This is a genomic window from Paraburkholderia monticola, assembly GCF_001580545.1.
Lineage (GTDB): Bacteria > Pseudomonadota > Gammaproteobacteria > Burkholderiales > Burkholderiaceae > Paraburkholderia > Paraburkholderia monticola.
Genome location: NZ_LRBG01000004.1, coordinates 169,610 through 284,952 on the forward strand (window position 1 = coordinate 169,610; position 115,343 = coordinate 284,952).

The 115,343-nt window shown below is 64.0% G+C and carries 101 protein-coding genes (2 of these 101 running past the window's edge); 34 read left to right on the plus strand and 67 right to left on the minus strand.

From position 1 onward, the window contains the following. The 4 genes from gcvP to CI15_RS05720 form a co-directional block, all read left to right on the plus strand. Nucleotides 1–795, plus strand: partial view of an aminomethyl-transferring glycine dehydrogenase gene (gcvP, locus tag CI15_RS05705; RefSeq protein WP_062125135.1) — the end only. 2,142 nt of this gene lie to the left of the window's left edge; only the last 795 of its 2,937 coding nucleotides appear in the window; its start codon lies beyond the left edge, outside the window; its stop codon occupies nt 793–795. A gap of 128 nt (nt 796–923) precedes the next feature. Next, nucleotides 924–2,051 (plus strand): alginate lyase family protein, encoded by a 1,128-nt coding sequence (locus CI15_RS05710; RefSeq protein WP_062125136.1) that lies wholly within the window; start codon nt 924–926, stop codon nt 2,049–2,051. Nucleotides 2,052–2,080: 29 nt separating this feature from the next. Continuing rightward, the gene (locus CI15_RS05715; RefSeq protein WP_062125137.1) at nt 2,081–3,469 is read left to right on the plus strand and encodes an L-serine ammonia-lyase; all 1,389 of its coding nucleotides are present in this window, start codon (nt 2,081–2,083) and stop codon (nt 3,467–3,469) included. A gap of 156 nt (nt 3,470–3,625) precedes the next feature. Next, a complete protein-coding gene (locus CI15_RS05720) occupies nt 3,626–5,344 on the plus strand; it encodes a thiamine pyrophosphate-binding protein (protein WP_062125138.1) in 1,719 nt (572 codons plus the stop codon). Nucleotides 5,345–5,429: 85 nt separating this feature from the next. On the opposite strand, the gene CI15_RS05725 is transcribed toward CI15_RS05720, so the two are convergent. Together CI15_RS05725 and putA are read right to left on the minus strand one after the other, a co-directional pair. Next, the gene (locus tag CI15_RS05725) at nt 5,430–6,578 is read right to left on the minus strand and encodes a branched-chain amino acid ABC transporter substrate-binding protein (protein WP_062125140.1); all 1,149 of its coding nucleotides are present in this window, start codon (nt 6,576–6,578) and stop codon (nt 5,430–5,432) included. Between the two features lie 87 nt (nt 6,579–6,665). Continuing rightward, nucleotides 6,666–10,595, minus strand: a complete 3,930-nt coding sequence (gene putA / locus CI15_RS05730; RefSeq protein WP_062125141.1) for a trifunctional transcriptional regulator/proline dehydrogenase/L-glutamate gamma-semialdehyde dehydrogenase — start codon at nt 10,593–10,595, stop codon at nt 6,666–6,668. A 324-nt stretch (nt 10,596–10,919) separates the two neighbouring features. Between putA and CI15_RS37235 the strand changes: the two genes are divergently transcribed. Next, nucleotides 10,920–11,090 (plus strand): hypothetical protein, encoded by a 171-nt coding sequence (locus tag CI15_RS37235; RefSeq protein WP_162842039.1) that lies wholly within the window; start codon nt 10,920–10,922, stop codon nt 11,088–11,090. 122 nt (nt 11,091–11,212) lie between these two features. Here CI15_RS37235 and CI15_RS05735 read toward each other — a convergent pair whose 3' ends face one another. The 4 genes from CI15_RS05735 to hemE all read right to left on the minus strand — a co-directional run bounded on the left by CI15_RS05735 (nt 11,213) and on the right by hemE (nt 16,908). Next, nucleotides 11,213–11,491 carry a hypothetical protein gene (locus CI15_RS05735; RefSeq protein ID WP_082814173.1) on the minus strand — a complete coding sequence of 93 codons (279 nt, stop codon included), beginning with the start codon at nt 11,489–11,491 and terminating at the stop codon, nt 11,213–11,215. 5 nt (nt 11,492–11,496) lie between these two features. Continuing rightward, the gene (locus CI15_RS05740; protein ID WP_062125142.1) at nt 11,497–12,927 is read right to left on the minus strand and encodes a YeiH family protein; all 1,431 of its coding nucleotides are present in this window, start codon (nt 12,925–12,927) and stop codon (nt 11,497–11,499) included. 168 nt (nt 12,928–13,095) lie between these two features. Next, entirely contained in the window at nt 13,096–15,342 is a 2,247-nt protein-coding gene (locus CI15_RS05745; protein WP_174543202.1) for a primosomal protein N', read from the minus strand. A gap of 465 nt (nt 15,343–15,807) precedes the next feature. Continuing rightward, complete coding sequence (gene hemE / locus CI15_RS05755; RefSeq protein WP_062125145.1) at nt 15,808–16,908, minus strand: uroporphyrinogen decarboxylase; 1,101 nt, start codon at nt 16,906–16,908, stop codon at nt 15,808–15,810. Between the two features lie 276 nt (nt 16,909–17,184). Between hemE and CI15_RS05760 the strand changes: the two genes are divergently transcribed. After that, nucleotides 17,185–17,976, plus strand: coding sequence for a transporter substrate-binding domain-containing protein (locus CI15_RS05760; protein ID WP_062125147.1), 792 nt, complete (start codon nt 17,185–17,187; stop codon nt 17,974–17,976). Nucleotides 17,977–18,802: 826 nt separating this feature from the next. On the opposite strand, the gene CI15_RS05765 is transcribed toward CI15_RS05760, so the two are convergent. The 27 genes from CI15_RS05765 to CI15_RS05890 form a co-directional block, all read right to left on the minus strand. Continuing rightward, complete coding sequence (locus tag CI15_RS05765) at nt 18,803–20,533, minus strand: AMP-binding protein (protein ID WP_062125148.1); 1,731 nt, start codon at nt 20,531–20,533, stop codon at nt 18,803–18,805. Between the two features lie 230 nt (nt 20,534–20,763). Beyond that, nucleotides 20,764–21,189 (minus strand): F0F1 ATP synthase subunit epsilon, encoded by a 426-nt coding sequence (locus CI15_RS05770; RefSeq protein WP_062125150.1) that lies wholly within the window; start codon nt 21,187–21,189, stop codon nt 20,764–20,766. A 158-nt stretch (nt 21,190–21,347) separates the two neighbouring features. Then, a complete protein-coding gene (atpD, locus tag CI15_RS05775) occupies nt 21,348–22,742 on the minus strand; it encodes a F0F1 ATP synthase subunit beta (RefSeq protein WP_062125152.1) in 1,395 nt (464 codons plus the stop codon). A 100-nt stretch (nt 22,743–22,842) separates the two neighbouring features. After that, a complete protein-coding gene (atpG, locus tag CI15_RS05780) occupies nt 22,843–23,727 on the minus strand; it encodes a F0F1 ATP synthase subunit gamma (RefSeq protein WP_062125154.1) in 885 nt (294 codons plus the stop codon). Between the two features lie 140 nt (nt 23,728–23,867). Continuing rightward, entirely contained in the window at nt 23,868–25,409 is a 1,542-nt protein-coding gene (gene atpA, locus CI15_RS05785; RefSeq protein ID WP_062125156.1) for a F0F1 ATP synthase subunit alpha, read from the minus strand. Between the two features lie 56 nt (nt 25,410–25,465). Next, complete coding sequence (locus CI15_RS05790; protein ID WP_062125158.1) at nt 25,466–26,005, minus strand: F0F1 ATP synthase subunit delta; 540 nt, start codon at nt 26,003–26,005, stop codon at nt 25,466–25,468. A gap of 2 nt (nt 26,006–26,007) precedes the next feature. Then, the gene (locus CI15_RS05795) at nt 26,008–26,478 is read right to left on the minus strand and encodes a F0F1 ATP synthase subunit B (RefSeq protein WP_062125160.1); all 471 of its coding nucleotides are present in this window, start codon (nt 26,476–26,478) and stop codon (nt 26,008–26,010) included. Between the two features lie 136 nt (nt 26,479–26,614). After that, on the minus strand, nt 26,615–26,884 hold the full coding sequence (gene atpE, locus CI15_RS05800) for a F0F1 ATP synthase subunit C (protein WP_007180033.1): 270 nt from the start codon (nt 26,882–26,884) through the stop codon (nt 26,615–26,617). A gap of 82 nt (nt 26,885–26,966) precedes the next feature. Then, nucleotides 26,967–27,818 carry a F0F1 ATP synthase subunit A gene (gene atpB / locus CI15_RS05805; protein WP_062125162.1) on the minus strand — a complete coding sequence of 284 codons (852 nt, stop codon included), beginning with the start codon at nt 27,816–27,818 and terminating at the stop codon, nt 26,967–26,969. A 164-nt stretch (nt 27,819–27,982) separates the two neighbouring features. Then, on the minus strand, nt 27,983–28,528 hold the full coding sequence (locus CI15_RS05810; protein WP_062125163.1) for an ATP synthase subunit I: 546 nt from the start codon (nt 28,526–28,528) through the stop codon (nt 27,983–27,985). Nucleotides 28,529–29,101: 573 nt separating this feature from the next. Further along, a complete protein-coding gene (locus CI15_RS05815; RefSeq protein ID WP_062125165.1) occupies nt 29,102–29,989 on the minus strand; it encodes a ParB/RepB/Spo0J family partition protein in 888 nt (295 codons plus the stop codon). Between the two features lie 18 nt (nt 29,990–30,007). Then, nucleotides 30,008–30,799: a ParA family protein gene (locus tag CI15_RS05820; protein WP_062125167.1), complete on the minus strand. Its 792-nt coding sequence runs from the start codon at nt 30,797–30,799 to the stop codon at nt 30,008–30,010. A gap of 71 nt (nt 30,800–30,870) precedes the next feature. Next, on the minus strand, nt 30,871–31,554 hold the full coding sequence (gene rsmG, locus CI15_RS05825; protein ID WP_062125169.1) for a 16S rRNA (guanine(527)-N(7))-methyltransferase RsmG: 684 nt from the start codon (nt 31,552–31,554) through the stop codon (nt 30,871–30,873). Continuing rightward, nucleotides 31,551–33,509, minus strand: coding sequence for a tRNA uridine-5-carboxymethylaminomethyl(34) synthesis enzyme MnmG (gene mnmG / locus CI15_RS05830; RefSeq protein ID WP_062125171.1), 1,959 nt, complete (start codon nt 33,507–33,509; stop codon nt 31,551–31,553). Before mnmG ends, rsmG begins: the two co-directional genes overlap by 4 nt. A gap of 176 nt (nt 33,510–33,685) precedes the next feature. Then, entirely contained in the window at nt 33,686–34,462 is a 777-nt protein-coding gene (locus tag CI15_RS05835; RefSeq protein ID WP_062125173.1) for an ABC transporter ATP-binding protein, read from the minus strand. After that, complete coding sequence (locus CI15_RS05840) at nt 34,462–36,246, minus strand: branched-chain amino acid ABC transporter ATP-binding protein/permease (protein WP_062125175.1); 1,785 nt, start codon at nt 36,244–36,246, stop codon at nt 34,462–34,464. Before CI15_RS05840 ends, CI15_RS05835 begins: the two co-directional genes overlap by 1 nt. A 4-nt stretch (nt 36,247–36,250) precedes the next feature. Beyond that, nucleotides 36,251–37,306: a branched-chain amino acid ABC transporter permease gene (locus CI15_RS05845; RefSeq protein ID WP_062125178.1), complete on the minus strand. Its 1,056-nt coding sequence runs from the start codon at nt 37,304–37,306 to the stop codon at nt 36,251–36,253. 220 nt (nt 37,307–37,526) lie between these two features. After that, the gene (locus tag CI15_RS05850) at nt 37,527–38,687 is read right to left on the minus strand and encodes an ABC transporter substrate-binding protein (RefSeq protein WP_062125180.1); all 1,161 of its coding nucleotides are present in this window, start codon (nt 38,685–38,687) and stop codon (nt 37,527–37,529) included. Between the two features lie 415 nt (nt 38,688–39,102). Then, nucleotides 39,103–40,269: an ABC transporter substrate-binding protein gene (locus tag CI15_RS05855; RefSeq protein WP_062125182.1), complete on the minus strand. Its 1,167-nt coding sequence runs from the start codon at nt 40,267–40,269 to the stop codon at nt 39,103–39,105. A 35-nt stretch (nt 40,270–40,304) separates the two neighbouring features. Further along, entirely contained in the window at nt 40,305–40,583 is a 279-nt protein-coding gene (locus tag CI15_RS37120) for a hypothetical protein (RefSeq protein WP_162532568.1), read from the minus strand. Nucleotides 40,584–40,829: 246 nt separating this feature from the next. Beyond that, nucleotides 40,830–41,801, minus strand: a complete 972-nt coding sequence (locus tag CI15_RS05860; RefSeq protein WP_062125184.1) for a branched-chain amino acid ABC transporter permease — start codon at nt 41,799–41,801, stop codon at nt 40,830–40,832. Then, nucleotides 41,801–42,685, minus strand: coding sequence for a branched-chain amino acid ABC transporter permease (locus CI15_RS05865; protein ID WP_062125186.1), 885 nt, complete (start codon nt 42,683–42,685; stop codon nt 41,801–41,803). The genes CI15_RS05860 and CI15_RS05865 overlap by 1 nt, the downstream gene beginning before the upstream one ends. A 190-nt stretch (nt 42,686–42,875) precedes the next feature. After that, nucleotides 42,876–44,090, minus strand: coding sequence for an ABC transporter substrate-binding protein (locus CI15_RS05870; protein WP_062125188.1), 1,215 nt, complete (start codon nt 44,088–44,090; stop codon nt 42,876–42,878). Between the two features lie 62 nt (nt 44,091–44,152). Then, nucleotides 44,153–44,911 (minus strand): ABC transporter ATP-binding protein, encoded by a 759-nt coding sequence (locus tag CI15_RS05875; RefSeq protein WP_062125190.1) that lies wholly within the window; start codon nt 44,909–44,911, stop codon nt 44,153–44,155. Continuing rightward, on the minus strand, nt 44,908–45,687 hold the full coding sequence (locus tag CI15_RS05880) for an ABC transporter ATP-binding protein (protein ID WP_062125193.1): 780 nt from the start codon (nt 45,685–45,687) through the stop codon (nt 44,908–44,910). Before CI15_RS05880 ends, CI15_RS05875 begins: the two co-directional genes overlap by 4 nt. A gap of 298 nt (nt 45,688–45,985) precedes the next feature. After that, nucleotides 45,986–47,701, minus strand: coding sequence for a GMC family oxidoreductase (locus CI15_RS05885; RefSeq protein ID WP_062125195.1), 1,716 nt, complete (start codon nt 47,699–47,701; stop codon nt 45,986–45,988). A gap of 126 nt (nt 47,702–47,827) precedes the next feature. Next, on the minus strand, nt 47,828–49,381 hold the full coding sequence (locus tag CI15_RS05890) for a CoA-acylating methylmalonate-semialdehyde dehydrogenase (protein ID WP_062125197.1): 1,554 nt from the start codon (nt 49,379–49,381) through the stop codon (nt 47,828–47,830). Between the two features lie 145 nt (nt 49,382–49,526). Here CI15_RS05890 and CI15_RS05895 point away from each other — a divergent pair, with 145 nt between their 5' ends. Continuing rightward, on the plus strand, nt 49,527–50,426 hold the full coding sequence (locus CI15_RS05895) for a LysR family transcriptional regulator (RefSeq protein WP_062125199.1): 900 nt from the start codon (nt 49,527–49,529) through the stop codon (nt 50,424–50,426). Between the two features lie 241 nt (nt 50,427–50,667). Beyond that, on the plus strand, nt 50,668–51,204 hold the full coding sequence (locus CI15_RS05900; RefSeq protein WP_062125201.1) for a class IV adenylate cyclase: 537 nt from the start codon (nt 50,668–50,670) through the stop codon (nt 51,202–51,204). Between the two features lie 86 nt (nt 51,205–51,290). Here the strand turns inward: CI15_RS05900 and CI15_RS05905 are convergent, their stop codons facing one another. Next, entirely contained in the window at nt 51,291–51,782 is a 492-nt protein-coding gene (locus CI15_RS05905; RefSeq protein WP_062126110.1) for an Lrp/AsnC family transcriptional regulator, read from the minus strand. Between the two features lie 150 nt (nt 51,783–51,932). On the opposite strand from CI15_RS05905, the gene phhA reads away from it, so the two are divergent. After that, the gene (gene phhA / locus CI15_RS05910) at nt 51,933–52,826 is read left to right on the plus strand and encodes a phenylalanine 4-monooxygenase (protein ID WP_062125203.1); all 894 of its coding nucleotides are present in this window, start codon (nt 51,933–51,935) and stop codon (nt 52,824–52,826) included. A 93-nt stretch (nt 52,827–52,919) separates the two neighbouring features. Next, nucleotides 52,920–53,243, plus strand: coding sequence for a 4a-hydroxytetrahydrobiopterin dehydratase (locus CI15_RS05915; protein WP_277621027.1), 324 nt, complete (start codon nt 52,920–52,922; stop codon nt 53,241–53,243). A gap of 95 nt (nt 53,244–53,338) precedes the next feature. On the opposite strand, the gene CI15_RS05920 is transcribed toward CI15_RS05915, so the two are convergent. Further along, nucleotides 53,339–53,563 (minus strand): DUF3717 domain-containing protein, encoded by a 225-nt coding sequence (locus CI15_RS05920; protein WP_013090979.1) that lies wholly within the window; start codon nt 53,561–53,563, stop codon nt 53,339–53,341. A gap of 152 nt (nt 53,564–53,715) precedes the next feature. On the opposite strand from CI15_RS05920, the gene CI15_RS05925 reads away from it, so the two are divergent. Both CI15_RS05925 and CI15_RS05930 read left to right on the plus strand, forming a co-directional pair. Continuing rightward, nucleotides 53,716–54,402 carry a response regulator gene (locus tag CI15_RS05925; RefSeq protein WP_013090980.1) on the plus strand — a complete coding sequence of 229 codons (687 nt, stop codon included), beginning with the start codon at nt 53,716–53,718 and terminating at the stop codon, nt 54,400–54,402. A 155-nt stretch (nt 54,403–54,557) separates the two neighbouring features. Then, nucleotides 54,558–56,072 carry a sensor histidine kinase gene (locus tag CI15_RS05930; RefSeq protein WP_062125207.1) on the plus strand — a complete coding sequence of 505 codons (1,515 nt, stop codon included), beginning with the start codon at nt 54,558–54,560 and terminating at the stop codon, nt 56,070–56,072. A 32-nt stretch (nt 56,073–56,104) separates the two neighbouring features. Here the strand turns inward: CI15_RS05930 and CI15_RS05935 are convergent, their stop codons facing one another. The 8 genes from CI15_RS05935 to mnmC form a co-directional block, all read right to left on the minus strand. Beyond that, nucleotides 56,105–56,638, minus strand: a complete 534-nt coding sequence (locus CI15_RS05935; RefSeq protein ID WP_062125209.1) for an SET domain-containing protein — start codon at nt 56,636–56,638, stop codon at nt 56,105–56,107. Nucleotides 56,639–56,850: 212 nt separating this feature from the next. After that, entirely contained in the window at nt 56,851–57,963 is a 1,113-nt protein-coding gene (locus CI15_RS05940; RefSeq protein ID WP_062125211.1) for an NADH:flavin oxidoreductase/NADH oxidase, read from the minus strand. A gap of 109 nt (nt 57,964–58,072) precedes the next feature. Next, entirely contained in the window at nt 58,073–58,786 is a 714-nt protein-coding gene (locus CI15_RS05945; RefSeq protein WP_062125213.1) for a glutamine amidotransferase, read from the minus strand. A 145-nt stretch (nt 58,787–58,931) separates the two neighbouring features. Beyond that, on the minus strand, nt 58,932–59,570 hold the full coding sequence (locus tag CI15_RS05950; RefSeq protein ID WP_062125215.1) for a MarR family winged helix-turn-helix transcriptional regulator: 639 nt from the start codon (nt 59,568–59,570) through the stop codon (nt 58,932–58,934). Nucleotides 59,571–60,141: 571 nt separating this feature from the next. Beyond that, nucleotides 60,142–61,257: a YbdK family carboxylate-amine ligase gene (locus CI15_RS05955; RefSeq protein ID WP_062125217.1), complete on the minus strand. Its 1,116-nt coding sequence runs from the start codon at nt 61,255–61,257 to the stop codon at nt 60,142–60,144. Nucleotides 61,258–61,344: 87 nt separating this feature from the next. Continuing rightward, a complete protein-coding gene (locus CI15_RS05960) occupies nt 61,345–62,550 on the minus strand; it encodes a cation:proton antiporter (RefSeq protein ID WP_062125219.1) in 1,206 nt (401 codons plus the stop codon). Between the two features lie 108 nt (nt 62,551–62,658). Next, nucleotides 62,659–63,102, minus strand: coding sequence for a hypothetical protein (locus CI15_RS37125; RefSeq protein WP_153041055.1), 444 nt, complete (start codon nt 63,100–63,102; stop codon nt 62,659–62,661). A 374-nt stretch (nt 63,103–63,476) separates the two neighbouring features. After that, entirely contained in the window at nt 63,477–65,444 is a 1,968-nt protein-coding gene (mnmC, locus tag CI15_RS05965) for a bifunctional tRNA (5-methylaminomethyl-2-thiouridine)(34)-methyltransferase MnmC2/FAD-dependent 5-carboxymethylaminomethyl-2-thiouridine(34) oxidoreductase MnmC1 (protein WP_062125221.1), read from the minus strand. Nucleotides 65,445–65,879: 435 nt separating this feature from the next. Here mnmC and CI15_RS05970 point away from each other — a divergent pair, with 435 nt between their 5' ends. Then, nucleotides 65,880–66,158 carry an HU family DNA-binding protein gene (locus tag CI15_RS05970; RefSeq protein WP_006050811.1) on the plus strand — a complete coding sequence of 93 codons (279 nt, stop codon included), beginning with the start codon at nt 65,880–65,882 and terminating at the stop codon, nt 66,156–66,158. Between the two features lie 98 nt (nt 66,159–66,256). On the opposite strand, the gene CI15_RS05975 is transcribed toward CI15_RS05970, so the two are convergent. Together CI15_RS05975 and CI15_RS05980 are read right to left on the minus strand one after the other, a co-directional pair. Beyond that, the gene (locus CI15_RS05975) at nt 66,257–67,606 is read right to left on the minus strand and encodes a GTP-binding protein (RefSeq protein ID WP_062125223.1); all 1,350 of its coding nucleotides are present in this window, start codon (nt 67,604–67,606) and stop codon (nt 66,257–66,259) included. Between the two features lie 157 nt (nt 67,607–67,763). Then, entirely contained in the window at nt 67,764–68,207 is a 444-nt protein-coding gene (locus CI15_RS05980) for a lytic transglycosylase domain-containing protein (protein ID WP_062125225.1), read from the minus strand. Between the two features lie 496 nt (nt 68,208–68,703). Here CI15_RS05980 and gspD point away from each other — a divergent pair, with 496 nt between their 5' ends. The 3 genes from gspD to gspF are packed head-to-tail and all read left to right on the plus strand — an operon-like array spanning nt 68,704 to nt 73,830. Further along, a complete protein-coding gene (gene gspD, locus CI15_RS05985) occupies nt 68,704–71,088 on the plus strand; it encodes a type II secretion system secretin GspD (protein WP_062125227.1) in 2,385 nt (794 codons plus the stop codon). Then, on the plus strand, nt 71,085–72,608 hold the full coding sequence (gene gspE / locus CI15_RS05990; RefSeq protein ID WP_062125229.1) for a type II secretion system ATPase GspE: 1,524 nt from the start codon (nt 71,085–71,087) through the stop codon (nt 72,606–72,608). The genes gspD and gspE overlap by 4 nt, the downstream gene beginning before the upstream one ends. A gap of 4 nt (nt 72,609–72,612) precedes the next feature. After that, entirely contained in the window at nt 72,613–73,830 is a 1,218-nt protein-coding gene (gene gspF, locus CI15_RS05995; protein WP_062125231.1) for a type II secretion system inner membrane protein GspF, read from the plus strand. A gap of 69 nt (nt 73,831–73,899) precedes the next feature. Here the strand turns inward: gspF and CI15_RS06000 are convergent, their stop codons facing one another. Continuing rightward, the gene (locus CI15_RS06000) at nt 73,900–74,313 is read right to left on the minus strand and encodes a general secretion pathway protein GspC (protein ID WP_062125233.1); all 414 of its coding nucleotides are present in this window, start codon (nt 74,311–74,313) and stop codon (nt 73,900–73,902) included. 135 nt (nt 74,314–74,448) lie between these two features. On the opposite strand from CI15_RS06000, the gene gspG reads away from it, so the two are divergent. From gspG to CI15_RS06040, 8 genes are all read left to right on the plus strand, one after another. Further along, a complete protein-coding gene (gene gspG, locus CI15_RS06005) occupies nt 74,449–74,913 on the plus strand; it encodes a type II secretion system major pseudopilin GspG (protein WP_062125235.1) in 465 nt (154 codons plus the stop codon). A 216-nt stretch (nt 74,914–75,129) separates the two neighbouring features. Continuing rightward, on the plus strand, nt 75,130–75,630 hold the full coding sequence (locus CI15_RS06010) for a GspH/FimT family pseudopilin (protein WP_241495798.1): 501 nt from the start codon (nt 75,130–75,132) through the stop codon (nt 75,628–75,630). 52 nt (nt 75,631–75,682) lie between these two features. Then, on the plus strand, nt 75,683–76,075 hold the full coding sequence (gene gspI, locus CI15_RS06015) for a type II secretion system minor pseudopilin GspI (RefSeq protein WP_174543203.1): 393 nt from the start codon (nt 75,683–75,685) through the stop codon (nt 76,073–76,075). Next, on the plus strand, nt 76,053–76,727 hold the full coding sequence (locus CI15_RS06020; protein WP_062125238.1) for a PulJ/GspJ family protein: 675 nt from the start codon (nt 76,053–76,055) through the stop codon (nt 76,725–76,727). The genes gspI and CI15_RS06020 overlap by 23 nt, the downstream gene beginning before the upstream one ends. Before the next feature lies 1 nt (nt 76,728). After that, nucleotides 76,729–77,847 (plus strand): type II secretion system minor pseudopilin GspK, encoded by a 1,119-nt coding sequence (gspK, locus tag CI15_RS06025; protein WP_062125239.1) that lies wholly within the window; start codon nt 76,729–76,731, stop codon nt 77,845–77,847. Between the two features lie 28 nt (nt 77,848–77,875). Next, nucleotides 77,876–79,285 (plus strand): type II secretion system protein GspL, encoded by a 1,410-nt coding sequence (gene gspL / locus CI15_RS06030; RefSeq protein WP_062125240.1) that lies wholly within the window; start codon nt 77,876–77,878, stop codon nt 79,283–79,285. Further along, entirely contained in the window at nt 79,282–79,785 is a 504-nt protein-coding gene (locus CI15_RS06035; RefSeq protein WP_062125241.1) for a type II secretion system protein M, read from the plus strand. Before gspL ends, CI15_RS06035 begins: the two co-directional genes overlap by 4 nt. A gap of 28 nt (nt 79,786–79,813) precedes the next feature. Beyond that, nucleotides 79,814–80,593, plus strand: coding sequence for a type II secretion system protein N (locus tag CI15_RS06040; protein ID WP_062125242.1), 780 nt, complete (start codon nt 79,814–79,816; stop codon nt 80,591–80,593). A gap of 126 nt (nt 80,594–80,719) precedes the next feature. Here CI15_RS06040 and CI15_RS06045 read toward each other — a convergent pair whose 3' ends face one another. Together CI15_RS06045 and CI15_RS06050 are read right to left on the minus strand one after the other, a co-directional pair. After that, on the minus strand, nt 80,720–82,330 hold the full coding sequence (locus CI15_RS06045; protein ID WP_062125244.1) for an efflux transporter outer membrane subunit: 1,611 nt from the start codon (nt 82,328–82,330) through the stop codon (nt 80,720–80,722). Between the two features lie 290 nt (nt 82,331–82,620). Beyond that, nucleotides 82,621–83,019, minus strand: a complete 399-nt coding sequence (locus CI15_RS06050) for a hypothetical protein (RefSeq protein WP_062125246.1) — start codon at nt 83,017–83,019, stop codon at nt 82,621–82,623. Between the two features lie 258 nt (nt 83,020–83,277). Between CI15_RS06050 and CI15_RS06055 the strand changes: the two genes are divergently transcribed. Next, complete coding sequence (locus CI15_RS06055) at nt 83,278–83,784, plus strand: MarR family winged helix-turn-helix transcriptional regulator (protein ID WP_062125247.1); 507 nt, start codon at nt 83,278–83,280, stop codon at nt 83,782–83,784. 198 nt (nt 83,785–83,982) lie between these two features. Beyond that, nucleotides 83,983–85,545, plus strand: a complete 1,563-nt coding sequence (locus CI15_RS06060; protein WP_062125249.1) for a DHA2 family efflux MFS transporter permease subunit — start codon at nt 83,983–83,985, stop codon at nt 85,543–85,545. A 55-nt stretch (nt 85,546–85,600) separates the two neighbouring features. Here CI15_RS06060 and CI15_RS06065 read toward each other — a convergent pair whose 3' ends face one another. The 5 genes from CI15_RS06065 to CI15_RS06085 form a co-directional block, all read right to left on the minus strand. Further along, complete coding sequence (locus CI15_RS06065; RefSeq protein WP_062125251.1) at nt 85,601–86,116, minus strand: hypothetical protein; 516 nt, start codon at nt 86,114–86,116, stop codon at nt 85,601–85,603. 236 nt (nt 86,117–86,352) lie between these two features. Further along, entirely contained in the window at nt 86,353–87,969 is a 1,617-nt protein-coding gene (gene gshA / locus CI15_RS06070) for a glutamate--cysteine ligase (RefSeq protein ID WP_062125253.1), read from the minus strand. A 186-nt stretch (nt 87,970–88,155) separates the two neighbouring features. Then, on the minus strand, nt 88,156–89,073 hold the full coding sequence (locus tag CI15_RS06075; RefSeq protein WP_062125255.1) for a DNA-3-methyladenine glycosylase family protein: 918 nt from the start codon (nt 89,071–89,073) through the stop codon (nt 88,156–88,158). After that, a complete protein-coding gene (gene ada, locus CI15_RS06080; RefSeq protein WP_062125258.1) occupies nt 89,070–90,272 on the minus strand; it encodes a bifunctional DNA-binding transcriptional regulator/O6-methylguanine-DNA methyltransferase Ada in 1,203 nt (400 codons plus the stop codon). Before ada ends, CI15_RS06075 begins: the two co-directional genes overlap by 4 nt. 621 nt (nt 90,273–90,893) lie before the next feature. Continuing rightward, nucleotides 90,894–92,870, minus strand: coding sequence for a PhoX family protein (locus CI15_RS06085; protein ID WP_062125260.1), 1,977 nt, complete (start codon nt 92,868–92,870; stop codon nt 90,894–90,896). Nucleotides 92,871–93,091: 221 nt separating this feature from the next. Here CI15_RS06085 and CI15_RS06090 point away from each other — a divergent pair, with 221 nt between their 5' ends. Beyond that, a complete protein-coding gene (locus tag CI15_RS06090) occupies nt 93,092–93,517 on the plus strand; it encodes a VOC family protein (RefSeq protein WP_062125262.1) in 426 nt (141 codons plus the stop codon). Between the two features lie 44 nt (nt 93,518–93,561). On the opposite strand, the gene CI15_RS06095 is transcribed toward CI15_RS06090, so the two are convergent. Both CI15_RS06095 and CI15_RS06100 read right to left on the minus strand, forming a co-directional pair. Then, nucleotides 93,562–94,116, minus strand: coding sequence for a YaeQ family protein (locus CI15_RS06095; RefSeq protein ID WP_062126113.1), 555 nt, complete (start codon nt 94,114–94,116; stop codon nt 93,562–93,564). A gap of 142 nt (nt 94,117–94,258) precedes the next feature. After that, nucleotides 94,259–95,236 carry a LysR family transcriptional regulator gene (locus CI15_RS06100; RefSeq protein ID WP_062125264.1) on the minus strand — a complete coding sequence of 326 codons (978 nt, stop codon included), beginning with the start codon at nt 95,234–95,236 and terminating at the stop codon, nt 94,259–94,261. A gap of 195 nt (nt 95,237–95,431) precedes the next feature. Here CI15_RS06100 and CI15_RS06105 point away from each other — a divergent pair, with 195 nt between their 5' ends. From CI15_RS06105 to araH, 4 genes are all read left to right on the plus strand, one after another. Then, nucleotides 95,432–96,880, plus strand: coding sequence for an aldehyde dehydrogenase family protein (locus tag CI15_RS06105; protein ID WP_062126116.1), 1,449 nt, complete (start codon nt 95,432–95,434; stop codon nt 96,878–96,880). Nucleotides 96,881–96,984: 104 nt separating this feature from the next. Further along, nucleotides 96,985–97,989 carry an arabinose ABC transporter substrate-binding protein gene (locus CI15_RS06110; protein WP_062125265.1) on the plus strand — a complete coding sequence of 335 codons (1,005 nt, stop codon included), beginning with the start codon at nt 96,985–96,987 and terminating at the stop codon, nt 97,987–97,989. A 102-nt stretch (nt 97,990–98,091) separates the two neighbouring features. Further along, nucleotides 98,092–99,648, plus strand: coding sequence for an L-arabinose ABC transporter ATP-binding protein AraG (gene araG, locus CI15_RS06115; protein WP_062125267.1), 1,557 nt, complete (start codon nt 98,092–98,094; stop codon nt 99,646–99,648). A gap of 74 nt (nt 99,649–99,722) precedes the next feature. Continuing rightward, nucleotides 99,723–100,727 (plus strand): L-arabinose ABC transporter permease AraH, encoded by a 1,005-nt coding sequence (gene araH / locus CI15_RS06120; RefSeq protein ID WP_062125269.1) that lies wholly within the window; start codon nt 99,723–99,725, stop codon nt 100,725–100,727. Between the two features lie 235 nt (nt 100,728–100,962). On the opposite strand, the gene sap1 is transcribed toward araH, so the two are convergent. Continuing rightward, nucleotides 100,963–101,301, minus strand: coding sequence for a surface attachment protein Sap1 (gene sap1, locus CI15_RS06125; protein WP_062125271.1), 339 nt, complete (start codon nt 101,299–101,301; stop codon nt 100,963–100,965). A gap of 514 nt (nt 101,302–101,815) precedes the next feature. Here sap1 and CI15_RS06130 point away from each other — a divergent pair. Continuing rightward, nucleotides 101,816–101,995 (plus strand): hypothetical protein, encoded by a 180-nt coding sequence (locus tag CI15_RS06130; protein WP_062125273.1) that lies wholly within the window; start codon nt 101,816–101,818, stop codon nt 101,993–101,995. 201 nt (nt 101,996–102,196) lie between these two features. Here the strand turns inward: CI15_RS06130 and CI15_RS06135 are convergent, their stop codons facing one another. Together CI15_RS06135 and CI15_RS06140 are read right to left on the minus strand one after the other, a co-directional pair. After that, nucleotides 102,197–102,622, minus strand: coding sequence for an HIT family protein (locus CI15_RS06135; RefSeq protein ID WP_062125274.1), 426 nt, complete (start codon nt 102,620–102,622; stop codon nt 102,197–102,199). A gap of 106 nt (nt 102,623–102,728) precedes the next feature. Beyond that, a complete protein-coding gene (locus tag CI15_RS06140; RefSeq protein ID WP_062125276.1) occupies nt 102,729–103,664 on the minus strand; it encodes a GlxA family transcriptional regulator in 936 nt (311 codons plus the stop codon). Between the two features lie 174 nt (nt 103,665–103,838). Here CI15_RS06140 and CI15_RS06145 point away from each other — a divergent pair, with 174 nt between their 5' ends. Then, nucleotides 103,839–104,678: an SDR family NAD(P)-dependent oxidoreductase gene (locus CI15_RS06145; RefSeq protein ID WP_062125278.1), complete on the plus strand. Its 840-nt coding sequence runs from the start codon at nt 103,839–103,841 to the stop codon at nt 104,676–104,678. 29 nt (nt 104,679–104,707) lie between these two features. Here CI15_RS06145 and CI15_RS06150 read toward each other — a convergent pair whose 3' ends face one another. Genes CI15_RS06150 through CI15_RS06180 form a run of 7 tightly spaced genes read right to left on the minus strand, consistent with a single transcriptional unit; the run spans nt 104,708 to nt 113,409 of the window. Next, nucleotides 104,708–105,823 (minus strand): diguanylate cyclase, encoded by a 1,116-nt coding sequence (locus CI15_RS06150; protein ID WP_062125279.1) that lies wholly within the window; start codon nt 105,821–105,823, stop codon nt 104,708–104,710. A gap of 35 nt (nt 105,824–105,858) precedes the next feature. Next, nucleotides 105,859–106,893: a chemotaxis response regulator protein-glutamate methylesterase gene (gene cheB / locus CI15_RS06155; RefSeq protein ID WP_062125282.1), complete on the minus strand. Its 1,035-nt coding sequence runs from the start codon at nt 106,891–106,893 to the stop codon at nt 105,859–105,861. Between the two features lie 4 nt (nt 106,894–106,897). Then, entirely contained in the window at nt 106,898–109,150 is a 2,253-nt protein-coding gene (locus CI15_RS06160) for a hybrid sensor histidine kinase/response regulator (protein WP_062125284.1), read from the minus strand. Beyond that, nucleotides 109,147–109,827: a chemotaxis protein CheW gene (locus CI15_RS06165; protein ID WP_062126119.1), complete on the minus strand. Its 681-nt coding sequence runs from the start codon at nt 109,825–109,827 to the stop codon at nt 109,147–109,149. The genes CI15_RS06160 and CI15_RS06165 overlap by 4 nt, the downstream gene beginning before the upstream one ends. 10 nt (nt 109,828–109,837) lie before the next feature. After that, nucleotides 109,838–111,262, minus strand: a complete 1,425-nt coding sequence (locus CI15_RS06170) for a CheR family methyltransferase (protein WP_062125285.1) — start codon at nt 111,260–111,262, stop codon at nt 109,838–109,840. Continuing rightward, a complete protein-coding gene (locus CI15_RS06175) occupies nt 111,259–111,723 on the minus strand; it encodes a chemotaxis protein CheW (RefSeq protein WP_062125287.1) in 465 nt (154 codons plus the stop codon). Before CI15_RS06175 ends, CI15_RS06170 begins: the two co-directional genes overlap by 4 nt. Before the next feature lie 54 nt (nt 111,724–111,777). Then, nucleotides 111,778–113,409, minus strand: coding sequence for a methyl-accepting chemotaxis protein (locus tag CI15_RS06180; RefSeq protein ID WP_174543204.1), 1,632 nt, complete (start codon nt 113,407–113,409; stop codon nt 111,778–111,780). Nucleotides 113,410–113,703: 294 nt separating this feature from the next. Here CI15_RS06180 and CI15_RS06185 point away from each other — a divergent pair, with 294 nt between their 5' ends. Beyond that, entirely contained in the window at nt 113,704–114,042 is a 339-nt protein-coding gene (locus tag CI15_RS06185) for a hypothetical protein (RefSeq protein WP_062125289.1), read from the plus strand. Between the two features lie 103 nt (nt 114,043–114,145). Here the strand turns inward: CI15_RS06185 and CI15_RS37240 are convergent, their stop codons facing one another. Both CI15_RS37240 and CI15_RS06190 read right to left on the minus strand, forming a co-directional pair. Beyond that, nucleotides 114,146–114,307, minus strand: coding sequence for a hypothetical protein (locus CI15_RS37240; RefSeq protein WP_162842040.1), 162 nt, complete (start codon nt 114,305–114,307; stop codon nt 114,146–114,148). A gap of 246 nt (nt 114,308–114,553) precedes the next feature. Next, on the minus strand, nt 114,554–115,343 hold the 3' portion of the coding sequence (locus CI15_RS06190; protein ID WP_062125291.1) for a tyrosine-type recombinase/integrase. It continues 404 nt past the right edge of the window; only the last 790 of its 1,194 coding nucleotides appear in the window; its start codon lies off the right edge, out of view — the gene reads right to left on this strand; it ends in the stop codon at nt 114,554–114,556.

Here is a 115,343-nt window from a genome sequence, read left to right on the forward strand (position 1 = left end):
TTCGGCGGCGACGTCTCGCACCTGAACCTGCACAAAACGTTCTGCATTCCGCACGGCGGCGGCGGACCGGGCGTCGGTCCGGTCGCTGTCGGCGCGCACCTCGCGCAGTTCCTGCCGAACCAGACTTCGTCGGGCTACGAGCGCGCGGAGAACGGCATCGGCGCGGTATCGGCCGCGCCGTACGGCTCGGCGTCGATCCTGCCGATCTCGTGGATGTACATCGCGATGATGGGCGCGAAGAATCTGACCGCCGCGACCGAAACCGCGATCCTCAACGCGAACTACGTCGCGAACAAGCTCGCGCCGCACTATCCGGTGCTGTACTCGGGCCCCGGCGGCCTCGTCGCGCACGAGTGCATTCTCGATCTGCGTCCGATCAAGGACACGAGCGGCATCACCGTCGACGACGTCGCCAAGCGCCTTGCCGACTACGGCTTCCACGCGCCGACGATGAGCTTCCCGGTCCCGGGCACGCTGATGGTCGAGCCGACCGAGTCGGAGTCGAAGGAAGAGCTCGATCGCTTCATCGAGGCGATGATTGCGATCCGCGAGGAAATTCGCGCGGTCGAGGAAGGCCGCTCGGACCGCGAGGACAATCCGCTGAAGCACGCGCCGCACACGGCGGCGGTCGTGATCGCCGACGACTGGAAGCATACGTATGCGCGCGAAACGGCTGCCTACCCGTTGAAGACGCTGCTCGCGAACAAGTACTGGCCGCCGGTCGGCCGCGCGGACAATGTGTACGGTGACCGCAACCTGTTCTGCTCGTGCGTGCCGATCGCGGACTACGAGTAAATTGCACGAGCCGGCGGGTCGCCACGCGCGGCGCTGTGAAGGTCCATCAGCGTGCGCCGGCGATCCTGTCGTCGAAGGCCGCAACCGGCTAACATCACACACCGAATCAGCCTAACGAGGAGTTTCGCATGGCGCGAAAGGTGCGATTGATGCAAAGCCGGGCCGAAGCAGCCGCCCGTGCGTGGCGGCCCGCTTACGCGATGCTGCTGGCCGCTGCGGCCGTGCTGCTGCCGCTGCGCGAGGCGCAGGCCGCGATGAATTTCTGTGCGGCGCCCGCGCTGCAAACGAGCGAGCGCACCAATGCCGATCCCGGCGTCAAGGCACTAGTCGCCAACGTGCAAGCCCATCTGAACGAGCAACCGCATGCGCTCGCGAAACTGCACACCGAGGGCACCCTGCCGCACGAGGGCATTTACGATCAGAGCGTCGAAGCGGAGAAGGATCTCGACCTGCTGCGCGACGCCGCCCTTGCGTGGCGCGCGACCAGCGACGACCGCTTTCTGAAGCTGGTCGACCGTTTGTTGTATGCGTGGGTCACGACCTATCAGCCGAGCTTCAATCCGATCGACGAGACGCGATTCGAAGGACTGATCCTCGCCTACGACATGACCGCGAGCGCGCTGCCCGTCAAAACGCGCAACGCGGCGATGGCGTTCCTGACGAAATTCGCGGCCGGCTATATCGCCCAGATCGACGCGCAGCCGCGGCCGCTCACCGGCACATTCCGCAACAATTGGCAGAGCCACCGCATCAAGCTGATCGCGATGGCCGCGTTCACGCTCGACAATCGCAAGATGATCAATGCCGCGCAGCGGCTGTTCGTCGAGCACATCGGCGACAACATCGCGCCGGACGGCTCGACGATCGACTTCGGCGAGCGCGATGCGCTGCATTACGTGACCTACGATCTGCAACCGCTGGTCACGGCCGCGCTCGCCGCGCGTCGCCACAACCGCAACTGGCTGCAGGAGAAGGGCGCGAACGGCGCGACGCTGCTCGCCGCGCTGAACTGGCTCGTGCCGTTCGCTACCGGTCGCGAGACGCATGAGGAATTCGTGCATTCGAACGTCGCGTTCGATGCAAAACGTCGCGAAGCCGGCTTGCCCGGCTATTCGGGTCAATGGGATCCGAAGAACGCGACGGAACTGTTTCACCTGGCGGCGCGTCTGGACGGACGCTTTACGCCAGTCGCGCTGCAGCTCGCACCGACGCCGCCCGCGTGGCTCGCCGTGTGTTTGCCGCTGCCGGCGCGCTAAACCACTTACCTATCGGCAGGGAGCAGTACATGGCAGTCAGCGTCTTCGACCTCTTCAAAATCGGCATTGGTCCGTCTAGCTCGCATACGGTCGGGCCGATGCGCGCGGCGCTGATGTTCGTCCAGGGACTCGAGCGCGACGGGCTGCTCGATACCACCGCGTCGGTGAAAGCGGAACTGTACGGCTCGCTCGGCGCGACCGGCAAAGGGCACGGCACCGATCGCGGCGTGATGCTCGGCCTGATGGGCGATGCACCCGACACCGTCAATCCCGAGACGATCGCGCAACGGCTCGAAGCGGTGCGCGTGTCGAAGAAGCTCGCGCTGCTCGGCACGCATGACGTGCCGTTCGTGCTGAAAGAGCACATTGCGTTTTATCGCCAGGCGCTGCCCGAGCATCCGAACGGCCTGAAGCTTTTCGCGTTCGATGCGCAGGGCGCGACGCTGCGCGAATCGACCTATCTGTCGGTTGGTGGCGGCTTCGTCGTGACGGCCGGCGCGCCGAACACGAAAGTGCTGAGCGCTGTCGATCAGCTTCCGCATCCGTTTCGTACCGGCAACGAATTGCTCGCGCTGTGCGCCTCGAGCGGCAAGAGCATCGCGCAGCTGATGTGGGAAAACGAACGCGTCTGGCACAGCGAGGAAGAAACGCGCGCGGGTCTGCTGAAGATCTGGGACGTGATGCAATCGTGCGTCGCGCGCGGCTGCGGCATCAACAATCCCGATGCCGATGGTCACCTGCCCGGACCGTTCCAGGTGAAGCGGCGCGCGCCGCAGCTGTATCGCGCGTTGACCGGCAACCCTGAGCGCGCGCTGCAGGATCCGCTGTCGATGGTCGACTGGATCAACCTTTACGCGATCGCCGTCAACGAAGAGAACGCCGCGGGTGGGCGCGTCGTCACCGCGCCGACCAATGGCGCGGCGGGCATCATTCCGGCCGTGCTGCATTACTACACCCGCTTCATGCACGGCGCGAACGAGCAGGGCGTGATCGACTTCCTGATGACGGCCGCGGCGATCGGCATCCTGTACAAGCTGAACGCCTCCATTTCCGGCGCGGAAGTGGGCTGCCAGGGCGAGGTCGGCGTCGCGTGCTCGATGGCCGCCGGCGCGCTGGCCGCCGTGATGGGCGGCACGCCCAAGCAGGTCGAGAACGCCGCCGAAATCGGCATGGAGCACAACCTCGGGCTCACCTGCGATCCAGTCGGCGGCATGGTGCAGATTCCGTGCATCGAGCGCAATGCGATGGCATCGGTGAAGGCGGTCAATGCCGCGCGCATGGCGTTGCGCGGTGACGGCAGCCACTACGTGTCGCTCGATTCGGTGATCAAGACGATGCGCGAAACCGGCGCGGACATGAAGACCAAGTACAAGGAAACGTCGCGGGGCGGACTCGCGGTGAATATCGTCGAGTGCTGAGTGCCTGAATCCGGCGCGATGCGGCGCGGCGCTGCGCCATGACAGCGCCCACATGCTCAGCGTAAGCTGTCGAAGCGCCCATCGGCCGCTGTTGCATGTTCCGCCGATGCGGCTCCATCCCATCGCACACCCGCACTACCAGGAGGCTTCTTCGCAATGTCGCTGCCGAATGCTCCCGTTTCCGCTTCCCAACCCGCACGCACAACTGGCGCACGTCTCGTCGTCGATGCGTTGCTCACGCATGGCGTCGAACGCGTGTTCTGCGTTCCCGGCGAGAGCTTTCTCGCCGTGCTCGATTCCCTGCACGACGAAACCGCGCAGATCCAGACGATCGTCTGCCGTCATGAAGCCGCGGCCGCGAACATGGCCGAAGCCGTCGGCAAGCTGACCGGCCGCCCGGGTGTCGCGCTCGTTACGCGCGGACCGGGCGCGACCCATGCATCGATCGGCGTGCACACCGCGTTTCAGGACTCGACGCCGATGATCCTGCTGATCGGCCAATGCGCGCGCGAGCATCTCGATCGCGAGGCATTCCAGGAGATCGACTATCGACGCATGTTCGGTCAGATGGCGAAGTGGGTCGCGCAGATCGACGACCCGAAGCGCATCCCCGAATACCTCAGTCATGCGTTTCACACGGCCACCTCGGGTCGGCCGGGTCCGGTCGTGCTGGCGCTGCCCGAAGACGTGTTGAGCGATGCCTGCGACGCGGTGCCTGGCGCGCCCGCGTATCACCGCGTGGCGGCATCGCCGTCGGCCGCACAGATCGCGAAACTGGGCGAGTTGCTCGAAGGCGCCCAACGGCCGATGGTGATCGCCGGCGGCAGCGGCTGGACGCCGGCCGCATGCGCGGACCTGCAACGCTTCATCGAAAACTGGCAGTTGCCGATCGGCCTCGCGTTCCGCTTCCAGGACACGCTCAATAACGACCATCCGAACTACGCGGGCGATGTCGGTCTCGGTATCAATCCGGCGCTCGCACAGCGCATTCGCGACGCCGACCTGCTGCTTACGCTCGGCCCTCGCCTCGGCGAAGCGACCACCAACGGCTACACGCTGTTCGACATCCCGAAAACGAAGCAGACGCTCGTGCACGTGCATCAGGGCGCGGACGAACTCGGCCGCGTATATGCGGCTGATCTGCCGATCGTCTCCGGCATGCCTGAACTTGCGGCGATGCTGGCGGAGCTGAAGCCGTCGTCTGGCAAGCTCGCCTGGGCCGGTGCCGCCGAGGATGCGCATCGCGCGTATCTGGAATGGCGCAAGCCGCGCGCGATCCCCGGCGATGTGCAGATGGGCGAAGTGATCCAGCAGTTGCGCGCGCACTTGCCCGACGACGCGATCCTGACGAACGGCGCGGGCAACTACGCGACGTGGTTGCATCGACATTTCTCGTATCGGCACTTCCGCTCGCAACTCGCGCCAACGAGCGGCGCGATGGGCTACGGCGTGCCGGCCGCGCTTGCGGCGAAGTCGCTCTATCCGCAACGCGCGGTGGTCGCGCTCGCCGGCGACGGCTGCTTCATGATGGCCGCGCAGGAACTCGCGACAGCGATGCAATACGACCTGCGCGTGCTGTTCATCGTCGTCAACAACAGTCACTTCGGCACGATTCGGATGCATCAGGAGCGGCACTATCCGCATCGCGTGCATGGCACCGGGCTCACGAATCCGGACTTCGCCGCATTCGCGCGATCGTTCGGCGCGCATGGCGAGACCGTCGAACGTACCGAGGATTTCTTGCCGGCGTTGCAACGCGCGATCGAATCGCAACTGCCGGCCGTGATCGAAATTCGCATGCCGCAGGAAGCGAGCACGCCCGCTGCGACGCTCGAGCAAATCCGTGAGCAGGGCAGGAAGATGCGCGGGGAGTAGCGGAGCGACATTTGCGGTTTGCGGTCCAACGAAAAACCCCGCCGAAGCGGGGTTTTTTCATCATCAGACGCGCTCAGCAAGAAACTTACTTGCCGCCCACGCTTTGCAGCGTCGTCCACTTGCCATCGACGACCTTGTACAGCGTGATACCGCCGTTCTTCAGATCGCCGCGCGGGTCGTACGCGAGATCGCTCGTCGTCACCGCCGGCTTCGACGTCTTCGCGAGCACCGGCAGGTACTTGGCCGGATCGGTCGAGTTCGCGGTCTTCATCGCGGTGAACATCGCCATCGCGCCATCGTAGGCGTACGGCGAGTACGTTTGCACGTCTTCGTTGAAGCGCGCCTTGTACTTCTCGACGTACGCCTTGCCGCCCGGCATTTCTTCGAGCGGCAAACCGGCGAGCGAGGCCACCGTGCCGTTCGCCGCATCGCCCGCGAGCTTGATGAAGGTCGGCGTGTGAACCATTTCGCCACCCATCAGCGGTGCCTTCACGCCGAGCTGCTTCATCTGCTTGACCATCGGTGCCGCTTGCGAATCCGCGCCACCGTAGTAGATCAGATCCGGGCTCGACGACTTCAGCTTGGTCAGGATCGACTTGAAGTCAACGGCCTTGTCGTTCGTGTATTCACGATCGACGATCGTGGCACCTGCCGCCTTCGCAGCCTTCTCGAACTGATCGGCAAGACCCTGGCCGTAAGCGGTGCGGTCGTCGACGATCGCGATCTTCTTCATGCCGAGGTTCTTCACCGCGAACGTGCCAGCGACCGAGCCTTGCTGCGTGTCGGACGTCATCATGCGGAAGGTGGTCTTGAAGCCTTGCTGCGTGTATTCCGGTGCGGTCGCCATCGCGATCTGCGGAATGCCCGCGTTCGCGTAGATGCGCGAGGCCGGAATCGTCGTGCCCGAGTTGAAGTGGCCGAGCATGCCCTTGATGCCGTCATCCACGAGCTTCTGCGCAACCGTCGTGCCGGTGCGCGGGTCGGCCTGGTCGTCGGCCGAGTCGAGCACGAAGCGAACCTGCTTGCCGCCGATCACCGGCTTCGTCGCGTTGAACTCTTCGACCGCGAGCACGATGCCGTTCTGGAAGTCCTTGCCGTAGTGCGCCTGCGCGCCCGTCATCGGACCGGCGAAACCGATCTTCACGTCTTCCGTCGATTGAGCATTGGCCGTCCCCGCCAGCGACATTGCGGCAACCAGAGCTGCGCCTGCCAGCTGTTTCATTGTGTGTTGCATAGCTTCTCCTTGATACCAGGTGTGGATGAAGCGGTTTCGGGGTCGCCGTGCCGCTTCCGTTCTATTGAGTCGATCGCCGAGGTTCGCTCAACCGATCGTCATCAAATTCGCATTGCCGCCTGCCGCCGCGGTGTTCACGCTGACCGAGCGCTCGGTCAGCAGACGCTCGAGCACGTAATCCTCGTCGCCGCTCGCGAGCGCACGGGCCGCGACACCCTGCACCGACACGATCGGACCCACGCGCTTCGCGACCTCCTTCACGAGCGTGAGCAACTCGTCGCTGTCGCCTTCGAACAGCACGGCGTCGAACGGCGCATCGGCGCTCTTCTTCACGCTCGCGTGCGCCTTCAGCGACGCGGGCAACTGCGAGACCAATTGTTCGCCCGCCGCGCCTTCGAACAACGCACGATTTCCCGTCGCCAGCGCGGCCGCGAACTGCACGCGCGCGCCGCTCGCCGTCGACGCAATGCACAGCACCGTGCCACGCGGGCCCAGCGTGTAGGTATTGCGCTCGCCGGTCGGCCCCGACAGCACCGTGGTCGCGCCCGCCGGCACATGCGTCAGATAGCCGTCGCAACGCGCCGCAAGCTGCGGCTCGCGCTCGGCGATCAGCCAGTCGCGCAGCGCGGTCAGCGCGGCTGCCGGATTGTCGCCCTTTTCCGCCGCCTGCGGTACTTCGACCACCAGCGCCTGCGCGAGCGACTTCGGCAAACCAGCCGGCCGCGTCGCGAGCAGACGCTGCAGATACAGCGCACCGCCGGCCTTCGGCCCCGTGCCCGACAACCCTTCGCCACCGAACGGCTGCACCCCGACCACCGCGCCGATCACGTTGCGGTTCACGTAGATGTTGCCCACGTGCGCCCGGCTGATCACGTGTGCGATCGTTTCGTCGATGCGAGTGTGAATGCCGAGCGTCAAACCGTAACCAGTCGCTCGAATCTGTTCGAGCAGCTTGTCGAGCTGGCTGCGGCGATAGCGCACCACGTGCAGCACCGGACCGAACACTTCGCGCTTCAATTCGTCGATGCTGTCGAGCTCGATCAGCGTCGGCGGCACGAAGGTGCCCTGCGTCGTGCAGTCCGGCAACGACAGTTGCTCGACCTTGCGACCCTTGTCGCGCATCGCCGCGATGTGCGCGTCGATGCCGCGCTTCGCGTCGAGATCGATCACCGGGCCGACGTCGGTCGACAGGCGGTCCGGATTGCCGAGCGCCAACTCGCGCATCGCGCCCGTCAGCATTTCGAGCGTGCGGTCCGCGACATCGTCCTGTAGACAAAGAACGCGCAACGCCGAACACCGTTGACCGGCGGAGTCGAATGACGATTGCAGCACGTCCGCGACCACCTGCTCGGCGAGCGCCGACGAGTCGACGATCATCGCGTTCTGGCCGCCGGTTTCGGCGATCAGCGGAATCGGCTTGCCGTCCGGATCGAGTCGGCCGGACAGCGTCTTGTTGATCAGACGCGCGACTTCGGTCGAGCCGGTGAACATCACCGCCCGCGTGCGCGGATCGGCGACCAGCGCGGCGCCGACCGTTTCACCATTGCCCGGCAGCAACTGCACCGCGCCCGCCGGCACGCCCGCTTCGCGCAGAATCCGCACCGCCTGCGCGGCGATCAGCGGCGTCTGCTCCGCCGGTTTCGCCAGCACCGTGTTGCCGGCTGCGAGCGCGGCTGCCACCTGGCCCATGAAAATCGCCAACGGGAAATTCCACGGGCTGATACAGACCACCGGACCGAGCGGCCGATGCGTGTCGTTCGAAAACTCGTCGCGGATCTGGGTGGAGTAGTAGCGCAGGAAGTCGATCGCCTCGCGGATTTCCGCGACCGCGTTGGCGAGCGATTTGCCCGCTTCGCGCACCACGAGCCCCATCAGCGTATGCATCTGCGCTTCGAGCAGATCGGCGGCACGCGCGAGGCAATCGGCGCGCGCCTCGACCGGTGTGGCCTGCCAGATCGGCGCGGCGGCCACCGCGTGGCCGAGCGCGGCGCTCACATGTTCGGCGGTTGCCTCGACGACCGTGCCGACGATGTCGCGTTGGTCAGCCGGATTGCGCACGTCGCGCGCGGCGCCGACGGCGATCTCGTTGTCTTCGAGCATCGGCGCGGCGCGCCACGGATGATGCGCACTCGCGAGCAGCGCCGACGACAGCGACGCGAGCCGATGTTCGTTCGACAGATCGAGGCCCATCGAATTGAGCCGTTCCGCGCCATACAGATTGCGGGGCAGCGGAATGCGCGCGTGCGGCGCGCCGAGCGGCACGATCTTCGACGCTTCCTCGACCGGATCGGCGACCAGGTCCTTGATCGCGACGGTTTCGTCGGCGATGCGATTCACGAACGACGTATTCGCGCCATTCTCGAGCAGACGGCGCACGAGGTAGGCGAGCAGCGTTTCGTGCGTGCCGACCGGCGCGTACACGCGACACGGACGGTTCAGCTTGTCGCGGCCGGTGACCTCTTCGTACAGCGGCTCGCCCATGCCGTGCAGGCACTGGAATTCGTACTGGCCGGGGTAGTAGTTGTTGCCGGCGAGGTGATAGATCGCCGACAGCGTATGCGCGTTGTGCGTCGCGAACTGCGGATAGACGGCATCGGGCGCGCCGAGCAGCTTTTTCGCGCAGGCGAGGTACGACACGTCGGTGTAGATCTTGCGCGTATAGACCGGATAGCCTTCGAGGCCGTCGACCTGCGCACGCTTGATTTCCGTGTCCCAGTACGCGCCCTTCACGAGACGCACCATGATGCGGTGACGGCTGCGGCGCGCCAGATCGACGATGTAGTCGATCACGAACGGGCAGCGCTTCTGATACGCCTGCACGACGAAGCCGATACCGTTCCAGCCTTGCAGTTCCGGATCGAAACACAGCGCTTCGAGCAGATCGAGCGACAGTTCGAGTCGGTCGGCTTCCTCCGCGTCGATATTCAGGCCGATGTCGTAGCGGCGCGCGAGGATCGCGAGCGAGCGCACGCGCGGCAGCAGCTCGCTCATCGTGCGTTCCTGCTGCGCGCGCGAATAGCGCGGATGCAGCGCCGACAGCTTGATCGAGATGCCGGGGCCTTCGTAGATACCGCGGCCGCCCGCGGCCTTTCCGATCGCGTGGATCGCCTGCTCGTACGACGCGTAGTAGCGCTGCGCGTCGGCCTCGGTGGTGGCCGCTTCGCCGAGCATATCGTACGAATAGCGGAATCCGCGCGCCTCGTACTTGCGGCTGTTCGCGAGCGCCTCGGAGATGTTCTCGCCGGTCACGAACTGCTCGCCCATCAGGCGCATCGCCATGTCGACGCCCTTGCGGATCAGCGGCTCGCCGCCTTTGCCGATCAGGCGGGTCAGCGCCGACGACAGATTCGTCTCGCTGTTGGTGGTCACCAGCTTGCCGGTGATCATCAGCCCCCAGGTCGCCGCGTTGACGAAGAGCGACGGCGCCTGGCCGACGTGCGATTTCCAGTCGCCCTTGCTGATCTTGTCGCGGATCAACGCGTCGCGGGTCGCGCGGTCGGGAATGCGCAGCAGCGCCTCGGCGAGGCACATCAGCGCGACGCCTTCCTGGCTCGACAGCGAAAACTCGTGGATCAGCCCTTCGACGCCGCCGCCCTTGCTCTTCGAGCGCAGCGTTTCGACGAGCTTGCTGGCCATGGCCTGCACGTCGCCCCCGAGGTTGGCCGGCAGACGCGCCTGGCCGAGCAGGAACGGCACGCATTCGGGTTCAGGGCGGCGATAGGCGGCGGTAATCGCCGCGCGCAGCACCGATTGCGGTTGCACGTTCTGCGCGAAATCGAGAAACGGATGCGACGCGCCTTCTTCGTCGTTCTCGACCGCCGCGCCGTCGACGAGATCGGTCGAGCCCGCCGCGCCCGACAGTTCGGCCGGCAACTGGCCGTGCTCGATCTTCTCGAGGTAGGCGAAGATCGCCTGCTTGATCAACCAGTGCGGGGTGCGCTCGAGACGGGTGGCGGCATCTTTGAGCCGCGAACGCAGGAGGTCGTCGACCTTGACGCCAAGGGTGGTGCTAGCCATGTTTCCTTCTTTGATACCGGGCGGGAGCCTGGCGAAAGACTAAAAGTTGGGCGAATCGTACGCCTCCCAATAAAAAGGTGCAACCAGATCGATAGACTGGTTGCACCGCGTCGAGAGCCTTATCGGGCGCGGGTTTCCCGGCGACGGCCGACGGCCGGAGCGATGCGTTTGCGATCGGTACTTTCCCTGGCGTGATTCTTTTTGAAATAAGCCTTATCAAACGACTTCGCGCGCCGATATACAGAAGCACGGCGACGGGTGGCCCGGCATAGCGGTTTTCGGGGCACGCTAAAAAGATAAACGGGGTTCACGAGGGTTGGTGTGATGGAAAAGTGGCTGGTAATACTGGGCATCTGGGCGATGTGCGCAGCCTGCGCGGTGTTCTTCATTCGAGGTGCGACCGGCGGCTCGAATCGGCGGGAAGAGGAGAGCAAGCGCGCAAGCGCGGCCTCGCGTGGGTCGGCGGGAAAGACCCAGACCGCGCTGAACGACTGAGATCAGGAACGCGCAGGCGCCGGCTCGTGAGGCCGGATGCACGCACGCGTGCGTGCGCCTGCGACTGAATGGGCGCGGCAAGGCTGGCGCGCCAGGGTTGCGCCTGAACGGACGCTTTTGAGTCAGCGCGGCCCGAGCGGCGGCGCTATCGACTCGAACCGCCCGCAGACATCGCCGGGCGATACGAGCTGGTCGTGCAGATGACACAGCCGGCTATCGGCGACACTCGCGCCGAACCCCGAACTGAACGCGACGAGCCCCGGGATGCGCTGCTCGAGCGCATCACGCTCCGCCACGCGATGCAGGCAGGCGGCGCAGCACGGCGTGAGCGCTGTGCTGCTGGGCTGCACCGCGCCTATGTTGGTTGCCGCGCCGGCGCCACGATCCGTCAAGATTTTCACTGGCCTTATCCCAGACTGTTCCAATACGACGCGAAGACATGCACGGACAGCACATAGCCGATCGCGATATTGACCACGACGCCCGCCGTGAACGCGAGGAACGGCTTCAGACCGGTCGCGGCGAGTGAGCGGAAGCGCGTCGTCAGACCGATACTCAGAAAGCAGAACGTGAACGCCCACGTGCGCAGCACGGTGATCGGCGCGACGAACTCCGGCGTGACGACCTTGCGGTAATCGGCGAGCGAATAATGGCTCGCGATCCACGTGACCAACGCCGACGCGATCACGAAACCGATCACGAACTTCGGGAAACGCGCCCAGATCTCGCCGGCATTCGCACGCGCGCTGACGCCACTGTCCTGCGCTTCCCAGCGCGTCGTCGCGACGATCGCGAGCACGAAGGCCCAGATGCCGATCCAGATATCGCGGCCCACCACCTTCATCAGCGTGAACGCCTGCAACGACGCTTCCGGTGCGCCGGCGATCGCGCCTCCGGCTTGGTGCGCGAAATCGCCGTACGCCTGGGCGGCGGCGATGCCCGCGGCATCAGCGAACTCGGAGGTGCCGATCCACGCTCCGGCGATGGCCGTCGGCAGTCCGAGCGAGCGCGACGCGAACGGCAGCACGAAGATCATCACGATCGCCCATAGCACGACCAGCGTGATCGCCACCGACGCCTGCTCGCGCTTCGCCCGCACCGCGCCGGCAATCGCGATCGCCGCCGACACGCCGCACACCGCACCGCCGACGCCGAGCACCGCGGCAAAGCGCCGATCGAGCCCGAACGCGCGGGCAACGAGGAAGATCACGAAGAACGTCACCAGCGACACGATGCTCGCCTGCGCGACCGCTACCGGGCCAGCCCACACGAGCAGCGTGAACGGCAGCGTCGCGCCGAGCAGCACGATCCCGACCTTGATGTAAAACTCGACGCGCAACCCCGCCGCGAGCCACTCCGGCAGCGTGAAAACGTTCGACACGATCAGCCCGAGCGCGAGCGCGACGAGCGGCGGCTCGAGGTTGTACTTCGACGCGTTGACCCACGCGCCGAGCGTCAGGATCAGCGCGGAAGCGACGAAGACGACGAGGAACGCGGCCAGAAACGCGCCGACGCGCTGCCTGAGCAGCGCGACGCTCGCGCCGAACAGCACCGCGAAGGTCACGAATAGCGCGACGTAGTTGGGCAGATGCTTACCGATGTCCTGCCCGGCTTGCGCAAGGCTCGACCATTTGGCCGGCGCAACCGCGAGCCACTTGATGCTGCTGCCCGACGCGAAAAGCGCCCACGCAATGACGATCACGAGCAGGCCGACACCAGCGGCGAGCCAGTCTTCGGTCAGCGAAAAACCGCTGCCCCGCTCGGTTTGCGCGTTTTGTGTACCTTGCCGCTGCCCCGGCGCGGCGCCCGCCGGCACGGAGTGATGGGTGTCGCTCATTGCAATGCCCCGAGAAAGTTGAGTGGCATCGGCGCGAAATTATTGTCGTTTAGCCCCAAGATGCGCCGATTTCGCGACTATAGGCGAGCGCCATCGCAAAACGAAACGATCATTCGCTCTATGGATATGACGCAAAGAAGTATGGCGGGCGTGATCTGCCCGGTGGCGTCAGATGTCGAGTGGATCGACTTCGAGGTTCCAGCGCAACACACCTTTGAGCGCGCGCAATAGCGGTTGCCAGGCGCGCAGCGTGGCCTGCAGCGCGGCGCGCGACGCGCTTTCGATCAGCAACTGCGCGCGATGCACATGCATGACCTTGACGATCGTGAGCGGCACCGCATCGTAGACGGTCACACGGCCGGCGGCTGGAATCTGCACGAGCTCCGCCGCGGCCTGCTGCAGAAACGCGAGCGCGGCTTCGAGCGTGCGGCCTTCGGCGCGCAGCAGCGCCTGATAGACGAACGGCGGCAGATGCGTATCGCGCCGCTCGGCGAGCGTCGCATTGGCGAAGCCGACGTAGTCCTGACGGCCCAGCGCGTGATAAAGCGCGTGTCGCGGATAGCGCGTTTGCACCAGCACTTCGCCCGGCAGACCGGCGCGGCCCGCGCGGCCGCTCACCTGCATCAGCTGCGCGAACAGGCGCTCGCTTGCTCGGAAATCATGCGAGAAGAGCGCGGTATCGGCATTCAGCACGCCAACCAGTGAGACGCGCTGAAAATCGTGTCCCTTCGCGATCATCTGCGTGCCGACCAAGATATCGACCTCGCCCGCGTGCACGTCCGAGAACAGTGCCTGAGCGCTGCCCTTGCGACGCGTGCTGTCGGCGTCGATACGCAGCACTCGGGCACCCGGCACCGCGCTCGCGAGCGTTTCCTCGACGCGCTGCGTGCCGCGCCCAAGCGGCGCGATATCGACGTTGCCGCACTCCGGGCAAGAACGCGGGATGCGAGACTCCCAGCCGCAGTGATGGCAGCGCAGCGCGCGTTCGGGCTTGTGCAACACGACGTAGGCGCTGCAGCGTGGACAGCCGGCCACCCAGCCGCACGCATCGCACGCGAGTTGCGGCGCGTAGCCGCGACGGTTCAGGAACACGAGGCTCTGCTCACCGCGTTCGAGGCGCATCTTCAGCGCGGCGATCAACGGGCCTGACAATCCTTCGATCGACGCTCGCCCGCGCCGACGCTCCTCTTCGAGGTCGACGAGCCGCACGGTCGGCAAGACGGCATCGGCGACGGCCCGGCGGGACAGCGTGAGCCGCTTGTAGCGGCCCTGGTCGGCCTGCCACCAGCTCTCAAGCGACGGCGTCGCCGAACCGAGCACGACCGGCACGCCGAGTTGCTTCGCCCGATAGATCGCCAGATCGCGTGCCGAATAGCGCAAACCCTCCTGCTGCTTGTAGGCCGGATCGTGCTCCTCGTCGACGACGATGATCGCCAACTGCGGCAAGGACGCCAGCACCGCGAGGCGCGTGCCGAGCACGATGCGCGCGCGGCCGGTGTGCGCGGCAAACCAGTTGCGCGCGCGTTCGCCTTCGGCGAGACCGCTGTGCAGCGTGACGATCGCGCTGTCGTCGAGCGCGGCGAAGCGCGCGCGGAACGCCGTCTCGAACTGCGGCGTCAGGTTGATTTCCGGCACCAGAACGAGCGCCTGTGCGTCGGGCTTCGCGGCCAGAATGCCGGCGAGCGCGCGCAGGTACACCTCGGTCTTGCCACTGCCCGTCACGCCGTGCAGCAGGAACGGCGCGAAGCCCTCGGCGTCGCGAATCGCTTCGACGGCGCTGGCCTGTTCGTCGGTGAGTGTCGGGAGCGCCGGCGCGGGTGCGTCCGGCGAAGACGCGGCGGCGGGCAGCGCGGCGGCGTCGATCACGTCGAGCGTCACCCAGCCTGCCGCCTGCCACGTATCGAGGGTCGCCAGGGCCTTCGGATGGAGCGCGCGGGCATCGGGGGCTAGCAGGAAGTCGGTGTCGGCGAGTGCCTGCGCGAGCTTTCTGAGCGCCGTCGCGCGGGTGGGCAATGTGGCGGGCAACGTCGCGCGCCCCTCTGGCGTCAGCCGATAGCGTTCTTCCGGCGCGAACAGCCGCGACCAGCGCGACGCGTCGCGCAGCGCCTGCGGCAGCGCGGGCAACGCCACCTCGCCGAGACCGCGTTGATAGTAGTCCGCCGCGAATGCAGCGAGCGCGAGCCAGTGCGCCGACACCGGCGGGCACGTGGTGCAGACCTTATCCACATCCCGCAGCCGCTCGGCCGGTACGTCGCTGTGAGCAGCCACTTCGCAGACGAGCCCCACCACATGCCGCTTGCCGAATGGCACGCTAACGAGAGAGCCCACTATGGCCGCTTCGGATGTGTCGGAGCGGTAGTCGAACAGGGTCGGCAGCGGATGGTCCAGCGCGACGCGGACGAACACTTCGCTCACGCGGCTTGGCGCAGAGGTTGAGTTGCCGCGAGACACAGCGGCGTCGTGGGATGGTCCGCACGGGACGCGAGGCTCTCGAAGTTAAAGTAAAACTTCAATTTCGCCGCTAAGTTTTGGATTCGGCTGAAGAATTGCACTCGGTTCGTGGGCCTGTGGATAACTTTGTTGAGAACTTCGCTCCAACGGGCTGCAAACGGCGTCGCGACGGCCTTGTGTGGGCTTTCGCACATTTCACCGGGCTCCTCGCAAACCCTTGTCGGACAAGGCTTAGATCAAATGCGCCCAGTCTTTGCAAGGGTCGGGGCACGATTAAAGCCTCTACCGCGCCGCAGCGTGGGGAATGTGCATAAGTCAAGCCTTGACAATCACAAGACCGCCATCTGACGGCCTCTGCGGGGAACCTTCGTCCTTAGGCCGAGAGCCCAATTCGCTGCAGCGCAACAAAAAACGGTAACGATTACAACGTCACACAGGGGTATGCGCGCCGCTTCGAATAGCGCGACTGTGGCGATGCACTTCATCGACCAGTTCGGCGACATGCTCTGGCGGTGTGAACTGTGAAATGCCGTGACCGAGATTGAAAACGTGCCCCGGATGATTGCCGAAGCTGTCGAGCACCGCGCGCGCTTCCATGCGAATCGCGGCGGGCGGCGCAAACAGTACGGACGGATCGATGTTGCCCTGAAGCGCCACCTTCGCGCCGACACGTTCGCGCGCCTTACCCAGATTCACGGTCCAGTCGAGGCCCACGGCGTCGACGCCGCTTGCCGCGATTTCGTCGAGCCACAGGCCGCCGCCCTTCGTGAAGGCGATCACAGGCACTTTTTCGCCGTCGTGCTCGCGTTTGAGCTGACTGACCACCTGCTCGATGTAGCGCAGCGAAAAGCGCTGATAGACGCCGTCGGCAAGCGCTCCGCCCCACGTGTCGAAAATCATTACGGCTTGCGCGCCGGCTTCGATTTGCGCGTTCAGGTAGGCGGCGACCGAGCGCGCGTTGATCTCGAGAATCCGCTGCAGCAGATCAGGACGCGCATACAGCATCGATTTGACCGTGCGGAAGTCGGCCGAGCCGCCGCCTTCGACCATGTAGCACGCGAGCGTCCACGGACTGCCTGAGAAGCCGATCAGGGGCACGCGCTGGCGGCCTTGCGCGTCCTTCAGCGCCGAGCGGATTTCACGCACGGCGTCGGTCACGTAGCGCAGTGTCGCGTCGATGTCGGGCACCGCCAGGCGCGCGACGTCGTCTTCAGTGCGCACCGGACGCGCAAACTTCGGACCCTCGCCGTTGACGAACTCGAGACCGAGGCCCATCGCGTCGGGCACGGTCAGGATGTCGGAAAACAGGATCGCGGCGTCGAGCGGATAGCGATCGAGCGGCTGCAACGTGACTTCCGTCGCGAAAGCCGGGTTCTTCGCGAGGCCGAGGAAACTGCCCGCGCGGCCGCGCGTGGCGTTGTATTCCGGCAGATAGCGGCCCGCCTGACGCATCAGCCAGATTGGCGTGTAGTCGGTCGGCTGGCGCAGCAGCGCGCGCAGGAAAGTGTCGTTCAGGAGTTGATGGGCCACGTTGCGTGCGACTGGAGAGCGGAGGACAAGCGAGCATTTTACCGGACGCGGCTCAGGACATCGCGTGTGGCGGGGTAATCATTGTGGCGACGACGCGTCTCGCGAAGCGGATGGGGAGCCGCTAGCCCGCCCCTGGAAAACCGGCAACCCGCCAGGCGCGGTGGGCTGTCTCGCGCTACCCGGTTCGCCCTGGCTGAACGGCGGATGTTCAAGCCGGCGCTGTCAAGCTACTATCCGACAGCCTTACCAACCAATAACACACCACAAGGAGACTTGATGAAGAAGGCAGCACTCGCAATGCTCGGCGCGCTCGCCGGCGTCCTGATGCATGTCGGCGTGGCCAGCGCGCAAAACGCCGCGGCCGCGCCGTCCAGGCTCGACGACATCATCAGCCGGGGCACGCTGCGCGCCTGCACGACCGGCGACTACAAGCCGTACTCGTTCTTGAGGAGCGATGGTCAGTTCGAGGGCATCGATATCGACATGGCGGAGTCGCTCGCGAAGTCGCTCGGCGTGAAGGTCGAAATCGTCAAGACGTCGTGGTCGAACCTGATGAACGACTTCGTCGCGAAGTGCGACATCGGCATTGGCGGCGTGTCGCCAACGCTCGAGCGCCAGAAGCACGCGTTCTTCACGCAGGCTTACATGATCGACGGCAAGACGCCGATCGTCCGCTGCGACGACGTCAACAAATATCAGACGGTCGCGCAGATCGATCAACCGTCCACGCGAGTGATCGTCAACCCGGGCGGCACCAACGAGAAATTCGCGAAGCAATATTTCCCCCATGCGAACGTGACCGTTTATCCGGACAACGTGACGATCTTCAAGCAGATTCTTGCAGGCAAGGCCGACGTGATGGTGACGGACGCGTCGGAGACCCTGCTGCAACAGAAGCTGAATCCGGGCCTGTGCTCGGTGCATCCGGACAAGCCGTTCCAGTATGGCGAAAAGGCATGGCTGCTGCCCCGCGGCGACGTCGCGTTCCAGCAGTACGTCGATCAGTGGCTGCATCTCGCGCGAGCGACCGGCGAGTATCAGGCCATTTCGGATAAGTGGCTGAAATAGGGGCACTGCCGCACTGCAGGCTGACCGTGGCGGTTTGTTGCGACAAGGCATGGGCGGCCTGCGCAACCCGGACGCTTTTATGCCGAGCCGACAAGATGATGTAACCAAGGGCGACGTCGTCGGCTCGAAACCCTGATCTGATCGGATTTATGGATGGATCATTCGCCCCTTTTTATAGGGGATGATTCGGCGCGTGGCTTGCGACATTCGACCGCCGGCTTTCTCCAACTTGCGACGTATTTCGGGGCAGGGTCGCAACTCTTGTAACAACGGGGATGCGCTGCTCGAATGGTGCACATGCAACCATTTCATGCCGAATGCGCACCCTAATTTGCACCGCGATATGCGTCGCGAATGGCATCAATCATGCGTATGAAATTGCGTCGCAGTCATCGGTAATAATTGCTTCTTGATAGTTTTATTTTAGAAATAAATCCCGCAGCGCCTTATCTGGCGGGCGTTACAACCTGAAACACTTTGTTACCGCCTTCGTAGGTTAATTCGCCCACAATGCCCTCAACGGTTTCAACACGGATGTGGCTGGGTGCGTAGTGTGAGCGGATACCATGCACTTGCCGGTCGGCGCCAGCCGAAGCCCTGTGAAGGGGCATCCCTGCTGGGGCCGTAGTCGACGCAGGGTCGTCGTGATAACCGTCCCATCTTTGGTCTCCTCGCGCTAACCCCGTAGCGTGTGGTTTTTAGCGGGCTCCAGGCCCGCTTTTTTTTCGTCTGCTCAAACGTTTGCGCGACGAATTAATCGTCGCGCAACGCCTGTTACTCTCCCTCCATTTTTGCTCTTATGGGCTGCGCGATATGCCGCGGCACATCATGCCGTCTTGTCTTCGTTGAGCTTCAATTCGCCGATCATCCGTTCTCGCATCACAAATTTCTGCACTTTCCCGGTCACGGTCATCGGTAGTTCGTCGACGAAGCGGATATATCGCGGCACCTTGTAGTGAGCGATCTGTCCCTGACAGAACTGCTGAATCTCTTCGACCGTCGCCTGTTCGCCCGCTCGCAGCACGATCCACGCGCATACTTCCTCGCCGTATCGGGAATCGGGCACGCCGAACACCTGCGCGCTCTGGATTTTTGGATGGCGAAACAGAAACTCCTCGATCTCGCGCGGATAGATGTTCTCGCCGCCGCGAATCAGCATGTCCTTCAAGCGCCCGACGATGTTGCAGTAGCCCTCGGCATCGAGCGTCGCCAGATCGCCCGTGTGCATCCAGCCATCGACGATGCTCTCGCGCGTCTTCGCGTCGTCGTCCCAATAGCCGAGCATCACCGAGTAGCCGCGTGTGCACAACTCGCCCGTTTCGCCAATTGGCACGATATTGCCGAGCGGATCGACGATTTTCACCTCGAGATGCGGCTGGATGCGGCCGACGGTCGTCGTGCGCTTGTCGAGCGGATCGGTCGTCGAACTCTGGAACGACACCGGACTCGTCTCGGTCATGCCATAGGCGATCGTGATCTCGTTCAGGTGCATTTTCGAGACGACCTTCTTCATCGTCTCGATCGGGCACGGCGAGCCCGCCATGATGCCGGTGCGCAGGCGGGAGAGGTCGTACGAGGCGAAGCTCGGATGGTCGAGTTCAGCGATGAACATCGTCGGCACGCCGTGCAGCGCGGTGCATTTTTCCTCCGCGGTCGCCGAGAGCGTCGCCGCCGGATCAAAGCCCTCACCGGGAAACACCATGTTCGCGCCGACCGACACGCACGCGAGCACCGCCAGCACCATCCCGAAACAGTGGTAGAGCGGCACTGGAATGCACAGGCCGTCCTGCTCGCTGAGCCGCATCGCCATCGCGATGTAGCGCGCGTTGTTCACCACGTTGCGGTGTGTCAGCGTCGCGCCCTTGGGATTGCCCGTCGTGCCGCTCGTGAACTGGATGTTGATCGGCTCCCGGCACGACAGCGTAGCGCCGATCGCATCGAGCCGGGCGGCATCGAACGACGCGCGCCCGCGCTCGATCACGTCGGAAAAGCTCAGCATGCCCGGCGTTTCCGTGTCGCACATGCGAATCACGTACCGTAGCTCCGGCAGCCGCGCGGCACGCAACTCGCCGGGCGCCTGCACGGCCAGTTCGGGGGCGAGCTCCTGAAGCATTTCAAGGTACATCGACGTCTTGAAGCGCTCGGCACTGATGATCGCCTTGCAACCGGATTTGTTCAGCGCGTATTCGAGCTCCGCAAGCCGGTAGGCCGGATTGATGTTGACGAGAATCGCACCGATACGCGCGGTGGCGAACTGCGTCAGCAGCCACTCGACACGATTGGGCGACCAGATGCCGACGCGATCGCCCTTCGTGATACCGAGCGCAAGCAGCCCGGCGGCGAGCACATCCACCTCCTGCGCGAATTCGCTCCAGGTCCAACGGATGCCCTGCTCGCGAAACACCACCGCCGGCCGGTCGGGAAAGCGTGCGACGGTGTCGCACAGGAACTCGCCGACGGTTGCTTCGCTCAACGGATTTTCAGTCGACCCGCGCACATACGACAGTCCGTCCGCGGGTTCGATGAGTGCACCTTCGCCCGAGCTATGCGTTGCCATGGTGTTGTCTCCGTGAGCGCGAGCGCGCTTCATTGAAATGAATTTGAAATCGATTGTGCACCGGCGCGAATCCGCCCGGCATCAAGTCTTACCCGCAGCGCATCGAGCGGAGCGCGGCGCGCCACGGCCTCTTCTCAAACCCCGTGGAACTTGTCGCCCTTTACGTAAACGTCAACTGAACATCAAAAAAAAGCAGCCGCGCGGGCTGCTTTCTTCTGCTACGAACTGCTTTAGTGCTGGCCGCGCAGCTTGCGCAGACGCTGGATTGCCGCGAGCTGAGCCGTCGCGTATGCGAGTTCCGCCTGTGCGGTCGCGTACTCGAGGTTCGAGCCCGTGTTCTGCAGCGCCTCTTCTGCACGCTTGCGTGCGGCTTCGGCCTTGGCTTCGTCGAGATCCTTGCCGCGAATCGCGGTGTCGGCGAGAACCGTCACTGCGCCCGGCTGGACTTCGAGGATGCCGCCGGCGACGAACACGAACTCTTCTTCGCCGTTTTCAACTTCGATGCGCACCGCACCCGGACGGATCCGCGTGATGAGCGGCGTGTGGCCCGGCAGAATGCCGAGTTCACCCGCTTCGCCTGGCAGCGCGACGAACTTCGCCTGGCCCGAAAAGATTTCCTCTTCGGCGCTGACGACGTCTACTTTAATGGTTGCCATATGTGTCGACTCCTGTCGACGAGAGCTGGCGCTTTTGCGCTTACTCCCGTCCCATACAAGGCGGGTTGAGCGTTAAGGACAGGCGCCGGCTTTGCGTGTCGATACATCAACCGTACCGACACGCGCGAGACCCGCGCCCGCTTCGTTACACCCGACCTTTACTGGATCTTCTTGGCCTTTTCGAAGGCTTCGTCGATCGTGCCGACCATGTAGAACGCCTGTTCCGGCAGGTGGTCGCACTCGCCTTCGACGATCATCTTGAAGCCACGGATCGTTTCCTTCAGCGGCACGTACTTGCCCGGCGAACCCGTAAACACTTCAGCGACGTGGAACGGCTGCGACAGGAAACGCTGGATCTTACGAGCACGCGCGACCGCGAGCTTGTCTTCCGGCGCGAGTTCGTCCATGCCCAGAATCGCGATGATGTCGCGCAGTTCCTTGTAGCGCTGCAGCGTCTGCTGCACGCCACGCGTGATCGAGTAGTGCTCTTCGCCGATCACGTGCGGATCGATCTGACGCGAGGTCGAATCGAGCGGGTCCACTGCCGGGTAGATACCGAGCGAAGCGATGTCACGCGACAACACGACGGTTGCATCCAGGTGGCCGAAGGTCGTAGCCGGCGACGGGTCGGTCAAGTCGTCCGCAGGGACGTACACGGCCTGCACCGACGTGATCGAGCCGGTCTTGGTCGACGTAATACGCTCTTGCAGCTTACCCATTTCTTCAGCCAGCGTCGGCTGATAGCCCACTGCCGACGGCATACGGCCGAGCAGTGCCGACACTTCGGTACCGGCCAGCGTGAAACGGTAGATGTTGTCGACGAAGAACAGCACGTCGAGGCCTTCGTCACGGAAGTGCTCGGCCATCGTCAGGCCGGTCAGCGCGACGCGCAGACGGTTGCCCGGCGGCTCGTTCATCTGGCCGTACACCAGCGCGACCTTGTCGAGAACGTTCGAGTCCTTCATTTCATGATAGAAGTCGTTCCCTTCGCGGGTACGCTCGCCCACACCGGCGAACACGGAATAACCGCCGTGTTCCTTCGCGATGTTGTTGATCAGTTCCATCATGTTCACGGTCTTGCCCACGCCGGCGCCACCGAACAGACCCACCTTGCCGCCCTTAGCGAACGGGCAGATCAGGTCGATAACCTTGATGCCGGTTTCGAGCAGCTCGGTCGACGGCGACAGTTCGTCGAACGCCGGAGCCTTCTGGTGGATCGCGCGCGTGGTTTCGCTCGAGATCGGGCCAGCTTCGTCGATCGGACGGCCCAGCACGTCCATGATGCGGCCGAGGGTCGGCTTGCCGACCGGCACGCTGATCGGCTTACCCGTGTTCTTCACGATCGTGCCGCGGCGCAGACCGTCCGAAGCTCCCAGACAGATGGTACGGACCACGCCGTCGCCCAGCTGCTGCTGGACTTCGAGCGTCAGCTCCGAACCTTCGAGAATGAGCGCGTCGTAAATCTTCGGCATGGTTTCACGCGGAAATTCCACGTCGATCACCGCGCCGATGCACTGTACGATCTTGCCTTCTACCAAAGCAGTAGTACTCATCGCTTTTCCTTTAGATACTCAATTCTTCACTCGCGCAAAGGCGCAGTTTCTCCGATGGGTGCGCCGCCGGGCGCACACGAGACGATCTGCCTGACCGGGGTCAGACAGCCGCCGCTCCACCGACGATTTCCGACAGTTCTTTCGTGATCGCGGCCTGACGGCTCTTGTTGTATTTGAGCTGCAGATCGTTGATGACCGTCTTCGCGTTGTCCGAAGCGGCCTTCATCGCGACCATACGGGCCGATTGTTCCGATCCCATGTTTTCCGCGACGGCCTGATAGACCAGCGCTTCGACATAACGCACCAGCAGTTCGTCCACCACGGCCTGCGCGTCCGGCTCGTAGATGTAGTCCCACTGCGTGCTCGGCGTCGTACCGTCTTCTTCCTTGCGCTCGAACTGGTCCGCCGACAACGGCAGCAGCTGCTCGATCACCGGCTCCTGCTTCATCGTGTTGATGAAGCGCGTGTACGCGAGGTACACCGCCGAGACCTTCCCTTCCGAGTATAGGTCGAGTTGCACCTTGACGGCGCCGATCAGTTTTTCCAGATGCGGCGTATCGCCCAGCTGCACGACATTCGACACGACCTTCGCATGCAGACGGTTCAGAAAGCCCAGACCCTTGCTGCCGATCGCGGTTGCCTCGATCGTCTTGCCCTGGCCTTCCAGTTCCTTGAACTTCTGCAGCGACGCGCGCAGCACGTTCGTGTTCATCCCGCCGCACAGACCTTTATCGGTCGTAACGAGGATGAAACCGGCCGCCTTCGCGCCTTCGTTCGTCACCATGAACGGATGACGATACTCGGGGTTCGCACGGCTCATGTGCGCAGCGATATCGCGGACCTTGTCGGCATACGGGCGAGCAGCGCGCATGCGCTCCTGAGCGCGGCGCATCTTCGATGCGGCCACCATCTCCATCGCTTTCGTGATCTTGCGCGTGTTTTGCACGCTCTTGATCTTGCCGCGAATTTCCTTCATTCCAGCCATTGCTTGCTCCTTTGTCGGCCCGAGTTAGCGCTTCAGCGCTTACTCGGGTCCCATGCAAAGCGGTCGAAGCAGCGCGGGAGCATTCGCATGCGGCCCGCGCCGCTTCTAGGTCCGTTTATGCCTTGCGGATCACTCGCGGATCAATAAGCGCCGGACTTCTTGAAGTCTTTGATGGCCGTGTGCAGCAGGCCTTCGTCGTCCTTCGAGAGTTCCTTGGTATCTTCGATGCGCTTGACCAGGTCAGCATGGCTCGCCTTCAGGTGGTCGCGCAGGCCCTTCTCAAACGGCAGGACTTGAGCAACTTCGAGGTCGTCGAGATAGCCGTTGTTCGCCGCGAACAGCGACACAGCCAGTTCCCACACCTGCAGCGGTTGATACTGCGGCTGCTTCAGCAGTTCCGTCACGCGGCGGCCGCGCTCGAGCTGCTTGCGGGTCGCTTCGTCGAGGTCCGATGCGAACTGCGCGAACGCAGCGAGCTCACGGTACTGCGCGAGGTCGGTACGGATACCGCCCGACAGCTTCTTCACGACCTTCGTCTGAGCCGCGCCACCGACACGCGACACCGACACGCCAGCGTTAATTGCCGGGCGGATACCTGCGTTGAAGAGGTCGGTTTCCAGGAAGATCTGGCCGTCGGTAATCGAGATCACGTTCGTCGGAACGAATGCGGTCACGTCGCCTGCCTGCGTTTCGATGACCGGCAGTGCCGTCAGCGAACCGCTCTTGCCCTTCACTTCACCGTTGGTGAACTTCTCGACGTACTCTTCCGAGACGCGAGCAGCACGCTCGAGCAGACGCGAGTGCAGATAGAACACGTCACCCGGGTAAGCTTCACGACCCGGCGGACGACGCAGCAGCAGCGAGATCTGACGATATGCCCAAGCCTGCTTGGTCAAGTCGTCATAAACGATCAGTGCGTCCTGGCCGCGGTCGCGGAAGTATTCACCCATCGTGCAGCCGGCGTAGGGTGCGAGGTACTGCATCGCAGCCGAATCCGAAGCCGAAGCGGACACGACGATCGTGTATTCCAGCGCGCCGGTTTCTTCCAGCTTGCGCACCACGTTCATGATCGACGAAGCCTTCTGGCCGATCGCGACATAGATACAGACGAGGTTCTTGCCCTTCTGGTTGATGATCGCGTCGACTGCGACTGCGGTCTTGCCGCACTGGCGGTCGCCGATGATCAGCTCACGCTGGCCACGGCCGATCGGCACCATCGCGTCGATCGACTTCAAACCGGTCTGGACCGGTTCCGAAACCGACTTACGCCAGATCACGCCCGGAGCAATCTTTTCGATTGCATCGGTATGCTTCGCGTTGACCGGGCCCTTGCCGTCGATCGGGTTGCCCAGTGTGTCGACCACGCGGCCGAGCAGTTCCGGGCCTACCGGCACTTCGAGAATGCGGCCCGTCGTCTTGACGATGTCGCCTTCCGAAATGTGTTCGTACTCACCCAGAATCACGGCGCCGACCGAATCGCGCTCGAGGTTCAGTGCGAGACCGAAGGTGTTGCCCGGGAATTCGAGCATTTCGCCCTGCATCACTTCCGACAGGCCGTGGATACGCACGATACCGTCGGTCACGGAGATCACGGTGCCCTGGTTGCGAACGTCTGCGCTCGCGTCAAGGCCCTGGATCCGGCTCTTGATCAGCTCGCTGATCTCAGAGGGATTGAGTTGCATTATTCGCTCCTGATAGTCAATTCTGTTGCGTGCCAGCCGCTAAAGCGCGAGGCGCTTCAGGCCGTCAGGGCCGTTTGCATGCTGGCGAGCCGCGCGCGGACCGAGGTATCGAGCACTTCGTCGCCGACCGTCACGCGTACGCCGCCGATCAGCGATTGATCGACTTCGACCGTCGGCTTCAGCTTGCGCTTGAACTTGCGTTCGAGGCTTGCGACGAGTTCGTTCAACTGCGCACCTTCGAGCGGGTATGCGCTGACGATCAGCACATCTGCCGCCCCTTCGCGGGCGTTCTTCAACTCTTCGAACTGCGAGGCGATTTCCGGCAGCAATTGCAGACGATGGTTGTCCACCAGCATTTGCACCAGATTCTTCGCTTGCGCGTTGTCCTTGAGCGGCGACTGGACCGCAGCCAGCAGCAGATCGCTAACCTGGGTGCGGCTCACTTTCGGGTTCGAGGCGATCGACAGCACTTCGGGCAGACGCGCAACCTGTGCCAGCTCCTGCACGAGCGTGGACCAGGCGGCGATGTCACCAGCTTCGGCCACGCCAAACAGCGCTTCCGCGTACGGACGGGCGATGGTTGCAAGTTCGGCCATGATCAGAGCTCGGCTTTCAGTTGATTCAGCAGGTCAGCGTGAGCTGCCTGGTCGACTTCGCGCTTCAGGATCTGTTCAGCGCCCTTCACAGCGAGTGCAGCGACTTCACCGCGCAGCGTTTCGCGCGCCTTCACGACTTGCTGATCCGCGTCGGCCTTCGCCTGCGCGATGATGCGGGCGGCTTCCGCCTGTGCCTGTGCCTTGATTTCGTCGGCGACTGCGACAGCGCGCTTTTCAGCGTCGGCGATGCGTTGCTGGCCGTCGTTGCGAGCCTGGGCCAGTTCCTGGTCGACACGCTTGTGAGCGGCTTCGAGTTCCTGCTTGCCCTTTTCCGCGGCGGACAGACCGTCGGCGATTTTCTTCGCGCGCTCGTCGATGGCGTTGATCAGCGGCGGCCACACGAATTTCATCGTGAACCACGCGAGGATCAGGAACACGACCATTTGCGCAAACAGGGTTGCGTTGAGATTCACGGTGTTTCCTTAAACGTTGCTAGTTCGGAAAGTGAAACGGCAAGGCGCTCATCGAATCTGCTCGATCAGCGCCCCAGTACCCGTTCCGCCCTGCGCCTTTACCTGTTATAGCTCAGGCGCAAACCTCCGAGGAACCTCAGCCTGCCAGCTTCGAGAGCAGCGGGTTCGCGAACGCAAACAGCATTGCCACACCAACGCCAATCAGGAACGCCGCATCGATCAGACCAGCCAGCAGGAACATCTTGGTTTGCAGCGGGTTCATCAGTTCCGGTTGACGGGCACATGCTTCGATGTACTTGCCGCCCATCAGACCGATACCGATACAGGCGCCGATAGCACCCAGGCCGATGATGATGCCGATACCGATGGCGGTCAGACCCTGGATGTTGGCGATGAAAGCTTGCATGATCACTCCTTTGTGAAAAGTCTTTTAGAACTGGTTGGAACTGGGATTTAAAAAACTACGATTCTTTTGTCGACTGCGCAGGTCAGTGCGTGTCGTGTGCCTGGCCGATGTACACCAGCGTCAGCATCATGAAAATGAACGCCTGCAGCAGAACGATCAGGATGTGGAAGATTGACCACACTGTGCCGGCGACCACGTGGCCGATGAAGCCAAGCACCGTCGTGTCCGCACCGAAGCTCCAGAGACTGCCGAGCAGGGCAATCAGCAGGAACAACAGTTCGCCCGCGTACATGTTGCCGAACAGCCGCATGCCGAGCGAGACCGTCTTCGCGACGAACTCGATGATGTTCAGTGCAAGGTTCGGGATCCACAGCAGCGGATGCGCGCCGAACGGAGCGGACAGCAGCTCATGCACGAAGCCGCCAGCGCCCTTGATCTTGAAGTTGTAGTAAATCATCAGCACGAACACGCCGAGCGCGATGCCGATCGTGCCGTTCAGGTCGGCGGTCGGCACGAGGCGGTGGTGCGGAATGACTTCGGAAAGACCCAGCCAGCCGATGACGCGGCCCGGCAGGTCGACGGGAACGAAGTCGAGGGAGTTCATCAGCGCGACCCAGACGAACACGGTCAGCGCGAGCGGCGCGATAAAGGTGCGCGAGCCGTGGATCATCGCCTTCGATTGATCCTCGACCATTTCGACGAGCATTTCGATTGCGCACTGGAAACGGCCCGGCACGCCGGACGTTGCCTTGCGGGCTGCCAGATGCAGCACGAAGATCGTGACGAGACCGCACACGATCGACCAGAAAAGGGTGTCGAGATTCCACACATGGATGTCGAAAATCGACGTCTGGTGCGCGGTGGAAAAGTTCTGCAAGTGGTGCGCGATGTACTCGGACGGATCCATTGCGCGCGTGCCTTCGCTAGCTGCCATATCGTTAAAGCCACCCAAATTGTCGAAAATCGTTTGAGGCCGCTCCCGCCGAAATACTCTATTGCGGGAACGCGCCGGGTGCGGGCCCTGTCTCATCCGCACACCGTGCCGGCGCCACGCGCCGGCCATAAATTCTTTTTGCTGCTATTTTTTGTGCTGCTACCTTAGCGCCACGCCAAGGCGATCCAGTAAGTCTTCAGCGCGATGAGGTAGGTCACGAGCAGCGGAATCCAGCGTACGTCGTGATACCAGAAGGCGATTGCGACAAACATCGCAATCGTTGTCCCCATCTTGAGTGCTTCGCCGACCATCCAACTCATCACGGTCTCGGCGCCGCCCTGCTTTCTCAGTCGTGCCGCGAACAACGCGCCCGGCACCCAGCAGATTGCTCCCCCCAGGAACGCTGACAGCGCAGCAGCGCCCGGCGGCTTGTAGAACAGCCACCACAATAGCGTAGCAACCAGGGACAAAACCATTTGCGCTGCGACGACCCTGAACGGCGTCACGCGCGATGGACGACCCACGCCGGGACCAAACAGCTTTTCCGCCTCGGCCCGCGTGAGCGGAACGATATTGTTATCTTCCTGCGCGTCATCCCACGCTTCGGCTGAATCGAACTGCCGACTGGCGGACGTATCGGGAGCGGAGCGTGCAGCGCGGTGTCTGTCGCCACCATTCTCCGGCGACAGATTCGACGTTTTAACCGCCATCGCAATGTTCCGAAAGTCTCGTTCAGCCCGCGAATTTACGCAGCGCTTACGGGGTTGCCGTGCAATTAAATCGGGGCGATTGTAAGCGATAGTTGCAGGCAATTCAAGACTTTAGGCCAGCCTATAACGGCGTGAAACGTGCCGCCACCATGCGGTAAAACGTATGCTAACCACGCCTAACACGTCAAATGTAAGGCGGGCGGGGGGCGGCAAAACGCGTGTGGCTAGAAGCATGGCGCGAAGCTCATTGAAAGGTCGTTTCAACGTTGCGACAGACGTCTCGAAAACGCAACAAACGCCACTTTTTTTAAGGCGTAGTGCGCCTGCTTATTTGATTGACCTGGATCATCAAAACCGCGATTTTCGATAATGATCAGGGGCGCTGTGATAGTGCCCCGTAAGGATGATTACTGGGCCGATATCGGCCGCTTCAAGCTAGGATTCCTGACTATTTTTCGTCGATTATTTAGGAATCCGCGATGGTTTCGAGCACTGCGGTAAACCGGCTCGCGGCGCCACTCGTGCAAAGGCCGCCAGCCGTACCCATCTGCCCTTCTGAGCACCGATCTCCGCTCAGACGTTCGCGTTCCCGCGCAAGCGAACCAGAATGCCTTCCAACGCATCCAGATCGCCGAAGTCCACCAGCACCTGGCCGCGACCACGTCGGCCAAGCTTGATTTTCACCGTCGCCGAGAGCAGGTCCGACAGTTCTTCTTCCAGTCGTCGCGTGTCACGGCCGCCATCAGGATTCGCGCGTGCCTTGAGCGTCGGCGTCACTTTCGTCGTCATCGCGACCAGCTTTTCGGTCTCGCGTACGGACAGTCGTTTATTGACGACCTGGTTGGCTAGCGTGATCTGCGTCGCGGCATCGACGGCGAGCAGCGCGCGAGCGTGGCCCATGTCCAGATCGCCGGCGAGCAGCATCGTCTGCACCGGCGTCGCGAGGTTCAGCAGACGCAGCAGGTTCGACACCGCGCTACGCGACCGGCCCACCGATTCCGCTGCCTGCTCGTGGGTGAAATTAAACTCGTCGAGCAGGCGCTGGATGCCCTGTGCCTCTTCGAGCGGGTTCAGATCCTCGCGCTGAATGTTTTCGATCAGCGCCATCGCCGCGGCGGCCTGATCAGGCACGTCCTTCACAAGCACCGGCACCTCGTCGAGGCCCGCGAGGCGCGCCGCGCGGAAACGGCGCTCACCCGCGATGATCTCGTAGCGATCCGCAGCGATCGGACGCACGAGAATCGGCTGCATCAGCCCTTGCGCGCGGATGCTCGCTGCGAGCTCCTGCAGCGCGCCCTCGTCCATGCGCGTGCGCGGCTGATATTTGCCCGCCTGCATCTTGCCGAGCGGCAGCACGTGCGGCGCGCCGTCGATGACAGCGGCCTCGGTGATATCCGCCGAGCCGCCGAGCAACGCCTCCAGACCGCGGCCCAATCCCTTCTTTCTTGCTACTGCGTTCATCGTGCTTCCTCGATCCGCTTAGGATGCCTGGGGTGCGTCGTTCAGCGCGCGCACCCGCTCAATCATTTCTACGCCGAACTGCACGTACGCCTGCGCGCCACGCGACGCCCTGTCGAACACAACACCCGGCAGGCCGTAACTGGGCGCCTCGGCCAATCGCACGTTGCGGGGAATCACCGCGTCGAAGACCTTGTCGCCGAAATGCTCTTTCAATTGATCCGAGACTTGTTGTTGCAACGTGATGCGCGGATCGAACATCACGCGCAGCAAACCGATCACCTTGAGATCGCGATTCAGGTTCGCGTGGACCTGCTTGATCGTATTGACGAGATCGGACAGACCTTCGAGCGCGAAGTATTCGCACTGCATCGGAATCACGACGCCGTGAGCTGCGCACAGTCCATTGAGGGTCAACAGCGACAAAGCCGGCGGGCAATCGATCAGTACGAAATCGTATTCGCCCTCGACTCCCGCGAGTGCCGTCTTCAACTGACGCTCGCGATTCTGCATGGTGACGAGTTCCACCTCGGCGCCCGCGAGTTCACGGTTCGCGGGCAACACGTCGTAGTCGACCCCCTCGGGCCGCACGCGCGTATCGGCCACCGACACGTTGTCCACGAGCACCTCGTAGACCGTGTTGGTACATTCAGCCTTGTCGATACCGCTGCCCATCGTGGCGTTGCCCTGCGGGTCCAGATCGATGAGAAGGACTCGCTGTCCCTGCGCTGCCAGGCTCGCGGCCAGATTGACTGCGGTGGTCGTCTTGCCGACGCCGCCCTTCTGGTTCGCAACGCAGAAGATTTTTGCCATCGTTGGTGTGTCCCTTTTGCTGCTTGGATGAAGTGAAAATCGTTGAGATTGCTTCGAGGTACCGTTGGTCGTCAGCTTTCGGCGTCCACCCGCACCTCGATCAGATGCCGCTCCGCGTCGAGCGACGGAACGTTCAGCCGGATGATCTGCTCCACGTGGGCGCCTGCCGGCAGCCGCTCGATTTCGCCATCCGGACGTACGCCTTTCATCGCCCAGATCGCGCCCTGCTCTGCAACCAGATGACGGGCCAGTGTAACGAAATCCGCGAGTTCTGCGAATGCGCGCGAGACGATTACGTCGAACTTTGCCGGTACTTCGGCGCCAGGCCGCAGCGTCTCCACACGGCCGGTCACGACCGACAGGTTCGAGAGGCCCAGTTCGGCCTTCGCCTGCGCCTGAAAAGCGGTCTTTTTATGAACGATATCGTTCGTCGTGATCGTCCAGTCGGGCAGGACGATCGCGAGCACGATGCCCGGCAGGCCGCCACCCGAACCGACGTCGAGCACCGACGACGGCCCACGCGGCGCCAGATGCGGCACGATCGACAGCGAATCGAGGATATGCTGGATCAGCATCTGCCGCGGATCCCGGATCGCTGTCAGGTTGTAGACGTTGTTCCATTTCGCGAGCAGCGCGACGTAATCGAGCAACTTGCGCTGCTGCGCGTCGTTTAGCTCGAGGCCAAGCTCATGGACACCGTCCGCTAGCAACGGTGCCATGGCCGGCTGGTCGATCCCCCTCTGTGCTCCCGTCATTGCACCACCGGCGTGCTATCGGCGCCGGGTTCGGCGGATTGCGACGGACGACGTCCAAGGCCGCGCTTCAGATGGACCATCAGCAGCGAGATAGCGGCTGGCGTGATGCCCGAAATACGCGACGCCTGACCAATCGTTTCCGGCCGGAACTGCATCAGTTTCTGACGTGCTTCGAACGACAGCCCACGAACTTCGGCATAGTCCAAACCTTCTGGCAGACGGGTGTTCTCGTGCGCCTCGTTGCGTTCGATCTCATCGGCTTGCCGGTCGATATAGCCCTGATATTTAATGCCAATCTCGATCTGTTCCTTGATCTGCGCGAGCAGCACTGGGTCATCCGCGAGCGCTTCGGGCGCGCCGCAACTGCCCTCGCGCAGTCCGCAGACGCCGTCGTAGCTGACGCCCGGACGACGCAGCAAGTCTGCGAGGCTGTATTCATGATCGATCGGTTTGCCGAGCAACGCGGTCGCTTCGTCGGTGGATAAAGTCTTAGGATTGACCCAGGTCGAACGGAGGCGCGCTGTTTCACGTGAAACAGCGTCACGCTTGCGGCTGAATGCGTCCCAGCGAGCATCATCGACCACGCCCAGCTCTCGGCCGATCTCCGTGAGGCGCATATCGGCGTTGTCTTCGCGCAAACTCAAACGATATTCGGCACGGCTCGTGAACATCCGATACGGCTCCGACACCCCGCGCGTGACCAGATCGTCGACCAGCACGCCAAGATACGCCTGATCGCGGCGCGGGCACCACGCTTCCTTACCCTGCACGAACAGACCGGCATTGATACCGGCTAGAACGCCTTGCGCCGCTGCCTCTTCGTAGCCGGTCGTACCGTTGATCTGTCCAGCGAAGAACAATCCGCTGATCACCTTGGTTTCCAACGATGCCTTGAGCCCGCGCGGATCGAAATAGTCGTACTCGATCGCGTAGCCCGGCCGCAGGATGTGCGCGTGCTCGAGGCCGCGCATCGACCGCACCAACTCGAGCTGCACGTCGAATGGCAGGCTAGTCGAGATCCCGTTCGGATAGAACTCGTTGGTCGTCAGGCCTTCCGGTTCGAGATAGATCTGATGCGATTCCTTCGACGCAAACCGGTGAATCTTGTCCTCAATCGACGGGCAATACCGCGGCCCCACCCCTTCGATCACGCCCGTGTACATCGGCGAGCGATCGAGACCGCCGCGAATGATGTCGTGCGTCCGTTGATTCGTATGCGTAACCCAGCACGGCACCTGGCGCGGGTGCTGCTCGACACGCCCGAGGAACGAGAACACCGGCACCGGGTCCAGGTCGCCCGGCTGCTCTTCGAGCTGCGAATAGTCGATCGTGCGGCCGTCGATACGCGGCGGCGTACCGGTCTTGAGTCGTCCCTGCGGCAGCTTCAACTCTTTCAACCGTGCCGACAGCGAGACCGCGGCCGGATCGCCTGCGCGGCCACCGGTATAGTTGTTCAATCCCACGTGAATCTTGCCGTCGAGGAACGTGCCGGCCGTCAGCACCACCGCGCGCGAGCGGAAACGGATACCCACTTGCGTGACGGCCCCGACAACGCGGTCACCCTCGACCATTAGATCGTCGACGGCCTGCTGGAACAGCCACAGGTTCGGCTGATTCTCGAGACGATGACGGATCGCCGCCTTGTACAGCACACGGTCAGCCTGCGCACGCGTCGCGCGGACCGCCGGCCCCTTCGACGAATTCAGGATACGAAACTGGATGCCGCTTTCGTCGGTAGCGGCCGCCATGGCGCCGCCGAGCGCGTCGACTTCCTTGACCAGATGGCCTTTGCCAATGCCGCCGATAGACGGATTGCAGCTCATCTGCCCAAGGGTCTCGATGTTATGGGTCAAAAGCAGCGTTTTATTGCCCATGCGCGCCGACGCCAAAGCGGCTTCGGTGCCGGCGTGACCACCGCCAACGACGATTACGTCAAATTCTGAGGGAAAAAGCATCGCGGGATCTCACGCCAGATCGTCGCGTGAGCCTTCAAAGGAAAATGTATGGGCGAATTATAACGGGTTCGGTTTCGGCCCGAATTTCGTCCGGATGGTGGAACAATAAAAAAGCGGTGTGTTTCACGTGAAACACACCGCTTCCAGAGACAGCAGCCTGCGAGAAAAGTGCGGGCTTAAGCGACTTTTTTCGCCAGGCCGAGATAGGTTTCAATCACCCGCGGATTCTGCGCGAGGTCTGTTGCCGGTCCCTCCAGTGCCAGCTCGCCCGTTTCCAGCACGTAGCCGTAGTCCGAAATCTGCAATGCGGCGCGCGCGTTCTGCTCGATCAGCAGGGTTGCGACACCGGTCTGCCGCAGCGCGCTGATGATGTGGAAGATTTCCTTCACGATCAGGGGTGCGAGACCGAGGCTCGGCTCGTCCAGCATCAACAGATCGGGTTTGCCCATCAACGCGCGGCCGACCGCCAGCATCTGGCGCTCGCCGCCAGACAGCGTGCCGGCCGCCTGCTTGCGCCGCTCCTTGAGTCGCGGAAAGAGTTCGAATACCGGTTCCAGCTGATCGAGAAAGTTGCGCTCCCCTGCCCGCTTGCGGCGGTACGCGCCGAGCACCAGATTGTCTTCGACCGTCATCGATGAAAACAGCTCGCGCTTTTCCGGTACCAGACACATTCCGAGCGCGACTCGTTTCTCGACCGGCACCGCGCTGACGTCGTCGCCCTGATAGGCAATCGTCCCTTTCGCATGGCCGGTGGTTGGCAACGCACCCATGATCGCGTTCAGCAGCGTCGATTTGCCAGCACCGTTCGGGCCGATCACGGACACGATCTGCCCCGCACGCACCTTGATCGCCGCATTGTGCAGCGCCTCGACCTTGCCGTAGCGGACCGACAAACCATCCACCTCGAGAATCGGCCCGGCGGCCGCCACGCCCGTCGTCATTGAGTTTTCCATCATTCCACCCCACCCAGATACGCTTCGAGCACCGCCGGATCCTGCTGCACTTCCTGCGGCAAACCTTCGGCGATCCGCGTGCCGAATTCCATCACCACGAGCCTGTCCGTCAGATTCATCACGAAATCCATGTCGTGCTCGACAAGCAGCACGCTCATGCCTTCCGCCTTCAGTCGGCGCAGCAGATCGGCAAGCTGCAGCTTTTCCTGATAGCGCAGACCGGCGGCCGGTTCGTCGAGCAATAGCAGAGTCGGATCGCAGCACAGCGCGCGTGCAATTTCGAGAATCCGCTGCTGACCCAGCGCGAGGCTGCCCGCTTCGTCATACATATGCTGTTCGAGGCCGACCCGGCGAATCTGCCGGGCGGCTTCGGCCATCAACCGCGCCTCTTCCACGCCGTTTAGCCGCACGACGCTGCGCCACACGCCCGCATGGCCACGCAGATGCGCGCCGATCGCGACGTTCTCGAGCACGGTCATGCCCGGCAGCAGCTTCACATGCTGGAACGTCCGGCCGATGCCACGCTTGACGATTTCACGTGAACTAAGCGCATCGATGCGCTCGCCGCGGAATGTGATCTCGCCGCTCGTCGCCTGCAGTACGCCGGTCACGAGATTGAACGTCGTCGACTTACCTGCGCCGTTCGGTCCGATCAGCCCGATGATCTGCCCTGCCTTGACCTCAAAGCTCACGTCGTTCACCGCGACGAGGCCGCCGAACTGCTTGCGCGCCTTGTTCACCCTCAACAGGTCTTCACCGGCCTGCGGCTTGCTGCGCTGCGGCAGAGGCTCCGCATGATCTGCGAGATGCGCGCGCGGGCCGCGCGGGAAGAAGCGCGCAACGAACGGCCACACGCCCTGTCGCGCATACTGCAGCAGCAACACCATGATGATGCCGAACACGATCACTTCGAAGTTGCCGTTCTCACCGAGCAGTTTCGGCAGCAAGGTCTGCAGATAGTCCTGCAACACGGTCAGGATCGCCGCGCCGAGCACCGCGCCCCACACATGCGAGACGCCGCCCACCACCGCCATGAACAGAAATTCGATGCCGTGATTCAGTCCGAACGGCGTGGGATTCACCGCGCGCTGCAAGTGTGCGTACAGAAAGCCCGACACTGACGCAAGCACCGCCGCATACACGAAGATCACGACGCGCATCCAGCCGGTGTTGACGCCCATCGCCTCGGCCATCAAACCACCGCCGCGCAACGCGCGAATCGCGCGACCCGGTCGGCTATTAAGCAAATTCTGAACAGAGACGACCGCACCGAGCACGACCACCCAGATCAGGTAATAGATATGTCGTCCGGACTCGAGGTTTATCCCAAAAACATTCAACACGGGGATGCCGTTGATCCCATCGTACTTGCCGAGCATCTCCAGATTACCGAACAGGTAGAACAGCGCGAGCCCCCACGCAATCGTACCGAGCGGCAGGAAATGGCCCGACAGACGCATCGTCACGAGACCGAGCATCAGCGCGATCAGCGCGGTCACGATCACGCCCGCGATCAACGCGAGCCACGGCGACACCCCGAAGTTCGTCGTCAGATACGCAGTCGCATAGGCGCCGACGCCGACGAACGCCGCCTGTCCGAAGCTCGTCATCCCGCCGATACCCGTCAACAGCACGAGGCCGATCGCGACGATCGAATAGAGGCCGATGTAGTTCAGCAGCGTGACCCAGTACTCGGGCACATGAATCGGATGCGGCAGCACCGGCAGCGCGAACAGCACCACGAGGAACAACCAGAAGAACTTCTTTTGCATGATCCGTTTCATCGCGTCACTCCTCTTCCTCTTCGGCGTGCGGGCTCGCAAGACTGCGCCACAGCAGCACCGGGATGATCAGCGTGAACACGATCACTTCCTTATAAGCACTGGCCCAGAACGACGAATAAGACTCCAGCAGACCAACGAGAATCGACCCGGCCGCCGCGAGCGGATAGCTGACCAGACCGCCGATGATCGCGCCGACGAAACCCTTCAGACCGATCAGGAAGCCCGAGTCGTAGTAGATCGTGGTGAGCGGTGCGACGAGGATGCCGCACAGTGCACCGAGCCCCGCCGCGAGCGTGAACGCCAGGCGTCCCGCCTGCGTCGTCCCGATGCCGACGAGCCGCGCGCCGAGCCGGTTGACCGAGGTCGCGCGCAACGCCTTGCCCGAGATCGAACGATCGAAGTACAGATACAGCGCACCGATCAGCACGACGGCCGTGCCGATCACCCAAAGGCTTTGTCCGGAGACCGACAACGTGCCGATGTTGAACGTCGCATCGGAAAACGCGTTGGTGCGCGAACCTTCCGCGCCGAACATCACGAGCCCGAGACCGACCATCGCGAAATGAACGGCCACCGCGACGATCAATAGCAGCAGCGTGGTCGCTTCGGCGATCGGCTCATACGCGAGCCGATAAACGAACGGCCCCATCGGAATCACGATCAGCAGCGTCAGCGCGATCTGCACGATCATCGGCAGCGGCTGCAGAAAGATGCCGCGCGTGAGCGCGTAGACCGCGATCGGAAACAGCAAGTACTTCCCTGCCAGCACGGGCAGCGTGCGCACCGCATGACGGCGCCGCTCCGCATGCCGCAACACGGCCGCCGTCTCGACGACGAAGCATGCGGCACCCATCGCCATCAACAGCCAGCAGGTCGCCGGAAACTTCTGCGTCTGCAGCGCGGCGAGCGTCAACGCGCCATACGAAACGAACTCGCCTTGCGGGATGAAGATCACCCGCGTGACGGAGAACACCAGCACCAGCGCAAGCGCGAGCAGCGCGTAGATCGCGCCGGTCGTGATGCCGTCCTGCGCGAGGATCGCCGCAATTGATAGATCCATACTTCCTCGTCCTGAAGCGTCGAAATCGAAAAACCGGGAAACAGTCCTGACGGTGCGGCTCACAGCCGACCATCGATCTGCAATGTCTGAAAAGACAACCGCCGCGCCGGGACACGGCGCGGCGGTCGATGCCATTGTCATCGAACACAATGGCAATGCGGCGTCATGCACCGCAGATTGCGCGAGAGGCGCGTACCGCTAGTTGTCTTTGTAAATGGTCTTAGTCGTTCAGCAGCTTCCACTTGCCGTCGACGACCTGCACGATCACGCGTGCGCGCTGGTCGAGGCCGTTGTGGTCGGTCGCCGTGGTGTTCATGATGCCGTGCGACACCGGCAGCTCCTTGATGTTTTCAAGCGCGTTGCGCAGCGCCACGCGGAACTCCGGCGTGCCTGGCTGTGCGCTCTTCAGCGCGACCGGAATCGCGGCCTGCAGCATCTGGCCGGCGTCCCATGCGTGACCGCCGAAGGTCGCGACCGAACCCACGCCATACGCCTTCTCATACGCGTTCTTATAGGCTTCGGACGATTTCTTCACCGGGTTCGAGTCCGGTAGCTGATCGACGACGAGAATCGGACCGGCCGGCAGCAACTCACCGTCGCAATCCTTGCCGCACACGCGCAGGAAGTCGTTGTTCGCCACACCGTGCGTCTGATAGATCTTGCCCTTGTAGCCACGCTCCTTCAGTGTCTTGGCCGGCAACGCCGCCGGTGTGCCCGAGCCCGCGATCAACACCGCGTCGGGATTCGCGCCCATCGTCTTCAGCACCTGGCCCGTCACCGATGCATCGGTGCGGTTGAAGCGCTCGTTCGACACGATCTTCAGGTTGTGCGCTTTCGCCGCGGCGTCGAACGTCGTATTCCAGCTGTCGCCGTAGGCATCCGAGAAGCCGATGAAGCTGACCGTCTTCACCCCATGGTGCTGCATGTAATCGGCGATTGCATCGGCCATCAGGCTGTCGTTCTGAGGTGGTTTGAACGCCCATGCGCGCTTCGCATCCATCGGCTGGATGATCGCGGCCGATGCCGCGAGCGAGATCACCGGCGTCTTGCCTTCGGCGGCCGGATCGAGCATCGCGAGCGAATTCGGCGTCACGGTCGAGCCGATGATCGCGTCGACATGGTCTTCGTCGATCAGCTTGCGCGTGTTCTGCACGGCCTTACTGGTGTCCGAACCGTCATCGAGAATGATGTACTGCACGCTCTTGCCGCCGATCTCCTTCGGCAGCAATGCGATCGTGTTTTTCTCTGGAATGCCGAGCGATGCGGCCGGCCCAGTCGTCGACAGCGTGACGCCGATCTTCACCTGCGCGAATGCCGCCCCCGCGCCGCACATCAGCGCCATCGCGATGCCCGTGCGTACCCAATGCCTTGTCTTTTTCATTGCGAGTCTCCAAACGCCTTGAAAAGCGCCTATCTGTAAGCCGGCTTGCTGGGCCGGGTGTCTGAATCTAGTGAGCGGGCTCAGGTACGCCAAGCATGGTTTTCCCTGTTCGGCGCGCAGATCTTCGCCGCTATGTTGGGTACCGCTCCTCTCGCGTCGCGCGAGTGCGCATTCGCGTCATACGCCGCGTTTCTGTGTCGCGGCTCTATTCCGATCAACCACCCATAAACCACTAATATGTTAGTAGTTTGCGTTCTGCATTATCGACGGTCAAGAGAACGTGCGCCGAATGCGGGTTTGTCCTGAAGCAGCGAAACCACACTTTTGCACGTTGTAGAGACCAGTTCGGGCAATAAAAAAGACGCGTCAACTGCACGCGTCTTTTCGATGAGATCCCGTGGCGCAGAGCCTTCGCTCAGTCGCCGGCAAGCTTCCACTTGCCATCGACGATCTGCACCATCACACGCGCCCGCTGATCGAGACCGGCGTGGTCGTTCGCGCTCATGTTGAAGATGCCGTGCGACGCCGGCAGATCCTTCGTGCCTTCGAGCGCGGCGCGCAGCGCCTCACGGAATGCCGGCGTGCCTGGCTGGCCCTTCTTCAAAGCGAGCGGGATCGCGTGCTGCAGCAGCAGGCCGGCGTCCCATGCGTGACCGCCGAACGTCGATACCGAGCCCACCCCATATGCCGTTTCATACGCGTGCTTGTAGGCGAGCGCGCTCTTCTTCACCGGATTCGCATCGGGCAGTTGTTCGGCAACCAGCAGCGGGCCGGCGGGCAGCCAAGTGCCTTCGCAATCCTTGCCGCACACGCGCAGGAAGTCGTTGTTCGCGACACCGTGCGTCTGATAGTACTTGCCCTTGTAGCCCCGCTCCTTCAGCGTTTTCTGCGGCAGCGCCGCCGGCGTGCCCGCTCCCGCGATCAGCACGGCGTCGGGGTTCTGCGACATCATCTTCAGCACCTGGCCTGTAACCGACGCATCGTTGCGCGCGAAGCGCTCGTTCGCGACGATCTTGATCTTCGCGAGATCGGCAGCCTTGCCGAATTCCTTGAACCAGCTCTCGCCGTACGCATCGGAAAAGCCGATGAACGCGACCGTTTTCACGCCGTGATTAGCCATGTGCTGCGCGATCGCGGTGGCCATCAGGATGTCGTTTTGCGGCGTCTTGAACACCCATGCGCGCTTCGCGTCCATTGGCTCGACGATGCCCGCGGCCGCGGCCAGCGAGATCATCGGCGTGGAGGTTTCGGCGGCGACATCGATCATGGCGAGCGAATTCGGCACGACTGTCGAGCCAATCAGTGCATCGACGTGGTCTTCGCTGGTGAGCTTGCGGGCATTCTTTACCGCCTGAGTGGAGTCAGTCGCGTCGTCGAGAACGATGTAGTCGATTTTCTGGCCCGCCACTTCTTTCGGCAGCAGCGCAATCGTGTTCTTTTCCGGAATGCCGAGCGAGGCAGCCGGCCCCGTTGCCGACACGGTGACGCCGATTTTCACATCGGCAAATGCATGACCGCTCCATGCAGCCGAAACCCCGGTGGCGACCAATGCCGCGCTGATCCAACGCAATGCCGACTTCATCCTGCTCCTCGATTAACCCCGTTATTCAATTGCAATTAAATCCACTGATTTAATTGCCGACCCAGTGGTCGGTGAATAGCGAGTTTAGCGGACGTAAGCGCCGTGCTGCAAGCATTTCGCAGGCTTGTGATGTTTAAAAACAGCGGATTGCCGAGAATAAAAACGACTTGCGGATTAATCGTGATATTGAGTCGAAGCAAACCGAGAAATACAAATAAAAAAGCGCTGTTGGATATCAATCCAACAGCGCTTTCTTCTGGGCACTGAGTGCCTCGATTGTCTCCTCGTTCTCCACCTGCAAATTCGTGGTGCATCAGAACTGCATGAAGATTAAACGACCACCTAAGCAGTAACAACTAGCAATTACCCTAGTGGTGCACTGCGGCACCGAATTGGGGCACGGTCGGCGGATTTACTTTGCGCAGTTTGCCACAGGTTCGTTCAACTCTCTGATTCAGCGGACCTTCAGCAACCAGCGCAATTAAATCGGAGAGCGAACGAATGGCCGATCGCACTGCATCAAACACGCGGCCTTGCCGCGCGCCATCAAAACGATCACCTCAAGCCCGCAACGGCCGCACTCGCGCGACGATCTCCCCGACGATGCCGCGCCGGAACGCCAGCACACACGCGATAAAAATCAGCCCCGTGACGATCGTTACCGACTCGCCGAGCGAGCGGAACCAGTCGATGCCCGTCATCGACGCGAGCGCCGAACCGATATCGCCGAGCCGATCCTCGAGCGACACGATCAGCGCGGCGCCCAGCAACGGCCCGAACAGCGTGCCCATGCCGCCCACCAGCGTCATCAGGATCACGAGACCGGACATCGTCCAATAGGCATCGCTCAGCGTTTCGAAGCCTTGCACCAGCACCTTCAGCGAACCTGCGAGACCCGCGAGGCCGGCCGACAGAATGAAGGCGAGCAGCTTGAAGCGGTCGGTGTCATAGCCAAGCGATACCGCGCGCGGCTCGTTTTCCTTGATCGCGACGAGCACCTGCCCGAACGGCGAATGGACGATCCGCACGATCAGCAGAAAGGCCGCGACGATCACGGCGAGCACGACAAAATACAGCGTGACATCCGAAGACAGACTGAGCAGGCCGAACAGGTTGCCGCGCGGCACGCCTTGCAGCCCATCTTCACCGTGCGTGAACGGCGCCTGCAGGAACACGAAGTAGACCATCTGCGCGAGCGCGAGCGTCACCATCGCGAAGTAGATGCCCTGACGGCGAATCGCGAAGAAGCCGACGACGAGCCCAAGCAGCGTCGCCGCCGCGGTGCCGCTCACGACCCCGAGCTCCGGCGAAAAACCGAGCGTCTGAAGCGCATAGCCGGTTACGTAGCCGGCCGAGGCCAGAAACATCGCGTGACCGAACGACAGCAAGCCCGTATAGCCAATCAGCAGATTGAAGGCGGCGGCGAACAGCGCGAAGCACAACACCTTCATCACGAAGAGCGGATAGATGCCGAGCACCGGCACCGCGAGCAGCACGATCAGCAGCAGACCGTAGAGCACTTTTCTCTGCATCATTTTTCCCTGCCGAAAAGACCCGCCGGACGCACGAGCAGCACGAGCGCCATGATGACGAAGACGACGGTCGCCGACGCCTCGGGGTAGAACACACGCGTGAGACCTTCGACTATGCCGAGCATCAGGCCGGTCAGAATCGAGCCCATGATCGAGCCCATCCCGCCGATCACGACCACCGCGAATACGGTGATGATCATCGGCTGACCCATCAGCGGCGACACCTGAATCACCGGTGCCGCAAGCACGCCGGCAAACGCCGCGAGCGCGACGCCGAAGCCGTAGGTCAGCGTGATCATCAGCGGCACGTTGACGCCGAACGCCTCGACGAGCTTCGGGTTTTCGGTACCCGCGCGCAGGTACGCGCCGAGCCGCGTCTTCTCGATCACGAACCACGTCGCGAAGCACACGACGAGCGACGCGACGACCACCCACGCGCGATAGTTCGGCAGGAACATGAAGCCGAGATTGGTTGCGCCCGACAGCGCCGACGGCACGTCGTACGGCTGGCCCGACGAGCCGTAGATCGAATGAAACACGCCTTCGATCACGAGCGTGAGTCCAAACGTCAGCAACAGGCCATACAGATGATCGAGCTTATAAAGCCAGCGCAGCATCGAGCGCTCGATCGCAATGCCGACGAGCCCGACGATCAGCGGCGCGAGCACGAGCATCACCCAGTACGGCAGATTGAAATACGACAGCCCCATCCACGCGAGCATCGCGCCGAGCATGAACAGGGCGCCATGCGCGAAGTTGATCACGTTGAGCAGGCCGAAAATCACCGCCAGCCCAAGGCTCAGAATCGCGTAGAACGAGCCGTTCACGAGCCCGAGCAGAAGCTGGCTCAGCATCGCCGGAAGCGGAACGCCAAAGATGTCCATTGAAGCCCTTAGCCCTTCAAGCCATCGTCAAGGTGAGATCGGTGACGCACGATCCGGCCGGCACGCAACGGACGGTACCGCTGCCCATCACGTGCGGCATCTGAAACGATTAGCCGCCAGCGCGTGCCCTGCACCGCCGGCGGTCCTCTCAGGTCTGCGCGGTCCTCGACCGCTTACTCCACGCTCGCGCTTACTTCCACAGCGCGCAACGGGTCTGCGCCTTGGTCGTGAACGCCTGATCGCCCGGAATCGTCGCCATGATCTTGTAGTAGTCCCACGGCTCCTTCGATTCGGCCGGCGTCTTCACCTGCATCAGGTACATGTCGTGGATCATGCTGCCGTCCTGACGGATGTAGCCCTTCGCGTAGAAGTCGTCGATCTTCGTCTTGCGCATCTGCGCCATCACCTTGTCCGGATCGGTCGTGCCGACGGCTTGCACCGCCTTCAGATAGTTCATCGTCGCCGAGTAATCCGCAGCCTGCAGGCTCGACGGCATCTTCTTCATCTTGTCGAAGTAGCGCTGCGACCACTTGCGCGTGTCGGCGTCCTTGTTCCAGTACCAGCTGTCGGTCAGCACGAGGCCCTGCGTCGTTTCGAGGCCGAGGCTGTGCACGTCGTCGATGAACATCAGCAGCGCGGCGATCTTCATCGTCTTCGGAATGCCGAACTCCTTGGCAGCCTTGATCGAGTTGACCGTGTCGCCGCCCGCGTTCGCGAGACCGAGGATCTGCGCCTTCGACGCCTGCGCCTGCAGCAGGAACGACGAGAAGTCCGACGCCGACAGCGGATGACGCACCGCACCGAGCACCTGCCCGCCGTTCGCCTTCACGACGTCCGAGGTCGCTTTTTCGAGCGCCTTGCCGAAGGCGTAGTCTGCCGTCAGGAAGTACCACGTCTTGCCGCCCTGCTTCGTCACTGCCGAGCCCGTGCCATTGGCCAGCGCGGTCGTGTCATACGCGTAGTGGATCGTGTACGGCGTGCATTGCTCGTTGGTCAGCGTATCGGCGCCGGCGCCGACGTTGATGTAGACCTTGTGCTTTTCGCCCGCGACCGTGTTCATCGACAGACCGGTCGCCGAGTTGGTGCCGCCGATCAGCATGTCGACGCCATCGCGGTCGAACCATTCGCGAGCGCGCGATGCCGCGATGTCCGCCTTGTTCTGGTGATCCGCGTACAGCACCGTGATCGGCTTGCCGTTGACCTTGCCGCCGAAGTCGGCGACCGCCATCCGGATCGCTTCAAGACCGCCCTGCCCATCGATGTCTGCGTATAGTCCCGACAGATCCGTGATGAAGCCGATCTTCACGGCATCATCGGCCGCTTGCGCGCTGCCCAGCGTCAGTGCGGTGCCGGCGGCGACCGCGAAACAGAGTGAGGCAAGTCGCGCGAGTGGGTTCTTTGTCATGCGTGTCTCCTGGTTCTTCGCTTGTGGTTATCAGAGGCAGTCGGGCGCGTGTAGGTCCGTGTCTATACGCCCAGTAAATCGTGCAGTACCGGCATCTTGCCTTCGAGCTCGCTGGCCCCGAAACGCTCGACGATCATGCCGTGCTCCATCACATAGAAGCGGTCCGCGAGTGGCGCGGCAAAGCGGAAGTTCTGCTCGACCATCACGATCGTGTAGCCGCGCGACTTCAGCGTGATGATCATGCGCGCGAGCGCCTGCACGATCACCGGCGCGAGCCCTTCCGAGATTTCGTCGAGCAGCAGCAGATTCGCACCGGTGCGCAGAATCCGCGCGACCGCGAGCATCTGCTGCTCGCCGCCCGAGAGCCGCGTGCCCTGGCTCATGCGCCGCTCGTACAGGTTCGGGAACATCGCGTAGATTTCCTCGAGCGACATCATGTGCGCCTTGTCGCCGACGGGCGGCGGCAGCAGCAGATTTTCCTCGCACGACAGGCTCGAAAAAATGCCGCGCTCTTCCGGGCAATAGCCGATGCCGCAATGCGCGATGCGATGCGTCGGCAGGTCGATCGTTTCGCGTCCACCGATCCGGATCGAACCGGTGCGGCGCCCCGTGAGGCCCATGATCGCGCGCAGCGTCGTGGTGCGGCCCGCGCCATTGCGCCCGAGCAACGTCACGACCTCGCCGCGGCCGACCGACAGATCGACGCCGTGCAGAATGTGGGATTCCCCGTACCAGGCTTGCAATCCCGCGATTTCCAGCGCGGGTGCGCCGCTTTTAGTTTCGTTCGCTTCGAGGCCTTCGCGCTCGACCGTCGTATTCATGCGTGGGCTCCGGCGAGCGCCGCGTCGGCGCTGCCCATGTAGGCTTGCATCACGAGCGGATTCTTCGACACTTCCGCGTAGCTGCCCTCGGCGAGCACTTCGCCCCGTTGCAGCACGGTGATCGTGTCGGAGATACCGGCGATCACGTTCATGTTGTGCTCGACCATCAGGATCGTGCGGCCCGCCGATACTTTCTTGATCAGCGCAGTCACGCGGTCGACATCCTCATGACCCATGCCTTGCGTCGGCTCGTCGAGCAGCATCAATTCCGGTTCCATCGCGAGCGTGGTCGCGATTTCGAGTGCGCGCTTGCGGCCGTAGGCAAGCTCGACCGTCAACACATCGGCGAAATCGGTCAGGCCGACCTGGGTCAGCAGATCCATCGCGCGATCGTTCAGACGTTGCAGCGTCCGCTCGCTCTTCCAGAAGTGAAATGCGGTGCCGAGCGAGCGCTGCAAACCGATGCGCACGTTCTGCAATGCCGTCAAATGTGGAAATACCGCGGAAATCTGGAACGAACGGATGATGCCGCGACGCGCGATCTGCGCGGGGCGCTCGCTCGTGATGTCGACGCCGTTGAAAACGATCTGACCCGCGGTGGGTTCGAGAAATTTGGTGAGCAGATTGAAGCAGGTGGTCTTGCCGGCTCCATTGGGGCCGATCAGCGCATGGATGGAGCCACGGCGCACGCGCAGGTTCACCCCGTTCACGGCGACAAAGCCTTTGAACTCACGGGTGAGGCCGCGCGTTTCGAGAATCGTATCGCCGAGAATCATGTTCCCTTCCATACGGAGTAAGGCGAAGCACTACGATCTTCCGCGCGAAACCCCGCGCGACTTGTTATGTTGGCGGCACCCCTTGCCGCTCCTTGCGTGCTGCACCAATCTGGACGGTAATCCATGGTGCGGCGCGCAGCATGGCTGCCATTGTCGCGCCAATGATGCAGCGCATTCATTGGGATTTGCACTTAGTGAATGAGGCCCACGCCGTGCGTACACGACGCGCGATTCACATGCGTCACATGATGGCGGAAAACATGACCGATGCGCTCTTGCGGCATGTCACGCATGCGTGTCACACAGCCGACATCGACGCAGCGACACTCGCTTGCACGGCCATGCTGCCGTTCACGCGCGCACGGCGATCTTCGCGGATCATGTCGCTCGCGCGCTCGGCGATCATCAGCGTCGGCGAATTCGTGTTGCCCGACGTGATGTTCGGCATCACCGAAGCATCGACGACACGCAAGCCTTCCACTCCGAGAACACGTAGCCGGTTGTCGACGACCGCGGCGGGATCGTCCCGCGTGCCCATGCGGCAGGTGCCGACCGGATGGAAGATCGTCGTGCCGACCGCGCCCGCGGCCTGCTGCAATTCTTCTTCGCTCTGATACTGGAGGCCCGGCAGCATCTCCCGCGGCTGATAACGCGCAAGCGCGGGTGCCGCCACGATGCGACGTGTGAGACGCAGCGCGTTCGCGGCGACGTGGCGGTCGTAATCGGTCGACAGATAGTTCGGCGCGATCAACGGCGGCGCAGATGCATCGGCCGAGCCGATATGGATGCTGCCGCGCGACGTAGGGCGCAACTGGCACACCGATGCCGTGAACGCATTGAAGCGATGCAGCGGTTCGCCGAACCGGTCGAGCGACAAAGGCTGCACGTGATACTCGAGATCGGGTCGCGTGAGCGAGCGATCGCCGACATCGGATTTCGCGAACGCGCCGAGTTGCGATGGCGACATCGACATCGGTCCGCTCCGAAACAGCGCGTACTGCATGCCGATCATCAGCTTGCCCCACCAGTGCGCGGACATCGTATTCAGCGTGCGCACGCCCTGCACCTGATACGCCATGCGCAGTTGCAGATGATCCTGCAGATTTTCCCCGACGCCGCGCAGATCCTGCACGACCTCGATGCCGAGATTCTGCAGACGCGCGCCATCGCCCACGCCGGACAGTTCGAGCAGTTGCGGCGAGTTGACTGCGCCTGCGCAAAGAAGCACTTCACAACGCGCTTTGGCGAGATAGTCGACGTCGCCGCCACGATATTCGACCCCGGTGCAGCGGCGACCGTCGAACACGACACGTTGCGTCTGGGCACCGGTGATGACCGTCAGATTTCCCCGCTTCAACGCCGGCCGCAAGAATGCCTTCGACGCATTCCAGCGAATGCCGCGTTTCTGATTGACGTCGAAGTAGCCAACGCCCGTGTTGTCGCCGCGATTGAAGTCGTCGGTGGCGGGGATGCCGGTTTGCTGCGCGGCTTGTGCGAACTCTTCGAGAATCCTCCATTTGAGGCGCTGCTTTTCGACGCGCCACGGTCCACCCGCGCCGTGCGCTTCGGTGGCGCCGCCGTGGTGATCCTCGCTGCGCTTGAAGACCGGCAGCACCGCGTTCCATGACCACGCGCTGTCGTTCGTCACGCGCGCCCATTCGTCGTAGTCTTCACGCTGGCCGCGCATATAGATCATGCCGTTGATCGACGAACTGCCGCCGAGCACGCGTCCCCGTGGATACGATAGCGCGCGACCGTTCAGACCCGGCTCCGCCTGCGTCTTGTACAGCCAGTCAGTGCGCGGATTGCCGATGCAGTACAGGTAGCCGACCGGCACGTGAATCCAGTGGTAGTCGTCCTTGCCGCCGGCTTCGAGCAGCAGCACGTGGACGTCGGGATCTTCGGTGAGCCGGTTCGCGAGCACGCAACCCGCGGTGCCGGCGCCGACGATGATGTAGTCGAATTCGCCTTCGAGTCGCCGTGCGGCGCGGGGCGTACTGTCGGTATGACGCATCGTTCAGTCTCCTAAGCATTTTCGTGGCGCAAGCGTGGACGCCTGATCGCTTCCACGCATGCGCGACGATGCGCTTTTATTTTTGGTTGGCTCCCTTGCGGACCAGAAGTGCGCGAGGGCGCCCGGTCACTTGGCGACCGGCATCGTGAACTCGGCGCCCTTGGCGATGCTGTCGGGCCAGCGCTGCATGATGCTCTTGTAGCGCGTATAGAAGCGCACGCCTTCCTCGCCATACGCGTGATGATCGCCAAACAGAGACTTCTTCCAGCCGCCGAACGAATGCCAGGCCATCGGCACCGGTATCGGCACGTTGATGCCCACCATGCCGATCTCGATCTGCCGCGAGAACGCGCGCGCAATGCCGCCATCGGACGTGAACAGCGACACGCCGTTCGCGAACTGATTCGCGTTGATCAACTCGACCGCAGAGGCGAAGTCAGGCACGCGCACGACGCACAGCACCGGTCCGAAAATCTCCTCGCGATAGATCTTCATGTCGGTCGAGACATCGTCGAACAGCGTGCCGCCGAGGAAGAAACCCTTCTCGTGCCCCGCGACCTGATGGCCGCGTCCATCGACGACGAGCTTCGCGCCCGCCGCGACGCCAGCGTCGATATAGCCGACCACCTTGTCGCGATGCGCGCCGGTGACGAGCGGCCCCATCTCCGCCGCGGCTTCCATGCCGTTGAGAATCTTCAGACTCTCCACGCGCGGCGTCAGACGCTCGATCAGCTCATCGGCGATATGCCCCACCGCGACTGCCACCGAAATCGCCATGCAGCGCTCGCCTGCCGAGCCGTAGGCCGCGCCGATCAGGGCGTCGACGGCCTGATCGAGATCGGCGTCGGGCATCACGACGAGGTGATTCTTCGCTCCGCCCAGGGCCTGGACGCGCTTGCCGTGCCGGGTGCCTTCCGTATAGATGTATTCGGCGATCGGCGTCGAGCCGACGAACGACAGCGCGCTGACTTCCGGATGCACGAGCAGCGCATCGACCGCCACCTTGTCGCCATGCACGACGTTGAACACGCCGTCCGGCAGCCCCGCTTCCTTCAGCAGTTCGGCGAGCCGGTTCGACGCGGACGGATCGCGTTCGGACGGCTTCAGCACGAAGGTGTTGCCGCACGCGATCGCGACCGGGAACATCCAGCACGGCACCATCATCGGGAAATTGAACGGCGTGATGCCTGCGACCACGCCGATCGGCTGACGCAGATTCCAGTTGTCGATCCCGCCGCCGATCTGATCGGTGAAATCCGTCTTCAGCAGATTCGGAATGCCGCACGCGAATTCGACGATCTCGATGCCGCGCATCACCTCGCCCTTCGCGTCGGAAAACACCTTGCCGTGCTCACGCGTAATCAGCTCCGCGAGTTCGTCGTGATGACGGTCGAGCAATTCCTTGAACTTGAACAGCACGCGCGCACGTTTGATCGGCGCGGTTTCGCTCCATGCGGGAAATGCGGCTTTCGCGGCGGCGACCGCGGCGTCCACCTCGGCGACGCTCGCGAGCGGCACGCGCGAGCTGACGCTGCCGAGCGCCGGATTGAAGACGTCGCCGAAGCGGCCGCTCGTGCCTTCGACGGGCTTGCCGTTGATGAAATGACTCAACGCGCGCGGGACCGCCGCGCTGCGTGCGACTTCGTTCGGCGCAGTTTCGTTGGGATATGTCTCGCTCATCTCGTTCCTCGTCCTGTGAAATCGTCCGCTTCGCGCGTGATACCGCGCGCCAAAAGCGTGCTGAACGCCAAGCGTACGGCGCTTGCAGGCGACAAATCCAATGAGTAATGCTCAACTGCGCTATAAGGCGCGCTAATATCAGGTTATGGATCTGACTCTGCTTAGGGCTTTCGCCACCGTCGCACGCGAGGGCAACCTCACGCGTGCCGCGGTGCAACTGCATCTGACCCAACCCGCCGTCAGCCTGCAAATCAAGCACTTGCAGGAAGCACTCGGCGTGACGCTGTTCACGCGGACTTCGCACGGGCTGGCGCTCACGCGCGACGGTCAGGCGCTGCTGCCGCATGCCGAACGCGCGCTCGGCGCGGCGGCCGACGTGCAACGCGCGGCGCAGACGCTGCGCCAGGAAGTGCGTGGGCGGCTGCGTATCGGCACCATTCTCGACCCCGCGTTTCTGCGCCTCGGCGGTTTCCTGAAGCAGCTCGTCGAGACCTGGCCGCAGATCGAAACCGCGCTGCGCCACGGCATGTCGGGCTGGGTACGCGAGCAGATTCGCGCGGGCGAGCTCGACGTCGGCTACTACATCGGCCTGCCGTCCGACGACGACCCGCGCGACGGCGCCGCTTTTCACGCGATCACGCTCACCCACTTCCAGTACCGCGTGCTCGCCCCGGCAGGCTGGAAAGACCGCGTGAAGGGTGCGCGCGACTGGCGCTCGCTCGCGGCGCTGCCGTGGATCTGGACGCCGCCGGCGTCCGCCCACAACCGGCTGCTGTCGCGCTATTTCAGCGAGGCGGGTGTGAAGCCGGTCAAGGTGGCCGAGGTCGACCAGGAGCCGTCGATGCTCGATCTGGTCAAGTCGGGGGTCGGTCTGACGCTCGCGCGCGATGCGACGGCGATCGCCGAGGCGCACGCGCACGCGCTGACGATCGTCGATGGCATCACCGTGCCGACGCAGTTGAGCTTCATCACGCTAGAGGAGCGCAAGGAAGAGCCCGCGATCGCGGCGGCGTTGAAGCTGATCGAACAGCAGTGGGCCACCTGAGCGGAGGCGATCCGCCTCGCGTCGCGATATGAGTCGCGCTAATGCCCGCGCCTCGCGCGCCTGGCTGCGTGACTGAAACCGCTCCGTCACGAAGTTTTTGCTAGATTGTCGGTTTGCGCCCGCGCGGCGCCCTCGCTCCGCTTTCCGTTTCGCCTGACTTTGTCCTTCCCGGCGGCTTCTCCCCGGCAACACCGCCAACCCCGAAGCCGCAGGCCACTCCATCCACCCACAGGAGCCTGACATGGCACGCAATATCGAAATCAAAGCCCGCGCCCAGCATTTCGACCAACTGCTCGAACGCGCCGCGCAACTCGCGACGGAGGCGCCTTTGATCTTTCGCCAGCAGGACTTTTTCTACGACGTGCCGCGCGGCCGCCTGAAGCTGCGCCAGTTCGACGACGGCACGCCGGCCGAGCTGATCTTCTACCAGCGCGATGACCGCGACGGCCCGAAGGCGTCGTACTACACGCGCAGCCCGGTGACGAATCCCGAGGCGATGCATGCGCTGCTCGCGACCGCACTGACGACGCGCGGCATCGTCTCGAAGGAACGGCACGTGTATCTGAGCGGACGCACGCGGATTCACCTCGATCGCGTCGACGGTCTCGGCGATTTCATCGAACTCGAAGTGGTGCTCGCGCAGGACGACGACGAGGAAGGCGGCCACGCCGAAGCGCACGCGATGTTCAAACGTCTCGGCGTGTCCGAAGCGGATCTGGTCCCGGTCGCGTACGTCGATCTGCTCAATGCCGAAGACGAGCCGAAGCAGGCGGCATAAACATCGCGTCACCCCGGGGGCCGCGGCACGACACGCGCGGCTCCTGCTTCCGTCCCCTCGGCGCTTCCCGCCGCATCCTCAAACCCTCAACCCGCCGCCGCTCCCGGCGCCAGATGCCCGAGCGGCAACGGGCCATTGCGCTTGAACGTGGTCAGCACGATATTCGAGCGCACGCTATCGACGCCCGGCACACGCATCAGCTTCTTCATCACGAAAGTCGACAGGTAGTTCAGATCCGGCGCGACGATCCGCAGCAGATAATCGGCGTCGCCGACGACTGCGTGACATTCGAGCACTTCGGGCAGCACGTCGATCTGCTGTTGAAACTGTTCGATGATCGAATCGCCGTGATGCTTCAGCTTCAGGCTCGTGAAAGCGGTGACGCCGAGCCCAAGCTTCTCTTGCCGCAACACGACGCGATAGCCGTCCACCACGCCAATCTGTTCCAGCCGCTGCAAGCGCCGCCCGATCTGCGACGGCGACAGCGGCACCTGCTCGGCCAGTTGCTGATGCGTGGCGCGGCCAAAGCGCTGCAGCACGTCGAGTAGCGCGAGATCGAAGTGATCGAGTTCCAGCATGGTCATTTCCCGCATGTAATTGCCATTTGATGCACGATTATTGCATATCGACGCGCCATCACGCCAATCTTGCGCCCCTCCCGCGTGCACCTCGCTCTACACTCGCATTCATCGACCTAAAAAGATTCACCTCGTCAAAGCAGCTTCGCCATGTCCACCGCCGCCAGCACCGCCAAACTGAAAGAACAGTTCGACGCCGGTCTCGAAACCCGCGCCGACTTTACGATCGACCAGCCGCTCGAACGCTACGGCGCGGTCGACCACGCGGTCTGGCAACAGCTGTACGCACGGCAAACGGCCTTGCTCGAGGGCCGCGTCTGCGATGAATTCCTCGCCGGGGTCGAGCGTATCGGCCTGCCGTCCGGGCGCGTGCCGTCCTTCGACGAAGTCAACGCGAAGCTCACGCCCGCGACGGGCTGGCGCATCGTCGCGGTGCCGGGCCTCGTGCCGGATCAGGTGTTTTTCGAGCATCTCGCGAATCGCCGCTTTCCGGTCACGTGGTGGATGCGTCGCCCGGATCAGCTCGACTATCTGCAGGAACCGGACTGCTTTCACGATCTGTTCGGCCATGTGCCGCTGCTGATCAACCCGGTCTTCGCCGACTACATGCACGCGTATGGACGCGCCGCGCTCGCGGCCAATGACGCGGGCGCGCTGCCGCTGCTCGCGCGGCTCTATTGGTACACAGTGGAGTTCGGACTGATTCGCGATGCCGCGAGCCCGAACGGCGTGAAAATCTACGGCGCGGGCATCGTGTCGAGCAGGGGCGAGACGCTGTACAGCCAGCAAAGCGCGGCGCCCAACCGGCTAGGCTTCGCGCTGGCACGCGTGATGCGCACGCGCTATCGCATCGACACTTTCCAAAAAACCTACTTCGTCATCGATGACTTCGCGCAGCTGTTCGGCGTCGCGCAAACCGACTTCGCGCCGCTGCTGACGAGACTCGCCGACGCTTCCGCCTACGCCGCGGGCGACGTCCTCGCGAGCGACTGCGTGATCACGCGCGGAACTCGCGAAGGCTGGCTCGCCGGCGGCGACGTTTGAGCGCCAAGCCGGCGCACGCCGACCCGAGGCGAGCGCGCGGCGCCGGTTTCGTAACCATGAAAAAATATCGGCTGCGCCCGCCCGCCGGCGAGCCTGTTCGACCAGCGAGGCAAGACCATGATTCAGAAACTGACTTCCGACGAACGAACCCAGCAACTGGCGAAACTGAATCGCTGGGAAAGCGTGACGGAGCGTGACGCGATCCGCCGCACATTCGAGTTCGCCGACTTCAACGAGGCGTTCGGCTTCATGACGCGCGTCGCGATCAAGGCGCAGGAGATGGATCACCACCCCGAGTGGTTCAATGTGTACAACAAGGTCGAGATTACGCTGTCCACCCATGAAGCGAACGGCGTGACTGAACGCGACATCGCGCTTGCCGGGTTCATCGAAAGTATTACTGTGCAATACAAATAATTACCGGTTTTTATGCGTCTTTGTACACAACTTATTGGGTAATCAGGTCACAATGAAAGGGCAATGCAGGCAATTCCCTGGGTAAACCTTCAGTTCTACAGGCTATTCTTAAGTTGAACGTAAGCTTCCCACGCCTGCCTTGCAATCGGGTCGAAACGATCCAGTGATAGCGACTGCTGACGCTGTACAATCAGCAGCGCATACGGCTTGGAGAGTGCGCTTGCCTCCTTGCACAGCACGTGTTCGTCGCCGCTCGAAGGTGAGCGGGCGCGCCAGAAGTTGATCGCGGCTTCCAGTTCGTGAATGCTGATCTCGGACATGACTTCGTGATGGCTAGCAAGGCGCTTCGAGTCGGCTCGACAGTTGCGTCGTGGCGCGTTTTGCGTCGCTGCGCGCGCTGTTGCCTGTGCAGCAGGCGCCCCGGCGAACCGGTTGCCCACACGCCTAAACCCATTGTACTTGAGCGAAATCCATGCGACTCCTTCTGATCGAAGATGACCGCCCCATCGCACGCGGCATCCAAAGCAGTCTCGAACAAGCCGGCTTCACGGTCGACATGGTCCATGACGGCATCTTTGCCGAGCAGGCCCTCACGCAAAACCGCCACGAACTGGTGATCCTCGATCTGGGTCTGCCGGGCATCGACGGCATGACGCTGCTGTCGCGTTTCCGTCAGAGCAATCGCCACACACCCGTGATCATCCTGACCGCGCGCGACGAACTGAACGACCGCGTGCAAGGCCTGAATTCGGGCGCCGACGACTACATGCTCAAGCCGTTCGAACCGGCCGAACTCGAAGCGCGCATCCGCGCGGTGATGCGCCGCAGCGGTCCGCATGGCGACATGCCGCGTCCGGAAGTGTCGCTGGGTGGCGTCCGGCTCTCGGGCGTCGACCGCCGCATCTTCAACGACGACAAGCCGCTCGAGTTGTCACCGCGTGAATTCGCGGTGCTCGAAATGCTGCTGCTGCGTCACGGCCGCGTCGTCAGCAAGGCGCAACTGCAGGATCACCTGACGCACTTCGGCGGTGATCTCGGCGATACCGCGATTGAAGTCTACGTGCACCGCGTGCGCAAGAAGCTCGAGAACTGCCGTGTCGAAATCGTCACCGTGCGTGGCTTTGGCTACCTGTTGCAGGAAATCCGCCAAGCCGCATAATCGTCGTGAAGGCCGCGCCTTGTGTCGCGGCCTGACGGCGCCGGAGCGGCGCCGCGCATCGGCTGTGCCCGCCGCGCGCCGTGACCGCATCCGGACTGTCCCAGGGCGCGTCGCGCCGTTGTCTTCGCAGTTGCCACTTTCCCGCGCGTACGACCATGCACCAGCCGGCCGCCAATAGTCTGCGCCGCACGCTGCTGCGGCGCCTCGCTGCTCCCCTGTCGCTGCTCGCGCTGATGAGCGGCCTGATCGCCTACTGGCTCGCCTGGCAGTACACGCAGCACGTGGTCGACCGCTCGCTCGCGGACCTCGCGACCGCCATCTCCAAACAGATCCAGATTGCCGGACCGGAAGCGCCGATCACGGTGCCGCCGCTCGCGCAGGCCATGTTCTCCGACCCGGTCGAACATCTGGTCTACCGGATCAGCACCGGCGATGTCGAAATCGCCGGCGACAACAATCTGCCGCTGCAAGGCACCAACGTGCGCCGCATGCATTATGCGTACGTGTTCGAAACGCAGCACCAAGGCGTGACGGTGCGGGTCGCGCAGGTGCGGGTCGAACAACCGAGCGGCAATCCGATCGTCGTCGAAGTGGGCCAGCCCGTGCATCACCGCTTTCGCATCGCCGCCGAATTCCTGGTCGCGATCATGATGCCGCTGCTGCTGTTGCTGCTGGCCGGCTGGGTGATCGTGTGGCGCGTCGTCAATCAGCAGCTCAATCCGCTGACCGCGCTCGCCGATTCGCTGAACCGGCAGACGCACACGTCGCTCGAACCGGTCGACGAAACCTATGTGCCGGTCGAAATCCGTCCTCTGACGGGCGCGCTGAACGCGCTGCTCGATCGACTGAAAGCCGCCCTCGATGCGCAGCGCAAGTTCATCGCCGATGCCGCGCATCAGTTGCGCACGCCGCTCACCGCGGTGAAGCTGCATGCCGAGCAGGCAGCCGTCGCACGCGATCCGCAGCAGACGCTCGCGGCCGTGCGCGAGCTGCGCGCCGCGGCCGACCGCGCGGTGCGGCTGTCGAATCAATTGCTGTCGCTCGCGCGCGCCGAGCCGGGCGAGCAGGCGGCCCGCTTCGCCAATGTCGACATGGCGGCGCTCGCCTTCGACACCGGCGCAGAATGGGTGCCGCGTGCGCTCCGGGTACACGTGGATCTCGGCTTCCAGCGGCTCGACGATCCGTCGAACGATGATCCCTTGATGGCGCGCGGCAACCCGGTGCTGCTGCACGAAGTGATCGCGAATCTGCTCGATAACGCGCTGAAGTATGTGCCGCCCTCGCGCGCAGACGGCGGGCGTATCACGGTGACGGTTTCGCAGACCTTGATCGACGATCTGCGCATGGCTGAGATCATCGTCGAAGACAATGGGCCGGGCGTGCCGCGTTCGCAGCAGGTGGATCTGTTCAAGCGATTCTTCCGCGGCGACGGGCAGGCCGACGCGGGTGTCGACAGCGGCGCGGGTCTGGGCCTCGCGATCGTCCACGACATCATGGTGTTGCACCATGGCAGCGTGCATTACGAGGATGCGCCGGAGGGCGGCGCACGCTTTATCGTAAGGATCCCGTTGCTGCCGCCCGGCGCGTCCGCAATCGCGGCGGCCGCCAACGATGCCGACACGCGGCGCGCCACGAAAAAACCGGCGCACTCGGCGCCGGTCGATTTATAGGCATGTGAGCCGCCGCGCGCCCCTGCCGCGGCTTATTTCTTCTTCGCTTTCTTCGCCGATTTGCTCGACTTCTCCGGCTTGTCGGCGCCTTTGCCCGACTTGCCGCCGCCCTTGCCCTTCTCCGGCGGCGCCAGCATCGTGCCGCGACACTTGCGGGCGCCGCAGCGGCATTCGTATTCCTTCTTCAGCTTTTTCGTCTGACGCGCGTCGATCACAAGGCCGTAGTCGTAAAAGACTTCCTCGCCTTCCGCGATATCGCGCAGCGCATGCACGTAGACGTGCCCGTCGATTTCCTCGGCCTCGCAGTTTGGCGCGCACGAATGGTTGATCCAGCGCGCGCTATTGCCGTTCACCTTCCCGTCGATGACCTTGCCGTTATCCAGCGCGAAATAAAACGTGTGATTCGGTTCAGCGGGATTATGCGGATGACGGCGCAACGCTTCTTTCCAGCTAATCCGCTCGCCCTTGTATTCGATCAGCCGCTCGCCGGCCGCGATCGGCTCGAGAGCAAACACGCCTTTGCCGTGCACACCCGAACGGCGCACGGCGATCCTGCGTGAATTCATTGAATGAATCCTTGTGAAGAACTGGGGAATGAAGTCTGGCAATCGTCAGGCGCGTCTTGCGCGCGGCTTTTTCTGACGCGAATAGCAAACGCGGCGCCCTGCGAGCGCCGCGTCGACTTGCGACGCGCATCGCGTCACAACCGGCATCCTACACGCTGTCGACGGCTTCCTTCAACCGTCAGCCGATGCGTTCATTCAACCTGCGACGAGCGTCAGCGTTGACCGAACGAAATCTCCCCAAACAGCGCCTTCTGCTCGCGCGGTTGCGAACGCCAGTACTGCGGCGGCGCATCGACGGTTGCGCCGAGTTGAGCGGCGGCATGCCACGGCCAGCGCGGGTTATAGAGCAACGCGCGAGCCAGCGCGATCAGGTCGGCGTCGCCCGCTTCGATCAGTTGCTCGGCGTGCAACGGATCGGTGATGAGCCCCACGCCGATCGTCGTGAGACCGGTTGCGTGCTTGACCGCCCTGGCGAACGGAATCTGATAGCCGGGCTCGAGCGGAATTTTTTGCAACGGCGATACCCCGCCCGACGACACGTCGATCCAGTCGCAACCGCGCTTTTCCAGCTCGTGCGCAAATGCGATCGTGTCTTCGAGCGTCCAGCCGCCTTCGACCCAGTCGGTCGCCGACACGCGCACGCCGACCGGTTTGTCGGCAGGGAACGCGGCGCGCACGATGTCGAAGATTTCGAGCGGAAAACGCATGCGGTTTTCGAGCGAGCCGCCGTAGTCGTCGGTGCGCTGATTCGCGATCGGCGACAGGAACTGATGCAGCAGATAGCCGTGCGCGGCATGTACTTCCAGCGCATTGATGCCCAGACGCGCGGCTCGCCGCGCGGATGCGGCGAACGCCTCGCGAATCCGGTTCAGGCCGGCCACATCGAGCGCAAGCGGCGGCTCCTCGCCCGGTTTGTGCGGCAGCGCCGACGGCGCATGCGGCAGCCACCCGCCTTGCGACACCGGAATCAGCTGGCCGCCGTCCCACGGCACATGGCTCGACGCCTTGCGGCCCGCATGCGCCAGTTGCATCGTCACGGTGATATTCGAATGCTTGCGGATCGCGGCCAGCACCGGCACGAGCGCCTCTTCGGTCGCGTCATCCCACAAGCCGAGATCGCCGGGGGTGATACGGCCATCCGGCTCGACCGCGGTCGCTTCGATGCACAGCATCCCCGCGCCGGACAGCGCGAGACTGCCAAGGTGAATCATGTGCCACGCGACCGCTTCACCGCGTTCCGCGGAGTACTGGCACATCGGGGAGACGACGATACGATTGGGAAGCGTCACGCTACGCAGCGTGAGCGGAGAGAAAAGCGCGCTCATGGATGATGTCCGGTGAAAGCCCGAGAGCGATCGAGGATAGCACTGCAAGCGGTTTACTGCATGAACGTGGCGCCTGGCCGGGCGCTAGCGGGGCCATTCGGTCGGCCAATCAGGCCTTCGGCTCGACCTGATCGAGCCACTCGCCGAACATCCGGCACGCGGCGGCTTCGAGGGCGGGGCCGTATTGAGCGGTGTCGGCCCGCAACTGACGCGCGTCGATGCCGTGGCCGGCCAGTTCATTCGCATTCCCAATCAGCCAGGGCTCGAACCGGTCGGTGCGGATCTCGGGATGACACTGCAAGCCCAGCACGTGATCGCCCCAGGCGAAGGCCTGATTCTCGCAGGCCGGCGTCGATGCGAGACGGGTCGCGTTGGCGGGTAGTTCGAAGGTATCGCCGTGCCAATGCAGCATCGACGTATGAGCGCCATCCAGATGACGGAGCGGCGAGGCGCGGCCGGCATCCGTCAGCGTGAGCGGCGTCCAGCCGAGTTCGGCCTGAGCCGCGGGATAGACTCGCGCACCGAGCGCCCGCGCGACCAGCTGGGCGCCCAGACAGATGCCGAGCGTCGGCAGACCGGCCGCGATGCGCTTTTCGATCAACGACAGCAGCGGCGTGAGCGTGGGGTACAGCGCGTCGTCGGTGGCACTGATGGGGCCGCCGAGGACGACCAGCAGCGACGCCGCCACCGGATTGGGCGCCTCGATGCGGGCCACGCCCACGTCGAGATAACGGACCGGACGCCCGCGCTCGCCGAGCACGAGCTCGAGACTCCCCAGATCCTCGAAGTGCACATGGCGAATGGCCAGTACTTCCCGATTCATCGGCCTGCCCTATCCTCAGGTTAACTAACGACTTGCCGAGAGCGACTCTATCCTCACACGGCACCAGCCGGCAACGGCGGGAGGCTTGCGCCGCCCGCCGTTGCCGGCCAGGCCATGTTAGCGGATTGCCCCGGAAAACGTCGCGTTACTGGGCGAAGATTTTCCAGGTTTTCTTCTGGGTGGCGACGTCCGCGGTCTCGTGCACGGAGCAGTCAAGACGCAGATCGGTGTCCGACATGTTCAGGTCGAGCGCGGCGCAGTGATGCGGCGTCTTCTTCGGATTCTTGCTCGGCTGGAAATGCGTGCAGCTCAGGCACATGCGATGCGACGGCATCGTCTCTTGCGCTTCGAGCTGATAGATGGTCTTGAGCAGCGTGCGGTAGAACACGGCCTGCTCGTCGTCGCGCAGCGTGCCGACCGCCTTGGCCAGGAAGTCCGGCCATTGCGCGGCGCGCTTGGCAGCGGTGCGGCCACGCGAAGTCAGGCGTACCGCGAGCGCGCGACCGTCGTCGAGTGCGCGACGCTTTTCGACGAGGCCCTTGGTTTCGAGCGTGCTCACCGCATCGCTGGTGGTCGCGGCGGTCAGCGCCGTTTCACGCGCGATTTCGCCGAGACGCATTGGCCCCTTGCGTTGCATCAATAGCACGAGGATTTCGCCCTGGGTCGGCGTCAGGCCTGCGCCTTCCGCCCATTCCCAAGCCTGGCTTCGCATCGCCGTGCTCAATCGCAAGAGGCTGTGGGTCACTCGCCCGGTTGCCTGTTCTCCGTATACGCCTTCGCTCATAATCTTCGATTCGTTTATTTACCGCTTTGGTGCGATGCCGGCGACTGCCTGCCGGGATACGCCCGTTGCGTGTGTGGGGTCGCTTCGCCCAACCGTGGATGAAGCCGTTGGTACTATCTCAAAAATACACCGCCTTGGAGGTCTCTGGCGGCGAAAAACGACATTCTATGCGAGAGCTGCAAATCGTACAGCTAACTTATCCAACGGGAGCTGTGGATAAGCAGGGGAAAACGCCTGGACAGCCTGTGTACTGTTTCGCAACAAGCACTTGGAGCGTGTCGAACGTTTCCTCGGTTGCGCTTGCCGGTCGTGGCCGACGCGTGTTTTCCAAGCCCAGTTATCATTTCCCCAGCGCGTTGACTTTGCAAGAAATTATTCAGTTGTCCACAGGCTTCGGCAATGCCTGCTTACGACTACTACGCCTGTATACGTAAACTTTCGGCAAACCTGAAGGGTTGCGGGCGTAAAAAATCATAAAAATTTTCTTACGAAAAAAAACCCGCACAGGGCGGGTTTCCTCGAAACGTCGCGTACGAAGCGCACGCAAGCGGGTTTCATCAGGTATTCGCGACTACGCGCGCCACTGCAAACACTGCTGCCGCACCGCTTCGTGCAAGGACTTTTCCTGCGCAAACACGCTGCGCAGCCATGTCGCGTCATTGACCTGACCACGCGCGATCGCGCCGATTTCGGCCAGCGCGTTGACCGAACCGAGGGCCTGCGCATGCGGTCCGATCCGCTCGAGCGTTTCGAGGATGTCCTCGGAAATCGTCTTGCGTTCACCGGTTTGCGGATCGATGCAGGTGCCGCCGAGTCCGAAGCGGCAGGCTTCGAAACGGTTGAACGTGTAGACCAGATAGTCGTCTTCCTTCGGCGTGATCGGCTTGTCGAGAAGCAGATGACGCGCAAGCGTCTGGATGTAGCAGGCGATCGCCGCGGCGCGATCCACCGAAAACGGCGTATCCATCACCCGTACTTCGATCGTGCCGAAGCCCGGCTTCGGGCGAATATCCCAGTAGAAATCCTTCATGCTGTTGACCACACCCGTGTGGACCATCTTCGAGAAATACTCCTCGAAGCTGTCCCACGTCAGCACGAACGGCGCGCGCCCCGACAGCGGAAACGCGAACACGGAATTCAGTCGTGCCGAATGAAATCCGGTATCGACGCCCTGTACGAAAGGCGAAGATGCCGACAGCGCAATGAAATGCGGGATGAAGCGCGACATCGAATGCAGCAGATACAGCGCGCTGTTCGGATTCGGGCAACCGATGTGCACGTGCTGGCCGAACACCGTGAACTGCTTCGCCAGATAGCCGTACAGCTCGGAAAGATACTGGAAGCGAGGCGTATCGACGATCTGCCGCTCGCTCCATTGCTGGAACGCATGCGTGCCGCCGCCGCACAGACCGACGTTCAGATGATCGGCCGCCGACACCAGCGTGTCGCGAATCTTGTGCAGATCGGTGACCGCCTGCTCATGCGAAGTGCAGATGCCGGTCGACAGCTCGATCATGCTTTCGGTGATTTCCGGCGTGATATTGCCGGGGATTTTTTCGTCCTTGATGAGACGCAGCAGATCCGTGCCGGCTTTGGTCAGATCATAGTCGTGTGTATTGACGATCTGCATTTCGAGTTCGATACCGAACGTGAACGGTTTCGAATCGATGAAGGGTTCGAGTGACATGGCGTCCCCTGGGTCAGGTCGTTTGAGGCGAAAGTAGTGAAAACCGGGTCCGTGAAACGCGCGTGGCAACCCACGCGCGTTTCACGCTTAGTTTTCGCGCCGCTCGGACACGAGCGCGAGGCTGCGATAGACGAGCCACGGCCCGAGAATCTGCAGCACGAAAATCGAACACATGACGATCGCGCGCAGTTGCGGATCGAAATTCGGATACAGGTTGTACGTGTCGTCCACGAGCAGATACGCGAGTGCCGACATCGGCGACAGCGATAGCCCGAGCGCGACGCCCTGCTTCCAGTTCAGGCCGCTTGGCTTCGCGAACGCCAGCACGCCGACCAGCTTCGCAACGAGCCGCGCAACGATCAGGCCCAGCGCCGCGACTCCGCCCAACGCGATGTGCTTCCATTCGAACGACGTCAGCGTCAGCACGAACAGGATCACGGTCAGCAGCCAGCCCGCCGTGCCGAAATGCTCAGGCCACAACTGCGGACGCGCTTCGTGATTCTTCACGATGATGCCCGCGGCGAGCAACGCGAGAATAGTCGACAGCTTGAACAGGTGCGCAACGGCGATCGCGAGCAGCACGAGACCGAACAACGCGACGAACGAATGCTCGTCGTGCATGTTCAGCCGCCGATAGAAGAACGTGCAGGTGCGCGCGAGCAGATAGGCGAGCACGAGCGAGCCGACCAGCAGATACAACGGCTGCAGGATCGTCGCGAACACGTTGCCGTAAGCCTCCTGATGCAGCCAGCTCGACACGAGTTTTTCGATCACCACCGCGTACATGCTGTTCAGCGCGGTCAAGGTCAGAAGACGCTGCGTGACCTGCCCTTCGGCGCGCAGTTCGGTTTTGAGCTGGATCACCATCGCGGGCGAGGTCGCCATCGCGATGGCGGCCAGCACGGTCGCGACCATCAACGGCACGTGCAGAAACAGCAGCACCGGCAGCACCAGCACGAAAGTCAGCGTGGCTTCGGCGACGCTCGACAGGATCAGCCACGGATTTCGGCGGATCCAGCGCAGATCGAGCCGGCTGCCCAATTCGAACAGCAACAGGCCGAGCGCGACGTCGAGCAGCGGCCGCGCGGCGCTCGCGGAATCCGCATCGATCACGCCAAATCCGGCCGCGCCGGCCACGAGGCCGATCACCGCATAGCCGGAAATGCGCGGTAAACGCCACGCGCGAAAGCACAGCTCGCCGCACAGACCGGCAGCAAGCAACGCAAGTCCCGCCCAGAAAATGGCGTCAGGTGAAAGCGGCCACGCTGGCAGAAACGAAAACGCCGAATTCATCGTAATGGGTTCTCCTTGGCAGCAACGGCAGACGACACGAACCGGCGCACACGCACGCCGTGGCACGAGCGGAACGAGAGCGCTCGTTGTCGCAAGCGCTTCGCGAAGTCAGCGTTGCGAGGTTTCTATGATCGGATGATCGGAATGCGCCGCGGCCGCAAAGAACCGCACAGAGCCCGGCACATTCACGGATGCGGCTGTAGCAACAGGCACGGTGAAAGAACGCCGTCGACTTTGAATCAGATTCTGTTTGACCGGCACCGTTCCGTTGCTGCGTGTGCCATCAAACGCGATGGCACGACGCGGAAAAGAACGGGGATTGTGCCATAGCTTTTTCCGCGTTGACCGAAAAGACGTTAACTCGCAGGCAAAACGGTAAATAAGTACGTTATTTTCGCGACGTACGGAAAAAGCGACCTTTTTTCGAGACATCGCGTCAATTTCGCCGACGTCGCAAACGGCGAATCCGGGCACGAGTGTCACCGCTAAGTGTGTGATTTCGATGTGCGGTTTCGTCTGGGCTTTTCCCGCTCGGTTGTCGATGGACTTCAACGTATACGTGGTGCGGCGAGAAATCGGTTTACGCGAACTCGAACGCGATTCGGGCAGCCCGATAGGCGGGGCGTTAGCCCCCGGCTTTGCTGTTTACTGGTTTACCGTATGTATACGTAGTAACAGTTAACAAGCTGCCTCCGTTTCTGTGGATAACCCGGGTTTACTGAAATGAATCAGCAAGTTGCGGACCGCATAACCGGATGCACAGCGTGTGCGGCAACAGCCGGTATACAGGGGTAACTTTTTGGGTTTTTTCGCGACGGTCGAGTTACCCCGTTTACGTCCACAACGGTTCCACACGACTTGCGCTGGTTAACTGTGCGGTTATCCACAAGTTGCGGTGGATAAGCCGAGAGGGTGGTTTACGTCGGTTAACCGACCGTCCCCTGTCGCAACGCGCGCAGCAAAAAGCGCGCGGGGTCGATGTCCTCGGCAAGGTCGCGTTCGAGCGGCCACGGCTCGCCTTCGATTTGCGATGCAATCAGCTCGGCACCGAGCGCAGCCCACACCAGCCCGCGAGAACCGTAAGCGAATGCGCCGTACAGACCGTCGACGCGCGGCAGATCGAGCGGCCAGGCGCCGCGCAGGCGGGCCGCATCGCGCGTGGCGGCGGCTTCGTCGGCGAGCTGGCCGATCATCGGCATGCGGTCCGAGGTCACGCAGCGAAACGCGACGCGCCCGGCAAGCGAAGTCAGCGGCGTGCCATCGAGTACGCCGGTGAAGCCCGGCAGCATCTGCGCGACGCGCTCGATATTCTCGCGATGACCATCGGCGCGCAGCGACGTGTCGGGATCGTCGAGTTCATAGGTCGCGCCTGTCAGCGTGACGCCGTTCGCGAGCGGCACCGCGTAGCCTTCGCCGATCACCGGCAAGGCGAGCGGCGCGACCGTACCTGGCGGCAGCAGGCTCAGCTGACCGCGGATGCTGCGCGTCGGCGCATGACGCAAGCCGGCGATCTGGGCGGCTTCATGCGCGCCGGCGACGATCACGACTGGCGCTCGCGCAACCGGATTGCCCGCGATATCGAAGACGGTCCATTGATCGCCGGAACGTTCGAGCCGCGTGACCTCGACGCCGAAGCGTCGTTCGAGCAATCCGCCTGCCGATGCAAACTGCGCCGCGCACAGCGAGGCTGGATCGATCCAGCCGCCGTGCGGAAAGAACCAGCCGCCGCGCGTGAGGGGCATGCCGGCGAGTTGCGCGGCATCGGCCGCGCTGACTGGCGTGACGTAGTCGGACGGATAGTCGAACGTGGCGATGGCGTCGCCGATCGCGCGCGCTTCGTCGTCGTCCGCGGCGATCTGCAGCAAGCCGCGATCGCCGCGCGCGAGTTGATGCCCTGCCCGTTCGAGCACGGCCCAACGATTGAGCGCGTAAAGGAAGCCCGCACGCGTGACGCGCGACGCGACGCTGTCGTCGCGCGAAATCATCGGGTGGAACACGCCGGCTGGATTGCCCGACGCATCCTGTGCAACCGACGCATGCCGCTCGAGCGACGTCACGCGCCAGCCGCGTGCCGCCAGCCGTTCGATCACGGCGCACCCGGCCAGCCCGGCGCCGATCACGACCGCGTGCCGTTCGTCGTGCGCGAACGGCACAGGTGGCTCGTAACGGCGCACGCGCCAGCGCGGCGCGAAGCGGCCGACCAGCATCGCGCGTTTCCAGCCGAAGCCGCCGACCTTGCGATACTCGAAGCCGCATTGCGTCAATGCGCGTTTGACGTCGCCCGCGCTGCTGTAAGTGGCGAAGGTCGCGCCATCGCCCGCGGCGCGTGCCAACGCCTTGAAGATCGCCGGGCTCCACAGTTCGGGATTCTTCGCTGGCGCGAAGCCATCCAGATAGAACGCATCGGCACGCAGCCGCAACGTGGGCAGGCTGTCGAGCGCATCGGCGAAGATCAGCGTCAGCACGACGCGACCGCCTTCGAATTCGAGCCGGTGCGTGCCGGGCACGAGCATCGGCCAGGCGCTCGCGAGCGTGTCCGCCAGCTCGGCGATCAGCGGATCGGAGATCGTCTTTGCGTGGACGCGGCGCAGATCGGCCGCGCTAAATGGATGCTTCTCGGTGGACACGAAGTGCAGCCGCTCGCAGCGTGCCGGATCGGCGCGCCACGCGGCCCACGTGACGAGAAAGTTGATGCCGATGCCAAAGCCGGTTTCGAGCACGGTGAAGAGGCGACGGCTCTGCCATCGTTCGGGCAACTCGTTGCCATGCAGAAAGACGTGTTGAGCCTGCTCGAGCGCACCGACCGCGCTGTGATAGATGTCGTCGTAGAGCGGCGAAAAGAGGCTCCCGTTGTCGCGGAAAGCGAGGACGGCGGGGATCAGCGGATCGGTCATGCGCGATGGAAAAACACGCTCAAAAGGACGCTCGACAGAGCGGGTTCGATGGTCGGAGTCGGCGCGCGCGGCTCTCGACACGCGGCACACGACCCTTCGAGACACTTTGCTGCGTTGGCAAAAACCAACGCCAAGCCCCGCCAGGACTGGGTTTCAGCCCTCGTTTAGGGGGTGCTGAGGGGTGAATTGTCGATTTCCTTGCGAGAACGGCTCGAAAACCGCGAAATTCCTTGAAACCCTTATCCTGATTGGGTTTGCGCTGCGCTATCATAGCAAGCGCCGCGAAGGGCGCGGCAGCACGGCCGCCGCACAGTGTTTCGTCCGGCGCGACAGATCTTCAGGATCAGGGCCGCAGCTGCTCGACGGCGCGGCGCGCGCACTTATAATCGGCGCGGACGCGCTGTTCGTATCAACCTAACTCAGAAAGGAACCTTAATGAACAAACAGGAACTGATCGACGCTGTCGCAGGACAGACGGGCGCCAGCAAGGCTCAAACCGGTGAAACGCTGGACACGTTGCTTGAAGTAATCAAGAAGTCTGTGTCGAAGGGTGATGCGGTCCAGTTGATCGGCTTCGGTAGCTTTGGTTCGGGCAAGCGCGCAGCGCGTACGGGTCGCAACCCGAAAACCGGCGAAACTATTAAGATTCCGGCTGCCAAGACCGTCAAGTTCACGGCAGGCAAGGCGTTCAAGGACGCAGTCAACAAGCGCTAAGCAGACTACTGCCGGGCAGTTGACACCCGCGAGAAACCCGCCAGTGGCGGGTTTTTTTTCGTCCATGCGGTGTGCTTCATGCGTCGTGGGCGCTTCGCTCAGTCATGACGATGCCCGTCGTCGCCATGGTCATGACCATGGCCGCAATGCTCGCAGTCATCGCCGTGCTCGTGATGATGATGGTGGTGATGGCCGTGATCATGATCGTGATCGTCGTCATCGAAGTCCCATGCCGGGAACGGATCGGGGAACTGCTGCCAGGCTTCTCGGCCGAGCGCGTATTCGTCGTCGGTGAGCAGACAGGCGTCGAACTTCGCGCGCCAGACGGCCGGATCAATATCCACGCCGATCAGCACGAACTCCTGACGACGATCGCCGATGCTCATATCGTCCGGCGCACCGTACCAGTCGGCGGCGATTTCGGCGGCCAGCTCGTCGTCGCCTTCGGGCCATTCGCTGCGATCCTGGGCGGCCCACCACATGCCCGCCGGACCGTGCCGGCACGCGCCACCCGCCTGCGCTAGCGAACCACCGATATCGTTGCGCGTCGCGAGCCAGAAGAAGCCTTTGCTACGCAGTACGCCCTTCCATTCCTGATGCAGCAACTCCCATAGCCGCTGCGGATGAAACGGCCGGCGCGCGCGATAGACGAAATGGCCGATGCCGTATTCGTCGGCTTCGCTGTGATGAGTGTGGCCGCGCTGGCCGCCGTGCTCATCCTCATTCTTGTGTTCGAGCGCCGCGAGCCAGCCCGGCGCGTTCGACGCTTCGTCGAAATCGAAGCGCGCGGTGTTCAGCACCTGGTCGAGCGGCACGTCGGCGAAGCGGCTCACGAGCTGCACCGCGCGTGGGTTCAGGCGGGCAAGGATGCCCTGCAAACGTGCGAGCTCGTCAGCGGAGACGAGATCCACTTTGTTGACGACGAGCACGTCACAGAACTCGATCTGCTCGATCAGCAATTCGACGATCGTGCGGTCGTCGTCCTCATCGACCGCCATGCCGCGCTCGGCGAGCGCGTCGGCCGACGCGTAGTCGCGCAGGAAGTTGGACGCATCGACGAGCGTGACCATCGTGTCGAGGCGCGCGAGGTCTGCGAGCGGCGTGTCGTCGTGGTCTTCGAACGTGAAGGTTTCGGCGATCTGCATCGGCTCGGCGACGCCGCTCGATTCGATCACGAGCGCGTCGAAACGCTTTTCGCTGGCGAGCCGGCGTACTTCATTTTGCAGATCGTCGCGTACCGTGCAATAGATGCACCCGTTCGTGAGTTCGACGACCTGCTCGGCCGCATTGCGCACGAGCGTTGGGTCGATATCGACGGCGGCAAGATCGCTGACGATCGCCGCGACGCGCAAACCGGCGCGATTCGCGAGGATGTGGTTCAGGAGCGTGGTCTTGCCGGCGCCCAGAAAACCGGAGAGCACGGTGACGGGCAATAGCGGCTGGTTCATCGCGGTGCGGGATACGGGAAGATTGGAAGGCGTGTCGGGCGCGGGGCCATATCGCCGGCGGCGCAGCCATGGCGCAGCGCCGGCGCGGCGGCAGCATGAAGCCGCATTGTGCATCAAAACGGGCGTGGCCCGGGCGAGCGACAGCGTCGGAAAACGCCTACTTCGCCGGCATCAGCTTCCAGCTGCGGAGAATCGCGACGATCTGCTGCGCATACTTGTCCCGCAGCGCCGGCGTCTCGGAATGGTATGCTCCGACCGCCTGCCAGGTATTGCCGTACTTGTTCATCTGGCGGCGCAGATGCCATGCCGCGATATAAACGTTCTTGCACGGCTCCATCAGCGTGCCCTGCGAGATCCCATACTGCGCGAGCACCGGTAGATGGACTGAATTGATCTGCATCACGCCGTAGTCGGTCGAGCCGTTGGCGTTCTTGTGCTGCGCATCCGGCCGGTTATGCGACTCCTGCCAGGCGATTGCCCGTAAAATCAACGGATTGACCTTCTGATACTTCGCCGCTTCGTCGAAGCAATCGGCGCGCGCGGAACCGGCTGCGGTGAGCAGCGCGAGCGTGGCGGCGACGGTGAGAAGGGGACGTTTCATCGGTCAAGATGACTAAATAAAGCCGAGGTAAGAATCGGTAAGACAGTTTGCCGGCTGCGATCCAGCCGCAACAGCAAGCTGGCCGGGCGTTGTCGGGCATCGGGGAAAACCCGCGTCAGCAAACGCATAACAGCGAGTCGAACGGCTCGTATCATACCGGCAGTCCGATCATCGTCAAGTTGGCTAACCGACATAAGACGGGATAAACCCGGCTAATGTCGTGCCCGTACGGTGCCGGTTAGCTTTCAATTTAATGACAACATCGCGGTTCTTCAAATGAATCGCATGCAGTCGCTGTTTTGTTTCAAATCCGACATGAAAAACTGTTACTGTTCGTTTTTTTCGGACGTCGGGGCGCCTGAGCTCAAGGCGAAGTTCGCTTTTAGGGCCGGCTCACAGACCGAGCGGACGGCGGCTTGCTGCCGGGTCCGCATCGCATGACCGTCGGTGGCAGAGGCTGCCGGCATCGATATCACATCCCATGAGAAGAAATTGTATGGCTTTGCGTCGCGTGGCTACGGCGCTGCTGGTGGCTGGACTGATCACCGCGCAGACAGCACAGGCAGAGGTGACACTCAACTTCGTTAATGCCGACATCGACCAGGTCGCCAAGGCGATCGGCGCCGCAACCGGCAAGACGATCATCGTCGATCCGCGAGTGAAAGGGCAACTGAACCTCGTGTCCGAAAATGCAGTGCCCGAGGATCAGGCACTCAAAACCTTGCAGTCCGCGCTGCGCATGCAGGGCTTCGCGCTCGTGCAGGACCACGGCGTGCTGAAGGTGGTGCCCGAGGCCGACGCCAAGCTGCAAGGCGTGCCGACCTACGTGGGCAACGCGCCGACGGCGCGTGGCGATCAGGTCGTCACGCAGGTCTTCACGCTGAGGAACGAGTCGGCCAACAACCTGCTGCCGGTGCTGCGTCCGCTGATTTCGCCGAACAATACCGTTGCCGCCTACCCCGCGAACAATACGATCGTCGTCACCGATTACGCTGACAACGTGCGGCGCATCGCGCAGATCATTTCGGGCATCGACAGCGCGGCGGGCCAGTCGGTCGCGGTGGTGCCGCTGAAGAACGCGAATGCGATCGACATCGCGCAGCAGATGAACAAGATGCTGGACCCGGGCTCGATCGGCAGCACGGACGCGACGCTGAAGGTCTCGATTACGTCGGATCCGCGCACCAACTCGCTGCTGATCCGCGCATCGAACGCCGCGCGTCTCTCAGCAGCGAGGGAACTCGCGAAACAGCTCGACATGCCGACTACGATGCCGGGCAACATCCACGTCGTGCCGCTGCGCAACGCCGATGCGACGAGGCTCGCGAAAACGCTGCGCAGCATGCTCGGCAAGGGCGGCGGCGAAGGCTCGTCGGGCGGCTCGAACGAGGCGAACTCGTTCAACCAGAACAGCAGCGGCGGCGGCGGTGGCCTGTCGAACAACAGCAGTTCGACGGGTACGTCGGGCACCCCGCCGTTGCCGTCGGGCGGCCTCGGCGGCAGCTCGATGAGCTCGCCGATGGGCGGCGGCGGTTCGGGCTCGAACGGCAACAGCGGCGGCTTTCTCAGCGGCGACAAGGACAAGAGCGAGGACCAGGGCGGCGGCATGATCACGGCCGATCCCGCGACCAACTCGCTGATCATTACGGCGCCCGAAGCGACCTACCGCAACTTGCGCGCGGTGATCGACCAACTCGATGCGCGTCGCGCGCAGGTGTATATCGAGGCACTGATCGTCGAGCTGAACTCGAATACCAGCGGCAATCTCGGCATTCAGTGGCAGGTCGCGAACGGTAACCTGTTTGCCGGTACCAACCTGGCGACCGGCTCGGGCAACAGCATCATCAACCTGACGGCCGCGGCGGCCGCGGCCGGCTCGACCGGCGGTCTCGCGACGGCACTGGGCGCTTCGGGCTTGCAGCAGGGCCTGAACGTCGGCTGGATCCACAACATTTTCGGCGTGCAGGGTCTCGGCGCGCTGCTGCAGGCGCTGTCCCAGCAGGCCGACGCGAACGTGCTGTCCACGCCGAACCTGATCACGCTCGACAATGAAGAAGCGAAGATCATCGTCGGTACCAACGTGCCGATCCAGACCGGTTCGTACTCGAACCTGACGAGCGGCACGACGAGCGCGGCGTTCAACACGTTCGACCGTGTCGACATCGGTCTGACGCTGCACGTGAAGCCGCAGATCACCGACGGCGGCATCCTGAAGCTGCAGCTCTACACGGAAGATTCGGCAATCGTGAACGGCACGAACAACGCGTCGACGAATCCGGCAGGTCCGGAATTCACGAAGCGTTCGATCCAGTCGACCGTGCTGTGCGATAACGGTGAGATCATCGTGCTTGGCGGCCTGATGCAGGACAACTATCAGGTCAGCAACAGCAAGGTGCCGCTGCTCGGCGACATTCCTTGGCTGGGCCAGCTGTTCCGCTCCGAGCAGAAGACGCGCGACAAGACCAACCTGATGGTGTTCCTGCGTCCGGTCATCCTCAGCGACAGCGGTACCACGCAGGCCGTCACGGCAAACCGCTACGACTACATCCAGGGCGTGCAGGGCGCGTACCGTTCGGATAACCGGGTGATGCTGGATCACGACGATCCGGTCGTGCCGCCGATGCCAATCGGTCCGAGCCAGGGAGGTGTGCCTGCGATGAACCTGTTCAATCTGGACCAGATGCGCCGGCAACAGGCGACGCAGTATCAGGCGCCGCAGCAGACTACCGTGCCGCAAACCGTGCAGCCTGCCCAGCAGGTGGTGCCGCAGACCGTGCAACCGGCCCAGCAGACCGCACCGCAACTGGGGCCGCAACCGGCCGTCGTCAATCCGCCAAGCGGCGGGGTGCCGAGCACCGTGTCGCCGGGAGCGCATCCGTGACGCCGACGCCCGCGCAAACCGCGCCATCGCAACGTCCGCAGAACGGTGACGCCGCCGCCGGCGAGCGCGCGGCGCCCTCGCCGCTCGCGGCCCGGCTCGTGCCGTATGGTTTTGCGCGCAGCGGCCAGATTCTGGTTGCGCATCAGCATGCCGATACGCTCGAAGTCTGGATCAGCGAACGCACCAGCGATGCCGCGCTCGCCGAAGTCGCGCGCAATTACGGCGCGGTGTCGGTCGTGCGCGTGCCGGCCGACGAGCTCGCGCAGGCGATCAATCAGGCATATGCGCGTCAGGACGGCAGCGCCGCGCAGGTGGTCGGCGAAGTGGAAGGTGAAGTCGATCTGTCGCGTCTGATGCAGGACATCCCCGAGGTCGAGGATCTGCTCGAATCGGAAGACGACGCGCCGATCATTCGCATGATCAACGCGCTGCTGACGCAAGCGGCGCGCGAGCAGGCATCGGATATCCACATCGAGCCGTTCGAGAATGCGTCCGTGGTGCGCTTTCGCGTCGACGGCACGCTGCGTGACGTGGTGCGGCCGAAAAAAGCGCTGCATGGCGCGCTGATTTCGCGCATCAAGATCATGGCGCAGCTCGACATCGCGGAGAAACGTTTGCCCCAGGACGGTCGCATCACGCTGCGCGTCGGCGGTCGCCCGGTCGACGTGCGCGTATCGACGCTGCCGACCGGCCACGGCGAGCGCGCGGTGCTGCGTCTGCTCGAAAAAGACGCGACGCGACTCAATCTGGAAGCGCTCGGCATGGCGTCCGACACGCTCGTCCAGTTCGACAAGCTGATCGGCAAGCCGCACGGCATCGTGCTCGTAACGGGCCCGACCGGCTCCGGCAAGACCACGACGCTGTACGCGTCGATGTCGCGACTCGAGACGGCGACCACCAACATCATGACGGTGGAAGACCCGATCGAATACGATCTGTCCGGCATCGGCCAGACCCAGGTCAACGAGCGGATCGGCATGAGCTTCGCGCGTGCGTTGCGCTCGATTCTGCGTCAGGATCCGGACATCATCATGATCGGTGAAATCCGCGACCTCGAAACCGCGCAGATCGCGGTGCAGGCATCGCTGACCGGCCACCTGGTGCTCGCGACGCTGCACACGAACGACGCCGCATCGGCCGTCACGCGTCTGACTGACATGGGCGTCGAACCGTATCTGCTGGCGTCGTCGCTGCTCGGCGTGCTGGCCCAGCGGCTCGTGCGGCGTCTGTGCCCGGTATGTCGCGAAGAACGCACCGAAGAGGATGGCAGCAAGCGCTGGCATCCGGTCGGCTGCGAGCGTTGCGGCCAATCCGGTTACGCGGGACGGCGCGGCGTCTACGAACTGCTGCTGATCGACGAAAATATCCGCTCGCTGATCCACCGCAACGCGGCCGATGCCGAAATTCTCGAAACGGGCCGCGCGCAGGGCATGCGCACGCTGCGCGAGGATTCGGAGCGCTGGCTCGACTCGGGACTGACGTCGCTCGAAGAAGTGATTCGCGTGACGGGCGGAGCATAAGCGCATGCCGGCATTTCGTTTTGAAGCGATCGACGCGGCGGGCAAGGCACAAAAAGGCGTGCTCGACGCCGACAGCGCCCGCGGCGCGCGCACGAACCTGCGCTCGCAGGGATTGACGCCACTCGTCGTCGAACCGGCAGCCTCACGCACGCGTGGTGAGCGCAATCAGCGGCTCGCAATCGGACGTCGTCTGTCGCAGCGCGAGCAGGCCATCCTGACGCGGCAGCTCGCGAGTCTGCTGATCGCGGGTCTGCCGCTCGACGAAGCGCTCGCGGTGCTCACGGAGCAGTCGGAGCGCGACTACATCCGCGAGCTGATGGCGGCGATTCGCGCCGAAGTGCTCGGCGGTCATTCGCTCGCCAATGCGCTGCAGCAGCATCCGAAGGACTTTCCCGAGATCTACCGGGCGCTCGTCGCGGCCGGCGAGCACACGGGCAAGCTCGGCCTGGTGCTGTCGCGGCTCGCCGACTACATCGAGCAGCGCAATGCGCTGAAGCAGAAGATCGTGCTGGCGTTCACGTACCCGGCGATCGTCACGCTGATCGCGTTCGGCATCGTCACGTTCCTGTTGAGCTACGTGGTGCCGCAGGTCGTCAACGTGTTCGCGAGCACGAAGCAGCAACTGCCGTTTCTGACCATCATGATGATGGCGCTGTCCGGCTTCGTGCGGCACTGGTGGTGGGCGATGCTGATCGGCGTGATGGTGGTCGTCTATCTGGTGCGCGCGACGCTCAGGCAACCGGGCCCGCGCCTCGCCTTTGACCGTTGGCTGCTCACCGCGCCACTGGTCGGCAAGCTGGTGCGCGGCTATAACACCGTGCGCTTCGCGAGCACGCTCGGCATTCTGACCGCGGCGGGCGTACCGATTCTGCGCGCGCTGCAGGCCGCGGCCGAAACGCTCAGCAACAACGCGATGCGCGAGAACATCGACGACGCGATCGTGCGGGTGCGCGAGGGCACGTCACTGTCGCGCGCGCTCGGCAATACGAAGACGTTTCCGCCGGTGCTGGTGCACCTGATCCGCTCGGGCGAAGCGACCGGCGACGTGACGACGATGCTCGATCGCGCGGCCGACGGCGAAGCGCGCGAGCTGGAGCGTCGCACGATGTTCCTGACGAGCCTGCTCGAGCCGTTGCTGATTCTGGCGATGGGGGGCGTGGTGCTGGTGATCGTGCTCGCGGTGATGCTGCCGATCATCGAGCTGAACAACCTCGTGCAGTAATTGCAGCGCGAGGAAGCAAGAGAAAGGATTGCGCGGCGTGCCGCATCAACCGCGCAATCGCTTCGGGGTTCAGCGCACGTAGATGGTGGGACCGCCGGTGTTGGCGGGCAGGAAGATTTCGGAGTGGGCGCCGTTGCGGTCGATGATGATCGAGCGGGCGCGAACTTCGGAGAGCCTGGTACCTTGCATCAGCGTGCTGCCGAGCGATACCGCGTGCGGCGGCTCGCCACCGACGCTGACGATCGCCGCGGCGCCTTCGGTCAACGCGAGGATGCCGAAGAGATGGATGTCCTGATTGACGTTGCGCGTGAGCTGTCCGCCGAACAGCGTCGCTGCCTGGTCGGTCGAGACCTGCGCATGCGCGGCGGCAGCCGGCAACGGCGCGCCGGACATCGTGGTGAGCGTGATGACCCAGTAGGTCAGCGTCGCGCAGAAAGCGGCGAACAGCGCGAGCGACAGGAGGCGGATTTGGATGGCGTTCATGCGCACATTGTACGGACTATTGTGAAAATTGCGGTGGGTTGAAACCCTTCAACTGCATGACATTAAAATGACCGGCCCGGCGTGTTCAATCTGACAGCCGGAGTCGAAATTTCACCTGAAAAGAGGTAGCAAGCTATGCAACTGTCGACCATTCGCCGCGCTGACAACGCGGGTTCGCGCAGCCGTCGTCAACGCGGTTTCACGCTGATCGAAATCATGGTCGTGATCGCGATTCTCGGCATTCTCGCCGCGCTGATCGTGCCGAAGATCATGAGCCGTCCGGACGAAGCGCGACGCGTCGCCGCGAAGCAGGACATCGGCACCGTGATGCAGGCGTTGAAGCTCTATCGCCTCGACAACGGCCGCTATCCGACCCAGGAACAGGGTCTGCGCTCGCTGATCGAAAAGCCCACCACCGATCCGGTGCCGAACAACTGGAAGGACGGCGGGTATCTCGAGCGTTTGCCGAACGATCCGTGGGGCAATGCGTACCAGTATCTGAATCCGGGCGTGCACGGTGAGATCGACGTATTCAGCTACGGCGCCGATGGCAAACCGGGCGGCGAAGGCAACGATGCCGACGTCGGGTCCTGGCAATAAGCGCATCGAACCCCAGGTTCCCGCCAGGCTCATGATGTTCATTCACGCGCCCTCTTCGCCACTGGTTCGGCCGCTGGTTTCGCCCAGTGCCCTGCCCGCCGCGCCGCGGTTTTCGCGGTGCGCTGAAGCGCGCGTGCTTCACCGATGCATTGCAGTTTGATTTTCCGTTGATCGTCGATGGCCGGCACTATGCGCACGTCCGCTTGCAAGTCCCGTATGGGCATTCCGTGTACGGCTTCGCGGCCGCGCTCCCGCCTGGCTCGCGGCCGCGCGGCCGGCTTCACGCTGCTCGAAATGATGGTCGTGCTCCTGATCGCGGGCCTGCTCGTGTCGCTGACCGCGGTAACGATGACGCGCAACCCGCGCACCGATCTGAACGAGGAAGCGCAGCGCCTCGCGCTGCTGTTCGAATCCGCCGGCGACGAAGCGCAGGTGCGCGCACGGCCGATCGCGTGGCAGCCGTTCGAGGGCGGCTTCCGTTTCGATCAGCGCACCCAGGACGGCTGGCGTCCGCTGCGCGACGATCTGCTCGGACCACGTCAGTGGGAAGGCGGCGTGACCGGTGTCGCGATCAGTTATCCGGGCTCGGATTCGCAAGCCGATCGCATCGTGTTCGGTACCGAGGCGATCGACACGCCGGTGCAGGTCACGCTGTTTTCGGCGGCCGGCCAGGCGACGATCGTCGGTACCGGCAATGGCCGCTATGAGGTGCGCTGAGATGCGGATGCGTCGTTATGGCAGGTCCGCCTGCGCCCCTTCCCTCCTGGCGATGCGCCACCGCGCACGCAACAAGGCGCGCGGCTTCACGATGATCGAGGTGCTGGTGGCGCTCGCCATCATCGCGGTCGCGCTTGCCGCGTCGCTGCGCGCGGTCGGCAGTCTCGCGAACGGCGAAGCCGATCTGCACCGGCGCCTGCTCGCCGGCTGGAGCGCCGACAACGCGCTCGCGCAACTGCATCTGACGCATGCATGGCCGAACATCGGCTCGACGAGCTTCGATTGCTCGCAAGGCAATCTGCAGCTGCGCTGTACCCAGCATGTGACGGCGACGCCGAATCCGGTGTTTCGCCGTGTCGAAATGATGGTGACGATGCCTGGGGAAACCGGCAATCTCGCCCAGATGGTCACGGTGGTCGCGAATGAAAACAACCGCTCGCTGTGAACGCCGCCGCCGTGACGGCGCGCGCGGCTTCACGCTGATCGAACTGCTGGTCGCGATCGCTATTCTCGCGGTGATCGCCGTGCTGTCGTGGCGCGGGCTCGATCAGATCATTCGCGCCCGCACGACGATCACGAACGCCATGGAAGACGAGCGCGTGTTCGCGCAGCTGTTCGACCAGATGCGCATCGACGCGCGTCAGGCCGCCAGCGACGACGAATCGAGCCAGGCCGCGGTCTCGGTCACCGGCAACACGCTGCAGATCGTGCGGCACATGGTGCTGCCCGGCCACGCGCCGCGCCTGCAGGTGGTGCGCTATCAGATCTCGAACGGCCGCGTGGTGCGCTACGCGTCGCCGCCGCTCGGCAACGTCGGCGAGTTGCGGCGCGCCTTGCACGGCAGCGACGAAGACTGGAGCGCGGTGCCGCTGATGGGCGGCGTCGGCTCGATTTCGGCGCGCATGTACGTGCCGAAGCTCGGCTGGACCACCCAGATGAACGACGTACAGACCGCGATGACCGAGGCCGTCAACAACCTGAAGGTGCCCCAGCTCGGCAACGCGCCGATGCCGCGCTCGGTGACGGGGCTCGAAGTCAGCATCGGCGCGACGTCGCTTGCGCGGCCGGTCACGCGTGTTTTTCTGATCGGAGAATGACATGACGTTCTCTCCGTCGATGCCTAAAAAGTCCGCCTCGAAGGCGCGCGGGCGCCAGCGCCAGCGCGAGCGTGGCGCGGCCATCATCAGCGCGCTGCTCGTCGTCGCGCTATCGGCGATCCTCGTATCCGGCATGTTGTGGCGCCAGCAGGTGCAGATCCGGCGCATCGAGAATCAGCGGCTGCTGTCGCAGGCGCAATGGGTCGCACGCGGCGCGCTCGACTGGACGCGGCTGATCCTGCGCTCCGAAGGCGATACGTCAGCGGGCATCACGTATCTGGGCGGCTTGTGGGGCGTGCCGATCGCCAAAACGCGGCTGTCGGATTTTCTCGGCCAGATCGGCGAGGTGCGCGCGGAGCAAGGCGCGGCAACCTATCTGTCGGGCTCGATCGAGGACGCGCAATCCAGATTCAATCTGCGCAACCTGGTCGCGACGCCGGCGCCCGGCGTGACGCAAATCAGCGCCGAGGAGATGGCGGCGTATCAGCGCCTGCTGGTGTCGCTCGGTCTGAGCGGACAGCTCGCCAAAGTGACCGCGCTGCACGTGCGCGCCGGGCTGTCGCAATCGGCGACGCGGTTTCAGACCGGCACCTCGGTCACGAGTACGACGCAGGTCGGTGGCGGTGGTGGCCTGACGGGCGGCAACTTCACGAACCAGCCCGGCATCGAGGACGGCGACGACAACGCCGGGGTCGCGCCGCTTCTGATGACCGGCGTCGATTCGCTGCTCGACATTCCAGGCTACACGCCGGAGATCGTCGCGCGGCTGCGCCCGTTCGTCACCGTGCTACCCACGACCACCGCGATCAACATGAACACCGCGTCGGCCGAAGTGATCGCGGCGGTGGTGCCGGGCATGACCGTGTCGCAGGCGCAGGCCTTGGTCGCGCGCCGGCAGACCGTGTTTTTTCGCAACATCGGCGACGTGCAGCTCGCGCTGACCGCCGCCGGGGTGCAATCGGTGTCGATCGATCCGAACCAGTTCGACGTCAACTCGAGCTACTTTTTAGTCCACGGCAGTGTGCAGCACGAGCGCGCCGAAGTGGATCGCACGACGCTCGTCTACCGCGATCCGCTGACTCACACCACGCGCGTCGTGCGGGTACAAGACCAACTATGAATAACGCAATCCACAGAGAGAGTGGCCTTTGAGCACGCTGATCGTTCTATTGCCGCCGCGTGATCCGGCGGTGCCCTCGCAGGAATGGCAACTGCCCGAGCTGCCGTTCGTGCTGCTCGACAAGGCGGGACGCACGCAGCGCGCCGGCCGCTCGGCGCTCGCGCTGCTGCCGCGCGCGAACACGACCGTGTTGATGGTCGCCGCGCGCGACCTGCTGCTGATGCCCGCGACGCTGCCGCCGCTACGCGGCCCGAAGCTGCGCCAGGCGCTGCCCAATATCGTCGAGGATCAACTGATCCAGGACCCGCAGACCTGCCATATCGCGGTCGATCCGCAAGGGCTCGGCGATGGGCGGCAGCTGCTCGCGATCGTCGATCGCGGCTGGTTCCGTTTCATCTGCGAGGCGTTCACGGCGGCCGGTCATCGCAGTCTGCGCGCCGTGCCGGTCACGCGTTGCCTACCGCAGCCGCCGGTGGCCGAAGCGGCCGCGAACGTCGATGAAACGGCGGAAGCGCGCGAGCCGGCGATGGCCGGCGCGGCGAGCGTCGCGACGTCGCTGCCGGGCGTCGCCCCGGTGATCGCGCCCGACGTGCCGTCCTTCGTGCCGATGGTGGCGGCCGTGCTCGGTGCGGTCGTGCAGACCGCGCCGGCGCTGCTCGTCGAAGGCTCGCTCGACGGCGGCGTGCCGCGCGTCGAACTGGCGATTGCGCGCGGCCTGCAGGGCGAAGGCTTCGCGGCACCTGCCAACGCGGTCAACACGACGCTCGCCGCGCTCGCGGGTGCGGCGCCGGTGTCGCTGTACATGCTGACCGAAGTGCCCGGCAACGAGCCGAGCCATGCCACAAAGAGTCCCGCGCGGCTCGCTGCGCATATCCACGGTGCGAGCCCGCTGCCGTTCGAGCAACTCGCGCGGCGCGCGCTCGAATGTCGCTTCGACCTGTGCCAGTTCGAATTCGCGTCGCAGCCGTGGCGCCTCGATCGCGCGACGCTTCGGCGCTTGCGGTTGCCGATCGGGCTCGGGCTCGCCGCGCTCGTCGTCGCGATCGTCGGCGCGAACGTGCAGTGGCTGATGCTCTCGCGCCAGCGCGACGCGATCAACACGCAGATGACGGAACTGCTGCTCAACACGTTCCCGAAGACCACCGTCGTGCTCGACGCACCCGATCAGATGGCGCGTCAGGTGCAACAGCTGCGGGTCGCGGCGGGTGAGCTGTCACCGGAAGATTTCCTCTCGCTCGCCGACGGCCTCGCGCGCTCGCTGTCGCCGCTGCCGGTCAACGGCATCGCCGGGCTCGATTATCACGAGCACCGCCTCGACGTGACCTTCAAACCCGCGATCAAGGTCGATGCCGACTTCGCCAAGCGCCTCGCGCGCAACGGCCTCACCGGCGCGATCGACAGCAGTACCGGCAAGTGGACCATCAGGAACGCACAATGAAAGCTGAACTCGCACAAACATGGGCTGGCTTCTGGGACCAGCGCACCGATCGCGAAAAGGCGCTGCTGACGTGGGGCGGCGCCGCGCTCGCCGTGGCGATTGCGTGGTCGGTGCTGTGGGCGCCTGCTCAGGAAGGCCGCGCACATCTGCGTGAATCGCTGCCGAGCCTGCAGCGTCAGCTTGCGCAGATGACCTCGCAGGCCAACGAGGCGCGCTCGCTGTCGGCGGCCGCGCAAGGTGTCGCGCCCACCGGCGCGGCGCTGAAGGACGCGCTCTCCGCGTCGCTCGGCGAGCATGGCCTCGCCGCGACGCAGGTGCAGTTCGTCGGCAACGCGGTGCAGGTGCAGATGAAAAACGTGGCGTTTCCCGCCTGGACCACGTGGGTCGACGACGTGCGCAAGCAGTTCAAGGTGCAGGTTGCCGAGGCGCACATCACCGCGTTGAAGGACGACGGCCAGGTGGACCTGACGGTGGCGTTGCAACCGTCGACCGCCAAATAACTACCGGCCGCTCGCTACAGGATCTCGAATGAATTACTGGATGGGGCGCCTGCGTGTGGCGCTGCCGTGGCTGGTCGTCGCCATTTTGTCGGTCGCGGCCGTGACGCTCGCGTTGCTGCCGGCCGCCTGGATTACCCCTCAGTTCGCGCGGCAAACGCACGGGCACGTCAATCTCGTCGACGCCGAAGGCTCGCTGTGGCAGGGCTCGGCAACGCTGATGCTGGCCGCCGGCTCCGATATGAGCGCGGCGACGCTGCTGCCTGGGCGGATCGAATGGCGCACCGCGTTCTGGCCGCTGTTTACCGGACGCGTGAGGATGGTCATGCGCCATAGCGAGGCGATGCCCGACCCGATCACGGTCGATGCGACGCCGCGCAGCGCCACCGTCACGCCGGGCGTGCTCGCGGTGCCGGCGTCGCTGCTCGCGGGGCTCGGCGCGCCGTTCAACACGCTCGATCTGCAGGGCAACGTGCAGCTGTCGTGGTCCGACTGGCGCAGCTTCAACGGCGAAGCGTTCGGTCAACTGACGATGATGCTCGACGACGTCAGCTCGCGCGTGTCGCTCGTGAAGCCGCTCGGTTCTTACCGGGTCAGCTTTCAGGCGCAGGGCGCGTCTTCGACGCTCGATCTGAGCACGGTGAAGGGGCCGTTGACACTGAACGGTAACGGCACGGTATCGGCAGGGTCGACGTCGTTTCACGGCACGGCGAGCGCCGCGCCGGAGCAGCACGATAACCTCGCCGGTCTGCTGAACCTGCTCGGTCGGCCGAGCGGGCCGGATACGGTGGCGCTGACGTTCGTGCACTGAGGCACGTTGACTCGCGCCGCGGCGTGACGTGACGTGATGAAAAAAGAGGCATGGCCGCGAATTGCGGGCATGCCTCTTCTGTTTGGTGGTGCTGCTTCGCGCTTCCAATGCTGAGCGCGGCGGCCGTTATTTGCTCTGCACTCGCGCTTGCGCCGCGTCCGCGCTCTGCACCGTGCTTTGTGCGATGGACGCCGCACCGGACGACGCAGCCGCAGCCGCCGGAGCCGATGCCGGCAACGGCGCGGGCGCCGCGACATCGCCAGTCTCGCGATCCATCTGCGCCACGTCCCAACCGCCGCCGAGCGCTTTCACCAGACCCACCGACGACACCATTCGCTGCCCGGCGATGTTCTCGAGCTTCTGCTCGGCAGTGAACGCCGTGGTTTGCGCGGTCAGCACGTTGACGAAGCCGACCGTGCCCGCCTTGTACTCGTTCGTGACGATGGCGAGCGCCTGGCGTGCCGAGTCGACCGCCTGCCGTTGCACGACGATTTCCTGCTCGAGGATGCGCAGCGACGCGAGGTTGTCCTCGACGTCCTGGAACGCGGCGAGCACCGTTTGCCGATAGGTCGCGACATCGGCGTCGTAGGTGGCGCGCGCGGCTTCGGTTTGCGCTTTGCGCAGGCCGGCGTCGAAGATCGTCCCGGCCAGTTGCGGGCCGAGCGTCCAGAAGCGCGACGGCAAGGTCAACAGTTGCGAGAACACCGAGTTCTCGAAGCCGCCCGTCGCTGACAGCGTCAGTGACGGGAAGAACGCGGCGATCGCCACGCCGATCTGCTCGTTGGCCGCCGCGGCCTTGCGTTCCGCCGAGGCGATATCCGGCCGGCGCTCGAGCAGCGCGGACGGCATCTGCGCGGGCACGGCGGGTGGGGTCGCGGTGAGCGGCATCGGCGGCAGCGAAAACACCGATGCGGGCACGCCGATCAGCACCGCGATCGCGTGCTCGTCCTGGGCGCGCTGGATGCCGTTGTCGATCGCGGCGGCCTGCGCCGATTGCAGCTGCGTTTGCGCCTGGATCACATCCGAGCGCGCGGCAACACCGGCCGCATACTGATTCTGCGTGAGCTGCAGCGAGCGCTGATAAGCCGCGACGGTATCGTCGAGCAGCTTTTGCGTGGAGTCGAGGGCGCGCAGCAGGAAGTAGGTCTGCGCAAGGGTGGCCTGGGCGGACAGGCGCGCGTTCGCCAGGTCGGCGGCCGCGCCTTGCTGGCCCGCTTTCTGCGCGTTGACCGAGCGCGTGACCGAGCCCCACAGGTCCGGCTCCCAGCTCGCCTGCATCTGGACGTTGAAGCTGTTGGAGATGCCTTCGCGGCTCGTTGCCGTCGTCGCATTGCCGCCGGTTTGCGTGCCGTTGCCCGAACGCGTCGCGCCCGCCGATGCGCCGATCGTCGGGAAGTACGCGGCGCGCGCTTCGCCGACGAGCGCGCGCGCCTGCCGGTAGTTCGCGGCGAATTGCGCGACGGTCTGATTCGCGGCGTTCAGTTTGTCTTCGAGCTCGTTGAGCTTCGGGTCTTCGTAGATTGCCCACCACTCGCCGCGATCGTGTTGATCGGCGGGTTCGGCGACCTTCCAGCCGGGCGCGGCTTCCTTGAACGAGGCGGGGATCTCGGTGACCGGCCGCTGATAGTTCGGGCCGACCGCGCAGGCGGCGACCAGCGTCGCGCAGGCCGCGCCGATGGCAAGGGTCAGGACGCGCGGCGCAAACGCTCGCGCGCGCGAGTTTCGATCAGACTGCATGCAATGAATTCCTTCTGGACGCCGCGGTGAGGCCGGGTGCGGCGCCGCCGGCCGGGCGAGATCGTGGTCTGCCGGAATGTTAGCGTATGAGTCCGCGCGAGCGCGGGAAACTGAAAGCTGAAAGGTTAATGCGAGGCGGTGCGCAGGTGTGTTACTTGCGGTGACCCGATGGTTACGCGTTGTTACCGACAGGCGCGAGCGGCTGTCGTGGGCGGGGATTCAGGTGGCGAGAGGAAGGACTGCGTGTGCCGAAAGCGCGGGTGGCAAGTGCCGGGTGAGCCGGCGCGCAGTCAGAGCCGCGATTCCGTGGACGGGTTCTGCTGGCGCTGACGCTGGCGAGTGGGCTTGCCCGCCGAGGCCCGGCACGATGCACCGCCACGCGTGAGGCAAGTGTTGCCGATGTTGGCCGCCGTGGCGATGTCGTTGCTAGGCTCGATCGCGAAGCTTTCCTTAGGCAGCACGATCTCGCTCGTCTCCACGAGCGCGGCGTTGCCGCGTTTCTCCCGCTTCATTTCCCGTCGATGCTCGACCCACGCGAGCAGCGCGACGCCCAACGATCCGCCCGGCAACACGATGAGTCCCGCGAACAGTGCGAGCTTCCACCAGCGATGCCGGCCCTGGAAGCTATGGAGTGCCGAATCGGCGAGTGAGCGGCTAAGGCCGCCAAGTGTGTTCTTGAGGTACAGCATCGGGGAAATCCTGTTGCGCGCGTCGCGAGAGGGCGGCGTGCGGTCGTTCGGTCAGAACATGGTCTCGAATGGCGCGGGACGCGCGAAACTCATTGCTTGTCATAATATTGACTATGCAAGTAAATTTCAAGATACTCTGCCGGGCGAATGTTTCGACTGTTGTTTTTATGTTGGTTGATCGTGCGCCGCAAAATGAGATTTGACTTGTCTGCTTAGGCAGCTAAACTTCGGTTTGCTTGTCGATGCGGCGGATACCCCATGACAGATGGCCCTTACAAACCGGACGAGGTCGAGCTTACGAGCAGTCTCGGCTATTACCTGACGAAAGCGCGCAACGTGCTGGTCGAGCGCACGGACCGTGCGGTCAAGCCGCTCGGGCTCACCGCGCAGCAGATCGGCGTGATTCTGATGCTGTCGTCGCGGCGCGCGAGCACGCCATTCGAACTGTCGCGCGCGATGTCGTACGACAGTGGCTCGATGACGCGTCTGCTCGATCGTCTGGAAAAAAAGGGCTTCGTGGTGCGCACGCGCAGCAGCGACGACCGGCGCATGGTGAAGCTGGAGTTGACGCCGCAGGGCCACGACGCCGCGCGGCAATTGCCGAATCTCGGCGCGACCGTGCTGAACGATCAATTGCGCGGCTTTACCGCTGAGGAGCATGCGACGCTGATTCACCTGCTCGCGCGGTTTATCGCGAACGGCCCGGAGGGAGAAGCCGGCGTGGGCTGCGGACTGGCGTCCCCGCCGGACGAGCCATGCCCATGAGCGGAGGCGCGCGCCTCACCCGAAGGTGGCGGCGCATCGTCACGAAGTACTAGCAAGGCCATTACGACGCGATTCTGGAAGGCGTCATTGCAGTCATATATTTGTCTAGGCAGAGGGTGATCAGACATGCAAGCGCCGTGTTTGAGAGGCCGCATAAAGCTGCCGTGACAAGCTTTTGCCTCCTAAGGAGAACAACCAATGGATGCCACGGCTTCCAACGCCTCGCTGCCCGCAGCCGAACCCGCTCCGCTGCAAGGCGGCACGCTTGCGCTGCTGACCGTCGGGCTTGCGCTCGGCACCTTCATGGAGGTGCTCGACACCTCGATCGCGAATGTCGCGGTGCCGACCATTTCGGGGAGCCTCGGGGTTGCCGCAAGCCAGGGCACCTGGGTGATTTCGTCGTATTCGGTCGCCTCGGCGATCGCCGTGCCGCTGACCGGCTGGCTCGCGCGACGCGTCGGCGAGGTGCGACTGTTCACGCTGTCGGTGCTGCTGTTCACGATCGCGTCGGCGGCCTGCGGCTTCGCGCATAACTTCGAATCGCTGATCGCGTTCCGGCTCGTGCAAGGGCTCGTGTCGGGGCCAATGGTGCCGTTGTCGCAGACGATCCTGATGCGCTCCTATCCGCCCGCGAAGCGTGGCCTCGCGCTTGGCTTATGGGCGATGACCGTGATCTGTGCGCCGATCTTCGGTCCCGTGATGGGCGGCTACATCACGGATAACTTCACGTGGCCATGGATCTTCTATATCAACGTGCCGATCGGCCTGTTCTCGGCATTCTGCGCATACATGCTGCTGCGCGGCCGCGAGACGCAGACGATGCGCCAGCGCATCGACGTAGTGGGCCTCGTGCTGCTCGTCACCGGCGTGTCGTGTCTGCAGATGATGCTCGACCTCGGCAAGGACCGCGACTGGTTCAACTCGACGTTCATCGTCGCGCTCGCGGTGATCGCACTCGTGTCGATCGCGTTCCTGCTCGTGTGGGAGTTGACGGAGAAGGAGCCGATCGTCGACCTGTCGCTGTTCAAGGATCGCAACTTCGCGCTTGGCGTCGTGATCATTTCGTTCGGCTTCATGGCGTTCTTCGGCTCGGTGGTGATCTTCCCGCTGTGGCTGCAAACGGTGATGGGCTACACGGCAGGCATCGCGGGTCTCGCCACGGCACCCGTCGGATTGCTCGCGCTGTTTCTGTCGCCGATGATCGGCAAGAACATGCACCGGCTGAATCTGCGCATGGTCGCGAGCTTCGCGTTCATCGTGTTCGCGATCGTGTCGTTCTGGAACTCGACGTTCACGCTCGACGTGCCGTTCGACCACGTGATCCTGCCACGACTCGTGCAGGGCATCGCCGTCGCGTGTTTCTTCGTGCCGATGACGACCATCACGCTGTCCAGCGTGTCCGACGAGCGTCTTGCGAGCGCATCCGGTTTGTCGAATTTTTTCCGCACGCTGTCGGGCGCGATCGGCACCGCAATCAGCACGACGTTCTGGGAAAACGACACGATCTACCACCACGCGATGCTCGCCGATACGGTCAACGCGTATTCGGCGAATACCAACACCTATGTGAATACCCTCGCGGGCGCGGGGCTGTCAGGCGACGGCTTGACCGCGCAACTGGATCAGGTCGTGACGAGCCAGGCCTACATGATGGCCACCAATGACTTCTTCCGCATCTCGTGTGCGGCGTTTATCGTGCTGGCGGTGCTCGTGTGGCTCACGAAGCCACGCAAGGGTGCCGGGCCCTCGTTAGGACACTGAAGCAACTGCAGCGACGGCGAACGTGCTCGCATCGTCGCTGCTGCCACTGCTCAAGCTATTGCGACATCGCCTCGCCATTGGGCAGCGTGGTCGTCTTTCCGGGCATCGTCTCGGGATGGGTCGTATCGGGCGCGTGCTGCGATGGTGTCGCGCTGCCTTGCGGCGCGCCCGCGGCTGTGCCCGTGATGCCTCTCACATACTGCTTGAAATCCGCGCCCGCTTGCCATGGATTCGGCTTGCAGCCGAGCGAGCCGTCGCAATGCGCGGAGAAGCCGATCGTCGCGGTGCCGTCGGGATTCGCGGTGCGCGTGATCTGATACGCGAGCGCGCGCTTGCCGCCGTCCGGGCCGGTGGTCTGGATCAGCGAGTCGTTGGCGGTTTCGATCTTGTACGTCGAATGGCTCGCGACCCACGTCTGCGCCCGTTGCCACCAGAGTTCGCATTCGGCCTTGTTCGAGCACGTCAACGGGGTAGTCGCGATCTGCATGACGTCCGGATCGACCTGACCCTGGGTCGAGCATGCCGCCGTCGCCACGAGACACAGCGTGGCCATCAGAGCTTTGTTGTTCATGTGGATACCTCCCCCTGGCAGAGCGTCTCATAACATTTTGGACCGGCACGCGGAGGCGGTGTTTCATCCAGATCAGAGAATCGCGATGATGCGCGGAGAATTTGCCGATTCCGTGCGCGCCCGAAGAGCGATATCCGTAGAGCTTACCTGGACGTTGGCTGAGAGTTGTCGGCGGCAAAGAAAAAGCGGCCCCGTGGGCCGCTTTCCTACCGCTCGAGATGACGTGGTCCGAACGCTCAGACGCTAAAGCGATTGAGCGTGTAGGCCCGATACGCAGCCACGAACGCATCGAACGAACCGACCTCCTCGCGTTCGAGCTTCGCCTGCTCGTCAAGCGATTTCACCGCGAGGTCTGCAAACGCCTTGGACTGCGCGGCGTCGAGCGGACGCGCGCGGAAGTACGCGGCGTGCGCTTCGCTTTGCGCGAGGCCGAATTCGAGGAAGCTTTGCTTCTCATCGCGCATCGTTTGCAGCACCCGTGCCGATGGCGTCAGCGACACGTCGGCCAGCTTCGCGCGTTGCGCGGCAACCGCGCGCGCATGTTCATCGCCGCCCTTCAGGCTATCGAGCGCGGCAGCCGCCGCGTCGATTTTCACGAGCAGTTCGTCGGCCCAGTCGGTCATCGCGATCGGCTTGCCCTCGCGCACCAGTTCGAGTCCGGGCTTGCGGCCTTCCATCGTGATGCGGCCGAAGTTCTGATTCGCTTCCGTGTAGGCGAGCGGCGGCAGCGGCGCGCTGTCGTCGAGCGCGCACACGAGCAGGTACGCGTCGAGAAAGCGCGAGGTCTCCAGCGAAATGCCGGTCGGCTCGAACGGATCGATGTCCATGCAACGCACCTCGACGTATTGCACGCCGCGCGCGGCGAGCGCGTGCAGCGGCCGCTCGCCAGGATACGTGACGCGCTTCGGACGAATCGTCGAATAGAACTCGTTTTCGATCTGCAGCACGTTGGTGTTGATCTGCACCCACTCGCCGTCGCGCTGCGTGCCGATCTTCTCGTACGCCGGATACGGCTGGCTCACGGCTTTCGCGAGCGCGTCGAGATAGCCGGGCAGCGTGTCGTAGTCGGCGCGCAGCGCGGCTTGCGCGGCAGTGTTCGAGTAGCCGAGGTCGCTCATGCGCAGGCTCGTCGCGTACGGGCGATACAGCGTGTCGGCGTCGAACGTGTCGAGCGTGTGTTTGCGATCGCGGAGAAAACGTCGATCGAGCGCCGGCGATGCGCCGAACAGATACATCAGCAGCCAGTTCGTGCGGCGGAAATTGCGGATCAGCGCGAGGTAGCGGTCGGACTGGAAGTCGACGGCGTTCGCGGTGGATTGCTGATCGGCGTGCAGCAGCCGCCACACTTCTTCGTTCAGCGAATAGTTGTAGTGAATGCCCGCGATGCACTGCATCGCGCGGCCATAGCGCAACGCGAGGCCGATGCGGTACACGTATTTCAGCTTGCCGATGTTCGACGTGCCGTAGTGCGCGATCGGAATGCCCTCGTCGGTGGCGGGCAACAGGCCCGGCATCGAGTTGTTCCACAGGATCTCGTCGCCAAGCTCCGCATAGACGAAGCGATGCAGCACGTCGAGCTTTTCGAGCGTTTCGGCGACGTCGTGCTCGGCCGGGGTGATCAGTTCAATCAGCGCCTCGGAGTAGTCGGTGGTCAGCGAGGGATGCGTGAGCGCCGAGCCGAGCGCGCGAGGATGCGGCGTCATCGCGAGCTGGCCGTCGCGCGTCACGCGCAGGCTTTCCCTTTCGATGCCGCGCAGGCCGCGTATCAGCGCATCGCGCTGCGGGCCCGAGCAGAGCACGGACAGGCGGTGCGAGAACGCGTCGGTCGAGCAGGAAGGTGTGGTGTTTGGCATTGATGCGAGTCGCGCGTTGCCGCTCGCGTTGTATCGCCTGATGATTCGCAGACAGTACAGCGGCTGACAACGTTCGGCGGAATTTTCAGTAGCGGGCACTTTAACATCTCGCCAGAACGGCTGCTTGCGGCCGCTTCGGCGGGCGTTCGAGCGCACGCCGGCACCATCACTACCTCACCACGACATTCACCCACCGCGCGCCGCGCCCGCCCGATCCGCGACTTCGTTCCAAAGATGCATCGCGGCATACGCGCGATACGGCCGCCACGCATCGGTGCGGCTGCGCTGCTGCGCGGGCCGCACGAGCGATGGATCGCGCGCGCAGATCGACTGCATCAACACGAGATCCGACGCGGGCCATGCATCGGGATCGCGCCATGCGCGCATCGCGACATATTCGACGGTCCACGGACCGATGCCCGCGAGCGCGAGCAAGGCTGCGCGCAGGCTCGCCGTGTCGACCGTATCGCTGTCGAGCGGCACGTCGCCGCTCGCGACCGCGCGCGCGAAGCCTTGCAACGCGGCGACGCGCTTGCCCGGCATGCCGATCTGCGCGAGATCGACTTCGGCAAGCGCGGCCGGCGTCGGAAAGCGCCACGCGGTGTTTTCATGCGGATGGCCGTCGATGCGTTCGCCCGCGCGCTGCACGAGCCGTCCGATGATCGTCGTCGCGGCCTTCACGCTGACCTGCTGGCCGACGATCGCGCGCACCACCAGCTCGAAGCCGGACCACGCGCCCGGCACGCGCAAGCCGGGCACCGCGGCGACGAGCGGCTCGAGCCACGGGTCCGCGGCGAGACCGGCGGCGATCTTCTTGGGATCGGCGCGCAGATCGAACATCCTCGCGACCGGCGCGGCGAGCGCCTCGGCGTGACGGCTTGCTGGCCCTTCGATGCTCGCGACGATGCAGCGCTTGCGTGGATGCAGCCGCACGCTGAGCGTGCCGCTGTCGCCGTTCCAGTCGATCGCGCGGCGATAGGCACCGTCTTCGACGGCCTCGACGCCGGGCGTCGCGCGGCCGCTGAAAAAGCGCAGCAGCCGCGGCCAGTCGAACGGTGCCTTGAACGGTAATTCGAGAGTTGCGACGTCGTTAAGCGTGCTCAAGCGGCGTGATCCAGTCGGGAGTTGTGGGAGTGGGAGTGGGTGTCGGCGTCGGTGCGGCTTGCATCGCGATGCGGTGCGTCGTCGGCTGATACGCCGCCTGCGTGCTGCGCCTCATTGTCGAGCAACACGGCCTTGCGTGGCAGCCCCCAGCGATAGCCGGCAAGCGCCCCGCCCTTCTGCACGACGCGATGACACGGAATCGCGAGCGCGACCGGATTGGTCGCGCAAGCGCTCGCGACCGCCCGTACCGCGCGCGGCGAGCCGACCGCTTCGGCGATCTGCGAATAGCTGCGCGTCTCACCGTAGGGGATGCGTCGCAGCGCATCCCACACGCGCTGTTTGAAGGCGGTCGACGCGATATCGAGCGGCAGGTCGAAGTCCTGACGGGTGCCGTGCAGATACGCGTCGATCTGCGCGATGAACGGCGCGAGTCGTCCGGCGTCTTCACGCAGCTCGGCATTCGCGAACTCGCCGCGCAACTCGTCGATCAGCAGCGCGGGGTCGTCGCCGAAACCGATCTTGCAGATGCCCTTGTCGGTCGCGGCGACCAGCACGAAGCCGAGCGAGGTCGGCGCGCTCGCGTAGCGCACCGTCAGCCCGGCACCCTTGCGGCGATACGCGGACGGCGCCATGCCGAGCTCGGTCGGCGCGCTGTCGTACATTCGCGAGGGCGAGCCGAACCCGGCATCGAGCGTTGCGCGCGTGACGTCGGCACCGCCCTGCAACGCGTCGCGCAACGCGGCGCCGCGCTGGGCGGCCTGGTATTGACGCGGCGACACGCCCACGACGCGCTTGAACAGGCGTTGCAGATGGAACGGGCTCACGTGCACGGCATCGCTGAGCTGCGCGAGGGTGAGGCGCTGCTGCGGATCGGCATCGAGTGCGGCGCACGCCCGCGCGACGATGTCGAGCTCGCGCGGCAGGCCGCCGGGCTGGCAGCGCTTGCAATCGCGAAAGCCCGCGGCGCGCGCGGCGTCGGCATCGGTGAAGAAGGCGACGTTTTCGCGGCGCGGCTGGCGCGACGCGCACGACGGCCGGCAAAACACGCCGGTCGTCCTGACCGCGTAGAAGAACGCGCCGTCGGCGTCGCGATCGCGGTGCGTGACGGCTTCCCACCGTTCGTCGTCGGTATTCCAGTGGGCGGTATCCGCGTCGACCGGGATGCGCACGGCGGGGGAATGACGGGTAATCGGGTTCATGATGTCCAGGGGCCCGGATGGGCAGGCAATGACGATGCTCATCAATGTAGGCCCGATCTCTACACAGTACGCGTCGGTTCTTGCTCTGTCATTCGACTGCACTTTTCCTTACTTATGGTGGGGTCAAAACCCGGCAAATCGCGGTCCGATGGGCCTGGACGGCGCCCACTGGTCGGGCGTTTTGCCCCGAAGTGCGACAATTTCACACAATATCGGGTTTTCCCTTAAAAAGTTATTGCGTCGCACCAACCCGATGTGTATATTAGTACCTGTCTCCTCCATGTCTCCTCCTGATATGGATTCAGCCCGCTCCACTTGAGCGGGCTTTTTTTTGTCCATCGGGGAAAGTCGCTTTGCTTGGGGCATTGCGCTTCGTCGCTCTCACGGTCGCGCGCCACCGCAGCGTTCGCACCAGACCCGGCACGGGGCACGTGCAGTCACGACCCGCTACTCGATCAGCGGCAAATCGGGCACGCGTCACACGGCTGTGACGACCCCCCAAAAAAACCCCCTCCGAAGAGGGGGCGACGAACCGCTTGCGAACTGTGCCTTTCTATCGGCTCAAAGCGTCGTCAATGGTCCCCACAACGAGACTCGGGAAAATCTCTGCGAGCATTGCCATCAGACCAGCTTGATCGATGTCGGGTCTGCTGTCAGATAGCCGATGGCCGCGCCGAAGCGATCCCTGTAGTTCGCTCGCACGAGCGGATCGAGCACGGTCTGCACTTTCGAATGCACGGCAGCCCAGTCGCCCGCATGCTGGAAATTGCTCATGATGTAGGTCCAGCCATTGATTTCGTCGACGGCATGCAGGCCGGTCGACTCCGCACCTGCCGGACACGACAGCACGCGCGACAGCACCTTCGTATCGACGTTATAGGCCCACAGGAAATTGTTGATATGCATGCCGCTGTCCTCACCGATGAAGAGAGTACGCAGCCGTTCCGAGAACTTGAGGTTGTCCGGATTCGCGATCTTCTCTGGATTCGCGGTATTACCCAGACTGTCCGCGCTCACGAGGTCTTGACCCACTAGCTCAGCCGGCGCGCTCATGTCGATGGGCACCCATTCGCTGTTAATCGCCGCGCCACCGAGATCGCGCTGCCCGCCTGTCATATTCAGCGCATAGACCGCACCCGATGAAATGCCCTTGTCGAGCGCGATATCCGTCGAATGTGCGTTGCCCCGCACCATCGATGTCGTGATCTGCGACATAGCCGAATAGAGAATCTTGTCTTTCGCGTTGACCGTCGTGCCTTCGAGTTTCGTAAAACCCATGCTCGCGCCCTGCAGCGCGGCGTAGCGATGCGTCTCCAGAAATGCCGCGGCTTTCTCCATGCCAGGCTTGAGGCGGATCCAGTTGAATTTACCGCCGTAGTGAATCTGGGTGAAGGTCGGATCGTTCGGCGGATTCTTCTCGTCGGTGACGACGTCCATGATGTCGGTGATTGTCAGCGTATTGGCGAGCGCCTCGATTTCATGGCTGGTCGCGTGACCGAGTTTGAGCCACGTCAACGTCGCGGCGCCCGCCCCCGCCGACGATCTTTGCGTCCACTTCGCGACATACAGCGTGCCCGCGGATAGATCGGCTTCGTTGTCCGCGATGAACATGAAGAGGCCGCCGTTGGTTGCGTCGTCGCCCATCAGCACAGTGCGCCTGTCGGGCATCACCTGAATCAGCTCATGGGAAATGCGGCCGAGGCAGTAGTGCTTCTTGACTGTACCGGTGCCGTCAGGGTGCACGGTGACTTCCGGCAGATGCCCGTAGTGATACGGCCGCGCCGCCGATGCGCTGCCGTACAGGTTCTGGCTGTACGCCTGGAATTGCGTGTTCGTCGCGATGGTAGCGGCATCCGGCTCGTACTCTTCGCTCGACAGGTGCGTATTCCACGGCGACAGGCTCGCGCCGCAAGTGATCCACAATCCATGCGCGCCGGACGTATCGACGTTCGAATAGCTGACCAGCGTGAGCTTGCCGGTGGCCGGATCCTGATCGAGCGTCAGCACGGCAATCGGCGACGGCAGCTTGCCGTACATGTCGCCTTGGGCCGTTTCCGTCTGATCGCGCGTCGTGTATTCGAACTGCACGACGGCGAACACCGCGTTCCCCTTGACGCCCTTCACCACCGGCTGGTCAAGCCGGATCAGCGAGGTGCCGTCCGGGCAGTCGGAGAAAAACTGGCGCTCCTTGCCTGGTACCGACCTGTCAATGATCGGTTCGTTGTCGATGTCGAAATAACCGCCCGCCACGATCGTGCCGCCAGTCGTGTTCGGAACTGTGTCGCCCGTCATGAAGAACGGCTGATACGCGAGTTTGTAGGTGTGGCTGCTGCCGTCGCTGAACTGGGCGGTCAGCGTCGATGCGACCGTGGTCGCCGCCATCGCACCAGGATTCGCCAGCGAAGGCGCCGCCATGCCGTCGAACGACGCCGCGGTGAACGCCGCTTTCGTCGGGGCGGGTGGATTGCTCACTTGAAGGTCGTTGCCGCCGCCGCAGGCTGCGAGAAGCGATGTCGCGGCGGCGCCGAGCGGCAGCATCGGTGCGCCAGCGATGATCTTCAGGGCCTGACGGCGTGAGTAGTCGAATGATTGCGCCATGTTCTCGTGATCCATTGTTGGGGTGAACCGGGGACCGAGGATCGGAATGACCATGGCGCGCCGGATTGACGCGCTACTTTATTGAATGAATATGAAATGTAGTTGACAGTGAAATGTAATGTCTCCGGAGGTCTAGCACCCCGGTCTCTTACCCTCCAGAAAGTGCCCTTTCTCCTACACTTCGCTAAGCGGTTCTCCGACCTAGCCAAAGGGCGTTCGATATGAAAATCCACATTCGCGAGATCGACCACGTCGTGATCCGGGCGACGCAAGTCGAAACACTCGCGCGCTTTTACTGCGACGTGCTCGGTTGCAGCGTCGAAAAGGAGCAGCGTGAACTCGGCCTCACGCAACTGCGCGCGGGACGTTCGCTGATCGATCTGCTACAGGTCGGCGCGAAGCTCGATCGCGCGGAAAACGGCGCGGCGGGCACGGGACGCAACATGGACCACCTGTGTCTGCGCGTCGAATCGTTCGATGCCGACGCGCTGAAGGCGCATCTCACCGCGCATGGCGCGCGGATCGGCGAACAGGGAGTGCGTTATGGCGCGGACGGTTTCGGGCCGTCGCTGTATCTGTTCGACCCGGAAGGCAATATGGTCGAACTGAAGGGGCCGCCGGAAGCGGCGCGAGTCACGTCGCTCTGAAGGCGAAAACGCAACCGCGCGGAAGCGGGATCAAATTCGTCCAATCACGCTTCGGCGGGCGCCTTCAGCACGGTCCAGTCGATTTTCACCGCATCGGCGTCGGCGCTGCCGAGCCACGCTTCGCCGTCCTGTACCGTGCATTGCAGCCGCATCGTGCGTTCTGCGAGCGAGCCGAGCGAGGCCGCGACGTCTTCGCCGAGCGTCCACACCGTCACGTTGCGCATGCGCTCGACCTTGTTGCGCACGCCCTGCCACCAGATCTCCGAGGTCCGGCCGCCGTAGGCGATCACGATCACGCGATCGGCCCGGCCGCTCGCCTTCGCGATGCGGCGCTCATCGGGCTGGCCGACCTCGATCCACGTGTCGATCGCGCCGGTCAGGTCCTTCGCCCACAGGTCCGGTTCGTCGACATCCGACAAACCTTTGCAAAACTCCAGCCGTTCCTGCGCGAACAGCGCGAAGGCGGCGACGCGGACCATCATCCGTTCGTCGGTTTCAGAGGGGTGACGGGCGATCGTCAGCGAATGGTCGGCGTAATAGTGCCGGTCCATGTCCGCGATCTGCAGTTCCGTCTTGTATATCGTCGATTTGAGAGCCATGCCGTTGCTAAACCAGGCGCTCGCTCCACCGGAGCGTAGCGAAAATGAATCGTCGACGGCGCGTTGCCGTTTCTTGTGTTTGCTGTACATCGTATGTTCCTCCCGCGCCGTCAGCCGGTGCCTATGACGCAGGAGCAAGCATTTACCGGGCCACGGCGGGTTCCGTGGCCGTGCCGTACACGTCGCGAGCCGCGTCCCGCAACGCCTCGAGCACGACGGCGGCCGCCGGAGACAACAGATGCGACTGGCGCGTGATGATACCGAATGTATCCATCCTGTACGGCAAATCGATCGGTAAGCGCTTCAACACGCCGTACTGTTGGTACTGACGCGCCACTTCGTCGGGCAAAACCGCCAACATGTCGCTTTGCAGCAGCAAGCTCGAAATCGCGAGGAAGTTGTTCGTATTGACGACGTTCTGCGGCGGATTCAGGCCGATCTGCGAAAACATCAGATCGAAGCGATGGCGCAGCACGCTTCCCGGCGGATGCAGGACCCAACTCGCGCTGACGATGCCGCGCAGCGTCAAACCTGTTTCATTTTCGAGCGGGTGGCCCGGGCGCGCGACCACGCACAACGGTTCGTCGGCGAGCGGTTCGTAGCGAACCTCGGTCTTGAACTGGTTCTGCCGCTCCAGCACGCGGCCGATCATGATGTCGAGATCGCCTTCGGCGAGCCGCGGCAACATCACGTCCGAGGTCTCGACCTCAACCCAGATCTGCAATTGCGGATAACGCTCTTTCACGCTCGCGATCGCGCGCGGCACCATCGTCGCGGCCGCCGCCGCAATCACGCCGATCCGCACCTGGCCCGCAAGCCCCGAGCGCAGCGCCGAGATTTCGTCATGCGCCTGGCTCAGGTTCGACAACACCATGCGCGCATGGCGAATCATCACCTCGCCATACAGCGTCGCGTGCATGCCGTGCGGCGTGCGGTCGAACAGGCTCACGCCGAGCATGTCCTCGAGTTCCTTCAGCAGGCGCGACGCGGCCGGCTGCGTCATGCCGAGCACGTCGGCCGCGCGGCGCACGTTGCCCTCCTCCTCCATCGCGGCAAGCAGCAGCAACTGGCGCGTCTTCAGCCGTGCGCGCACGAACCAGTTTGAATAGCTACGCGTCATCGCGGGTCTCCAGGTTTGTACGTTTTTTCGCTAAGGGTCCCATCATGCCATATCGAAACTGATATCGGAGAGGCCTAAAAAGGGATTGGAAAGTTATTGGGGCCGCTCATACCATTCGTGGACTTTGCGAACTTCCTTGAGATTTCCGACTGGGCGCCCGCGCTGCGCCGCCCTTTACTGCGCCCTTTTCCGCCGATGAACCGCGACCCCCTCGTCCCGCTCGTTACCAGCCCGTTTCGCCATTACATCAATGGCGGATGGGAGACCGGCGCGACTGCGGGCGTGTCGCTCAACCCATCGGACCTGGACGAGCCGGTCGGCGAATACGTGCGCGCCGATGTGCGGCAGACCGACGGCGCGATCGAGGCCGCGCACGCGGCGTTTCGCGACTGGTCGTTCGCCTCCGCGCAGCGCCGCGCCGATGCGCTCGACGCGATCGGCAGCGAAATGCTCGCGCGCCGCGAGGAGCTGGCACGGCTGCTCGCGCGCGAAATCGGCAAGGTGCTGCCCGAGGCGCTCGCCGAAGCGACGCGCGCGGGGCAACTGTTCAAGCTGTTCGCGGCCGAGGCGCTGCGCGCGTTTGTCGAGCCGTGCGCGTCGGCGCGTGCCGGCGTCGACATCGACGTGACGCGCGAGCCGCTCGGGGTGGTCGGCGTGATCGCCCCGTGGAGCGCGCCGCTCGCGATCGCCGCCGCGAAGATCGGCGCCGCGCTCGCGCATGGCAACTGTGTCGTCTACAAGCCGGCCGAATCGGCGCCGGCCTGCGCGGCGGCGCTCGCGTCCATCATGAGCCGCGCGGGGCTGCCGGCCGGCGTATTCAATCTCGTGATGGGCAGCGGGCGCAAGGTCGGCGCGCGTATCGTCGCGCATCCGCTCGTCGCGGCGATCAGCTTCGCCGGCTCGTCCGAGACCGGCTCGCGCGTACTGCAGGCCGCCGTCGCGCGCCAGGCACGCGTGCAGCTGGAGATGGGCGGCAAGAATCCGTTCGTCGTGCTGGCCGATGCCGATCTCGACGGCGCAGTCGACGCAGCGCTCACCGGCGCCTTCAGCGCGACGGGCCAGCGCAGCACGGCGGCCGCGCGGCTGATCGTCGAGCGCGCGGTGTTCGCGCCGTTCGTCGACGCGTTGCAGGCGAAGCTCGCGAAACTCACCGTCGACCACGCGCTGAAGCACGGCACCGATATCGGGCCGGTCGCGAACGCAGCGCAGCTCGAACGCAATCTCGACTACGTGCGCATCGGCGAGCAGGAAGGCGCGCAGTTGCTCTGCGGCGGACGGCCGCTCGCACGCGCGACGCGCGGCTATTTTTTCGAGCCGGCGCTGTTTATTGGCGAGCCCGAACATCGCATTGCGCGCGAAGAGATTTTCGGGCCACTCGCGGTCGTGCTGCGCGCGGACGACTACGAGCACGCGCTGCATCTGGCGAACGACACCGCCTACGGACTGTGCGCCGGCATCTGCACACGCTCGCTCGAACGCGCGCGGCATTTTCGCCGCCACGTGCAGAGCGGTCTCGTGACGATCAATCTACCGACCACCGCCGTCGAGCATCACGGACCCGGCGGCGGGCGCAAGGCGTCGGCCTATGGTGCGAGCGACGCCGCGTTCTGGACCGCCGTAAAAACGGCCTACGTGGCGGGCTAGATGCGATGCGCCGCGCCACGCTTTTCGCCGCCCGCCTAAGCGGCCCGCTTACCCCGCTGCAACTACACGACATCAATGCAGCTTTTCAACCTCAGGAGACATAGATGACCAGCAAGCTTCGCCGTTTGACCTTGACCGCGATCGCCGCCGCCACCCTCGCCGCGCCGTTTGCCGCGCAACTGTCCGCGCGCGCGCACGAACCGCTCAAAGTGGGCTTCCTCGTGAAGATGCCGGAACAGGCGTGGTTCATCAACGAACAGAAGGCCGCGACCGCGCTCGGTCAGAAGGACGGTTTCTCGGTCGTCAACATCGGTACCCCCGACGGTGAAAAAGTGCTGGCCGCGATCGACAACCTCGGCGCGCAAGGCGCGAAGGGCTTCGTGATCTGCGCGCCCGACGTTCGTCTCGGACCGGCGATTCAGGCTCGCGCGAAGCGCTACAACATGAAGTTCGTGACGGTCGACGACCAGCTGGTCGATTCGACCGGCAAGCCGCTCGCCAACGTGCCGCACCTCGGCATGTCGGCATTCAAGATCGGCAACCAGGTCGGCCAGGCGATCACCGACGAAATGAAGCGCCGTGGCTGGAAGCCTGAAGAAGTCGGCGCGTTGCGTATTACCGACTACGAACTGCCGACCGCGAAGCTGCGCACCGACGGCGCGACGCAGTCGCTGCTCGCCGGTGGGTTCAAGAAGGAAAACATCTTCGACGCGCCGCAGAAGACCACCGACGACGAAGGCGGCTTCAACGCCGTGTCGCCGGTGCTCGCGCAGCATCCGAACATCAAGAAGTGGGTGATCTTCGCGCTCAACGAGGAAAGCGTGCTTGGCGGTGTGCGCGCGACCGAGCAGCTGCATATTCCGGGGACCGACGTGATCGGCGTCGGTATCAATGGCGCGGGCGAGGCGTTCGCCGAGTTCCAGAAGAAGGAGCCGACGGGCTTTTACGGCACGATCGCTGTCAGCTCGACGAACCACGGGAAGGACAGCACGGAAAACCTCATTGAGTGGATCAAGGACGGCAAGCAGCCCCCGGCCGACACGCAGACCACCGGCAAGCTGATGGTGCGTGGCAACTGGCAGGACGTGCGCAAGGAACTGGGCATTTAAGCGGCGGTTCTCGCGGCAGTTGGCGGGCCGCCTTGCGCCGCGCGCCTCGCGTTTAACGCGCGAGCGCGGCCCGCTCTGGTTCCATCCGTTCGAGGTTTTTCGATGACGTCCTTATTCACCGGGTCTCATGACAGCGCGGCGGCGCCCTCGCCTTCGTCGACACCCGCATCCGCCGACGCACCCTATCTCCAGCTCGACGGCATCACCGTGCGCTTTCCGGGTGTGCTCGCGCTCGACCATGTCTCGCTCGAAGTGCGCCGCGGCGAGGTGCACGGCCTGATGGGCGAAAACGGCGCCGGCAAGTCGACGCTGCTGAAGGTGCTCTCAGGCGTCAATCATCCCGTGTCGGGCACGTTGTCGCTCGACGGCGTCGAGCAGCAGTTCACGACGACCAAAGCGGCGATCGCCGCGGGCATCGCGATCATCTATCAGGAACTGCATCTGGTGCCGGAGCTGACCGTCGCCGAGAACCTGATGCTCGGCGCCCTGCCGAATCGATTCGGCGTGCTGGACGAGAAGGCACTGGTCGCGCGGGCGATGCGCGAGCTCGAACGGCTCGGCGAAAAGATCGATCCGTCGCAGCAGGTCAAGCAGCTGTCGATCGGTCAGCGGCAGATGATCGAAATCGGCAAGGCCCTGATGCGCGACGCGCGCGTGATCGCTTTCGACGAACCGACCAGCTCGTTGTCGTCGCGCGAAACGACGCAACTGTTCCGGATCATTCGCGCGCTGAAGGCCGAAGGCCGCGCGATCATCTACGTCACGCATCGGATGGACGAGGTCTACGAGCTGTGCGATCGCGTCACCGTGTTTCGCGACGGCCGCCGCATCGAGACCTTCGAGGCCGGCGCGGGACTCGATCGCGATCGGCTGATCAGCTGCATGGTGGGCCGCTCGATCACCGATGTGTACGGCTATCGCGCGCGCGAACTGGGCGAGGTGCAGCTTCAGGTCGATGGCGTGATGGGCCCGGGCCTGCGCGAGCCGGCCACGTTTTCGGCGCGCAAGGGCGAGATCGTCGGCTTTTTTGGGCTCGTCGGCGCGGGGCGCTCCGAGCTGATGAAGCTGATCTACGGCGCGGTGAAGCCGAGCGCCGGTGAGATCGCGCTGAAGGGCAAGCGCGTGCGTTTCGCCACGCCGCGCGACGCGGTGCGCGCCGGCGTCGCGCTGTGTCCCGAGGATCGCAAGCAGGAAGGCATCGTGTCGATTGCGTCGGTGTCGGACAACCTGAACATCAGCTGCCGGCGTCACTTCAGCCGCTTCAACGTGCTCAACGGCCGCAGGGAAGCGCAGACCACGCGCGAATTCATCGGCAAGCTCGCGATCAAGACCCGCAATGGCGACACGCCCATCGGCACGCTCTCCGGCGGCAATCAGCAGAAGGTGATCCTGTCGCGCTGGCTCGCGGAACAGATCGACGTGTTCCTGATGGACGAGCCGACGCGCGGCATCGACGTCGGCGCGCGCAGCGAGATTTACGGGCTGCTGTATGGGCTTGCCGAAGCGGGCCGCACGGTCATCGTCGTGTCGAGCGATCTCGCCGAGGTGATCGGCATAACCGATCGCGTGATCGTGATGAAGGAAGGCCGCATCGTCGGCGATCTGCCGAAGGCGCAGGCCACGCCCGATGCGCTGATCAAGCTGGCATTGCCGCGCTGACCGCGAGGCGGACCGCGCCACCCGAGCTCTTACCGAATACCGCAACGAAAACGGCATTGAATGGAACAGACACCATGAACATACCTTCGACCGATTCCTCGACCCCCGCCGTCGCCTCCGCGGGCTTGACCGCGCGCGCCGCGCGCACCTGGGACCTGATCAACAAATCCGGCATCGTGATGGTGTTCATCATCCTGTTCGCGGCGCTGTCGTTCACGGTCCCCGGCTTTCTGAGCTCGCGCAATATTCAGGGCCTATTGCTGTCGGTCACGCTGATCGGCTCGATCTCCGTCACCATGATGTTCGTGCTCGCGCTCGGCGAGGTGGACCTGTCGGTGGCGTCGATCGTCGCGTTTTCCGGCGTGGTGGCGTCCGTGCTGATCACCGCGACGCATAGCGTGTTCGTCGGCGTCGCGGCCGGCGTGCTCGCGGGCGGCGCGGTCGGGCTCGTCAACGGCACGCTGGTCGCGCGCTACAAAATCAATTCGCTGATCGTCACGCTCGCGATGATGGAGGTCGTACGCGGCCTTGCGTACATCACCTCGAACGGCGACGCGGTGATGATCTCCGAGGAGCGCTTCTTCGATCTCGGGGGCGGCTCGTTTCTCGGCATTTCGTTTCCGATCTGGAGCAACATCGTCGGCTTCGTGCTGTTTGGCTTCCTGCTGAAAAAGACCGTGTTCGGCAAGAACGTGCTGGCGGTCGGCGGCAACAGCGAAGCGGCCGTGCTCGCGGGGCTGCCCGTCACGCGCATCAAGATCACCGTGTTCGTGCTGCAAGGCCTCGTGACCGGCTTCGCGGGCGTGATGCTCGCCTCGCGCATGAGCCTCGGCGATCCGAAGACGTCGGTCGGACTCGAACTCGGCGTGATTTCCGCGTGCGTGCTGGGCGGCGTGTCGCTGACGGGCGGTGTCGCGACGATCTCCGGCGTGCTGGTCGGCGTGCTGATCATGGGCTCGGTGCAGGACGCCATGAGCCTGCTGAACGTGCCGACCTTCTACCAGTATCTGATTCGCGGCGGCATCCTGCTGCTCGCGGTGCTGTTCGACCAGTTCCGCCGCAACAAGCGCGTGCACTGACGCGCCGTTGCTCGTCGCCGGTTTCCTGCGCTTTGCGAGAAGGCGTACTGCCGATGCGGATCGATAAAATCCGCATCGGCTTTTTTATTGCCCAGGCATAGAAACAAAAAACGGCCTGGCATTTGAATGCCCAAGCCGTCTTTTAGCTCACGCGTTCACGCTTGCGGCTCTTGAAAGCCGCAACGGATACGCGTGGGACCGAATTCCGGCTTTTACCGGAATATCGGTGTCGTGCCTATTGCTTGATAAACCGGTCGTTGGCCCAGAGTCCCTCGGTGTCGCTATTACCTGCATTCACGAACTCGACGTCGTGGCCGACCACGCGCACCACGCGGAAACTCGAGTCAGTCGGTGTCGATACGCACTGATATCCGGAGAAGAATTCCTGCATCTGCTGCTGCTCACCGGCTTGTGCATGGTGATCGACAGCATCCAGCTTGTCTTTCGATACGCAGCCATAGCCATTGGCCTTGAACTGGATCGTCTGCTGCGGCTTGATCACGACGTCTTGCGCCTGAACGGTTGCGGCAGCCAAACCCGCAATAGCGAAAACAACGGCGATTCGAGTTTTCATTCATTCCTCCGGTGCGGGCCGAAAAAATACTCAGGTTAGCTATGTATTTAACTTTAACGATGGACCCGCATTTCGCACTTTAGGAGAACCAGCAAGAACGACAAGCACATCTTGTGTGCAGTCGCAACAGTGGCGAATTGTCGCAGGCGGTGTCGCAGCTGATTAAAGCTTGAGCAGACGCTTGATTGAACGGCAATGAAATAGATAACTAACAAGCTATCGTGCGCACACCTTTAGCTGGTAAAGCTTTGCGTCCTTATTCGCGTAAACGCGTAGCGTCAATTAAGTAAATTAATACAATTTAATCGCGTACTTTGTGCGCCGCACACAAAGTCATTCGGTGACCTCAGGGCAATATGCGTAATAACGCGGTAGATGCAGAGAATAAATAGTGCCAGCCGTGAATGGCCGACTGTCCCGACGCGCCTGCTCGGGTGCAGATCAACGGCATGCCCCATGCGGGTACGAGCGGTGCTCTACAATTGAAACGAATCTCCTGCAACTGGAGGCTATCGTGAACGAGCACGTCATACTCGGGATTTTTCTGGTGGTTCCGCTGCTGATCGTCATGTTTCTCTTTTCAGACGAATTGTGGCAGGAGCACCGAGACCTGCACGACGAACGGCCGTTGCCAGCGCGACCCCGCCGCATCGACTGGCGTCATCCGCTGCGGCGTTCGCGCGATCGGATGTGAGATTGCGAAGCGGATCGCCCAAAGAAAAAAGCCTGCCCCAAAGGGCAGGCTAAAAAAAGAGATCCACACTCAATGCCTTGAACACAAGGCAATAGCAGTCTAGCCGCGACGCGCCTATCAGTGGTTTCAACGGCTTTTACAGTTGTTACCGGGCGTGACCGTCATGCGCCGTGCGTTGCATTGGCCCGCCTGCTTCGCGCTTCAATGGGCGCGCCAGTGCGCGCGAATCCGGGTGGCGAGCGCTTCGAGCGTGTCCGTATCGGCGACCTCGCGCGCATGCAGTTTCAGCGGTTGACCTTCCCAGCGCGGAATCACGTGGAAATGGACGTGCGGCACCGTCTGGCCCGCCGCCGAGCCATTGAACTGGCCGATGAACACGCCGTCCGGCCGCAGTGCCGCGCGCACCGCGATCGCGAGCTTTTGCGCCATGCGCATCGACGCGACGAGCGCCTCATCCGACAGATCGAATATTTCCGCCACCGCTTCTTTCGGCACGACGAGCAGATGGCCGTCGGCTTGCGGCATCAAGTCCATGAAAGCCAGAGCCTGGTCGTTTTCGGCCACCTTGATGCACGGTAGTTCGCCGCGCAAGATTTTGGCGAACGGATTGCTGTCGTTGTAGCTCATCGCATTTCCTTGATTCGTTTGGGCTGGGTTCGATTCACGGGTCGAGCGGGACACTGTTTTTTCGCCCAGTTTCACGCCGCGGATTGCCTATTTTCCACCGGATTGCTCATGGCACGCGGGCGGCGCGGCGGATCGCTTGCGGCGGCTGGCCGTACGCGCGCAGAAACGCGCGCCGCATCCGTTCGGTGTCGATAAAGCCAGTGTCGGCCGCTACCGTTTCGATCGAATGACGGCCGGTTTCGAGCATCGTGCGCGCCGCTTCCACGCGCAACGCCTCGATCGCGCGCGCCGGCGACTGGCGCGTCTCGTCGCGGAACGCGCGGCTGAACTGGCGCGGGCTCAGATGCGCGACGTCGGCGAGCTGCTCGACGCTCAGCGGCTCGCGCAGATGACTCTTCGCATACGACAGCGCGTTCTGGATCCGGTCGGATTTCGGTTCGAGATCGAGCATCGCCGAGTACTGCGACTGCCCGCCGGTGCGCCGGTGATAGACGACGAGCTTCTTCGCGATCGCGCGCGACACCGCGACGCCGAGGTCGTTTTCGACGAGCGCGAGACATAGATCGATGCACGCGGTCATCCCGGCCGACGTCCACACCGAGCCGTCGACGATGAAAATGCGGTCCTCCTCGACCCGCGCACGTGGAAAGCGCCGCTGCAGATCGCGCGCATGGGCCCAGTGCGTGGTGGCGTTGCGGCCGTCGAGGATGCCCGCTTCGGCGAGCACGAACGCGCCGGTGCAGATGCTCGCGGTGCGACGTGAGGCGGCGAGCGCGTCGTTCAGAAACGCGAGCAACCCGGGCGACGACGGCGCGATCTCCATCGCGCCGGTGACGATGATCGTGTCGTAGGCCGGATCGCCGAACGGCTGCGTCCCGACCTCGACGCCCGCCGAGCTGCGCACCATGCCGCCGTGCTCGGAGATCACGGCGACTTCGTACGCGGGCTCGTCGGTGTCCTGATTGGCCAGTTCGAAAATCGACACCGCGACCATGTCGAGGATCTGGAAGCCCGGAAAAACCACCACACCGATGCGTTTCATGGCGATGTCCTGAAACGAGGGAAATACGACATTTGAGACAAAACAGTACGCGCCTACACTCAGCTCGTCAACACCGTCGCATCAGTGCGAAAGCAGGGCGGCGGCGAGTGCACGGATATTTCCATTCAACGGACAGGGCGGCCGCATCACGCGCAGCCCGCAAGGAGAGCTTCAATGGCAACGCAGACAGACAAGGACGCACAAGGCGGTTCGAAGGAAGGCAAGGGCACGGCGGTGGTCACGGGTGCATCGTCGGGTATCGGTGCGGTGTATGCGGACCGGCTCGCGCGGCGCGGCTACGATCTGCTGCTGATCGCGCGCGACGGCGAGCGTCTGAACAGTCTCGCCGAGCGGCTGACGAAGGAGACCGGCCGCCACGTGAGCACCGTCAGTGCCGATCTGACCGACAAGGCCGACCTGCGCCGCATCGAGAACCAGCTGCGCGCCGAGCGCGGCATCACGATGCTGGTCAACAACGCGGGCGTCGGCGCGACTGCGACGCTGATGGACTCGGACATCGATCAGCTCGAGAAGATGATCGACCTGAACGTGACCGCGCTCACGCGCCTGACGGCGGCGGTGTTGCCGGGCTTGATCGCGCGTGGTGCCGGCACGGTGATCAATATCGCGTCGATCGTCGCGCTGTCGCCGGAATTGCTGAACGGCACCTACAGCGGCACCAAGGCGTACGTGCTGAACCTCACGCAGTCGCTGCATCACGAGGTGGGCGGCAAGGGCGTGCGGCTGCAGGCCGTGCTGCCGGGCGCGACGAGCACGGCGTTCTGGGATCGCGCGGGGCTCGCGGTCGAGAACCTGCCTGCGCAGATCGTCATGAGCGCCGAGGACATGGTCGACGCGGCGCTTGCCGGTCTCGATCAGGGCGAGCTGATCACGATCCCGTCGTTGCCCGATGCGGCCGACTGGGAACGTCTGAACAACGCACGTCTGCATCTGCAGCCGAATCTGTCGCGCAGCGCGCCGGCCGAGCGTTATACGCGAGCCGTGGCGGCCTGAAAAAGAGGGTGGGGACGGGCGCCGCGAACTCAGCCGCTCATCGCCACCTGATTCTTGCCGTCGTGCTTCGCGCGATACAGGCCGACGTCGGCGGCTTCGATCAGCGTCGTCAGCGGTTCGGCGGCCGACGGCACCACCGTCGCCGCGCCGATGCTGATCGTGACGACGCCGGCGTCCGAGCCCGCATGGGTAATCGCGAGGTCTTCGATCGCGATGCGGATTTTCTCCGCGAGCAGGCGCAAGCCGCCCGCCGACGTGCCCGGCACGACCACTGCGAATTCCTCGCCGCCGAAACGCGCGGCGAGATCCGGCGCGCGGCCGAGGCACGCTTCGATCGTATGCGCGACGCTCTTGAGCACCTCGTCGCCGGCGACGTGCCCATAGGTGTCGTTGTAGGCCTTGAAGTTGTCGACGTCGATCATCAGGAAGCCGAGGCCGGTCTTGTCGCGCGTCCCGCGGCGCCATTCGGCGCTCAGATACTGGTCGAGGTAGCGCCGGTTCGACAGCCCGGTCAGACCGTCCGAGTGGGTGAGCCGCTGCAACTCCAGGTTGGTCGCCAGCAGTTGCTGCTGCGATTGCCGCAGCGCGCGGTACGCCTCATCGCGTTGCAGCAGGTTCAGATACGAGCGCGAGTGATAGCGGATGCGCGCGATCAGCTCGATACGATCGGGCAGCTTCACGAGGTAGTCGTTCGAGCCGGCCGCGAACGCCGCGCTTTTGACGAGCGGCTCTTCCTTGGTCGACAGCACGATGATCGGAATGTCGCGCGTGGCCGGATTCTGCCGGTATTGCCGCACCAGCGTCAGACCGTCGGTGCCCGGCATTACGAGATCCTGCAGGATCACGGTCGCGCGCGTTTCCTCGGCGCAGCGCACCGCGTCTTCCGGCGACGCGCAGTAGTGGAAATCGACGCCCGGTTCGTCGGCGAGCGCCTGGCGCACCGCTTCGGCGATGATCGCCTGGTCGTCGACCAGCAGCACCATGATCGGACACTCGGCCGCCGGCGGATTGGCGAGGATGCGCGCGAGCGAGTCGTCGATGGCGAGACGGGGCGCATCCTCCGCGGCGAGCGTGCGCGCCTGCTCATTCGCGGCATCGGTGGAATGCTGCGCGGCGACGTTCTGGGGCGGTTTAGAGGTGTCCATATGGTTCAACCAGAATGAAGGTCAAAAAATGCACGTCAGCTCGAGGAGGGCGCCTGGCGATCGCTGATCGCTGTCGCGAGCGCCGTGGCGATGCGCGGCAACGGCAGGATCGCGGCGGCCGCGTCGAGTGCCGCGGCGGCCTTCGGCATGCCGTATACCGCGCTCGTCGCTTCGTTCTGCGCGATCGTGTGATAGCCCTTGGTACGCATCGCCTTCAGGCCGATCGCGCCGTCGCGGCCCATGCCGGTCAACAGCACGCCGATCGCGCGCGCGGGCCAGCGCGCGACCACGCTGTGAAAGAAAACGTCCACGGACGGGCGATACGGCGTGTCCTCGGGCACGCGCGTATAGCCCAGCACGTTCGGCAGCTTCAGATGCAGATGATCGTCGGTGGCGGCGAGCAGCGCGACACCGGCTTGCGGCCGGTCGCCTTCGCGCGCGATGCGCACCGGAAGCGCCGACTGCTGGTTCAGCCAGTCGGCCATCCCGGCGGCGAACGCGGCGTCGACGTGCTGCACGATCACGATCGCCGCGCCGAAATCCTTCGGCAGACCGCCGAGCACAGTGGCGAGCGCGGCCGGTCCGCCCGCCGAGGCGCCGATCGCGACGAGCGGCAGGTCGCGTTGGCGTTCGCGCACGGGTGGTGCGGCCGCCATCGACAGCGGCGCCTGACGCTCCTTGACCAGCGCGCCGATGCTGTCGATCTTGGCGATCAGCGTCGTGATGCTTTTGTGCGCGTCAGGGCCGGACAGCGACGGCGTATCGACCGCGTCGAGCGCGCCCGCGCCGAGCGCTTCGTAGACGCGCCACGCATTGGCGCCGACATCGACGGTCACGATCAGGATCGCGCACGGCGCGCGCGCCATGATGCGGCGCGTCGCCTCGATGCCGTCGACGTTCGGCATCACGAGGTCCATCAGCACGATGTCGGGGCGCTGCGCGACGCAGAAATCGAGCGCCTGCTCGCCGTCCGACGCGATCCATAGCACCTCGAAGTCGCTGCGTGCGACGAGCGCGCGGCGCAGCGCCTCGACCGCGAGCGGCATGTCGTTGACGATTCCAATTTTCATCTGCTTACCCGTAGGCCTCGCCAATCAGATCGCGCACGGCATCGAGCAGTGCCTCGTCGTGAAAACTCCCCTTGGCCAGATAATAGTCGGCGCCCGCATCGAGACCGGCGCGGCGATCCTCCTCGCGATCCTTGTACGACACGACCATCACCGGCAGCGCCTGCAATTGCGGATCGCGCTTGATCAGCGTGACGAGCTCGATGCCGTCCATGCGCGGCATGTCGATGTCGGTGATCACGAGGTCGAAGCGTTCGCCGCGCACCGCGTTCCAGCCGTCCATGCCGTCGACGGCGATCGTCACGTCGTAGCCGCGCGTGGCGAGCAGCTTGCGTTCGAGTTCGCGAACGGTCAGCGAATCGTCGACCACCAGCACGCGCCGCGCCGCGCGCCGCTCGGTCGCGACACCGGGTTGCTGCGCGTGGCGTAGCGCACCGCCGGTCACGAGCCGTTCGACCGAGCGCAACCAGTCGTCGACGTCGGCGATCAGCACCGGGTCGCCGTTCTCCATCAGCGCGCCGGCGGCGATGTTGCGGATCTTGCCGAGCCGCGCGTCGAGCGGCTGCACGACGAGCATGCGCTCGCCGAGAAAGCGGTCGACCAGCACGCCATAGGTCTGCGGCCCGTCGCCGATCACGACGACGCAAGCGGTGTCGCGCTCGCTCGCGGGCAGCGCGCTCTCGAGAATCTGATGCGCGGTGACGACGCCGATGCGCCGGCCCGCGAACGCGATGTGCTGATGACCTTCGAGCAGCTCGATGTCGGCGCGGCTCACCTGCAGCGTGCGGTTCACGTGCGCGAGCGGCACCGCGTACGGCTCGCCCGCGACTTCGACGAGCAGGCTGCGGATCACCGACAGCGTCAGCGGCAACTGCATCTGCACCCGTGTGCCGCCGCCGGTCTCCTGACTGATGCGCACGGTGCCGCGCACGCGTTTGACGACATCGTGCACCGCGTCGAGGCCGACGCCACGGCCCGACACATCGGTCACCTGATCGCGCAGCGAGAAGCCGGGCAGCAACAGGAATTCGAGTAGCTCAGCCTCGGACAGACACGCGACCGTGTCCTCGCTCGCCAGCTTCCTGCGCACGATCGAGGCACGTAGCGCTGCGAGATCGATGCCCGCGCCGTCGTCGGATACGGTGATCTGCAGCGCGCCGGCGCTATGACGTGCTTCGAGCGTCAGCGTGCCTTCCTCGGGCTTGCCTTGAGCGAGCCGCACCGCGGGCGACTCGATGCCGTGATCGAGCGCATTGCGCAGCATGTGGCCGAGCGGCGCTTTGAGCAGATCGAGAATGTCGCGGTCGACTTGCGTCGATTCGCCGATCAACTGCCAGCGCACCTTCTTGCCAAGCGAGCGGGCGACGTCGCGCACCATGCGCGCGAGGCCGCTGGTGCCGTCGCCGAACGGGCGCATCCGGCATTGCAGCGCGGCGTCATACAACTGTTGCGACAGATGCGTCGAGCGGCGATCGAAGCCTTCCAGCTCGGCGAGACGCTCGCCGAGCAGCTGCTGCGCTTCGGCGGTCAGGCGCCGCAGTGTTTCGAGCGCACTTTGGGCAGCCGGATCGAGCGACAGGTCCGCGAGCGTTTCGTGCAACTGATCGAGCGCGCGAGCGCTGTCGCGCTGCACGCGTTTTACGCGCAGCATCGATTGCGCGAACGGCTTGAGCCACCGGGATTCGACCAGCGATTCGCCCGACAGCGACAGCAGCCGGTCGAGGCTGTCGGCGCGCACGCGCAGCATGCGGCCGGGTTCGGTCGTTGGGTTGCCCGCGGTTTCCGGCGGCGTGCTCGTGGGGTCGGCTGCCGGCGGGTTGATGCTTGCCTCAGGCGCGGGCGTCGCGGCGGCACCGGCGACCCCATGCGGCATGACTCCAACCATGCGCGCCTGCAACGCGGCCACGCATTCGACGACCGCCTCGCGGGCCGCGTCGTCCTCGTCGTTGCCGATGCGCGCGATGATATCGACGCCGCGCAGCAGCGCGTCGATCCACGCAGCGTCGAGCAGCGCGCGGCCTTCCTGGGCGGCGACGAAGCAGTCCTCCATCGCGTGCGCGAGTTCGACGCCGACCTGCACGCCGACGATGCGCGCCGCACCCTTCAGCGAATGCGCGGCGCGCATGCAGGCCTCGAGCGCGGCGGCGTCGGTGGGCGTGCGGTCGAGCACGAGCAGGCCGTCGTTGAGCACGCGCGCCTGGTTGCGCGCTTCCTCGCGAAACAGATCGATCAGCGACGGGCGGCGCGGGTCGTCGATCATCCGAGGCTCCGGTTCAGGGTATCGAACAGCGCGTCGGCGTCGAGCAGGCCGACACTGACGCCGCGCCATGGCGCGACCGCGCGCGTATGCGCGGCGGCGCTGGGCGACAGCGTCGCGGGCGGCGCGCAGAACGTCGACAGCGCGAAGCGCTGCACGCCGTCGACCTGGTCGACCGGAAGCACTGCCTGCTCGTCGTCGCGCGCAACCACCAGCAAGCGCGGAAGATCGAGACGCGCGCGCTCGTCGCGCGGGACGGCCGTGTCGGGCTCGAAGCCGAGCAGATGCGCGAGCGACAGGCACACCAGCAGTTCGCCCTGTACGTTGACGACGCCGAGCACCGCGCGATGCTGCCGATGCGGCAGCGTATGGACGGTGCGCGTCTGCACGATCTGGCTGAAGATCCGCGTCGGCAGCCCGAGCCATTCGCGGCCGATGCGGAACACGAGGAACGATTCGCCGGCTTCCCGCGCATCCTGCCGCTGGCCGCTTTGGGTGGCTTGCGTGGGGGCGCGCGCGTCGTGCGTCGACAGATCCACGAGCGGCACCGGCTGATCGAGCAGCTTCGCCGCGGCCAGTTCGAAGACCGGGCAGTTCAGGCATCGCACGTACTCGGCAAGCCGCTCGCACGACGAATCGCCGCGCACGCCGATGCGGTTCCAGCAATCGTCGATGCGCATGTCGTCAAGCTCACGCACGGGTCGCTCCTTGCGCGCGCAACGCGCGTTGCTTCAGGAGACGCGCGCCATCGCGGTCGCCTTCGAGTTCGAGCAGCGTGGCCAGATGCGCGAGCGCTTCCGTATGGCGCGGATCGAGGTAAATCGCCTTGCGATACTGCGCGCGCGCGACGTCGGTCTCGCCGTTCGCGTCGGCCAGCACGCCAAGCAGATAGAACGCGTCGGCATGTGGCGCGTGCTGCTCGAGATAGGCGTTGAGCGCGGTGGCGGCTTCGTCGAGGCGGCCCGCGTCGGCGAGCGCGTGCGCGGCGCGCAGCGTGTCGACGCGCGTGCCGTTGGCCGGGTCGGTCTGCGGGACGCGTTGCGGTGGCGGCGACGGCGCGCGGGCGGAGGAGGGCGCGGCAACCAGCGTTGTGTCAGGTGCGGTCCGCTGCGGCGCATACGCATCGAACGCGTTGCGCGCGACCGGATCGGGCCACGCGAACGGTTCGGCCGAATACACGGGCGCGGGCGCGAGCGCGGGGGCTGGCGTCATCGCGAGCGCGGCGGCGGTGGCGAGCGGAGCGGTGTGCCACGGGCTCGACTGCGCGTCTTCCGGCGACGCACGATGAAACGCGAAGGCGAGCGGAATCTTCGCCGACTGCATGCCATAGCGCATCAGCAGCCCGGTTTCGGCGGGTCCGACGAACATCGTGCCGCCATCGGCGAGCACGCTGTCGAGCGCCTGCAACGCGATCTGCTGCGTGTCGCGATTGAAGTAGATCAACACATTGCGGCAGAACACGAAGTCGTAGACACCGAGCGCGGCGGTGTCCAGCTGCGTCAGATTGGCGTGCGAGAAGCGCACCGTCTCGACGACGCGTGGCGCGAGAAGCCAGCCGTCCCCGGCCCGGCTGAAATGCGCGTTGCGAAACGCGAGCGCATTGCCGCGAAACGAATTGCGCCCATAGTGCGCGCGCCGCGCGGCGGCGAGCGAGCGTTCGTTGATGTCCATCGCGTCGATGCGGAATTGCGCGGCGTCGAGGCCGGCGTCCAGCAGCGTCATCGCGATCGTGTACGGTTCTTCGCCGCTCGAGCAGGGCAGGCTCAGGATGCGTAGCGGCAATACTTGAGCGCGTGTGCGGATGCGCTCGTCGAGTCGCTCGCGTGCGAGCCGCGCGAGCGCGCGGAACGCGTCGGCGTCGCGGAAGAACCAGGTCTCGGGTACGGTCAGCGATTCGATCAGCGCTTGCAGCAGGGCCGGCGACGTCTGGACCGCGTTCCAGTAGTCGGCGAGCGTCGCCCCGGCGCGACCGTCCGCGCACCATGCGGCCGCGTGCTGATCGACCGCGCGCTCGACCGCCCGATGACCGAGCGAGCTCGGGTCGAGCCCCATCGTCCGTTGCAGCACTCCGGTGAAGTGCCGGTACAGCGGCACGTTGTCGTGATGCGCGTTCATGCGGGCGCCTCGGGAAACAGCAGCGCCTTGACGTCGTCGGGCAACAGCTCGTCGACGCGGATCCACTGCACGAGGCCGCCCGCTTCGCTCGCGACCGGGCCGAGATAGCGCGCGTGCGGCATATCGATGCCGGTCGCGTGAAAGACGGCGGGGTCCAGACGAATCGTGCGCGTCGCGCCTTCGAGCAGCAGCGCGAGCAGGCGCTCGCGGCCCGCATGCGGATAGCGCACCAGCACGACGCGCGTCGACATCAATGGCGCGGCGGGGCGGTTCAGCGCAAGCGCCGGCACATCGATGACCGGCACCGGCGCGCCGTCATGTTCGAGCACGCCCGCGACCCACGCCGGCGCGCCGGGAATCGTCTTCGGCGGCGAGTGTGGATCGAGCGGCATCATGCGCTCCACCTGGGTCGCGTCGATCACGTAGCGTTCGGTGTCGAGCGTGAAGAGGATGAAGAGCATCGGCGTGGGCGCAAACGTGATTCGAGCGGGTAGCGACGGAGCGCGCGAGGCGCGTCAGGCCAGGACCTTGAAGCGCGACACGCCGGTGCGCAGACTGTTGGCGACGTGCGTCAGATCGTCGATCGCCTGGGTCGACTGACGCAGCGATTCCGCCGTCTGCTGCGCGGCCTCGGACAGTTGCGTCAACGCCTGGGTGATCTGCTCGGCGCCGGTCGCCTGCGTCTGCATGCCTTCGTTGACCATCGAGAAACGCGGCGCAAGCTGCTGCACCTGCTCGATGATCTGCGCCAGATGACCGCCGACGTTCTGCACGTCGTGCATGCCGCGGCGCACTTCCTCGGAGAACTTGTCCATGCCCATCACGCCCGCGGCCACGGCGGACTGGATCTCCTTGACCATCTGCTCGATGTCGTAGGTCGCCACCGCGGTCTGATCGGCGAGGCGGCGGATCTCGGTCGCCACGACCGCGAAGCCGCGGCCGTATTCGCCAGCTTTTTCCGCTTCGATCGCGGCGTTCAGCGACAGCAGGTTGGTCTGGTCCGCGACCTTCGTGATCGTCGCGACGACCTGGGTGATGTTGCCCGCCTTCTCGTTGAGGATCGCGAGCTTCGCGTTGACCGAGCCGGCCGCCTCCATCACGTGACGCATCGTGTCTTCCATGCGCGCGAGCCCGGCATGGCCGGTACCCGCGAGCGTGGCCGACTGACTCGCGACCTCCGACACCTCGTTCATCGTGCGCAGCAGATCGCGCGATGTCGCGAAGATCTCCCGCGAAGTCGCGCCGATTTCGGTGGTGGTGGCCGCGGTCTCGTTCGCGGTGGCCTGTTGTTCGCGCGAAGTCGCGGCGATCTCGGTGACCGAGGTCGTGACCTGCACCGCCGATTTCTGCGCCTGGCCGACCAGCGCGGTCAGCTCGTCGGTCATGCGATTGAAGCCCGCTTCCAGCGCGCCGATTTCGTCGGAGCGGTTCAGTTGCAGGCGCTGAGTCAGATCCCCGGTGCGCATCACGTCGACGACTTGCAGCACCTTCGCCATCGGCACCGTGACGGCGCGCAGCAGCCAGTAGCCCGCCAGCACCGCGACGATCACGGCGAGCAGCAACATCGCGAGCAGCACGAAGCGGGTCGTCTCGACCGAGTTGCGGATGCTCTCGGCGGACTCGTCCGCGTAACGCTTGTTGTCGTCGACGAGCTTGCGCACCGAGAGGCGGCCGCTCTCCCAGATCGGCGTGAGCTGCGTGTTGAAGATGCGTGCGGCGGTATCTTTCGACGTCGGCAGACTCGCGAGTATGGTGGCCTGGATCGGTGCGTACTGCGTGCCGAACTGACGGAATTCGTTGAAGAACTCGCGGTCGGCCGAGCGGAACACGGTGCTGCCGTAGTCGTTGATCAGCTTTTGCAGCGACTGCTGGATCTCTTGCAGACGCGCCTGGTCACGTTTGACGGAGTCGGCGTCCGCGTCGACATAGATGAGGCGCTGTGTGATCGAGTAGTTCTCGAACCAGGCCGCGCGCATCGCGGTCGCATAGTACAGACCCGGCATCGAATCCTGCTGCTGACTCTTCGCGTCGCGGTCGATGCCGCCGAGCTGTTCAAAAGTGACGATCGCCATCGCCAGCATCACGATCAGCACGATCCCGAAGCTGCATAGAATCCGTTGCCGGACGGTCCATTGTTTCACGCGCATGCCCCCTACCTGGCTCTGGCTCGACCCCGCGAATCGACCGTTCGTGGGCCGGATCGACGGAGTGCCAAGCTATTCTGATCATCAGACTTTTCCGATGACGCTTGCGGCGAATTCTACATGGGCCTTGCGCGGATGAGTGGTCGAAAGTCCGCGCCCAACGCCGCTGCGCCAAGTGGGGTGGTGGATCCAGCGTTATGCGGCTGTTACAGACTTAATGTCCCGTTACCAACTGCAGCATCTATTTCCGCGCGCGTCGGCGAGAATTCGTCCATGCCTGAACGGCGGGAGCTCAAAATGAAAAAGATCGCAGTGGCGTTGGTAATGGCAGGTAGTTTGACGGTGGCGGGCCAGGCGTCCGCGCACGGAAACGGCGGCGACGTGGTGGGTGCGCTGATCGGCGGCGCGGTGCTGGGCGCGGTGGTTACTTCGGCGTTGGCGCCGGTGGTCGCTTATCCGCAGCCGGTCTATGCGCAACCGGTCTATGCGCAGCCCGCTTATCAGCCCGCACCGGCGTACGCGGCTCCGCCTCCGGGCTATTGCTACGACCAATACCAGCGTGCCTATGTCGCGTGCGGTGCACCGCCGCCCGGACAGTACGGGTACGCGCAGCCGCAACCCGAGCCGCAGTGGTAGGCGTGTGAAGCCCGTGCCGCGCGAATGGCACGGATGAACAGCGCCCAGACCCAGACAAAAAGGCCGTCGTTCAAGCGACGGCCTTTCGCATGTGAGGCACGGGTCAATGCTTGTGATGCAGCCACTCCGCGTAATGTGTATCGAGCCAGCGCTCGATCTTGGGCGGTCTGGCAGGATCGCGGTGACGCGATGTCATCCAGATGACCAAGCCGACCACCAGCATGACGGCGGGCCCCATCAGGTAGGCGAGCATCGATTCAGGCATCGGAACCTCCATATCGGCTTGCATCGATCTTTTAATATAGGCGATGGAAGCGGGGTAAGAACGACGATGTGAAATGGTCGCGAGAAGCGGAAAAAGGCGCATTGGCAGCCAGTTTTGAAACCTGATTTTTTATTGAATTTTCCTTTGTTTGCTTGGTGTTGGGGCGCGGTCGTATGGGCCTGTGTACCATCCCGTTTTCGGCAGGACGGCATGCGTCACATGGCGCCAAAATCCATGACGATGCCGTCAAGCCATCCCGTTCGCGGCCTGCCGCGCGACGTCTATCTGGCTATCGACAAAATCGGCCCAACTCTGAAGCATGTGCCGCTGCGGCGTTGCATCGGCGGCTGCTTCCTGCTGTGTCGTGAGGTCGCTCCCCACGCCTGATTGCTGCTCCAGTTCGCGCAGATGCGTCGACGCGGTGCGACGAAAGTCATGCAGTACGAAATGCTCCACGTCGAGCCCCAATGCTTTGACCGCCTGGTTCAGCGTGCTTTTCGCGATCGGCCGATCGTCGCCCCTGACACTCGGGAACAGGAACCTCTCGCTGTTGCGAGCGCGCTGCAACTCGCGGAGCAGTCCAACCGCCTGACGCGGCAGACTGATGACGCGGTCCTCGCGCGCCTTCAGACGCGCGGCGGGGATCGTCCATCGCGCCTGGTCCAGATCGAACTCGGCCCATGTCGATTCGATGAGATCCGATTTGCGCGCCATCGTCAGCACGAGCAGATGCAACGCGAGCTTCAGCGGGCGACGGATATTCGAGGTGTCGATCGTGCGCAGCGTGACGCCGATCTCGGCGCCGGACAGCACGCGGGTGCGGCTGTCGAAGGTCGCGATCGAGCGCGCCGGCACGACCTCCGCGGGATTGCTGGTCGCGAGCTGACGCGCGATCAGGTACGCGTACAGGCGTTTCACGACGTTGCGCGTGTGCAGCGCCATTTTCGGCGAACCCCGGCGTTTGATGCGCTCGCAGATCGCGACGATGTCGTCGGCAGTGACCGCGCCGATCGGCTTGTTGCCGAGCGCGGGCAGC

What these genes read in the sequence shown, in the direction of transcription:
- CI15_RS05885 (WP_062125195.1), bottom strand. Translation starts at nt 47,701, where the DNA reads ATGCGTCATACCGACAGTACGCCCCGCGCCGCACGGCGACTCGAAGGC.
- atpA (WP_062125156.1), bottom strand. Translation starts at nt 25,409, where the DNA reads ATGCAACTCAATCCCTCTGAGATCAGCGAGCTGATCAAGAGCCGGATC.
- gspG (WP_062125235.1), top strand. Translation starts at nt 74,449, where the DNA reads ATGCAACTGTCGACCATTCGCCGCGCTGACAACGCGGGTTCGCGCAGC.
- CI15_RS06010 (WP_241495798.1), top strand. Translation starts at nt 75,130, where the DNA reads ATGGGCATTCCGTGTACGGCTTCGCGGCCGCGCTCCCGCCTGGCTCGC.
- CI15_RS05865 (WP_062125186.1), bottom strand. Translation starts at nt 42,685, where the DNA reads ATGGACATCTTTGGCGTTCCGCTTCCGGCGATGCTGAGCCAGCTTCTG.
- CI15_RS06140 (WP_062125276.1), bottom strand. Translation starts at nt 103,664, where the DNA reads ATGAAACGCATCGGTGTGGTGGTTTTTCCGGGCTTCCAGATCCTCGAC.
- CI15_RS05720 (WP_062125138.1), top strand. Translation starts at nt 3,626, where the DNA reads ATGTCGCTGCCGAATGCTCCCGTTTCCGCTTCCCAACCCGCACGCACA.
- CI15_RS37235 (WP_162842039.1), top strand. Translation starts at nt 10,920, where the DNA reads ATGGAAAAGTGGCTGGTAATACTGGGCATCTGGGCGATGTGCGCAGCC.
- CI15_RS05845 (WP_062125178.1), bottom strand. Translation starts at nt 37,306, where the DNA reads ATGGATCTATCAATTGCGGCGATCCTCGCGCAGGACGGCATCACGACC.
- CI15_RS06085 (WP_062125260.1), bottom strand. Translation starts at nt 92,870, where the DNA reads ATGGCGCAATCATTCGACTACTCACGCCGTCAGGCCCTGAAGATCATC.
- araG (WP_062125267.1), top strand. Translation starts at nt 98,092, where the DNA reads ATGACGTCCTTATTCACCGGGTCTCATGACAGCGCGGCGGCGCCCTCG.
- CI15_RS05970 (WP_006050811.1), top strand. Translation starts at nt 65,880, where the DNA reads ATGAACAAACAGGAACTGATCGACGCTGTCGCAGGACAGACGGGCGCC.
- CI15_RS05955 (WP_062125217.1), bottom strand. Translation starts at nt 61,257, where the DNA reads ATGTCACTCGAACCCTTCATCGATTCGAAACCGTTCACGTTCGGTATC.
- CI15_RS05950 (WP_062125215.1), bottom strand. Translation starts at nt 59,570, where the DNA reads ATGAGCGAAGGCGTATACGGAGAACAGGCAACCGGGCGAGTGACCCAC.
- CI15_RS05890 (WP_062125197.1), bottom strand. Translation starts at nt 49,381, where the DNA reads ATGAGCGAGACATATCCCAACGAAACTGCGCCGAACGAAGTCGCACGC.
- atpD (WP_062125152.1), bottom strand. Translation starts at nt 22,742, where the DNA reads ATGAGTACTACTGCTTTGGTAGAAGGCAAGATCGTACAGTGCATCGGC.
- gspF (WP_062125231.1), top strand. Translation starts at nt 72,613, where the DNA reads ATGCCGGCATTTCGTTTTGAAGCGATCGACGCGGCGGGCAAGGCACAA.
- CI15_RS05880 (WP_062125193.1), bottom strand. Translation starts at nt 45,687, where the DNA reads ATGATTCTCGGCGATACGATTCTCGAAACGCGCGGCCTCACCCGTGAG.
- CI15_RS05945 (WP_062125213.1), bottom strand. Translation starts at nt 58,786, where the DNA reads ATGAATCGGGAAGTACTGGCCATTCGCCATGTGCACTTCGAGGATCTG.
- CI15_RS06045 (WP_062125244.1), bottom strand. Translation starts at nt 82,330, where the DNA reads ATGCAGTCTGATCGAAACTCGCGCGCGCGAGCGTTTGCGCCGCGCGTC.
- rsmG (WP_062125169.1), bottom strand. Translation starts at nt 31,554, where the DNA reads ATGACGGGAGCACAGAGGGGGATCGACCAGCCGGCCATGGCACCGTTG.
- CI15_RS06110 (WP_062125265.1), top strand. Translation starts at nt 96,985, where the DNA reads ATGACCAGCAAGCTTCGCCGTTTGACCTTGACCGCGATCGCCGCCGCC.
- CI15_RS06175 (WP_062125287.1), bottom strand. Translation starts at nt 111,723, where the DNA reads ATGCTCTTCATCCTCTTCACGCTCGACACCGAACGCTACGTGATCGAC.
- gspD (WP_062125227.1), top strand. Translation starts at nt 68,704, where the DNA reads ATGGCTTTGCGTCGCGTGGCTACGGCGCTGCTGGTGGCTGGACTGATC.
- CI15_RS05900 (WP_062125201.1), top strand. Translation starts at nt 50,668, where the DNA reads ATGGCACGCAATATCGAAATCAAAGCCCGCGCCCAGCATTTCGACCAA.
- gspK (WP_062125239.1), top strand. Translation starts at nt 76,729, where the DNA reads ATGACGTTCTCTCCGTCGATGCCTAAAAAGTCCGCCTCGAAGGCGCGC.
- mnmG (WP_062125171.1), bottom strand. Translation starts at nt 33,509, where the DNA reads ATGCTTTTTCCCTCAGAATTTGACGTAATCGTCGTTGGCGGTGGTCAC.
- CI15_RS06040 (WP_062125242.1), top strand. Translation starts at nt 79,814, where the DNA reads ATGAATTACTGGATGGGGCGCCTGCGTGTGGCGCTGCCGTGGCTGGTC.
- CI15_RS05725 (WP_062125140.1), bottom strand. Translation starts at nt 6,578, where the DNA reads ATGCAACACACAATGAAACAGCTGGCAGGCGCAGCTCTGGTTGCCGCA.
- CI15_RS05820 (WP_062125167.1), bottom strand. Translation starts at nt 30,799, where the DNA reads ATGGCAAAAATCTTCTGCGTTGCGAACCAGAAGGGCGGCGTCGGCAAG.
- CI15_RS05770 (WP_062125150.1), bottom strand. Translation starts at nt 21,189, where the DNA reads ATGGCAACCATTAAAGTAGACGTCGTCAGCGCCGAAGAGGAAATCTTT.
- CI15_RS05835 (WP_062125173.1), bottom strand. Translation starts at nt 34,462, where the DNA reads ATGGAAAACTCAATGACGACGGGCGTGGCGGCCGCCGGGCCGATTCTC.
- CI15_RS05760 (WP_062125147.1), top strand. Translation starts at nt 17,185, where the DNA reads ATGAAGAAGGCAGCACTCGCAATGCTCGGCGCGCTCGCCGGCGTCCTG.
- gshA (WP_062125253.1), bottom strand. Translation starts at nt 87,969, where the DNA reads ATGCCAAACACCACACCTTCCTGCTCGACCGACGCGTTCTCGCACCGC.
- sap1 (WP_062125271.1), bottom strand. Translation starts at nt 101,301, where the DNA reads ATGAAAACTCGAATCGCCGTTGTTTTCGCTATTGCGGGTTTGGCTGCC.
- CI15_RS05980 (WP_062125225.1), bottom strand. Translation starts at nt 68,207, where the DNA reads ATGAAACGTCCCCTTCTCACCGTCGCCGCCACGCTCGCGCTGCTCACC.
- CI15_RS06105 (WP_062126116.1), top strand. Translation starts at nt 95,432, where the DNA reads ATGAACCGCGACCCCCTCGTCCCGCTCGTTACCAGCCCGTTTCGCCAT.
- mnmC (WP_062125221.1), bottom strand. Translation starts at nt 65,444, where the DNA reads ATGACCGATCCGCTGATCCCCGCCGTCCTCGCTTTCCGCGACAACGGG.
- CI15_RS06055 (WP_062125247.1), top strand. Translation starts at nt 83,278, where the DNA reads ATGACAGATGGCCCTTACAAACCGGACGAGGTCGAGCTTACGAGCAGT.
- CI15_RS06060 (WP_062125249.1), top strand. Translation starts at nt 83,983, where the DNA reads ATGGATGCCACGGCTTCCAACGCCTCGCTGCCCGCAGCCGAACCCGCT.
- CI15_RS05810 (WP_062125163.1), bottom strand. Translation starts at nt 28,528, where the DNA reads ATGGCGGTTAAAACGTCGAATCTGTCGCCGGAGAATGGTGGCGACAGA.
- CI15_RS05740 (WP_062125142.1), bottom strand. Translation starts at nt 12,927, where the DNA reads ATGAGCGACACCCATCACTCCGTGCCGGCGGGCGCCGCGCCGGGGCAG.
- CI15_RS06135 (WP_062125274.1), bottom strand. Translation starts at nt 102,622, where the DNA reads ATGAGCTACAACGACAGCAATCCGTTCGCCAAAATCTTGCGCGGCGAA.
- CI15_RS06145 (WP_062125278.1), top strand. Translation starts at nt 103,839, where the DNA reads ATGGCAACGCAGACAGACAAGGACGCACAAGGCGGTTCGAAGGAAGGC.
- CI15_RS05960 (WP_062125219.1), bottom strand. Translation starts at nt 62,550, where the DNA reads ATGAATTCGGCGTTTTCGTTTCTGCCAGCGTGGCCGCTTTCACCTGAC.
- CI15_RS06065 (WP_062125251.1), bottom strand. Translation starts at nt 86,116, where the DNA reads ATGAACAACAAAGCTCTGATGGCCACGCTGTGTCTCGTGGCGACGGCG.
- CI15_RS06020 (WP_062125238.1), top strand. Translation starts at nt 76,053, where the DNA reads ATGAAAACAACCGCTCGCTGTGAACGCCGCCGCCGTGACGGCGCGCGC.
- CI15_RS05930 (WP_062125207.1), top strand. Translation starts at nt 54,558, where the DNA reads ATGCACCAGCCGGCCGCCAATAGTCTGCGCCGCACGCTGCTGCGGCGC.
- CI15_RS06170 (WP_062125285.1), bottom strand. Translation starts at nt 111,262, where the DNA reads ATGAACGCGCATCACGACAACGTGCCGCTGTACCGGCACTTCACCGGA.
- CI15_RS05870 (WP_062125188.1), bottom strand. Translation starts at nt 44,090, where the DNA reads ATGACAAAGAACCCACTCGCGCGACTTGCCTCACTCTGTTTCGCGGTC.
- CI15_RS06185 (WP_062125289.1), top strand. Translation starts at nt 113,704, where the DNA reads ATGAAAAAGATCGCAGTGGCGTTGGTAATGGCAGGTAGTTTGACGGTG.
- CI15_RS05860 (WP_062125184.1), bottom strand. Translation starts at nt 41,801, where the DNA reads ATGCAGAGAAAAGTGCTCTACGGTCTGCTGCTGATCGTGCTGCTCGCG.
- CI15_RS05765 (WP_062125148.1), bottom strand. Translation starts at nt 20,533, where the DNA reads ATGGCAACGCATAGCTCGGGCGAAGGTGCACTCATCGAACCCGCGGAC.
- CI15_RS05815 (WP_062125165.1), bottom strand. Translation starts at nt 29,989, where the DNA reads ATGAACGCAGTAGCAAGAAAGAAGGGATTGGGCCGCGGTCTGGAGGCG.
- CI15_RS06000 (WP_062125233.1), bottom strand. Translation starts at nt 74,313, where the DNA reads ATGAACGCCATCCAAATCCGCCTCCTGTCGCTCGCGCTGTTCGCCGCT.
- CI15_RS05925 (WP_013090980.1), top strand. Translation starts at nt 53,716, where the DNA reads ATGCGACTCCTTCTGATCGAAGATGACCGCCCCATCGCACGCGGCATC.
- CI15_RS05975 (WP_062125223.1), bottom strand. Translation starts at nt 67,606, where the DNA reads ATGAACCAGCCGCTATTGCCCGTCACCGTGCTCTCCGGTTTTCTGGGC.
- CI15_RS06180 (WP_174543204.1), bottom strand. Translation starts at nt 113,409, where the DNA reads ATGCGCGTGAAACAATGGACCGTCCGGCAACGGATTCTATGCAGCTTC.
- atpG (WP_062125154.1), bottom strand. Translation starts at nt 23,727, where the DNA reads ATGGCTGGAATGAAGGAAATTCGCGGCAAGATCAAGAGCGTGCAAAAC.
- CI15_RS05940 (WP_062125211.1), bottom strand. Translation starts at nt 57,963, where the DNA reads ATGAGCGCGCTTTTCTCTCCGCTCACGCTGCGTAGCGTGACGCTTCCC.
- CI15_RS05790 (WP_062125158.1), bottom strand. Translation starts at nt 26,005, where the DNA reads ATGGCCGAACTTGCAACCATCGCCCGTCCGTACGCGGAAGCGCTGTTT.
- CI15_RS05715 (WP_062125137.1), top strand. Translation starts at nt 2,081, where the DNA reads ATGGCAGTCAGCGTCTTCGACCTCTTCAAAATCGGCATTGGTCCGTCT.
- CI15_RS06160 (WP_062125284.1), bottom strand. Translation starts at nt 109,150, where the DNA reads ATGATCGACGACCCGCGCCGCCCGTCGCTGATCGATCTGTTTCGCGAG.
- CI15_RS06095 (WP_062126113.1), bottom strand. Translation starts at nt 94,116, where the DNA reads ATGGCTCTCAAATCGACGATATACAAGACGGAACTGCAGATCGCGGAC.
- CI15_RS05935 (WP_062125209.1), bottom strand. Translation starts at nt 56,638, where the DNA reads ATGAATTCACGCAGGATCGCCGTGCGCCGTTCGGGTGTGCACGGCAAA.
- phhA (WP_062125203.1), top strand. Translation starts at nt 51,933, where the DNA reads ATGTCCACCGCCGCCAGCACCGCCAAACTGAAAGAACAGTTCGACGCC.
- CI15_RS06100 (WP_062125264.1), bottom strand. Translation starts at nt 95,236, where the DNA reads ATGACGCGTAGCTATTCAAACTGGTTCGTGCGCGCACGGCTGAAGACG.
- CI15_RS37240 (WP_162842040.1), bottom strand. Translation starts at nt 114,307, where the DNA reads ATGCCTGAATCGATGCTCGCCTACCTGATGGGGCCCGCCGTCATGCTG.
- CI15_RS05875 (WP_062125190.1), bottom strand. Translation starts at nt 44,911, where the DNA reads ATGAATACGACGGTCGAGCGCGAAGGCCTCGAAGCGAACGAAACTAAA.
- CI15_RS05840 (WP_062125175.1), bottom strand. Translation starts at nt 36,246, where the DNA reads ATGAAACGGATCATGCAAAAGAAGTTCTTCTGGTTGTTCCTCGTGGTG.
- CI15_RS06150 (WP_062125279.1), bottom strand. Translation starts at nt 105,823, where the DNA reads ATGGACACCTCTAAACCGCCCCAGAACGTCGCCGCGCAGCATTCCACC.
- CI15_RS05905 (WP_062126110.1), bottom strand. Translation starts at nt 51,782, where the DNA reads ATGCTGGAACTCGATCACTTCGATCTCGCGCTACTCGACGTGCTGCAG.
- cheB (WP_062125282.1), bottom strand. Translation starts at nt 106,893, where the DNA reads ATGAAAATTGGAATCGTCAACGACATGCCGCTCGCGGTCGAGGCGCTG.
- putA (WP_062125141.1), bottom strand. Translation starts at nt 10,595, where the DNA reads ATGGCTAGCACCACCCTTGGCGTCAAGGTCGACGACCTCCTGCGTTCG.
- gspI (WP_174543203.1), top strand. Translation starts at nt 75,683, where the DNA reads ATGCGCCACCGCGCACGCAACAAGGCGCGCGGCTTCACGATGATCGAG.
- CI15_RS06050 (WP_062125246.1), bottom strand. Translation starts at nt 83,019, where the DNA reads ATGCTGTACCTCAAGAACACACTTGGCGGCCTTAGCCGCTCACTCGCC.
- CI15_RS05895 (WP_062125199.1), top strand. Translation starts at nt 49,527, where the DNA reads ATGGATCTGACTCTGCTTAGGGCTTTCGCCACCGTCGCACGCGAGGGC.
- atpE (WP_007180033.1), bottom strand. Translation starts at nt 26,884, where the DNA reads ATGCAAGCTTTCATCGCCAACATCCAGGGTCTGACCGCCATCGGTATC.
- CI15_RS06090 (WP_062125262.1), top strand. Translation starts at nt 93,092, where the DNA reads ATGAAAATCCACATTCGCGAGATCGACCACGTCGTGATCCGGGCGACG.
- araH (WP_062125269.1), top strand. Translation starts at nt 99,723, where the DNA reads ATGAACATACCTTCGACCGATTCCTCGACCCCCGCCGTCGCCTCCGCG.
- CI15_RS05850 (WP_062125180.1), bottom strand. Translation starts at nt 38,687, where the DNA reads ATGAAAAAGACAAGGCATTGGGTACGCACGGGCATCGCGATGGCGCTG.
- CI15_RS05710 (WP_062125136.1), top strand. Translation starts at nt 924, where the DNA reads ATGGCGCGAAAGGTGCGATTGATGCAAAGCCGGGCCGAAGCAGCCGCC.
- ada (WP_062125258.1), bottom strand. Translation starts at nt 90,272, where the DNA reads ATGAACCCGATTACCCGTCATTCCCCCGCCGTGCGCATCCCGGTCGAC.
- CI15_RS06035 (WP_062125241.1), top strand. Translation starts at nt 79,282, where the DNA reads ATGAAAGCTGAACTCGCACAAACATGGGCTGGCTTCTGGGACCAGCGC.
- atpB (WP_062125162.1), bottom strand. Translation starts at nt 27,818, where the DNA reads ATGGCAGCTAGCGAAGGCACGCGCGCAATGGATCCGTCCGAGTACATC.
- CI15_RS37120 (WP_162532568.1), bottom strand. Translation starts at nt 40,583, where the DNA reads ATGCACCACGAATTTGCAGGTGGAGAACGAGGAGACAATCGAGGCACT.
- CI15_RS05855 (WP_062125182.1), bottom strand. Translation starts at nt 40,269, where the DNA reads ATGAAGTCGGCATTGCGTTGGATCAGCGCGGCATTGGTCGCCACCGGG.
- CI15_RS06165 (WP_062126119.1), bottom strand. Translation starts at nt 109,827, where the DNA reads ATGCGCATCGACGATTGCTGGAACCGCATCGGCGTGCGCGGCGATTCG.
- CI15_RS05920 (WP_013090979.1), bottom strand. Translation starts at nt 53,563, where the DNA reads ATGTCCGAGATCAGCATTCACGAACTGGAAGCCGCGATCAACTTCTGG.